Annotated in this window: 75 protein-coding genes and 6 pseudogenes (1 of these 81 cut by a window edge); 32 read left to right on the plus strand and 49 right to left on the minus strand. The window is 40.1% G+C overall.

Annotated features, from left to right (window positions below):
• A protein-coding gene (locus ACFG4S_RS28230) for a mechanosensitive ion channel family protein (RefSeq protein WP_392532223.1) crosses the window boundary here: on the minus strand, positions 1 to 549 show its 5' end (the start). 1107 nt of this gene lie to the left of the window's left edge; 549 of the gene's 1656 nt are visible here — the first part of the coding sequence; the start codon lies at positions 547 to 549; its stop codon lies beyond the left edge, outside the window.
• 628 nt (positions 550 to 1177) lie between these two features.
• On the opposite strand from ACFG4S_RS28230, the gene ACFG4S_RS28235 reads away from it, so the two are divergent.
• Positions 1178 to 2332, plus strand: a complete 1155-nt coding sequence (locus ACFG4S_RS28235) for a KamA family radical SAM protein (RefSeq protein ID WP_392532224.1) — start codon at positions 1178 to 1180, stop codon at positions 2330 to 2332.
• A 5-nt stretch (positions 2333 to 2337) separates the two neighbouring features.
• A complete protein-coding gene (locus ACFG4S_RS28240; protein WP_392532225.1) occupies positions 2338 to 3324 on the plus strand; it encodes a D-alanine--D-alanine ligase in 987 nt (328 codons plus the stop codon).
• Between the two features lie 352 nt (positions 3325 to 3676).
• Here the strand turns inward: ACFG4S_RS28240 and ACFG4S_RS28245 are convergent, their stop codons facing one another.
• Positions 3677 to 5038 carry an MATE family efflux transporter gene (locus ACFG4S_RS28245; protein ID WP_392532226.1) on the minus strand — a complete coding sequence of 454 codons (1362 nt, stop codon included), beginning with the start codon at positions 5036 to 5038 and terminating at the stop codon, positions 3677 to 3679.
• 1113 nt (positions 5039 to 6151) lie between these two features.
• Between ACFG4S_RS28245 and ACFG4S_RS28250 the strand changes: the two genes are divergently transcribed.
• Positions 6152 to 8065, plus strand: coding sequence for an alkaline phosphatase family protein (locus ACFG4S_RS28250; protein WP_392532227.1), 1914 nt, complete (start codon positions 6152 to 6154; stop codon positions 8063 to 8065).
• A gap of 91 nt (positions 8066 to 8156) precedes the next feature.
• Here ACFG4S_RS28250 and ACFG4S_RS28255 read toward each other — a convergent pair whose 3' ends face one another.
• The 5 genes from ACFG4S_RS28255 to ACFG4S_RS28275 all read right to left on the minus strand — a co-directional run bounded on the left by ACFG4S_RS28255 (position 8157) and on the right by ACFG4S_RS28275 (position 11350).
• Positions 8157 to 9551, minus strand: coding sequence for a TldD/PmbA family protein (locus tag ACFG4S_RS28255; RefSeq protein ID WP_392532228.1), 1395 nt, complete (start codon positions 9549 to 9551; stop codon positions 8157 to 8159).
• 98 nt (positions 9552 to 9649) lie between these two features.
• Complete coding sequence (locus ACFG4S_RS28260; RefSeq protein WP_392536099.1) at positions 9650 to 10117, minus strand: type II toxin-antitoxin system YhaV family toxin; 468 nt, start codon at positions 10115 to 10117, stop codon at positions 9650 to 9652.
• The gene (locus ACFG4S_RS28265; protein ID WP_392532229.1) at positions 10104 to 10445 is read right to left on the minus strand and encodes a hypothetical protein; all 342 of its coding nucleotides are present in this window, start codon (positions 10443 to 10445) and stop codon (positions 10104 to 10106) included. The genes ACFG4S_RS28260 and ACFG4S_RS28265 overlap by 14 nt, the downstream gene beginning before the upstream one ends.
• Before the next feature lie 48 nt (positions 10446 to 10493).
• Complete coding sequence (locus ACFG4S_RS28270) at positions 10494 to 10892, minus strand: type II toxin-antitoxin system HigA family antitoxin (protein ID WP_392532230.1); 399 nt, start codon at positions 10890 to 10892, stop codon at positions 10494 to 10496.
• A 158-nt stretch (positions 10893 to 11050) separates the two neighbouring features.
• Positions 11051 to 11350 (minus strand): type II toxin-antitoxin system HigB family toxin, encoded by a 300-nt coding sequence (locus ACFG4S_RS28275; RefSeq protein ID WP_392532231.1) that lies wholly within the window; start codon positions 11348 to 11350, stop codon positions 11051 to 11053.
• Positions 11351 to 11475: 125 nt separating this feature from the next.
• On the opposite strand from ACFG4S_RS28275, the gene ileS reads away from it, so the two are divergent.
• Entirely contained in the window at positions 11476 to 14358 is a 2883-nt protein-coding gene (ileS, locus tag ACFG4S_RS28280) for an isoleucine--tRNA ligase (RefSeq protein ID WP_392532232.1), read from the plus strand.
• A 192-nt stretch (positions 14359 to 14550) separates the two neighbouring features.
• Here the strand turns inward: ileS and ACFG4S_RS28285 are convergent, their stop codons facing one another.
• Complete coding sequence (locus ACFG4S_RS28285) at positions 14551 to 14943, minus strand: hypothetical protein (protein WP_392532233.1); 393 nt, start codon at positions 14941 to 14943, stop codon at positions 14551 to 14553.
• 446 nt (positions 14944 to 15389) lie between these two features.
• Here ACFG4S_RS28285 and ACFG4S_RS28290 point away from each other — a divergent pair, with 446 nt between their 5' ends.
• Entirely contained in the window at positions 15390 to 16604 is a 1215-nt protein-coding gene (locus ACFG4S_RS28290) for a hypothetical protein (RefSeq protein ID WP_392532234.1), read from the plus strand.
• Positions 16605 to 17226: 622 nt separating this feature from the next.
• Here ACFG4S_RS28290 and ACFG4S_RS28295 read toward each other — a convergent pair.
• From ACFG4S_RS28295 to ACFG4S_RS28335, 9 genes are all read right to left on the minus strand, one after another.
• Entirely contained in the window at positions 17227 to 18003 is a 777-nt protein-coding gene (locus ACFG4S_RS28295; RefSeq protein ID WP_392532235.1) for a glycosyltransferase family 2 protein, read from the minus strand.
• A 111-nt stretch (positions 18004 to 18114) separates the two neighbouring features.
• Positions 18115 to 18597, minus strand: coding sequence for a PqqD family protein (locus ACFG4S_RS28300; protein WP_392532236.1), 483 nt, complete (start codon positions 18595 to 18597; stop codon positions 18115 to 18117).
• A gap of 276 nt (positions 18598 to 18873) precedes the next feature.
• Positions 18874 to 20274 carry a tetratricopeptide repeat protein gene (locus tag ACFG4S_RS28305; RefSeq protein WP_392532237.1) on the minus strand — a complete coding sequence of 467 codons (1401 nt, stop codon included), beginning with the start codon at positions 20272 to 20274 and terminating at the stop codon, positions 18874 to 18876.
• Positions 20275 to 20463: 189 nt separating this feature from the next.
• Entirely contained in the window at positions 20464 to 21606 is a 1143-nt protein-coding gene (locus tag ACFG4S_RS28310; RefSeq protein WP_392532238.1) for a glycoside hydrolase family 5 protein, read from the minus strand.
• A gap of 816 nt (positions 21607 to 22422) precedes the next feature.
• Entirely contained in the window at positions 22423 to 24078 is a 1656-nt protein-coding gene (locus ACFG4S_RS28315; RefSeq protein WP_392532239.1) for a PfaD family polyunsaturated fatty acid/polyketide biosynthesis protein, read from the minus strand.
• 65 nt (positions 24079 to 24143) lie between these two features.
• Positions 24144 to 31115 carry a beta-ketoacyl synthase N-terminal-like domain-containing protein gene (locus ACFG4S_RS28320; RefSeq protein ID WP_392532240.1) on the minus strand — a complete coding sequence of 2324 codons (6972 nt, stop codon included), beginning with the start codon at positions 31113 to 31115 and terminating at the stop codon, positions 24144 to 24146.
• Between the two features lie 72 nt (positions 31116 to 31187).
• Positions 31188 to 32876, minus strand: a complete 1689-nt coding sequence (locus ACFG4S_RS28325; protein WP_392532241.1) for an FAD-dependent oxidoreductase — start codon at positions 32874 to 32876, stop codon at positions 31188 to 31190.
• Between the two features lie 124 nt (positions 32877 to 33000).
• Positions 33001 to 35370, minus strand: a complete 2370-nt coding sequence (locus ACFG4S_RS28330; protein WP_392532242.1) for an SDR family NAD(P)-dependent oxidoreductase — start codon at positions 35368 to 35370, stop codon at positions 33001 to 33003.
• Between the two features lie 134 nt (positions 35371 to 35504).
• The gene (locus tag ACFG4S_RS28335; RefSeq protein WP_392536100.1) at positions 35505 to 39785 is read right to left on the minus strand and encodes a beta-ketoacyl synthase N-terminal-like domain-containing protein; all 4281 of its coding nucleotides are present in this window, start codon (positions 39783 to 39785) and stop codon (positions 35505 to 35507) included.
• 1295 nt (positions 39786 to 41080) lie between these two features.
• On the opposite strand from ACFG4S_RS28335, the gene ACFG4S_RS28340 reads away from it, so the two are divergent.
• From ACFG4S_RS28340 to ACFG4S_RS28370, 7 genes are all read left to right on the plus strand, one after another.
• Positions 41081 to 42721, plus strand: coding sequence for a nuclear transport factor 2 family protein (locus tag ACFG4S_RS28340; RefSeq protein WP_392532243.1), 1641 nt, complete (start codon positions 41081 to 41083; stop codon positions 42719 to 42721).
• A 97-nt stretch (positions 42722 to 42818) separates the two neighbouring features.
• Entirely contained in the window at positions 42819 to 44912 is a 2094-nt protein-coding gene (locus ACFG4S_RS28345) for an ATP-binding protein (RefSeq protein ID WP_392532244.1), read from the plus strand.
• A 592-nt stretch (positions 44913 to 45504) separates the two neighbouring features.
• Complete coding sequence (locus tag ACFG4S_RS28350; protein WP_392530881.1) at positions 45505 to 47004, plus strand: IS5 family transposase; 1500 nt, start codon at positions 45505 to 45507, stop codon at positions 47002 to 47004.
• A gap of 414 nt (positions 47005 to 47418) precedes the next feature.
• Entirely contained in the window at positions 47419 to 51213 is a 3795-nt protein-coding gene (locus ACFG4S_RS28355) for a DUF4157 domain-containing protein (protein WP_392532245.1), read from the plus strand.
• A 537-nt stretch (positions 51214 to 51750) separates the two neighbouring features.
• Complete coding sequence (locus tag ACFG4S_RS28360) at positions 51751 to 52662, plus strand: S1C family serine protease (RefSeq protein WP_392532246.1); 912 nt, start codon at positions 51751 to 51753, stop codon at positions 52660 to 52662.
• A gap of 96 nt (positions 52663 to 52758) precedes the next feature.
• Positions 52759 to 53310 (plus strand): S1C family serine protease, encoded by a 552-nt coding sequence (locus ACFG4S_RS28365; protein ID WP_392532247.1) that lies wholly within the window; start codon positions 52759 to 52761, stop codon positions 53308 to 53310.
• A gap of 46 nt (positions 53311 to 53356) precedes the next feature.
• The gene (locus ACFG4S_RS28370; protein WP_392532248.1) at positions 53357 to 54019 is read left to right on the plus strand and encodes a response regulator transcription factor; all 663 of its coding nucleotides are present in this window, start codon (positions 53357 to 53359) and stop codon (positions 54017 to 54019) included.
• 79 nt (positions 54020 to 54098) lie between these two features.
• On the opposite strand, the gene ACFG4S_RS28375 is transcribed toward ACFG4S_RS28370, so the two are convergent.
• Complete coding sequence (locus ACFG4S_RS28375) at positions 54099 to 54842, minus strand: FkbM family methyltransferase (RefSeq protein WP_392532249.1); 744 nt, start codon at positions 54840 to 54842, stop codon at positions 54099 to 54101.
• A gap of 661 nt (positions 54843 to 55503) precedes the next feature.
• Here ACFG4S_RS28375 and ACFG4S_RS28380 point away from each other — a divergent pair.
• Positions 55504 to 56685 carry an MFS transporter gene (locus ACFG4S_RS28380; protein WP_392532250.1) on the plus strand — a complete coding sequence of 394 codons (1182 nt, stop codon included), beginning with the start codon at positions 55504 to 55506 and terminating at the stop codon, positions 56683 to 56685.
• Positions 56686 to 56936: 251 nt separating this feature from the next.
• On the opposite strand, the gene ACFG4S_RS28385 is transcribed toward ACFG4S_RS28380, so the two are convergent.
• A complete protein-coding gene (locus ACFG4S_RS28385) occupies positions 56937 to 58391 on the minus strand; it encodes a diguanylate cyclase (protein WP_392532251.1) in 1455 nt (484 codons plus the stop codon).
• Between the two features lie 430 nt (positions 58392 to 58821).
• Between ACFG4S_RS28385 and ACFG4S_RS28390 the strand changes: the two genes are divergently transcribed.
• From ACFG4S_RS28390 to ACFG4S_RS28405, 4 genes are all read left to right on the plus strand, one after another.
• Complete coding sequence (locus ACFG4S_RS28390) at positions 58822 to 64776, plus strand: AAA family ATPase (RefSeq protein WP_392532252.1); 5955 nt, start codon at positions 58822 to 58824, stop codon at positions 64774 to 64776.
• Between the two features lie 190 nt (positions 64777 to 64966).
• Positions 64967 to 65188, plus strand: a complete 222-nt coding sequence (locus tag ACFG4S_RS28395) for an ATP-binding protein (protein WP_392532253.1) — start codon at positions 64967 to 64969, stop codon at positions 65186 to 65188.
• A gap of 256 nt (positions 65189 to 65444) precedes the next feature.
• Positions 65445 to 66956 carry a phenylacetate--CoA ligase family protein gene (locus ACFG4S_RS28400; protein ID WP_392532254.1) on the plus strand — a complete coding sequence of 504 codons (1512 nt, stop codon included), beginning with the start codon at positions 65445 to 65447 and terminating at the stop codon, positions 66954 to 66956.
• A gap of 75 nt (positions 66957 to 67031) precedes the next feature.
• Complete coding sequence (locus tag ACFG4S_RS28405; protein ID WP_392532255.1) at positions 67032 to 67529, plus strand: DUF3592 domain-containing protein; 498 nt, start codon at positions 67032 to 67034, stop codon at positions 67527 to 67529.
• A gap of 74 nt (positions 67530 to 67603) precedes the next feature.
• Here ACFG4S_RS28405 and ACFG4S_RS28410 read toward each other — a convergent pair.
• The 7 genes and pseudogenes from ACFG4S_RS28410 to ACFG4S_RS28440 all read right to left on the minus strand — a co-directional run.
• A pseudogene (locus tag ACFG4S_RS28410) lies at positions 67604 to 67777 on the minus strand (ThiF family adenylyltransferase); the annotation flags it as partial.
• Between the two features lie 80 nt (positions 67778 to 67857).
• Entirely contained in the window at positions 67858 to 68685 is an 828-nt protein-coding gene (locus ACFG4S_RS28415; RefSeq protein ID WP_392532256.1) for an SDR family oxidoreductase, read from the minus strand.
• 24 nt (positions 68686 to 68709) lie between these two features.
• Entirely contained in the window at positions 68710 to 70290 is a 1581-nt protein-coding gene (locus tag ACFG4S_RS28420; protein WP_392532257.1) for an aminotransferase class I/II-fold pyridoxal phosphate-dependent enzyme, read from the minus strand.
• A 135-nt stretch (positions 70291 to 70425) separates the two neighbouring features.
• The gene (locus ACFG4S_RS28425) at positions 70426 to 71220 is read right to left on the minus strand and encodes a thioesterase II family protein (protein WP_392532258.1); all 795 of its coding nucleotides are present in this window, start codon (positions 71218 to 71220) and stop codon (positions 70426 to 70428) included.
• A 49-nt stretch (positions 71221 to 71269) separates the two neighbouring features.
• Positions 71270 to 71557: an acyl carrier protein gene (locus tag ACFG4S_RS28430; RefSeq protein WP_392532259.1), complete on the minus strand. Its 288-nt coding sequence runs from the start codon at positions 71555 to 71557 to the stop codon at positions 71270 to 71272.
• A 110-nt stretch (positions 71558 to 71667) separates the two neighbouring features.
• Positions 71668 to 72648, minus strand: coding sequence for an acyl-CoA desaturase (locus tag ACFG4S_RS28435; protein ID WP_392532260.1), 981 nt, complete (start codon positions 72646 to 72648; stop codon positions 71668 to 71670).
• Between the two features lie 167 nt (positions 72649 to 72815).
• Positions 72816 to 74651, minus strand: a complete 1836-nt coding sequence (locus tag ACFG4S_RS28440) for a fatty acyl-AMP ligase (protein ID WP_392532261.1) — start codon at positions 74649 to 74651, stop codon at positions 72816 to 72818.
• A gap of 364 nt (positions 74652 to 75015) precedes the next feature.
• On the opposite strand from ACFG4S_RS28440, the pseudogene ACFG4S_RS28445 reads away from it, so the two are divergent.
• Positions 75016 to 75216 (plus strand): annotated as a pseudogene (locus ACFG4S_RS28445) (ISLre2 family transposase); the annotation flags it as partial.
• Positions 75217 to 75576: 360 nt separating this feature from the next.
• Here the strand turns inward: ACFG4S_RS28445 and ACFG4S_RS28450 are convergent.
• Positions 75577 to 75948 carry a hypothetical protein gene (locus tag ACFG4S_RS28450; protein ID WP_392532262.1) on the minus strand — a complete coding sequence of 124 codons (372 nt, stop codon included), beginning with the start codon at positions 75946 to 75948 and terminating at the stop codon, positions 75577 to 75579.
• Between the two features lie 222 nt (positions 75949 to 76170).
• Between ACFG4S_RS28450 and ACFG4S_RS28455 the strand changes: the two genes are divergently transcribed.
• Positions 76171 to 76329 carry a hypothetical protein gene (locus tag ACFG4S_RS28455; protein WP_392532263.1) on the plus strand — a complete coding sequence of 53 codons (159 nt, stop codon included), beginning with the start codon at positions 76171 to 76173 and terminating at the stop codon, positions 76327 to 76329.
• A 129-nt stretch (positions 76330 to 76458) separates the two neighbouring features.
• Here ACFG4S_RS28455 and ACFG4S_RS28460 read toward each other — a convergent pair whose 3' ends face one another.
• The 10 genes and pseudogenes from ACFG4S_RS28460 to ACFG4S_RS28505 form a co-directional block, all read right to left on the minus strand.
• Positions 76459 to 77649: a 4-hydroxybenzoate 3-monooxygenase gene (locus ACFG4S_RS28460; RefSeq protein ID WP_392532264.1), complete on the minus strand. Its 1191-nt coding sequence runs from the start codon at positions 77647 to 77649 to the stop codon at positions 76459 to 76461.
• A 35-nt stretch (positions 77650 to 77684) separates the two neighbouring features.
• On the minus strand, positions 77685 to 79406 hold the full coding sequence (locus ACFG4S_RS28465; RefSeq protein ID WP_392532265.1) for an NAD(P)/FAD-dependent oxidoreductase: 1722 nt from the start codon (positions 79404 to 79406) through the stop codon (positions 77685 to 77687).
• A 25-nt stretch (positions 79407 to 79431) separates the two neighbouring features.
• Positions 79432 to 82011 (minus strand): condensation domain-containing protein, encoded by a 2580-nt coding sequence (locus tag ACFG4S_RS28470; RefSeq protein ID WP_392532266.1) that lies wholly within the window; start codon positions 82009 to 82011, stop codon positions 79432 to 79434.
• A 140-nt stretch (positions 82012 to 82151) separates the two neighbouring features.
• The gene (locus ACFG4S_RS28475) at positions 82152 to 82403 is read right to left on the minus strand and encodes an acyl carrier protein (RefSeq protein ID WP_392532267.1); all 252 of its coding nucleotides are present in this window, start codon (positions 82401 to 82403) and stop codon (positions 82152 to 82154) included.
• 34 nt (positions 82404 to 82437) lie between these two features.
• Positions 82438 to 83976 carry a class I adenylate-forming enzyme family protein gene (locus tag ACFG4S_RS28480; RefSeq protein WP_392532268.1) on the minus strand — a complete coding sequence of 513 codons (1539 nt, stop codon included), beginning with the start codon at positions 83974 to 83976 and terminating at the stop codon, positions 82438 to 82440.
• 26 nt (positions 83977 to 84002) lie between these two features.
• Positions 84003 to 84584 (minus strand): chorismate--pyruvate lyase family protein, encoded by a 582-nt coding sequence (locus tag ACFG4S_RS28485; protein ID WP_392532269.1) that lies wholly within the window; start codon positions 84582 to 84584, stop codon positions 84003 to 84005.
• Between the two features lie 1378 nt (positions 84585 to 85962).
• Positions 85963 to 86979 carry a hypothetical protein gene (locus ACFG4S_RS28490; RefSeq protein WP_392532270.1) on the minus strand — a complete coding sequence of 339 codons (1017 nt, stop codon included), beginning with the start codon at positions 86977 to 86979 and terminating at the stop codon, positions 85963 to 85965.
• 590 nt (positions 86980 to 87569) lie between these two features.
• Positions 87570 to 88001 (minus strand): LysR family transcriptional regulator substrate-binding protein, encoded by a 432-nt coding sequence (locus ACFG4S_RS28495; protein WP_392532271.1) that lies wholly within the window; start codon positions 87999 to 88001, stop codon positions 87570 to 87572.
• A gap of 328 nt (positions 88002 to 88329) precedes the next feature.
• Positions 88330 to 88986 carry a pentapeptide repeat-containing protein gene (locus tag ACFG4S_RS28500; RefSeq protein ID WP_392532272.1) on the minus strand — a complete coding sequence of 219 codons (657 nt, stop codon included), beginning with the start codon at positions 88984 to 88986 and terminating at the stop codon, positions 88330 to 88332.
• 36 nt (positions 88987 to 89022) lie between these two features.
• Positions 89023 to 89181: pseudogene (locus ACFG4S_RS28505) on the minus strand (hypothetical protein); the annotation flags it as partial.
• Positions 89182 to 89185: 4 nt separating this feature from the next.
• On the opposite strand from ACFG4S_RS28505, the pseudogene ACFG4S_RS28510 reads away from it, so the two are divergent.
• Positions 89186 to 89459 (plus strand): annotated as a pseudogene (locus ACFG4S_RS28510) (IS701 family transposase); the annotation flags it as partial.
• Between the two features lie 13 nt (positions 89460 to 89472).
• On the opposite strand, the gene ACFG4S_RS28515 reads toward ACFG4S_RS28510, so the two are convergent.
• Both ACFG4S_RS28515 and ACFG4S_RS28520 read right to left on the minus strand, forming a co-directional pair.
• On the minus strand, positions 89473 to 89955 hold the full coding sequence (locus ACFG4S_RS28515; RefSeq protein ID WP_392532273.1) for a hypothetical protein: 483 nt from the start codon (positions 89953 to 89955) through the stop codon (positions 89473 to 89475).
• A gap of 62 nt (positions 89956 to 90017) precedes the next feature.
• Positions 90018 to 90404, minus strand: coding sequence for an FAD-binding domain-containing protein (locus ACFG4S_RS28520; RefSeq protein WP_392532274.1), 387 nt, complete (start codon positions 90402 to 90404; stop codon positions 90018 to 90020).
• Positions 90405 to 90532: 128 nt separating this feature from the next.
• Between ACFG4S_RS28520 and ACFG4S_RS28525 the strand changes: the two genes are divergently transcribed.
• From ACFG4S_RS28525 to ACFG4S_RS28540, 4 genes are all read left to right on the plus strand, one after another.
• Positions 90533 to 91105 (plus strand): transposase DNA-binding-containing protein, encoded by a 573-nt coding sequence (locus ACFG4S_RS28525; RefSeq protein ID WP_392532275.1) that lies wholly within the window; start codon positions 90533 to 90535, stop codon positions 91103 to 91105.
• A gap of 125 nt (positions 91106 to 91230) precedes the next feature.
• A complete protein-coding gene (locus ACFG4S_RS28530) occupies positions 91231 to 93270 on the plus strand; it encodes a GAF domain-containing protein (protein WP_392532276.1) in 2040 nt (679 codons plus the stop codon).
• Positions 93271 to 93580: 310 nt separating this feature from the next.
• Entirely contained in the window at positions 93581 to 93964 is a 384-nt protein-coding gene (locus ACFG4S_RS28535) for a response regulator (protein WP_392532277.1), read from the plus strand.
• 91 nt (positions 93965 to 94055) lie between these two features.
• Positions 94056 to 94649 (plus strand): Uma2 family endonuclease, encoded by a 594-nt coding sequence (locus tag ACFG4S_RS28540; protein WP_392532278.1) that lies wholly within the window; start codon positions 94056 to 94058, stop codon positions 94647 to 94649.
• 37 nt (positions 94650 to 94686) lie between these two features.
• Here ACFG4S_RS28540 and cheB read toward each other — a convergent pair whose 3' ends face one another.
• The gene (cheB, locus tag ACFG4S_RS28545) at positions 94687 to 95808 is read right to left on the minus strand and encodes a chemotaxis-specific protein-glutamate methyltransferase CheB (RefSeq protein WP_392532279.1); all 1122 of its coding nucleotides are present in this window, start codon (positions 95806 to 95808) and stop codon (positions 94687 to 94689) included.
• Positions 95809 to 96138: 330 nt separating this feature from the next.
• On the opposite strand from cheB, the gene ACFG4S_RS28550 reads away from it, so the two are divergent.
• The gene (locus ACFG4S_RS28550; protein ID WP_392532280.1) at positions 96139 to 98055 is read left to right on the plus strand and encodes a DNA cytosine methyltransferase; all 1917 of its coding nucleotides are present in this window, start codon (positions 96139 to 96141) and stop codon (positions 98053 to 98055) included.
• Here ACFG4S_RS28550 and ACFG4S_RS28555 read toward each other — a convergent pair.
• The 8 genes from ACFG4S_RS28555 to ACFG4S_RS28590 all read right to left on the minus strand — a co-directional run bounded on the left by ACFG4S_RS28555 (position 98052) and on the right by ACFG4S_RS28590 (position 109898).
• On the minus strand, positions 98052 to 99146 hold the full coding sequence (locus ACFG4S_RS28555; protein WP_392532281.1) for a hypothetical protein: 1095 nt from the start codon (positions 99144 to 99146) through the stop codon (positions 98052 to 98054). The genes ACFG4S_RS28550 and ACFG4S_RS28555 overlap by 4 nt on opposite strands.
• A 30-nt stretch (positions 99147 to 99176) precedes the next feature.
• Entirely contained in the window at positions 99177 to 99338 is a 162-nt protein-coding gene (locus ACFG4S_RS28560) for a helix-turn-helix domain-containing protein (RefSeq protein WP_392532282.1), read from the minus strand.
• A gap of 291 nt (positions 99339 to 99629) precedes the next feature.
• Positions 99630 to 101999 carry a response regulator gene (locus ACFG4S_RS28565; RefSeq protein WP_392532283.1) on the minus strand — a complete coding sequence of 790 codons (2370 nt, stop codon included), beginning with the start codon at positions 101997 to 101999 and terminating at the stop codon, positions 99630 to 99632.
• Positions 102000 to 102170: 171 nt separating this feature from the next.
• Complete coding sequence (locus ACFG4S_RS28570; RefSeq protein WP_392532284.1) at positions 102171 to 103739, minus strand: methyl-accepting chemotaxis protein; 1569 nt, start codon at positions 103737 to 103739, stop codon at positions 102171 to 102173.
• A 21-nt stretch (positions 103740 to 103760) separates the two neighbouring features.
• Entirely contained in the window at positions 103761 to 105167 is a 1407-nt protein-coding gene (locus ACFG4S_RS28575) for a methyl-accepting chemotaxis protein (protein ID WP_392532285.1), read from the minus strand.
• A 378-nt stretch (positions 105168 to 105545) separates the two neighbouring features.
• Positions 105546 to 107003, minus strand: coding sequence for a methyl-accepting chemotaxis protein (locus ACFG4S_RS28580; protein WP_392532286.1), 1458 nt, complete (start codon positions 107001 to 107003; stop codon positions 105546 to 105548).
• Positions 107004 to 107260: 257 nt separating this feature from the next.
• Complete coding sequence (locus tag ACFG4S_RS28585) at positions 107261 to 108346, minus strand: chemotaxis protein CheW (protein ID WP_392532287.1); 1086 nt, start codon at positions 108344 to 108346, stop codon at positions 107261 to 107263.
• A complete protein-coding gene (locus ACFG4S_RS28590) occupies positions 108336 to 109898 on the minus strand; it encodes a CheR family methyltransferase (protein WP_392532288.1) in 1563 nt (520 codons plus the stop codon). The genes ACFG4S_RS28585 and ACFG4S_RS28590 overlap by 11 nt, the downstream gene beginning before the upstream one ends.
• 318 nt (positions 109899 to 110216) lie before the next feature.
• On the opposite strand from ACFG4S_RS28590, the gene ACFG4S_RS28595 reads away from it, so the two are divergent.
• Positions 110217 to 110747: a thermonuclease family protein gene (locus ACFG4S_RS28595; RefSeq protein ID WP_392532289.1), complete on the plus strand. Its 531-nt coding sequence runs from the start codon at positions 110217 to 110219 to the stop codon at positions 110745 to 110747.
• 238 nt (positions 110748 to 110985) lie between these two features.
• Here the strand turns inward: ACFG4S_RS28595 and ACFG4S_RS28600 are convergent.
• Positions 110986 to 112060: pseudogene (locus ACFG4S_RS28600) on the minus strand (IS630 family transposase).
• A gap of 62 nt (positions 112061 to 112122) precedes the next feature.
• Between ACFG4S_RS28600 and ACFG4S_RS28605 the strand changes: the two are divergent.
• From ACFG4S_RS28605 to ACFG4S_RS28630, 6 genes and pseudogenes are all read left to right on the plus strand, one after another.
• A pseudogene (locus ACFG4S_RS28605) lies at positions 112123 to 112504 on the plus strand (IS4 family transposase); the annotation flags it as partial.
• Positions 112505 to 112545: 41 nt separating this feature from the next.
• Positions 112546 to 112875 (plus strand): DnaB-like helicase C-terminal domain-containing protein, encoded by a 330-nt coding sequence (locus ACFG4S_RS28610; RefSeq protein ID WP_392532290.1) that lies wholly within the window; start codon positions 112546 to 112548, stop codon positions 112873 to 112875.
• 151 nt (positions 112876 to 113026) lie between these two features.
• On the plus strand, positions 113027 to 113404 hold the full coding sequence (locus tag ACFG4S_RS28615) for a hypothetical protein (RefSeq protein WP_392532291.1): 378 nt from the start codon (positions 113027 to 113029) through the stop codon (positions 113402 to 113404).
• A 10-nt stretch (positions 113405 to 113414) separates the two neighbouring features.
• Positions 113415 to 114248: a hypothetical protein gene (locus ACFG4S_RS28620; protein WP_392532292.1), complete on the plus strand. Its 834-nt coding sequence runs from the start codon at positions 113415 to 113417 to the stop codon at positions 114246 to 114248.
• Between the two features lie 164 nt (positions 114249 to 114412).
• Positions 114413 to 114685, plus strand: a complete 273-nt coding sequence (locus tag ACFG4S_RS28625; protein ID WP_392532293.1) for a hypothetical protein — start codon at positions 114413 to 114415, stop codon at positions 114683 to 114685.
• Positions 114672 to 114812 (plus strand): hypothetical protein, encoded by a 141-nt coding sequence (locus ACFG4S_RS28630; RefSeq protein WP_392532294.1) that lies wholly within the window; start codon positions 114672 to 114674, stop codon positions 114810 to 114812. Before ACFG4S_RS28625 ends, ACFG4S_RS28630 begins: the two co-directional genes overlap by 14 nt.
• Positions 114813 to 115343: the final 531 nt, after the last annotated feature.

Raw genomic sequence — 115343 nt, forward strand, 5'->3', positions numbered from 1 at the left:
ACCTATTGCTAACCCGATTCCTGTTAAATCAAACCCAAGAGTGCTGAAAAACAGAGATATTCCAATCAGGTAAGTGATGACTGGGATAAAATTTTGGAGTAATGGAATTAATACGTCATCCCAAACAGCCTCAGTTTTTCGCGCATAGACTTTTAAGTAGTAACTTGCTGCTTCGGTAAACAACAAAGTTATGGCATAAGTCAAAGCAAGAATTAAAAAAGCCGTGATTCCTCGATCGATCCAATTAATAATTCCCTTTGTTTGTAGTTGAGTCAGTGAGAGTTTTACACTTGCAAGGATAAAAATAGCGATTACAGGGATTTGTAACATCCCAAGGATAAACACTGCTGTATCTTTTTCTGTACGGCGAAGAAACGATCGCAGTAGATAGAATAATAATATGTAGAGTACAAACGCAACAACTATGGATGTGCCAAATGTATAGAAGCAAGAGCTAATTTGTGCGCTTGTTGGAAAAGCCGGATGTGCTGTTACGACGGAAACTTTTGATACAGATTCTGCCGCTTTGGCGATAGGGGTATTATTCATTGGTCTCTAGTTCAAATATTATAATTTCAAATAAGTTGTTGAATTGAGGACTGGGAGAATTCAGTATGAACAGGAATTACAATCCCTTACTGCAATAGTAAATCTGTAAAATTTTTCTATAGAATACGCAGAATATGAAGATGTTTTCCCGGCTTCACCTTCGTTAATCGGAGGATATCAAAAGGTTATCAGGATTGGAATCTCTGATACTGAAAGCATTTAGGCTAGATACAGGGGCTGACGAATTACAGCCACTGTCTCGACACCAGGTCTTGCTTTTGCTTTAAGTTTTCCCTCAACAGTCACTTTTCTAACAAAATAGTTTGTGAAACGAATTTTGGCTTTTAGCTAACCAGATTGCATTGGGGATAATAGCGATCGCATTCCTAACTTTTTGAGTGCCATGTCTAGCGATAAGCCCCTCCGCATCTACGCCTTTCTAGAGTTTTAGTGGGGGAATAAAATCTAGATTCCGGTTTTTCGTACTGGATCAAAAAATAATCGAGCAAAAATGCCCGAAACATAGTCTGAGTATAGATTTTGACGAACGCGATCGCAGGACTTATGATAAATGCAAGCTAGGCTGTGGTGATTGATTTATCATTCTCAGCTTAATTTAGTTCTTATCATGCTCAAAAACACTACTTTAGACCCTTTAGTAAGCGATGTTCGGTGTGAAGAAATTTGTCAGATTTTGGGAGAAACTTACAATCAAGAACGCTGGAACGATTGGCGCTGGCAAATGCGACATCGGTTGACTAAGCTAGAACACTTTCAGCGATTATTAAGGCTGAGTGTTACCGAAGAACAGGGACTTTTAATCGCACCAGAGAAGTTTGCTGTCGCCGTAACTCCATACTTTGCATCACTACTCGATCCAGAAGATCCCTTTGACCCACTACGTTTACAAGTAATACCACGTAAAGAAGAACTAATAGTTAATACAGCAGACATGGTAGATCCATGCGGTGAAGATAACGATACTCCAGTACCAGGACTGGTACACCGCTACCCTGACCGGGTGTTGCTGCTGGCTCTAGACACTTGCGCGGCGTATTGTCGTTACTGCACCCGCTCTCGTTTGGTCAGTCAAGGTGAGATGTACCCAGTAACTCGGCGCTTGGATGCGATCGCCGCTTACCTGGAGGAACACACCGAGATTCGTGATGTGCTAATTTCTGGTGGCGATCCTCTGTTGATGTCTGATGAACCTTTAGACAATTTGCTTGGACGGTTGCGTGCCATTAGGCATATTGAATTTATCCGAATTGGTTCTCGTGTGCCGAGCTTTTTGCCGCAGCGAATTACACTGCAACTCGTTGCTTTACTTCGTAAACATCGCGTGTGGCTGTCTTTGCACTTTTGTCACGTGCGGGAACTTACTCTGGAAGTAGCGCAAGCTTGCGATCGCCTAGCTGATGGCGGCATTCCTCTAGGCAGTCAAACCGTGCTGTTAAAAGGTGTGAATGACTCAGAACAGGCGCTCAAACAGTTGTTTCAAGGTCTTCTCAAGCTGCGTGTGCGACCCTATTATCTTTACCAATGCGATCCAGTTGTTGGTACTGCACATCTGCGAACGAGCGTGCAAACTGGGCTGGATTTAATTTCTAAATTGCGCGGTCATACCACTGGCTACGCTGTACCCACCTATGTGATTGATGCCCCTGGTGGTGGTGGGAAAGTCCCGATTCAAGCCGAGACTTTACTTGCATACGAGCAGGGTATAGCTACAGTGCGAAATTGGGCAGGTCAGACATACACTTATGTAGATCCAGTGGAGTAGGGGCTATGGGGTTATTCATTGGTTTGTGTTATGACCTGAAAACAGACTATCTTCAGGCTGGTTTCAATGCCTCTGAGGTGATGGAGTTTGACGACGAAGAAACTATTATCGGGCTGGAAGTTGCACTATTTGAGTTAGGTCATCAAGTTGAACGTATCGGCAATGGTAGAGAACTCGCTTTGCATTTGGCAAAAGGCGATCGCTGGGATCTGGTTTTCAATATTGCTGAAGGTTTGCAGGGTCGCTCTCGTGAAGCCCAAGTTCCCGCAGTTTGCGAATTATTCGCTCAACCTTATACCTTTTCCGACCCGCTCACTTGCGCTTTAACGTTAGACAAAGCACTGGCGAAAAGAGTAGTGCGCGATCGTGGTTTGCCCACAGCCCCCTTTGAGGTAGTAAGTAATACCGCCGAAGCAATAGCCGTGTCGCTACCAATGCCACTTTTCCTCAAGCCTGTGGCGGAGGGTAGTTCTAAAGGCATAACTGGACGTTCTCTTGTGAAAGAACGCCAAGAGCTAGTAAATACTTATGAATTATTACGCGAACTTTTTCCACAACCAATACTCGTGGAAACCTTTCTTCCCGGTCGAGAACTAACGGTAGGTATTGTTGGCAACGGTAGTAATTCACGGGTAGTAGGTGTGATGGAAGTAATTTTTACAAGTCAAGCGGAAACCTCTGCTTATACCACCCTCAACAAGGATGAGTATTTGGAACGGGTATCTTATCGTTTGCTCATAGATCCCGAACCACTGGCAGCACAGGCAAGGCAGCTGGCGCTGGATGCTTACCATACTCTTGGTTGCCGTGATGCTGCTCGCGTGGATCTGCGCTGTGATGTTCATGGAACCCTACATTTTATGGAGGTTAACCCATTGCCAGGGCTACATCATATCCGCTCAGACTTGCCAATTATGGGACGTTTGGGTGGCGTGACATACACAGCAATCATTGCTGAAATAGTCGAGTCTGCATGGCAAAGGTACAAATGATAAAAAAATATCCAATTAACTCTTGTGGGGTGGGCGTCTCGCCATTGGTGTCAACTTAACGTCAAACCCCCTTGCTGAGAACGTTTTGCCCTCACCCCCAGCCCCTCTCCCCAGGGAGAGGGGAGCCAGAAATTCAATTCCCCTTCTCCCTGGGGAGAAAGGATTAGGGGATAAGGGCGTGAGGTTATGTGTAAAATACCTACCCAATATAGCTTTCAGCTTAAGTTGACATCAATGGCATCCTGCCCGCCCCACAATATTGGATAATTTATTTCTTGGAGTAGAGACGGCGATTCATCGCCTCTCTTGCTTTAACCAAACAGTGTTGCGATATGCCCTAACATAGTTGGATTTATCGCGTCAGCCAATAAAAACGCCAAGTTAAAAGCACTGCACCCATAAGTAGCCCAAATACTAAACCCAACCATAAACCTATAGCACCCCAACCTAAAGTGAATGCCATTACATAGCCCCCACCTAGACCTAGCACCCAGTAAGCGAACATAGTGATTAACACTGGTACTTTAGTATCCTTTAACCCGATTAAAGCACCAGCAGCAATAGTCTGAATAGAATAAAATATTTGGACTAGTGCCCCCGCAGCTAAAAAAGAAATTGCTGTTTTAACTATCTCAATATTATCCAAATTACTGGTGTCCAAATACATCGCTACAATGTATTTGGGAAACAGCCAAAAAATTAGTGCCACAATGCTCACAAAGGGAGTAACAAGCGCAATGCAGACAAATCCTGCTCTGCTTGCACCATTGAGATCGTTTTGTCCCCTCAGCTGCCCTACTCTCATCGTGACAGCATAAGAAATACCTATAGACACCGTTTCCACAAAACTTTCTGTCTCAACGGTAATTTCATGGGCTGCTAAGGTATCTGTGCCAAACCACCCCATCATTAAAGCAGTGGCAGTGAATACTCCAATTTCCGCTCCATACTGCAACCCCAAAAACCACCCAGTTTGAAAGATATCTATAAACATATCTCGATCGAAGTGATGCAGAGCTAAATCAAGCTGGTAATCTTTGAAGTAGCGATCGAAGCAAATCCAACTAGCGGCGGCGATAAAATTCAGCCAAAAAATCAGTGTACTTGCCCAGCCGATGCCGGCTAAACCAAGGGCTGGCAAACCAAATTCACCGAACATTAGTACGTAATTCGCAACTGCGTTTAATAATAGTCCAGCCACCGTAATGACTGTTAGGAATTGGGGGCGATTGAGGGCAGAGCTAACTTCTTTTAAGATACAAAAACCGAGCGCGGCAGGAAAGCCCCAAACAATAGACCGTAAATAAGTTTGAGCCAACAACACATTGCTTTCTTCTTGACCAGTCAGCAGCAAGATATAGTCAAAGTGCCAAATAATAAACATCACAGGTAGGCACATCGTCACAGCTAACCAAATTCCTTGACCGGTAGCACGGCTAACTTGGTCTATTTTTCCTGCACCAAAAGCATTGGCGACGCTCACACCTGCGGCTGAAAGAATAGAACGACAAATGGAAGCTAAAGTTGAAAAGGTAACAGCACCTAAAGCACCCGCAGCTAAAGCTTGGCTGTTAAGTAAGCCCATCATCACCCCATCTAATAAAGGAATGCCCGCTTCTAATATTTGAGTAATGACTAGAGGAACTGCCAATTGCAGACAAGCTTGAACTTCTAGTATCAGCTTTGACTTAAACTCTTTTAAAGTTAGCTCCATTGAGGTAGTAATAGATTAGCTGTAGCGGCTTCTATACAACGGTTCCAGCATATCATAAAAAGACTTATACCAATCGAATACTGATTTAGAGCTAATTCATAAGGTGTAATGCGGTAAAAAGGTAATGCATATCATCTTGGCTTATGAATCATTTACTAGCGTTTTGTGTGTCAACAGACCTCTAAGGGACTTCCAACTAAAAAAATATATATTTATTCCATCGTTTCGGTGAGCAGGGGAGCATACTTCGACTCCCAATACGGTTCGGATAAGCAATTTTCATCTCCCTTTTGGTTTGGGAAAAGGGTAAGGGGTAAGGGGGAAAGGTTTGAATTTAGCCTTTTCCCTTTTCCCTTTTCCCTTTCCCCCTTAACCGAACCGTATTGCTTCGACTCCCTTCGGCTTACCTCGGCTACGCGGTAGTTGAGCGTAGTCGAAACTCAGTACAAGTCTGCTCGGCAAAAGTCAGGGCAAGTCGCTCAGTAACCGGGGGACGCAGAGGAGGAAGAATCTAATAAGCGTCTTCTCTGCCAAAATTGAATAATTTCATTTCTGGAAGTCCCTAATGAGTTAATGCCCATGCACTTTTTTAGCTGCATTATCACATTACTTAAACGTTAACAAAACCTTAACTTTACTGATAATTTAAAAAACCAGACAGAAAATTATTACCTAACTTTGAAATTTCATAAGTCTGAAAGCCTTATCAAACGAGAAATTAATAATTATTGATAATTTGGGTGACTGCTAAAATGGGTAAAATACTTCTGAATTTATTTTTGCTACATCAGAAGTGATTATAAAGATTTGGTGAAGCAAGATTCAGTCTACTTGCGTTGCTTACGTTGTTATTGATTTAATCAAATTTGTGCTTCCTTAACAAGCAGCAAAATCACGTAAAACCCACTGCAAGCATTTAATACCCGCGCATATTTGTAATCAATATCTGTGAATAGATTTCGCTTCTAGATCTTCAATGCTTTCAATGGATTGATTCTTGGAGTCTTTGATAAATGCTGGGCGAGAGCCATTGCCAAAAGAAGTAGACCTTGAATTCATAGTTTTTGCAGATTGTTGAAATTATAAGCAATTTTTCCAATTTAGTTACACACAATGAAGAAAACGCTTTTTGGGGTGTTGACGACGGTGATTGTTAGCAACACCCTGATTCCTGGTGTCCAAGCAATCAGTCTCGGAAATACAACTGCCCGCTTTAGTCATGTTCTGATTATTTCGATTGATGGATTGCACAACTGGGATCTATCAGTTGCTAATCTGCAATCTTCGTTGAAAAATATCAAGCGGTTACAGAGAGAAGGTGTGACATACACCAATGCTTTCGCTTCTGCACCATCAGATTCTTTTCCTGGGGAGTTAAACTATATCACTGGTGCTAATCCCGGTACAACTGGTGTATTTTACGATCTTTCCTACAGTCGCGCTTTGTATGCCCCAGGCACGACTCTTGCCCAAATTGCCGCCGGAACCGCCAAACCAGGTACTGTAGTAGAATTTGATGAAACTAGCGATGCATCTTGGAATAATGGTAAGGGTGGCACTTTAGATGGCGGTCAGGGATTTGATAAAACCCAATTACCAGTCGATCGCAATGGTAACCCTGTTTACCCCAACCAGTATCTGAAGGTAAACACCATTTTTGATATAGCTAGCGCGGCTGGACTGCGTACTGCTTGGTCTGACAAGCATCCCGCAGCTTACACCATCCTCGCTGGAAATACACAAGACCCAACTAAATTTAATTTGGCAACGGGTCGAGTTGGTAGCATTAGCGATTATTCTTCACTAGAAATTAACGCCGCAGTGGCGATCGATCCAACTAAGCCAGGACTCCTCCCCAGTAGCCTTGGGGCTTTAGTCGATCGATCAACAGGTACTCCTTACTCCAACACCAACTCTAAAATCACGTCCACTTTCTTTAACGACGGGACAAAGGGTAATCCGGCTCTGTTTAAGGCTCCACCTGCTGGTTTTAGTGCCAACCAGTTTACGAGTGTAGCAACAACCTCAGCCTACGACGATCTCAAAGTTAAGCAGATATTAAACGAGATTGATGGATTGAACGATTCGGGCACTATAAAAGTAGGCACTCCGGCAATTTTTGGCTTGAATTTCCAAGCTGTGAGTGTCGGTGAGAAAGAACCTGCTACTCTATTTAACGGTGGCGGGATTGACAAAGATGGAAATGCCCGTCCTGACCTGGTAAGTGCAGTAGCCCATACTGATGCCAGCATTGGTCTGATTTTGGATGAACTGAAAAAGAAAGGATTAGACAGTTCAACTTTGGTGATTTTGACTGCCAAGCACGGGCAAAATCCCGTCAAAGATCCAACTGTTGGTTTGAGCAGTAAATTTGATAGTGTTACAGGTGCTGCTGGTGGTGATGGAAACCTCACTGCTTTTGCTTCTCTGTTAGTAAGAAACGGCATCCAAATTGCCTCTGAGCGGGGTCAGGATACTTCATCACTGATCTTCTTGAAAAATCCATCTGATGTCCGAAAAGCAGTAGCCTTGCTGAAATCCAAAAATTACTCATTTGATACTGCTGCTGATAAAGTAAGCGACCCTACAGGAAATACTTTGTTTTCAACTGAGGATGCTGCTGCTCAGGGGAAAGTATTGTATGGTCAAAGCATCATCAATGCAGGATTGGGAGATCCAAGGACAAACGAACGCACCCCTGATATTATTGTTCCACTCAAAACTGGCTATTTCTTTGGTAATGCTACCAAGAAGCGTGCAGAACATGGTGGATTTACTGATGCTGACACCCACGTAGCCCTAATTGTCGGTAGCACTGGATTTTCCCACAATCTACAAGGTAAAACTATCAGTCGAACCGTTTCTACCACCCAAATTGCTCCAACTACATTACAGGTTCTAGGTTTAAATCCTCAACTACTGCAAGGTGTTCAGATTGATAGAACCCAGACATTACCACTAGACTGTAGGGACTTTCAAACAGAAAAATACCGAATAGATAAAGAGCGCAGGGAGTACGAGGACTAAAAAAACACCAAATGAAGAAATTGATGTGTTAAATACCACATCAGTTTCTAGTAATTCTTGTGCTAAGAGCGAATCGGTGTGCTGCAAAGTGTTATGTTTCTCCGCCAACTACGACATCTCGAATTCGCAGACTTGGACCACCACAACCCACTGATAAGCCGTTTTGCCCTCCCTTCCCACAACCGCCGGATTCATCCCAGTAAAAGTCATCACCAATTGCTTCAATATCCCCTAAAGTTTGGAATACATTTCCTGAAAGCGTTACATCCCGCACAGGTTCGGCAATTTTGCCGTTTCTAATCATCCAGGCTTCCCCTGCACTGAAGGTAAACATTTCCCCATTCGTCATCCCACCCAACCAATTACGGGCATATACTCCTTCTTTGATATCGGTGAATAAGTCTTGAACTGGTGTTTTACCGCGTTCAATCCAGGTATTTGTCATCCGCACAATGGGGGTAAAGTGATAGTTAAGACAGCGGGCATTACCTGTAGGCGTTTCGTCTAATTTACCTGCGGTTTCCCGAGAATGCAAACGTCCAACTAAAACTCCATCTTTAATTAGTTGAGTAGTAGTGGCTGGGGTACCTTCGTCGTCGTAAAAATAGCTACCGCGATGTCCCTCTGGGGCTGCACCATCAAAAATTTGCAGTTCTTCTGGGCCAAATTGCCGTCCAATGGTCATAACTTCCAATAAATCGGGGTTTTCGTAAGCCATATCGGCTTCCGAAAGGTGTCCGAAGGCTTCGTGGACAAACAAACCGGTAAGAACTGGATCGATGACTACGGTGTAGGTATTGCCTTTAACTGATGGTAGAGATAAAGCGGCGATCGCTCTTTGAGCTGCACTTTCAATTTGTTCGTCCAAATTAGTCAAATCTTCGTAGGCTTTGCGAGAACCAGTGGTTTCTCTGCCAGTTTGCACCGTTTCGCCACTTTTGGCGGTAGCCGCAAAGCGCATTTCCATATCTACCCAAGATTGCTCGATGAAAGTGCCTTCAGAGCTAGCAATAATCGCTCTTTGAGCGCTGTCTCCATAGCGCACTGAGGTAGTGGTTATGCGGGGATCGACACTTTTGAGTAATTCTGTATAGCGATCGCATAATTCTTTTTTCTGCCAAAGGGGAATTTTTCGCGGATCAGTACCTCTAAGAGGTAGACTACATACTACTTGCACTGGGTCAATGGGTGCAAGTACAGTTTCTTCATCACCAACCATCCGCGCCGCAGCGATCGCTTCTTCGATCCGATCCTGGATTGTGGACAACTGGTTAAAGCAGCTCAACCCCCATCCACCTTTATAACAAGCGCGAATATGTCCACCAATGGAGATACCTTCACTTAGGGTTTCTACCTTGTCGCCGCGCAACAAGATATCAGTCCCTTCTGCTTCTTCCAGGCGAATCATCAGATAATCTACACGCTGTGAGTAACGGGCGATGAGATCGGATAGCAAATTTTGGGCGTCAGCAAGTGTAGTCGGCATTTCCAGATACTTATAATGACGAACTGCATTTATTTTGCTATTATTTGGGGCATTTTTACTAATGAATGTTGCAGTTCACCCTCTGCATAAGACAAATATTACTCTGCTTCATTCTCCCTCACTTGATAATCTGCCAGTAACTCATCCAAACTGTCTGGAAATGTTCCTCGTTCAATCATCTTAGTAAAGACCTGATAGCAGTCATCTTTTGCTCCCTCTTTACGTAGAAACCCTAACCACAAAATTACAATCGCTTTCAAATTTTCTGTATCAAAAGCGCGAAAAAATAACCGATACCGTTCTGGTAAGCCCATCTTTTTCAACCCTCCATAGCGTTTTAACGCCCCTGTCAAGGCAAAATGACTCGCAAATGGATCAGAGGTAATCTTCGTCTCAATTGCAACAGTAATGGCAGCAAATAACTTTACTGTTGCATGAGTTTTATATGCACCCTCCGGTAACTGTTCCTGCAAACGGGAAACACGCTCAAATAATTCTTGATACTGTCTGCCAAATAATTGCGGATGAAAGTAAACTTCCCAGCCATTACTCTTAAACTGCGCCATCTTCTGATGACTCATCGGCTAATTCTACATCTGCAATCAGTTTATGGGCAGCCTCAGACATTTCAGTTGTATAAGGTTGTAGGGTGTTGTTTTTCAGCGATTCTGTCATTGCGAAATCGAGAAATAGCCGCATTAATACTGAATCTTCTGCATCTTCATCATGATCTGATTGAGGCACAATCCGCAGAATTGCAGTATCCGGTGATAATACTTCTATCCAGCCATCTGCATTGGCAAACTGAGGATGCTCTCGATAAAACTCAGATGGTAGCCTAAAGCCTGCACTGTTACCAATTTTGGTACTACGAATGTTGTAGGAGTTGCTCATTTTTAATGTATATACGTGACGTACTTAATTCTGAATCCTGAATTCTGTTTAGATAAACAATGCTGGGGAGACATGAAAAAATTCTCCTAGTGCTTTTGCTTGCTCTTTACTAATTGCTCTTTTTTCATTTACAACTTCGGAAACAACTCCTTTAGAACCAATAATTCCTACTAAATCAGATTGTTTAATTTCCCTTGCTTCCATCAAGTGTTTGAGAATTGCGTGAGGGGATGCTGGCTCTATGGGATAGTGTTTGTTTTCAAACTCTTCAATGAGAGTGACTAAAAGTTGTAGAATAGCAGTCTGTTCTGGCGATCGCTCTTTGCAAGCCATTAATTTCTCAACAGTTGCTAAAGCGCGATCGTATTCTTCTTCTGTAGCGATAACTTTAGGTTGGAACTCAACTAGAAGTTGACTGTAAGTGGTTGTATTAAAAGCAGTACTCATATTCCTTGACGCCCGCTCGGCGGCGACCCGTAGTAGGAGGATTTTCGCCCGTTATCGGCGGCGACCCGGATCATGACTTACTTCAATCCTCAAAAGTAAGTATGACTGTTAGCGAGTTTCTACTAAACCAAGCTTATATTAATCTTATCTAAAATTTCTCAAAAGAAAAGGTCATTTTTCCATTTATCTTTATCGTATTCAGCATGGGTTAAAAAATATTTATAGTAAATTGTTTGGATTTCATAATCAATACTAACAATTAGACGATAGGCATTACCTTTGATGTTGAATACTGTAAAGTTACCTACTAAATCTGCTGTTGGGTAAAATTGTCCAACTTCATTGAAGTTTTGCCATAATGCAGATTTAACAACTTGATACCAAGAGTTAATGGGTTCTACTGCATTTGGATATTTACCAGCATCAGCACGTAAGTTCCGAATGCTGATTAGGTGCATACTTTATCTTTTCCTATCTCAAGATATGTTCTCATTTTGAGAACGAATTGTCAACTTCATTTTTTGGTCTTTATCCCATCTTCTATAATTGATAAAATCTCCTCAATTAATTTAGGCATGACACTGTGACCGAATCTGGAAGCTACAAAGATACTGTAAACTTACCCAAGACTAACTTTGAGATGCGGGCAAACGCCATCAAGCGGGAGCCGGAAATCCAGAAATTTTGGGAAGATAATAAAATCTACGATCGCCTTTTTGAAAGCAACCCCGGCGAATTATTTATACTGCACGATGGGCCTCCCTACGCTAATGGCTCACTTCATGTTGGTCATGCCTTAAATAAAATTCTTAAAGATATTATTAATCGTTACCAATTGCTACAAGGGCGTAAAGTTCGCTACGTCCCTGGTTGGGATTGTCACGGATTGCCCATTGAGTTGAAAGTTCTCCAAAACATGAAGTCAGCAGAACGGCAAAATTTAACGTCTTTGCAACTGCGACAAAAAGCCAAAGATTATGCTTTAGCTGCGGTAAATGACCAGCGCCAAAGTTTTCAAAGCTACGGTGTTTGGGGTGATTGGGAGCATCCTTATCTCACTTTGAAGCCGGAATATGAAGCGGCGCAAATTGGCGTGTTTGGTCAGATGTTCTTAAAAGGCTACATCTATCGCGGTTTGAAGCCTGTTCACTGGAGTCCTAGCTCAAAAACTGCTTTGGCAGAAGCTGAGTTGGAATACCCGGAAGGTCACGTTTCTCGGAGTATTTATGCGGCGTTTGCGGTTACGGGTCTTGGGGAAGGGGTAAAATCATCGTTGGCGGAATATTTGCCGGATTTGGGTGTGGCGATTTGGACGACTACGCCTTGGACTATTCCGGGGAATTTGGCGGTGGCGGTGAATGGGGATTTGGATTATGCGGTGGTGGAAGTTTCACGCAAAGGCGCAGAGGCGCAAAGGAATTTCAAATATTTGATTGTGGCGGCGGAGTTGGTGGAGAGGTTGTCTGCGACGCTGGATGTGGAGTTGACGGTGAAAGCCACGGTTAAGGGGTGTGATTTAGAACATACGACTTATCGTCATTCTTTGTTTGACCGGGAAAGTCCGATTGTGGTGGGTGGTGATTATATTACTACTGAGTCGGGTACTGGGTTGGTTCATACTGCACCGGGTCATGGTCAAGAAGATTACATTGTTGGTCAACGTTATGGTTTGGCTATTCTTGCGCCGGTAGATGATAACGGGAATTTTACCGCAGAGGCGGGAGAGTTTGCTGGGTTGAATGTTTTGGGTGATGGGAATCAAGCGGTGATTGATGCTTTGGCTGCGGCTGGTTCTTTGTTGAAGGAAGAACCTTATCAGCATAAGTATCCTTATGACTGGCGGACGAAGAAGCCGACGATTTTCCGCGCTACGGAACAATGGTTTGCTTCGGTGGAAGGATTTAGGGAAGAAGCGTTAAAGGCGATCGCCACTGTAAAATGGATTCCAGCCCAAGGTGAAAATCGCATCACGCCAATGGTGGCGGAACGTTCTGATTGGTGTATCTCTCGTCAGCGTGCTTGGGGTGTACCCATTCCCGTTTTCTACGATGAAGCCACCGGGGAAGTACTGCTGAATGAAGAAATTATCAACTACGTTCAAGCAATTATCGCCGAGAAAGGTTCTGATGCTTGGTGGGAACTTCCAGTTGAGGAATTATTACCAGAATCTTATCGTCAAAATGGTAAGTCTTACCGCAGAGGTACAGACACAATGGATGTCTGGTTTGATTCTGGCTCATCTTGGGCAGCGGTGGCCGAACAACGTCCAGAGTTACGCTACCCCGCAGATATATACTTAGAAGGTTCCGACCAACATCGCGGTTGGTTCCAATCCAGTTTGCTGACTAGTGTAGCGGTGAATGGCGTTGCACCTTACAAAACTGTTTTGACTCACGGCTTTACTTTGGACGAACAAGGCCGGAAGATGAGTAAGTCAGAAGGAAATGTGGTTGACCCAAATACAATCATTCAAGGTGGGAAAAATCAAAAAGTAGAACCCGCCTATGGTGCAGATGTCTTGAGATTGTGGGTATCTTCGGTAGACTACTCTGGCGATGTCCGCATTGGGAAAAACATCATCAAGCAACTGAATGATGTTAGAGGTAAGATTCGCAATACGGCGCGGTTTTTGTTGGGTAGCCTCGATGATTTCGACCCAGAAAAAGACGCAGTACCCTTTGAAGAATTACCAGAACTGGATAAATACATGTTGCACCGCATCCTTGAGGTGTTTGAAGAAGTGACGGAGGCTTTTGAGAGTTTCCAATTCTTCCGTTTCTTCCAAACAGTGCAGAATTTCTGTGTCGTGGATTTATCTAACTTTTATTTAGACGTTGCCAAAGATAGACTGTACATCAGTTCCGTTGATGCTTTCCGCCGTCGCAGTTGTCAAACAGTTCTGAAGATTGCTTTAGAGAATTTAGCCAGAGCGATCGCTCCAGTATTATGCCACACCGCCGAGGATATCTGGCAATATCTCCCCTATAAAACACCTTACAAGTCAGTGTTTGAAGCCGGTTGGGTGCAAGTGGACGAGAAGTGGCGTAATCCAGAAGTAGCCGAATTTTGGCAAGCATTGCGACAACTCCGCACCGATGTTAACAAGGTGTTAGAACAAGCCAGAATCGAAAAACTCATTGGTTCTTCCCTAGAAGCGAAAGCTTTGATTCATATCCCTCACCAACAGTTAGGCGATGCAATCAAAGCCTTGAACCCAGTTAAGGGTAACGGGATTGACGAACTGCGTTATTTATTGCTGACTTCCCAAGTGGAATTATTAGATTCTGCTGAGTCACTGCAAGGATTGAAATATACCGCCCAGACAGAAGACTGGGTAATTGCAATAGTCAACGCTGATGGGGAAAAGTGCGATCGCTGTTGGAACTACTCCACCCATGTGGGAGAATCAGCAGAACATCCTTTAATTTGCGAACGGTGTGTTGCAGCCTTAGTTGGAGAGTTTTAAGAGAATACAACTCATGTTCTCTGGCTTCCCATCACTCAACGCATTACCCCACCCTAACCCTCCCCTTATAAAGGGGAGGGTTAGGGATTTTATTGTTTCCCCCCTTTATAAGGGGGGTAAGAATGTAATTAAAATCACAGCTAACGACTTTTCAAACAACCTCTAAGACTTTAAATCCAAAATCCAAAATTGCTAAATGGTTTTCGCGTTCTGAATGGATTTTTGCTCTGAATTCTTCAAACGCGTCGCCTGGCTTTTGCGGATGCGATCGCTTTTGCGAACAGCACCCGCCATTTCATATTCACGGCTGTCTTTACCGTATTTGAAAGCAACTCCAATCAGCATTTTCTCAATCAGGTCATTTAAGCTTTTATCTAACTCATCCATTTCAGTTCTAGAAGAGTTAATCATGGCTAAAGCAGTATTATAAGCATCGATCTTGTTACGGTACTGCTCAATTAGTTGTGTGACGTTTTGCAAGTTGCGAATATCCCCAAAATCCATACTGGGGTCAATGGCTTTAAATCCCGCCAGCCTTAATTCAGCTTTTTCTAAAACGCGATATGTACGTTTTTGATTAGTCACAAATATATCCCTTTTATTTTGCTTTAGAACTAGTTTGTCTTACTAAAGCTGTATCTTAGTTCAGTAAAATCCTCATTCAATAGTATCTGGAATGACATAAACATCAGTATTTATCACAAAAATTATGCTTTTGTTGAGGAAACGCATCGTTTTGTTGATGAAAACGGTGGTTTTTTTGATAAAACGCATCGTTTTGTTGATAAAATAGTTGGTTTTGTTGATGAAAACGTTGGTTTTGTTGATGAAACAGCTAAAGCTGAACCAAATCCTAAATTTATTTAATCTATACAAGAATTCGCCGATACGCTGAAGTTGCAGCCGCAACAGCAGCATGTGTTGAGGAAACCACATTCTCGTATGCTGTTATTAAATATTTGATAACACGGTTGCTATCATTCGCCAAAATAAAGTCAAAGAAGTTACAGAAATTGGAGAATTTAGTAAGTATGGCATTTCAAAGGGTAGACAAATCTGCCAACAGCAGTCTGCAAGCTTCATCAGAAAATTCTTATTTGGCATCAAGACCATTTGCACCTTTGGCTAAACAGGTAATAAAGATGTCAACAGAAAATCAAATTATCCAGCAAGAAGCCAAAGGAATTGAGGTTACTAGACCAACTAACTTGTTAGAAATCTTATTTTCCCAGCCTCACAAGAGACAATCACAAACGATTCAAGCAAAGTTGAGAATTGGGCAACCTGGAGATAAGTATGAGCCAGAGGCTGACAAAACAGCATATCAGGTAATGCAACGAATTCATTTGCCTTTTGTGTCTAGAGACATGAGCCAACCAAAGAACAGAGTTATCCAGCGTATGACGGATGGCAACAGTGAAACTGAGCATCCAAAAAAGCGCACGAGGGAGCAGAACACTAGTGATGATGAACATGAGTCTAAACGTCAGCAATTAATATATCCCACTGAAGTTACAATCAAAGGTGAGAAAATACGGGTAGAAAATAGCGAAGAACACAAGCAAGCAAGAGAAATCATTGAGCGTATTGAAAATGACTATGGCATAAAAGTTAATTCCACAATCGGACTTGAGTCAGTTATTAGCCATTATGCACAAGCACCTCAGATAATCAAAGATCGAGTAGAAACTGAATATTGGGATGTTAAGAGACTCATATCTGTAGAACAAGGTCTCAGCCACTACAAAGATATATTAGGAAATAATCGTAATAGCTCTTCTCGGGCTGGAATTCCCCAGGAGGTACTCTCTTTCAGTAGTCTTAATTACGGAATAGACAAAAACCTTCCTGACACTAAGTTAGACAGTAACACTTGGGGTGAATATTTTGACAACAACAGCAATATCAGTCTATATAAGCCATTTCAAACAGATACTCATGATTTTCCTGATAATCTAGAAAAACAGATGGAGGCAACAGTAATCCATGAGATAGCACATGGGTTATGCGAATATAAATTACAAGATTATTGGAAAGCATTAGCTTATTGGCTAGATGAAAACACAAAAAGCGAGGATGAGGATGCTGAATATCCTGTAACAGGATACGGAGAGACGAATGCAAGTGAAGATTTAAGTGAAGCTGTTATGTATTATTTCACAAAACCAGACGAGCTTGAGGCTTTTGCTCCTGAAAGGTATGAGCTAGTAAAGAAAATGGTTAAAGAATGGAAAGGCACAAATTGACCATAACCTATTAACCCAAGTTGCGGGTTCAGGCGATAGAGTTTGCAATCTAGTAGTTTTGAGCGCTCATCGAATGCGAGTGCGTCTTGTAGAGAAGACGTTACCGTTGGCGTTCGCGTGTCGCAGACAAGCCTCTCGTTCGCGTTAGCGTCTCTGAAAGAGAAGAGAAGACATCGGCTTTTCTCTCGTCAACGAAGGTGCGTCAGCGTAGACTGTGGTAAGCGATCGCTTTTTACAAATCGCTGTTCAATCGAGACTATCCCTCTTTTATCACTTTCGGGAGAGAATAATCTTGAATGCTTACAGCATAAGACTTTTACCAAAAACCTTGATTTCAGGCATTGTGTGAGAAAATAAACGCTCAAATGCTCGTTATATCTACAGTTGAAAATTCGGCTCTTATTTTTCTTTTCTCAGAGTGACAAAAGAGGGCTATGCTACGATTTAAGCATTGGATGTTCTTTATACCAATTTAACGTGAAGTTGCACATATCTTGATCCCCCTAAATCCCCCTTAAAAAAGGGGACTTTAATAGATGTTTTTCTGGTTACCCCCTTCTTAAGGGGGCTAGGGGGGATGGAATTATATGCAGCTTCATAAAAAATTGGTATTAGATTATCTTTAGGAATCAGATTTTACAGGTGACAGACCTACATACTGAAAAAACTTATCTAAATTCAAGAATTGTTGATTTGTAGAATTTCCCTGCTGACGATATAAACTTATCTCAGTTCTTAATATCTTCAATAAACCTAAATCAGCTGGATTTATTTGTTTCAAACTTATATTGGTGTTATGCTTGCGATAAAGAAGTGTCACCTGATTGAAAAAATATTTATAAATATCATTTTTCCAAGCTCTAAAAAACCATTCTGTATCTTCATTATCACTAAACTTTTCGTTAAATAAGCCAACTTTATCAAATACTGACATGCGATAAATACCGCTACCAAGATTAACAGAATAATATGGTTTAGAATATGGCTTAAAAATTAACTTATCTTTATCTGTTATCGAGCTATCGAGATGCATTTCTTGTATTAGTCCCTGGATAATTTCGATTGAGGGGTTAGCATCTAAACATTCTAATTGGAGTTTTAGTGCATTATCTGACCACAAATCATCAACATCTAGAAAAGCGATAATATTCCCCCGAGCAATCTTAATTCCCTGATTCCGTGCGGCTGAAGGTCCACTATTATTTTGATAAATATAACGGATCTTGTCCTTAAATTGTGCGGCTATTTCAGCAGTATTATCGGTAGACTCATCATCAATAACAATAATTTCTAAAGGCTGATATTTTTGGTTTTGAATATTTTGTATAGCTTCAGCTAAGAACTTTTCTCCGTTATATACGGGAACAATCACACTTACATAAAATTCTTTGTTTTTCATGATGAAATTACTAAAATTAATCTGGTTGGCTGATTAACTAGTACTAGTTGTACCAGTTGTATTTTATTACTTGGTGTTTTTTTTGTGCTTTCTTGTATTGATAAACGCCTATTAAGGTAAATATTTCATATTAGTAAATTTGTCTAATATTGGTGGTTCAAATTCAATTCCTTGTTGAGTTACCTGTGCTTGAATTGTTGTAATAGAACTATTTTTATTTGTAGCTACATCGTTGATGGTTAGTAAAATAAGCTGCTCTTTTTGTAGCTCTTCCAGAAAGGTATTTACAGACTTTTGAATTTCTTCACTGCTACGATTATACTGCTGAGAAAGTTCTGTAATAATATTCTCTTGGGAAATTCCTCTTTCAATTTTATTCCAAATATCAGCCGCGACCTTTAATAGGCTATAATAATTTTTTTCATCAAGATTGACGACTACGACTTCAGCATCAATTGTTTCATGAATGACTTTTGGGCTATTGATTTGGTAATTTGTAGACATAATTACAATGCTTTTTAGTCCTGAATGTTCAGCAAGGGAGTTAACTACAGTTAAAGTAGTCGCAAGACCTAAATAGGAAGCATCGGTCATAAAACTAATGGCAGATGCTACTAAAGTTGCAGGGATGCGTTGTGGTCATAACACAATCGTTGCAGAGTACATGACAGCTACTGTTTAATTATCAAAGCTCAAATGACAAGGATTTGGCTCAGCTATATGACAAAAGTTTTTGTAACTCTAGGTTTCAGTAAATGCTTAAATTGTCTACTCAATTAATTCTTATCTTAAGTAATGTTCTGCACCATTACCATCGGAAACTTCAGGTGATTACGTAATTTATACTTTGGTTCAGCAACATTAATTGGCTTAAATCAATTGATAAACTTCACTTTCCTGAAAACTTTTCAGGAAATACTCTTGAGATAGTTTCTTCCTGGTTTCAGAGTTTATCAAATAATTGTGAGTCTCTAAAATTAATGCCGTATCTAAAGCTTTTTCTGCTGCTTCTGATAAATTATTATAGTACATGGGGTAATCCTCCCCAAGATACTCTACCACTGACGGTAAAGGATTAATTAAAAGTGGAGTGCCTCTGGCAATACATTCGATAACTGCATTATTAGCGCTAGAGTCATACAATTCTAAAAATGCTATGTTTTCTGACAGAAGGATGTCATATTCTATATTCGATAGATGTTTGATTTCTCTAGTATTACTTAGAAAAATAGGTTCTATTGTTAGATTGTTAATAATTTTTTCTTTCTCTATAATTTCTTCTTGTTGTTTATCTGCATCGTCACAGAACATTGGTACTAATCTAATTTTTTCAAGGTTTAAAGGATTATTTTTGGCAATAGGTAACTGATAAATTGCAATTAACTTTCTTAGCCACCAACCAATCTGGACGATTTTCTTTTCAGAATTAGCCAGAAATTTTCGGAAATTGAATTGTATTTCTGGTATTTCTGTTGGGTGAATTAAACTAGAGACTAGTTTTCCTGTTTGTTCGCGTAGCCATTGAGCATGATATTCAGATAAAGAAAATAAACCAACACAAGCATCTAAGCTTTTTTTCCAAGTTTCTTTAACAAAAAGTTCTTGGGGAGATTGTTCATATTGAAACCAAGTTGGCATTCTTTGGGGATTATGAATAATACCTACCCACGGTTTGATATAGGGTATAATTTCTTTTTCCTCTGCACTAGCTACTAGATTGAATGTACCATCTAGTTTCATTTTTTCTAAAATTTTAGTAGGCAGTTTATTTGGTTTTCGGTAGTTCCAGAGAAACTTATTTTCCAGAAATCCATCAAAGATAATACCTTGACTATTATGCAGAGGTTTTAAAGTATTGGTAACAAAATTCCAACCACTCCTATGACAGTCAAAACTTTTTTGATCGAATAAACTAATTTTTCCATTCAGATTATCTTCTAGCTGAATAAAATTAGATTTTTGGGTTTGGATACTATATCTATCTTGGATTTTTATTGGTAATCCAAGATAGATATAGTATGAGGATAAGTCTGTTGCATCAAAATTGATATAGAGTGCTTTCTCGTAATATTCAATTCCTTCTTCTATTTGACCTTGTTTAATCATTATTTCACCTAGCTTTTGATAAGCTGGTAGATAATCTGGTTGAAAATGCAAAGCTTCTTGATAAATGGCGATCGCTAATTCTGTTTTTTCTTGCAATTGCCACATAGAGGCCAACTGACATGCAGTTTCCGCTAAACTGGTATTTATAAGTAATTGTTCTTTCATAGTTAACCTCAGTGTCTTGACTTCAAAATGTTTTCTTTAGATGAATGTAAATTCTTCAGTGGTTTCATATCAGTTCGATAAGTCTAGATTTACTCCTAGACTTTCCTGAGTACAAATATTAATCTACCTATTTTTGGGCTTAACCAAAAACTATTTAAATATAGGATAATTACTCACTTTATCCCTTGTTTAAATTGGCATTGATGGGAGCAATTGGGATAGTAATTGATGCTTAGATAAATCAACACTTTGCCAATCATCTAATAAAATCCCCCCTGTATCACTACTATTAGGATTCCAACTCCAATAAATAAAGCTCAAATTATTCGCTTGGATGTATTTCACAAACTTATTTTGCCAAATTCCTTCTATGGAACTTGAGTCTACATTCCGTCCCCCAAACTCTCCAATCAAGATAGGAGCAATATTCTCACTAGCAATGTAGTTAAATCCTATTTCCCAACGCTCAATTAGATTTTCAGGGAATTCTGAGTCAGAAAAGTGTGGTAGATTATAAACCCCTGGGCCATATTCATGAGGGGAATAGACTAGCTTATTAGAATGAGATAAACGTACTGGATAGTTCTTGACTCCTTCTAAATTTCCACCATCCCAATGCTCTAGCTTTTGACCAGGGACATTCTTTTTCACACCTTCAACAACAATGAGCCAATTAGGATTGACATTGAGAATAGCATTACCTGCGCGTTCTGCTGCCAATCGCCAGTCAGTTTCTAGGTTGTTATCACCCCAGCTAGCTTTACCGTGAGGTTCGTTTTTTAAGTCTGCGCCAATAACGTTAGCTTGATTTTTGTATCTGATGGCTAGCATTTTCCACGTATCAATCCAGTCTGCTTCGGTAAAACCGTCACCGTACCACAATTCTGGAATTTCCCGATCGTTAAGACGGTGGCTGTCAAGCAGGATTAGCAATCCTTGACGTTCGGCTTCTTCAATTACTAAGTCCATTATTTCCAAGGGGGTTTTACCTCGGAGTTCTTTATTGCTACCAATTTCAAAGTTAATGCCACTTACGTTAGGCGATCGCAATGCTGTCTCACAATAAGGTAACCGGATCGAGTTATATCCCAAACTCTGAATCTGTATCAGCATTTGTTTATAATCTCGTTTCCACAGACCATGAGGTACATGTGCATCAGTCTCTATACCAAACCAATTAACACCTCTAAGTAATACTAGCCTACCTTTCGCATCTACAATTGTTGTACCAACGGTTGAAAGTGGTGGTTCTATTTGCATTGCAGTCTTAGAAGTATCTATCCTCATAATATTTGGCACAGTAATTTTGTAATTTTTTTCTATGGATTTCACCCAGAACTGCCTAAATATGAATATTTTTTTGTATTTACTAAATACTTGTTGGTTAAAAGCAATAGTTTTTTAGGGACTTCGAGAAAATTAATTATCCCATTTTCATAGTTGCAGATTCTTTCTCCTCTGCGTCCTCTACCTCCTCTGCATACACAACGATGGAGTATTTTTTACTTGGAAATCCCTTAGTACTTGTTGTGCCAAACTATTAGTTAAACTCGAAACCCTTATTTTAGAATCAAGCATAATATTCTCAAGCTGCTTAAGAATCCAACAAAGTTAGAAAATAAAGCCTAATTTCCGATGTTGATGTAAACTTAATAACTTGATGAGTGATATTGACATAATGTTTACAAAAGAACAGAATTAATCTGCTTTCTTTATCGTCTGCAAGTATAATTTATAGATATTAAGAAGAGATTAGCTAATCTTTAAAGGTTTTCTAGATTATCAAGATCTCCATGAATACACCAATATGTTACTCCCAGAAAGGAATACGCAAGCGATCGCTATTTTTTAGTACACAAATACGGAAGGATTCAGGTGGTAGAATTAAAAGCAGGGTAAGCGCATATAATGTTGTAGCTAAAAGTATATATTTTTTTACAAAAATGTATGTATTTAAACTCACGTTCCGCAGATATTAAAGCAGATTCAATAATTATGATTTTGGATAGATAAAAGCCTGAAATAATTTTCAGACAATCATTTCAGGCTATTTTATTTAAAATCATTTAATAAAGTAGAGAAAAAAACGATGAATGAGGCAAAAAAGTCATAAAGTCCTAAATATATACGATTTAGGACGTTATTAATTTAATTGTTGAATTTTGGATAATATTGCCAGTATTGTACAGGCATACAAATTCCTTGTAATTTTAAATTCTGCAATCGGTATAAATATGCAGCACCAGTCATAATATGGTCAGCAACATCAACAACTCGTCGATTATTTGGTTCAGCAAGATAAGACCCTTTTACCCAATTGTTGAAAGCCCCAATCGCTGGACTACACCAAATTTGATAGTCCATTTCTCGGCCTAGTTCTCCAAAATTAGACCAGCGTGAAGAAAGTCCTAAATACCAGCGAAAAATTAGCGCCATTTTACGTTTAGGATTATTATCTGCTCTAGTAATTTGTTCTGGATCGCGTTGAGAAAAATAAGCTACAGTATCTTGCCAAACTTCATCTAAACTTTTTCGGAATACTTGTTTTTCCAATTCCTCCCTATCTATTTTAGGAATTTCATCAATTGAATTATAGGCTTTATAAAACTCAAAAAGTTTTTGCGATCGCATGGGGAATAAAGTTCCTCGTTTGAGAACCTGTAGTTTCACACCCATTTCAAACATATCTGCTGCTGGAGCCATCATTACATCCGTCATATCTGCTTGAGCAAGTAAATTTTTTGTATGTACAGATGCTCCCGCTTCAATACAAGATTGATTAACTGAACCAGTTACCACATAGGCGGCTCCCATGATAAATGCAGCTAGTGTTGACTGTGGCGTACCAATTCCTCCCGCAGCCCCAATTCTGACAGATGTTTTATAATTATATTTTTCTTGAATTTCATCTCGCAGTCTCAGAATAGAAGGTAACAAACAAACCAAAGATCGATTATCTGTATGACCGCCAGAATCAGCTTCTACAGTAATATCGTCAGCCATTGGTACTTGTGCTGCTAGCTTGGCTTGTAACTGAGTAATTAAACCTTGCGAAACTAGTAGTTTGAGAAATTTTTCGGGTGCAGGTTGGAGAAATTTAGTGGCAACTTCAACACGAGAAATTTTGGCAATAATTTTGTTTTTAATCTCAATTTGATTTTCACAATTGAGGCTAAGACCAGCTGCTCGATAATAGACAATGTTAGTAGTTAAATTCAGAAAAGCAGAAGCTTCAACAGTGGTAACACCATATTTGAGATATAAATTAACAGCACCTTGCTCAATTGCATTTTCGCTGGGACTATGGATTAAATTAAAAGCATAGGGGGCATTAGGTAGTGCTTCTTGAATACGATGAATTGCTTTCTCAATACGCTCAGGAACTAACCCAGCAGCACCAAAGGAACTGAGAATTTTCTCTTTTCCTAAAGTAATAACTAATTCTTCTGAAGCAATGCCATTGGCCATAGCACCTGCGGCATAAGCATATTTAACTCCATGAAAAGTCTGAAAACTTGGATCGCCTAATTGTTGAGGTACTAAAGGTGGAACAGCTGTTATGGTATCAATGATCTCAGATTTATCATTATTAGGCTCGACTAAATATCCTTCATTTGTTACCCCAAGTTGACCTTGCTTTCTAACAAAATAACAAGGTAATTCCAAGTTGAGTAATTTAGATTTGATACCTTCATTATCAAAAGCAATTGAATCTAACGAGCCTTTCCATACTGGATTTTGAACATTGGGTTGGTAGTCAAACCTCAGTCCATTCTTTTGAAAATTTAAGGGTATTGTGGTCATGGTGATACTTTTAATTACAGAACGGATGAATTAATTTGTCTTTTTTTGTTCAGCTATTTCAGATTTCACGAACCTGATTCCACTAAAGAAATTGCCACATTTTTAACTTCATAGATTCTCAGATTTGGTTTCCATAAGCTAGCATCTCCAACTAAAGTGATTTTTTCTTCAGTAATGTCAATCCTAGAAATGTGAACTTCTAAATACATTAATGTCTGAGTTTGAGGAATTTGTCCCCGATATTTCCAAACCACCTGATGATCCATAACAGGTACAAATCGGGGTGATTTCATCTGGTTTCCTAAATCAATATGTAAAGCATAGGCTTGCAGAGCTTGTAAAACTGCCTCGACTCCTAAAGATCCAGGCATCACTGGATCTAAATAAAAATGACATTTAAAATACCAATCATTTGGTTTAATTTCCTTTTGAGCATAGATGTATCCCTGGTTATAGTTTCCTCCACCTGTAATTATTTTCAATTCATTCAGTACATCTAATTGATATTTTGCCAGACGATAATGAGGTCGATGAGGCTGGATTTGGTAATATCTATTTCGACTTTCTGGAGTGCGTAAATCAATCTGAATTTCTGGCAGTTTGAGATTATTTTTGGTTTCGTACCAAGGTGGAACATCCTGACCACTATCTAAGCCTACTTGATTGGCTAAAGATTCAGGATTGAAATAGCCAAATGAAGCATCTCCCGTATAAAAAACCTCCCCATCACAGGCCACTTTAAATTCAAATTTTTGTAGAATATTACCTTTCATATTTATTGAAGAAACCAATTTAGAGATATTGGTAATTGTTTTGCCCCGAATGTCTATATCTTTAATTAGATGTCCTTGTCCATCAAGATTACGAAAACACAAACTTTGACTTGGATGTAATAATGTCGTTCCTAAGTAGGCAGATAAAAGACCGCAAGGTTGAAGACCAATTTCCATCAAAATTGAATATGGTATTGCCTCAGAAGAGTTTTGACGACAATACCAAGGATCTAAAGGAACATCATATTCAGTAACAATTGTTGATCCTTTTATTAATTGATGACGCTCTCCCTCTAATTCTAAGACGCGATGCACTAATTGGAGGTGTGTATTAGGCATACGCGAAACTATTACTGTACCTGCATCATAGATTTCATATTCTGAACCAAAACATTTGGAAGGTGAACCTGTACAAAATTCTTGGATTTGTTCTTCATTTAATAAAACAGGTTTTTGAGACTTTACCTTTATAGGTGCTGATTTTACACGATCTTTAGTATGAATTGAATTCTCAGGATTCTTTTCGGATAACTGTAAACCTAAATCTTGGAAGTGAACAATTATTTTGTCGTGTAAGATAATGCTGACATTACACTTAACATAAGGTTTTGGTGTCAGACCAATTTCGGTGATTTCCATTTGATAGATTAATTTTGCAGATGTTGGAGTTACCTGTCCTCGACAACGCACTACCTGCGGCAAATTTGGAATGGGTTGAAACCTCGCATCAGTAGTATATGTCTGCAATCCTAAATACAGCATATAGAATTCCAACAGATGACTACAGCCTTCTGCCATCAGAGAACCTGCCATCACTTGATCGTCTTTAAAATGACAGGGAAAATACCAATGCTCCGGCTCAAGAATTTTTTCACCGATTATCAGACCTAGACCCCAAGCTCCCCCTCTAGGTTCAATTGACATCACTCGATCAATCATGATCATGGCTTTGGGCGGTAAACGCAGAGATGGGTTTAAACCATATTGACAATAGTGGTCGCCAAAACAATCAGCAATATTACCTTCAATGAGATGTAATATATCCGATTCATCAAAAGTCGACTTTTGACAAACTAGCAACGGTTCAAAATATTGCTTTTGAATTTGGCTTCTCTGTGCTATTTCTTTCTCTGTAAAAATTATCCCTTTTCCTTCTTTTAATTGTTGGTCAGAGAAGAAGCCGGCACAGCCTCTATCCATTTTCAAAACCATTTTTTCACCGACGAAACACTCATAACTGAAGAAAAAGAGTAGATTATTGCCATTTTTTGCAAAGGAGTTGATTTTAATGTCGTATCGTAAAGTTTCGCCCTCTTTTGCTAAATCATCTAGGAAGGTTAGAGTGCAATCTAATAGACGATAAATTAAATTTCCTTTATTTTCAAAATCAATTCCTAAATAACTAATCAATAATAAATCACATTGACCAGATTCTATAGCTATAGATAAGGGAATTTGACCATCAACAGAATACCATGCATTGTGGGGAATATCATATTCTGTGGTCATGTAAGATGGTTGAAAACGACCTTTTTCTGCATCTATTTTGGTAACTCGGCTCACCAGCAAATAAGGAGGCATAGGTAATCTAACTCGCCGAGAATAGGAATCAATAATTTGATAATCTTGACCAAATACAGAGGCTATATTGCCTTGGGCAAATTCTAATAAATCTGCTTCATTCCAGACAATATTGGAGGGTTTAGTATAAGTCTTAATTTGGGCTTCTAAATTTAGATTCTTTATCTCGCTATTATATATATTTCTTTGTATAGTCAAGTTACTATTTAGTATCTGTTTAGATACGGAAATTTGTAGCTGAATTATTTTCAATAACTGTTGAGAATTAAATGAAATGGATGGTGAAGTCATAACTTCCTGTTTGATATTTTTGACTAAGACGTGACTATAATTAGGCTGTGATATTATTTGTTTTTTAAACTTTTCTGTATTCTCTTCATGCAAAATATTGGCATAAATATTATGACCTCCTAATATTACTTTTTTAATAATTGATTTAGTTATGAAATCTGCTTTGGTTAATGGGCTATAAAGATGGGATAAATTCACAGGAATACCATGACTAATAAGTGTTGCCAAAAGCCTGATAATATTAGTATGGTCATCAGCAGATTTAGTATTAATTGATACATCTATGTGTTCTAATCCCTTGAGATTAGCTCTAATCCATTGAGAACAGTTATTTTTCGCTCCTACCTCAATAAAAATCCTTGCTCCGTCTTGATAAACTCGGTTTACCAGTCGTGGGAAATCGACTGTTTGGCAGCAAATTTTTGCACTATTATGGGCAAGAGAGTTAGTGTTGATAACTAATTTTTCTGCTGTTACTCCTGAATACAACTCAATATTTGGGATCTTTTGAATAGGGATGGTATGTAGTTTAACTATGTCATCATACGCAGATTGTGCAATCTCACAATGAAATATGCTGTCGAAATTAATAGTAATATAACGACATTTTAGTTTTTCAATTATTCTCAAACAAGATTGGGGATTACCTGCAATCACTACTTCTTGAGGAGTATTAATAAAAGTGATATAGACTTGACTTTCCTGTTTTGATATTTCTACAACTTCTAATAGTGATGCTTTCAACAGATAAGATGTCCAAAACTTTTCTTTTCCTTCTTTATCAGTTAAAGGTAATCCCCAAAACTGACGACCTAATACACAAGAACCACACAACTGAGTTTTAAACAAAGGTGATGCCATAATAGCAGCAGTTATACTGCTTGCATAAGAATGACACTGGCTATTCCATATTCCTAAAGCAAACAGCATTCCACTGGCTTCACCCAAGCTATATCCGAAAGCAACTTCGGGTTGAATTTGAAAACAATCTTGGAGAATTCGGGTGTATAGAAATGCCAAGCTAGTGCTGGTCAAACACATAGCTACCCCATTATTAAAAAATTGTTCTACTTTTGCTATTTTATTTGTTTCTGAAAGTTTAGTTAAACTTCTAGGATAAATTAGTTTTTCACAGAGTGACTGACTAACATTAGGTACTGAGTTGGAAAAAGTCTGATAAACTTGAGGAAATAATCGAAAAATATCTTTTCCTAGTCCGATATCAGCACTAGCCATACCAGGATAGACAAAAGCAACTTTCCCTTTTTTACCTAAAGGATTAGCTGTAAAATAACTACCCAGGGGAGTTTTCCATTGCGATTTTTGCTGAAATGCTTTACTGATCCCATGAATTGCTAAGTTAATTTCTTTCAGTAATTCCTCTTGATTATGACCAACAATGGCTAACTTATAATTTGCTTGAATAGTCTGTTGAAAAGTTTGATAAGTTTGAGTAGCAATGCTTGATAAAGATGGAGTATTTTCTATCTGCTGCTTTAACTGATGAATCTGTGCAAGCAAAGCGGATTGATCGTCAGCAACCAAAGGAAAAAGATAAAAAGGAGTTTGTTCTAAATACTTACTGGGACGCTCTTTTTGGCTCGTTTCTTCCGATATAATCAAGTGAGCATAAGTACCGTCTAAACCAAGTCCATTGATAGCGGCAATTCTTTTAGATATTCCTTCATCTAAGAACCAAGTTCTGGAGTCACTGGCAACATAGAAGATACTATTCTGCCAATTTTCTAAATTTTTAGGTTTTGACCATTGAGGAGTAGCAGGAATGTATCGATGATATAAGCAGAGGGTAGTTTTAATTAAACTAGCCATACCAGAAGCAGCGTATGTATGACCAATATTGGCTTTAATACTGCCAATACAGCAAGTTAAAGTCTCATTTTGTGATTCTTTATATTGTCTATATGCTAGATTCAATCCTGTGATTTCAGCAGCATCTTCTTGAGCAATACCACTACCGAAAACTTCTAGGTAACCAATATCTTGAGGTTGAATGTTTGCGAGATTAAATGCTTGCTGACAAGCTTGTTGAACTGATTCTAAAGATTTATCTTTAGTATTATTTTGTACTAAAGCGATCGCATCAATAATGGCATAAATTCGTTCTTGCTGCTGTTGAGCTGTTTCATAACGTTTTAGAACAACTGCACCTGCACCTTCTCCAACCATCCAGCCATTAGCATTGGTATCATAGCTTAATGTATGAGTTCCCGTATTCACAGGTGCTAGCTGATGGCGTAACAGGACATTTTCAAAACCGCCTGCTAAATCCACAGCCCCCACTACAACCGCATCTACTTCACCTTGACTCAATAAGATTTGAGCTATTTCCAAGGATTTAAAAACTGAATTCTCTTCGGCAGAAACGGTAAATGCCGGCCCTGAAAAATCCCATAATGCTGAAATTCTAGCCGCTATAATATTACCTATAAAACTAGTATAATCATTTACTCCTGGCTCAGGATAGAGACTATTTTTGACAATGGTTTCTAACTCGGCAATTTTTTGAGGTGACAAGCCAATATTCCCTGATTGTAAACTGGCTGGAATTTGCCAAGATAAATCAATACGCCCAATATACTGATGTAATGCTAGTTCTGTTCCCATTGCTATAATAACAGCAACATTTCCTCCCTCAGCTATTCCTGCATCTTTAATAGCATTGTCAGCAATTTTTAGCATTAACAACTGTTGAGGAATTAGTTGTTCTTCGTCATTAGATGGAATTTTGAAGCGAAAAAAATCAAGATCGAAATCCTGAATATATGCTCCATGAGGGGCTTGTCCATCCACAAAGTCGTAGTCTTTGAGTAATTCAGATTGTGATTCAATTCCTTTCCATCGTTGAGGCGGAACAGGGATAAAATGTTGGTGAGCTTCGTAGATTGTGCGATCAAAAGCATCTAAGCCTTCACAGGAGCCAAAGCAAGCTTCCATACCGACGATCGCTAAACGATTTTCGCTAGAATTATTTGGAGTAGGTTTAATTAGGTTGTTTGTTGTCAAGCCTAAATCTAAATTTTCTTTCTTTGAAGACTCTAGAATCAAATGAGCATTTGTACCACCAAAACCAAAAGCATTAACTGCGGCATGTTTAATAGAGGCGTTATTTGGCCAGGGTATGGCTGAACTCACTATTTGGTTTGCTGAAATCCCTCCATTATCTGAACTTAGAGGTTCAATCAAGTTAATTGTTGGCGGAATTATCTCGTTGTTCATGCTGAGAATCACTTTAATTAGTCCTGTCATACCTGCGGTACTTAACAAATGACCAAAGTTTGACTTGACAGAACCAATCAATGGGGAGGCTTGATGTTTACCGAAGAAGGCATCCATAGAGTTGAGTTCTGTGATGTCTCCGATAGGTGTTCCTGTTGCGTGACACTCTACATAATCAATACTATTAGGATTGATGTCTGCATTCCTATAGGCTCTTTCAAAGGCCAAAATTTGACCTTTGGGATTGGGATTGAGGACAAATTTTCCTTTACCATCGTTAGATAATCCAATACCGTTGATGGTAGCATAAATGCGATCGCCATCTCGAAGTGCATCATCATATCGCTTCAGCACTATCATTCCAGCCCCTTCTCCAGCAATTAGTCCTGCTGATGACTTATCTAAGGGACGTGTCACACCATTTTCGGGATAGGCTTGGAAGATAGAAAATCCCAGATGGATGAAGAGCGGTTCAGTACAACTAACTGCACCTGCTAACATTAAGTCAGCTTTGCCTGATAACAAGTAATCACAGGCTAGTTTAATTGCATATAGCGATGAAGCACAGGCAGCATCTAAAGAAAAGTTGATGCGGGAAAGAGATAATGCTTGAGCGATCAATGCTGCTGGATACCCAGATAACAGACCATTCAGAGGAGATAAACCACTAGATAATTTCTGTAAATGGAAGGATTTATCTTGTAAAAGCTCTTGGATGGCTGAATTAATTACTTTGTGATAGATAGGTGCAAAAAGTCGATGAGAATATCTAGTAGGAAAAGAAAGATTTCCCAAAATAACACCACAATTTGACAAAACAGAGCGGTTTTCTAAATAACCACTATCTTGTAAAGCCTGTTTTGAGACGTAAAGACACCATTGATAAATTTTATCTAAATTTGTCAGGATTGATGGAGCAATTTCATATCCAGTAGCATCAAAATCAAAATCTCGAATATAGCCACCCCTCATACAATAGTATTTGTCAGTTTTACCTTTGACTGCATCGTAAAATAGATTTGCATCTATCCCCATTTGTTCTTCATTTGCTAAAGAGGTCAAATCTTTTTGTTCAACTAAATTATGCCAATATTTTTCAGGAGTATCTGCACCTGGAAAAAGACAAGATAGACCAACAATTGCAATAGATGTCATGATGGGATTTTATAAAGGTAATCTACTTTAGAAAAACTTTGATGAAACCTCTAATTGAGCGAGCAAAGAGATTTATTGATATTGCCACTCATAGAGTAAATTATCTAAACGTTGGACAAATAAAAATGGCTTAATCAAATCATTATCTTGTGGTTTCATCGCTTCTGCTACACTTGTGTCTACTTGCCTCATAATTTGCATAGCGCATCTTTGACCAGACTCTGCTGCTTTTTCCATAGTTGGTATTCTATAGTAAGTATCAACATGCTCCCCAGCTAAATAGAAATTCGATATTTGTGAAACAGTTTTGAGCGGCTTTTGGTTGGGTCGCATCAAGCACAATGGTGCATAAGTCATCATTCTTTTGCCATCATAGACATTACCCGCCAAATGACTTCTCAAAAAACGCTTTTTCTGCTGATATTCGTCTTCTTCCATAATGGCTAGTTCATAATCCAAATGCCATCCTGCAATTAAATGTCTATCTACAAAACCCATCTGAGTCAACAACTCTTCAAAAATTTCCGAATCTGAACAGGCTATTAATGGTTTATTGAACACTACTCCATTAGCATGAACATTAGAGAAAGTTACTGACAGCACATAGGGCATATCTGAGGGCATTTCTACATTTTCCCAAATTCCTTTTCCTTGGATTATGCTCACAATATCCCAAGGACTATCTAGATGTAAGTTTAAAACACCAGGCTGGAAAAAAGTTGCATTGTTAGTAGGTAATGCCTTCAGAAAAAATTGGACGCTATTAGACCATTCCATCTTCGGCTGATCGACATTTAAAAATGATGGATCGATATTCGCCAAACCATCTTGTTTCACCAAATCTGCAAGTACAACTAGAGGAACTGCACAAATATAATGATCTGCCGTTGCTGTAGTTCCATCTGTAAATGCAAATGATTTGACAAGATTATTGTTTGTATCAATACTTTTTATACCTACTCCTAAATGAATATCAACACCTAAATCAGTTAAATATTTGTGCCAAGCCTTAAAAAGGCGTTCGCTAGTAGGTCCATTCATAATCATGGTTCTACTTAAGTGTTCAAATCCCTTGATTGTCGTTCTCATTTCCAAGATAGAATGATTGAACAATCTCGCACAGCCTATAGCCTCAGTCTCCAATCTAGCTGCAACTATCACTGATATAAAAGCCGATATAAATCTTTTAAAATTATCACTTTTATTTTCTATCTCCAGAAACTCTCCATAGCTTTTTCCAGAAAATAACTTTTCTTGACGTTGTTCACACATCATCAAGAACTGAATATGCTTGAAGAGACACCATATACTTTCTTTGATGGGGATTCCAACCCTTGTCATCTTATAGGGAAAGATTAAAGTTGCTAATAATACTTGTACGACGTTCCAAATAGGATAAAATAAAAATTTTTCAAGTGAATCGAATATTTTCTGTTGACGAAATGGAAGCTTTATTAGAATCTCTCCATTAGCATTTGAAAGTATTGCTCCTACAGTACCAATTAAATTATCAATTACGTAGCCATCTCCATCTGGTATTTTTGCTAATATTGGCAATAAAGTTTTGTACTCTTTGCTGTACACTCGATGACTATGCTCAATTGGATTTCCATTTTTAGTCCGGCGACTTTTAGCTTTGCCTCCTAATTCGTTAGATAATTCATAAAGCTCTACTTTAAAGCCTTGTTCAGCCAGCAGTGTTGCTGCTACCATTCCAGATATACCGCCTCCGGCGATCAAGACATTTTTATTTTTATTCATAGAATCGAAATCTTCCTTGATATATGGTTAAATTTGTGAAGATGAGATTGTTGGGAAAAAAGTTCAATGAGATAGGTTTTAACTCGATTTTCGTCATTAAATGAAGTCGAAAATATTTAATTACTTACCTTTTATTTCCACTCAATTTGTTCATTTTTCTCTCTTCAGCAGGAATGAATAAAGAATTTAGTTGTTTGTTGATAATAACTTCAGCACCGAACACCTGCGAGTAAACTTGTCCGTCAATATCGTGGGATATGACATTAGCTTTGAAATTAGTATTACTACTCGACAAAACCTCTATTGAAGTGTAGAATAATTTTCCTGATGGAATATATTGAAAATTTTCGCCTTTCTCACAGCTAAGAGGTAAACATGCTGCTTGATATAAATGGCGAACCCAAATTAACATACCTTGGTTTTGCATATCTGCTGTACAAGGATTAAACGTCTGTACTGAAAACTGACCATATTGTTCAGCATCTGTTATTGAACTCATACATTCCAATGTCAGTCTTTTTGAGCTAATATTTAAAACTCGTTTAACACCTTGGAAACTAGAGCCATGAAATAATGTGCCATCTTTGTAAGGTGACAGACTCAAGTAATTTTCATCTTGAGTTTTGTCAAATGCTTTATAGATATGAGTGTTAGGAATTTGGCGCAGGAGTTTAATTTGTCCCGTGTAATGATATCGTGGTCTTTCTGCTGTTGTGTTACTCCAAATAGTAACTGCTAATTCTATTTCCTTATCGGCAGATTTGTTGACTTCTTTCAAGTCCACAATATATTCATTTGCCAAGCTTTCATCAAAAACAATCCCTTTCAAGACTTTACAGTTACTGAAACTGAAAAATTTATAACCTGGATATAATTGTTCGCAAGTATTAACCATCCAGGCTATAGAATAAGTGAGTGGTAATACGGGATGTTCTCCAATTATATGATCTTGCAAAAAAGGATTGGCTTCTAGAGTTAACTTGCGCCGGACGCGGTAAGTTTGCATTTCTGGTTCTAATGAGCTATGTAGGGTAGCAAGAGAACCACCAACTAATACCTGTACTCGATCTTGATGACCAAATGCTAACTCTTCAACAAGCATTTGAGTTCCAACTTCAACGGGAATTACTTCAATATTACGTTTAGCAAAAATTTGTTTTACTTCCGGTGTCACCATACCTCCATCCCAGGGGCCCCAATTTAAGGAAATAACGTGACAGTTGGGATATTGATGCTTGAAGTGATGAGCAAATTTGTTGAGAATTTCATTAGCGATCGCATAATCAGATTGACCAATATTGCCGTAGAATCCAGCTGCGGATGAAAACACAACTAGATGATGCAGCTGCTGTATCTCGACACAACTGAGCAGTGTTTCTAGTCCTAAAACTTTAGGTACATAAACCGACTCAAAATCCTGTCCTGTTTTATGCTCAATTAACTTGTCGGCTAAATTCCCTGCACCATGAATAACCCCTGTAATTCTGCCAAATTTTGCAGCGACTTCTGCCACTTTTTCTTGAACTAAGACACCTGTAGTAATATCGGCACTAATATATTCAGCCTTACTACCAAACTGCTCAATTTTAGACAGCGTTTCTCGAATTTCACGTCCTTGAACAATGCTTTTGAGTAAATTAGTTACTCTGGTAGGTGTAGGTTTTTCTCCTCGAGCGTAGATATCTTGAATGATGCGCTTTTTTAGTTCTATTTCATCATTACAACCTTTTGCATAGCTAGGTTCAGGATTCAGAGATGAACGACCGAGTAGAATAAACTTACATCGGAAAACCTGAGCTAATTGGATGACACATTGAGCTGTAATTCCACGTCCCCCACCACTCACAAGAAATACAGAATCTTGACCAATATTATAATTTTTAATTTTTGAATTGCCAGAAATCACATAATTCTGATTAACAATAGTGGTGCGTCCTTGAGGACTATATCCAGCTTCCAAAATTAACTTATTTGTGTCATATAGTTCAGCAACAATTGATTGGACAGCAATCTCAGGATTAATCTCAGAACTGATATCTATGGCTCGACAGTATACTTTTTCCCATTCCAAATTCAGGGTTTTTGTTAACCCAAATAAACCTCCATGAATAGGATTAAAATCGGAGCTTCTTCCTATTCCCAAATTTCCATCTAAACGAGATACAGTTACAAACCAACTACGTCCTTGTTTAGCTGCTTCATTAAGCGGCTTTTTCAGATATTTTGCTATTAGAAAGACTTGTTTCAGAATTGCTTTAGCTGTAGTAGCAGTTGCAGTTAGGGGACTTAGATGAATGAACGCCCCAATAGAGCCATAATTTTGAGCGATCGCTTTTAGCTGTTGCTGCAAATGCTCCTCGCTCATATCCGATAGCCTTACATGATTCATTCCTGTTGGTAGTGGGAGGCGATCGCTAACAATTGATTCTGGGAAGCTGAGCAAAACCACTTTCCATCCTTGTACTGCTAAATACTGAGCTAACTTGATACTCATTGGACTACCGTCTACAGTAAGTAAACAGCACATCTGTTTACTCAAAGTGCAATCCAATTTATCTGGGGTGGGTAAATACTCTAGTTTTGCCCATCCCCGTTGAATTGTATGAGTTAGAGATACTTTAGAGATTTCTATATTTTGATCAAAGTTTTTTTTTCAGCCGCTAATGACCGTTGACCCATATATTCGACAATTTGCCCCAAAGTTCTCAGTTCTGATAGCTCTTCAGGATTTAATGATGGTAAATCAGGAGATATATCCTGCATTGCTGCGAGGATTTCTACTCGTTTGATAGAATCAATACCTAAATCTGCTTCCAGATCCATTTTTAACTCCAACATTTCAGTCGGATAACCTGTTTTATCACTAACTATTTCTAGGAGAGATTGAGCCAAAACTTCTAAATCTGATGGAGTAATAAAATCACTTTGTTCTGCTATTGATTCTACTTTCTCGAATTTGGCGACAAAATCTTTTTCGATTGTTTGTGGAATTGAAGTTGTATTGCCCATATATTCGACAATTTGGGCTAAAGTTCTCAGTTCTGATAGCTTTTCAGGATTTAATGATGGTAAATCAGGAGATATATCCTGCATTGCTGCGAGGATTTCTACTCGTTTGATGGAATCGATACCTAAATCGGCTTCCAGATCCATCTTTAACTCCAACATCTCAGTTGGATAACCTGTTTTATCACTAACTATTGATAATAAAGATTGGCTCAACCAAGCTAAATCAATAGATGGTGATTGTGAGGAAATTGCTGCTTCTTGAGATTCTATTTTGGTGGAAATTATTGGTTGACTTTGATTTGAAACATTTTCTGGTATTGACTCTGGGACATTGATTGAGGTAGTTATGAGAGTAGAGTCTACATCCAGATTTTGAGAAGCGATAGTATTTGTGTCAATGTTTGATTTATTTCTGATTTCTTGGATGTTGATAATTTCTTCTTCCTCTTTTGATGAAGAGTAAGCAGGAAAATTAGTCAATTGTTTTTGATGAAAATTATCGTTAGCGTCTTCTGCAATCAAGACAGAATAGTTTTGTTCGATCATTTGTTCCATCAACTGGAGAAATCTTTGGGAAGCTTCTCCTTGATTTTTCAAGTATTGTTCTTGAACACGTAATACTTCAGATTGGTGTTCGTAATAACGCATACTCATGCGCTCAAAACTTTCGATAATGAACTGGTCTTGTAAAGGAGCAAGTGGTTGCTGTTGAGAAACTTTTGCTGATGTAGATTGAGATTGAGTTAGCATTGATTTTTGGGATTTAGAGGTTACAGATTGCGTTTGAGAAGGCTTAGGGGGCTGATTAGTGCTTCTTTGTCCGTTTTCAGGTGTTTGAATTTTAGGTTGTGGATGTTTATCGTTTATAGACCGACCATTACCGTTACCGTTTCCATTTCCATTTCCATTTCCATTTCCACCTGAATATTGTCCACTGGCTTTTAATTCTGATTTGACGGAATCTTGTTTTAATTGAATCTGAGATTTGATTTGATGTCCATTTTTTAAAGATTCTTCAAAGTCATTTCTAGTTTTTTCACTGACATAATTGCTGCCGTTTAAACGTACATTCAAACTCTTTTTAGGACTACTATTAGGTACTTTTTGTTGGACTTGATAAGGATCGAGTTCGCCCAGAGCTAATCCATTGACCCGTAGCTGGACAATCGCTTCACGGAATGCACGATCGCTATCTTTGAATTGATGGCGACTTTGAGGATTTAACGCTATTGCTAAATGTGGCCTTTTACCGAGAATATTTTTGACTAAATTTGTCAGAACTGGCTTCGGTCCAAATTCTACAAAACAGTAGCCACCATCTGCATAAATATTTTCAATTTCCTGCTTAAATAAAACAGGATTGAGAAGATGCTCGACTAAAATTTGCCGAATTTGTTCTGGGTTTTGTGGATAAAGACTTCCTGTAAGATTCGAGAATACAGGAATTTGAGGTTGATTGAATTTTACAGTTTTAATTGCTTGGGCAAAAGGCTTTTGAGCGTAGCCGATCGAGGAAGTATGAAAAGCCGCAGAAACAGTTAGTAAGGTACAGGAATAACCTTGTTGATTCAACACTTGCTGAACTTTGGTAATCTCAGATTTAGTTCCTGCTAAGACTGCCTGACTATTGGAATTCCAGTTAGCAATTGTAATTTGTGAAAAATGGGTAATTAGTTTTGGTAATTTGCTAATGTCACCACTAACAGCCAGCATACTTCCTGTATCAACATCAGAATCTTGCACAGATGCCATTGCTTGCCCCCTAGCTTTGGTTAAGAAAAAGTAATCTTCATCCTGCAAAACTCCAGCACACCACAAAGCTGTGAGTTCCCCAAAACTATGTCCTGCCACAAAATCAGGTTTGAATCCAGTTTGTTGCAAAATCTTATATAGACCAACACTCAAAACACTAATTGCAGCTTGAGCATTTTCAGTACGTTGCAATGTTGCTACTTGAGCATCTTTTTCAGCCTGGGTAAAAACAGGAGTAGGAAATACCAAATCGGAAATAGGTGATAATCCATCTTTTAACAAGATGCTATCCATTTGAGCATAGGCTTGGCGGAGTATTGGGAAGTTGTAGGTTAATTCCTTACCCATCTCTAAATACTGAGAACCTTGCCCTGAAAACAAAGCAACTATTTTCGCTTGAGAATCTATACCTGTTTTGCGATAGTAAATGCCTTGGGGATGTTCCCATGACTCTGCTGATACCTGATTTCTGAGTAAATTAATTGCAATTTCTAAGCATTCACAAATTTCTGTTACAGACTCAGCAATAAATCCTAATCTAGCAGATTTAGGGGGAATTGCTAAGGCTTTACAAGCATCAACTAGTTCTGCATAATGCTGTTCTCTAGTTGTAGATTGTAATTCTTGGAGAACTGATTGACACCGAGTTTGCAATTGAGTTGGATTATCAGCAAACAATAAAATTTCGTGGCGGTTGTGATGTAAACGAGAAGAGTATTTTTGTTCGTTTTGGTATTCTTCTAATACCACATGATAGTTAGTACCACCAAAGCCAAAAGAACTCACACCTGCTCTTCTAAAAGGCTCATTTACAGTCCGATGCCAAGGTCTAGTTTCTGTATTCAAATAAAAAGGTGTGTCTTCAATTTTTAGTTGTGGATGAGGTTTGGTGATATTAATGGTGGGCGGTAGGATTTTATGGTGTAGGGCTAAAGCAGTTTTAATCAAACTGGCTGCGCCGGCTGTAGCTTTAGTATGTCCAATTTGGGATTTAACACTTCCTAATGCTACGTGTTGTTTTTTAGGATTATTTTCGCTAAAAACTTCATTTAAAGCCGCAAACTCTGCGGGATCGCCAGCCATAGTTCCTGTGCCGTGAGCTTCGATTAAGCTGACAGTGGATGCTGTAAATCCGGCTTGTGTATAGGCTCTACGCAAAGCTACAGCCTGTCCTGATGAGCGTGGTGCATAAATACTTTTATGCTTGCCATCGCTAGATGTACCAATCCCCTTGATGACTGCATAGATGCGATCGCCATCTCTTTCGGCATCTTCTAGGCGTTTAAGTACCATCATGCCAATCCCTTCACCGATCAGCATTCCATCTGATTCAGCATCAAAGGGTCTAATTTTCTCCTGTTTAGAAAAGGCAGGGGTTTTGCTGAAACACATATACATGAAGATCGAATTGTCAGTGTCTACCCCGCCTGTAATCATCATCTCACTACGATATTCAGTCAGCTCGCTCAGTGCCATTCTTAAAGCCGCTAACGAAGCTGCACAAGCAGCATCGACTACACAGTTAATTCCTCCTAAATCTAGACGGTTAGCAATCCTTCCAGCGATGACATTACCCAGCATTCCCGGAAAAGAATTTTCTTCCCATTTGATATATGCCAGCTTGATTTTTTCAACAATTTTATGGGTCTCTTCTTCAGATAGACCACTACTTCTTAATACTTTCTCCCACACGGGATATTGCAAACGAGTATTCAGTGGCATAATTAGTTTTTGCCCACCTCCAACTCCCAAAATCACACCTGTGCGATCGCGAATTGTATTACTAGCATCGCCATAACCGGCATCTACCATCGCCTGTTTAGCAACTAGTAGTGAAAGTATTTGTGCAGAATCTGTCACTTCCAAAATATTAGGAGGCAATCCAAACTCTATTGGATTAAAATCAATATCTGGTATAAAACCGCCCCGTTTGCAATAGGTTTTATCAGGAGTCTTGGGATCGGGATCGTAATAGTCGTCTATATTCCAGCGTGAGAGAGGAACATCAGTAATACAATCATTTTTGCTAATTATATTCTCCCAATATTCTTGTAAATTTCTAGCCTGTGGTAAAATACAAGCCATCCCGATAATTGCTACAGGAGTCTGTTGAAGTTGAGAATTAACTTGTTTGGTGTTATCTGGCATCATTTGCATCCCTGACACATTAATTTTAGCCAATGCTGAATTACGATTAGCAACATAAATTTGAGATTAACTAGTATCTAAATACAGAAGAAATACATCTCAAATACAACAGCCAATTCATCCCGAACTTTTGAGCGTTTTATCAGTTCAGTTACTTTAAATAATAAGTTTTTCTTAACATTTAATATTTCAAAAGCTAAATTATACGATCGGTTATCTTTATGCAGATAGCCAATCTCCGGCTAATGTATTGATACTACCTTACTTAATAAATCAAAATTATTAACGTCAGGAAAAGTTATGGTTAAGAAGGGGTTCAACTGCGATATTTTCTTAATATTGCATTTTGTCATATCTTATAATACAAATACAGTAAAGCCATTGATATATGGTTGTTTTAACACCAAATTTTACTTAAATTCTTCAGTTAGAACATTGCCAAAAATGATTATTTGTAAGCAAGTGTAATACCAATTCTGTTGATTAGAGAATTGTGTATCAAAAAGTATCAAAAAATGTAAGTATTTTAGCGATCGCTCTTTGGAGAAAAACTTTTTGGTTTACTGAGTAACCCAAGTTGCTAGTTACAGATTTAGGCGATCGCCATACTCGGATACAGAAACCTCGTCAGCATCGGAAAGCGAAGGTATTTCCGGGAAACAACACGATATTCAACAGAAAATGGTCAAAGTATGCTCCATGTAAGGCTTAGTTTAAGCGAAGTGCGATGGCTACCTTGTCCTAGGCATCGCTACGATTGATATTTACCCAAATGATTTGCCTAGACTACTTCCTGCTAGTTTTTAGTTGCGTTGAACTCACGTTAATATAATCTTTACCAGTTCCTAACTTTTTAGATATATTGTTGTTTGTTATATCAATACTCCGGACAATTTTCAGTTGAGGAAATCGACAAGAAAGAGATCGAACCATTAAGGTGCTGATTAGAAAAAATAAACACCGGCTCGATAGCCATATGGAAATTGTACAAATAGTACTGGCAGTGATTTTATCACGCCGTTAATTAACATTAGTTGGTAACGAATTGATACACCCAATCGGACATGACCCATTCGTGGTAGTAAGTAATAATTTTCAAATTGTCACAACAGAATAAATTTATTAGTTATTAACTCGAATAACTTTGCGAAAAAAGAGGCTCGACAGCTCGTATTGGATATTTTATTACTGTTACTAAAAACCCTATCTTTCCCAATAATCGTTGTTAGTGACTGTATATTATTAATCCCACCATTCGTTCCAGTCCGCAGATTATAAATAGAACGAGGATTGATATGGATACAAGACCTTATGAACTATACATTTCACTAGATCGGATCAAAAGTTTATGGAAGTGTGAAACTAATTGGCAAAATGAACTACCATTGCGAGCCATATTTGTTGCACTTGAACTCTCCTTTTTACTAATCCATGAAACTACTCAAGATCCACGTTCAACGGTTCGTAGTGAAGAACGGATTAATAGATTATTTTCTGGTTCTCGCCAGCAAGTAGAACTGCTTAAAGAGGTACTCAATACTACATTACCTCCTGAAAGTAGTTTGTGTAATGAACAATCAACCAAAACAAATTTAAAAATTCTCATTGCTTCCGATGAAAAAATCATCCAAAGGCTAAAAACTTGGAGCTATACATATACAATTTTTTTGCAACAATTCCCATTTGCTTTGGGAATTGAACAATACATCGATATGCTTCAGCTAGAAGAAGGAATGACAAATAAAATATTATCTAGAGAGAAGCCAGTATTTAATTACGATAAATTAATCAATCCTGATGTTATTGTTCAAATTTTTAATTTACGGGTTTTTAATCAAGAAGATAGGTTATTTGCAACAGTGCATCAAATCACAGAATGTTGGTTATTTGTTGCATTGGATTTGTTGAAAAAAAGCGAATTGAAAGCACAAATCAGTAATTGGCAGGATGCAACCGATCAAATAAGTAAAGTCTGTTCTATTCTAAATTATCTTTCGGAGCATATTTTACTTCTCGAAACAATGGTCTTAGCTGATTATCATCCATTGCGTGTTAACTTGAGAGATGCTAGTGGAGCGCAATCAAATCAGGCCTTCGAGTTGGTCACTTTAGCAAAAAGTTTGTTCTTTCCAATTAGGGAATACTTAAAAGAGCATAAATGTTCTTTACTTGATATATATTATACACCGAGCAAACATACTCCTGTGTATCAATATATTGAAGCATTGTCATCTTTAGAAACAAGATTAAGTAGGTTCTTTTTCTGTCATTATAAATTAGCGACAGAGATAATTGGCTCCGAAAGTCTAGGCTCACTTGGATTCGAGGTACAGGCTCTCATTAAGCGTTTTATAGATCCCTTATATCTAGAATTAGATGAAGTTCGTTATCAATATGTTGTCATCACTAATTTTGAGTATGGAAAATGTGCAGGTAATCTAATTAGCTCTTTAGAACCTAAAGAGTTAAGCAAGACCATTGACGAAATAGCTGAAGTGCCACATTACCTAATTAGCTGCCAAATTTCTCAATATATCAAAGCAATTTGTGAACATGATATTGATTCATGGCTCGCCCTCTTTGAACCAGATGCTTCAATTGAAGACCCTTATGGTAGCAGAGCATTTAGAAATCATAGTGGTTTAAAAGTTTTTTTTCGTGGCTTTATCAAAATTTTTGCATCTGATATTGAGCTTAAAGATAAACGTATGTTAATATCTCCAGAGCTAGGAAAAGCTGAGTTTGACTGGGAAATAAATACAACGCATAAAAGCATACCAATAAAATTTATGGGGACAGAAAAAATTCAATTTGCACAAAACGGAAAAATAAAAAATGTGCAAGTATTTCACGATCCCAGTGTAATATCGGAGCAATTACTAGTACATCACGGGGTTATATCGCCAAAATTTAGTTTAGAGAAAATCTCTATATAAATAAGTTCAGAACTAATTATGTCGTCAATACGAATATTGGAGCAACAATTGATTTTTTATCAAAGTTTTCCACTTATCTTTTACGGAACAATAAATTATGTCTAGTGATTTATCAACACCTAAAGTTACAACAGAAAATTGGTTTAAGGCTAACCAACTTTATCTAATGAGGGCAATTGCCCGTGTAGAAAAATTATTAAAAACTAATATTTATCAAGCTGAAGATGGTCTTGACGATCAAAATCTGGAGAGATGGGAAGAAGTTAAAGAACTCGCTTATATCTCTGATAACTTTCAAGACGATGAAGAGAATTTTTCTCTTCCCGCAATTGCTAACGAAACACCATCAGCATTAGAAGAGCTAGGTAATATTTTTGATTTATCGCCATTTGAGCAAGACATATTGTTGTTATGTGCAGGAGCAGAACTGGATCGGAATTGGTTGTTACTATTTATTAAGCTTCAAGACAATCCTCAGCAAAATTATCCGACTTTTAGTTTGGCATTAGAGGTGTTACCAGAATCGCATTGGAGTGCGCTCATGCCTAACGCCCCGCTACGTCGATGGCAACTAATTGAAATTGGCGCAGGTAATACTCTCACTACCAGTCCATTGAGAATTGATGAACGGATATTGCATCATCTTATGGGAGTGCAACATTTGGATGAGCGCTTAACCGAGATCGAGTTACCGGTGTCAGTGACGAATTATTTGGCGTTGTCTCACCAACAAATAGCAAAACAGTTGACACACATTTGGTTAGAAGCGTCAGATGAGACAGAAATGTTGCCAGTTTTGCAATTATGTGGAACAGAAGTGGCGACTAAATCAGCGATCGCCTTAACTGCTTGTAACTTGTTAGGCTTAAGTTTATACGCTATTTCTGCAGAAGCAATTCCTACCAATACTAACCAACTGAATCTCATCAAGTGTTTGTGTGAGCGGGAATGGATGTTAAGCGATCGCGTGCTTATGCTAGATTGTGATGACTTAGAAACAATGGAAGCAAGCCGAAATAGTGCAATCTCCCGTTTTATTGAAACCATTAATTGTCCTTTAATTATTACTAGTCGCGATCGCCGCCGTCAAAGGCAGCGTCCCTTAATTACCTTTGATGTACATCAACCTAGCTCAGAGGAACAGCAATTAATTTGGCAAAATGCTTTGGGGAATATTGCACCCAGTCTTCAAGGACACGTAGAAACATTAGTATCCTATTTCAGCCTCAGTCTCACAGACATTCAGACTGCTTCTTTGAAAGTAAAAAGCCTAGTTAAAAAAATAGAAGGGCAAAGGGATAAAGAAACAGATGAAAGTGTAGCTTCGGCTTCTCCCCATTTGCAACTTTGGGACATTTGCCGCAACCAAGCACGTCCGCGTCTAGATGAGTTAGCTCAACGAATTGAGCCATCTGCTAATTGGAATGACTTGGTATTACCAGAGAAAGAGCAGCGAATCCTACATGAGATTGCTGCTCATGTAGCACAACGGACGAAGGTGTATGAGGACTGGGGATTTGGCGGCAAAAGTGGGCGAGGATTAGGGATCAGTGCCTTATTTTCAGGACCTAGCGGCACCGGAAAGACAACAGCAGCAGAGTTGTTAGCCAAGGAGTTACGATTAGACCTTTATCGCATCGATCTAAGTTCAATTGTGAATAAATATATTGGCGAGACAGAAAAGAATCTGCGACGAGTATTTGATGCAGCGGAAACTGGTGGCGTGATTTTATTATTTGATGAAGCAGATGCTCTGTTTGGGAAGCGATCGGAGGTAAAAGACAGTCACGATCGCTATGCAAATATGGAGGTCAGTTATTTGTTGCAGCGTATAGAATCTTATCGTGGTTTGGCGATTTTAACGACCAACTTGAAAACTTCAATCGATCAAGCTTTCTTGCGCCGTCTCCGTTTTGTTGTGCAATTCCCATTTCCAGATGCCAAGCAAAGAGCAGAGATTTGGCAGCGTATTTTCCCCAGTCAAACACCAACAGAAGGCCTAGACTTCACCAAGTTAGCCCAACTGAGTATCACAGGAGGTAATATCCGCAATATTGCTTTAAATGCAGCCTTTATTGCCGCAAATTCTGGTGATTCATTAGGGATGAAACATATTTTACAGGCTACGAAGAGTGAATATACCAAACTGGAGCGATCGCTCACCGACGCTGAGATCAATAGTTGGGTGTAAAAATTTACTTTAGTATTTTACATTCAGGAATAGATAAACTCTAATAGACTGCGATCGCTCAACATCATTAAGCAGATAGTTAGGGACTTCCAACTAAAAAAATATCCCATCGTTTCGATGAGCAGAGGATGCAGGGGACGCAAGGGACGCAGCGGAGGAAGAATCTAACAATTGTCTTCTCTCCCAAAATTAAATAATTTAATTTCTGGAAGTCCCTTAATGATGTTGAGCGCTCAAAATTGAAAGACAGCCATTAGCGTTATGCAAATATGAAGGGTTAATTATACCAATTTGAAAAAACAATGTGACAAATAGACCATTTGTAGAGACGCGATTCATCGCGTCTTGAATCAAGGGTGTGTTGCAATCATTAATTGAGTATTATTTATTACAGAGAATAAAAACTACTGAGTTTGCAGGGTATTTTCATCCGAAAAAAGATACATAGGGGTTGCTGAAAAAGAAAGAGAAGCTCACAGGATATAGATTATCTGACCAAAGAAGTATATTCAGGTGCAAGACTTGAGGGTAAAATAGCCCAAAATCCTTGCATAACCGCGACCAGCAGTACACAAGTGTGCTGTTTGTAACCATGTACCGAAAACAGGGGCAAAATCCAATCTCACCAGAGAACTTTGAATTTCCGTTTTCAGGCAAGTTGTCATCAGATAATCGTTGGATTATTCTGGCGAATTTAATACCCTGGGCAGAATTTGAAGAGGAATATTCATCCGGGTTCTCTGTAGAGATGGGAGCGCCAGCAAAGTCATTTCGGATGGCATTAGGGGCATTAATAATCAAAGAAAAACTAGGAATAAGTGATAGAGAGACAGTAGAACAAATCAAGGAAAACCCTTATCTACAGTACTTCATAGGGATGTCATCCTATATTAATGAAGCTCCATTTAATGCATCGATGCTAGTCCATTTTCGTGAAAGAATTAGTGCAGAATTAGTAAACAAAGTAAATCAAGAAACTGTTAAGAGGATACTAGAGACAACATCTTCGACTTTAGCAACTGAATCAATTGAATCAACTGAATCAACTCAAAAAAAAAAAGAAGAATTAGAAAAAGAAGATAACACGCCAAAAAATCGGGGAGAATTAATATTAGATGCGACTTGTGCGCCAGCAGACATCAGCTATCCAACAGATTTCGAGCTATTGAACCAAGCAAGAAAACAGACAGAACAAATAATAGACCTTCTTTATGAACAGATAAAAGGTACATTAGAGAAAAAACCAAGGACTTATCGGGAAATAGCAAGAATTGACTACTTAGAAGTCGCTAAAAAGCGTCGTGTATCCCAAAAAGATAGGAAAAAAGCGATTAAAAAGCAGCTTCAATATATCAAAAGAAACTTATCTCATATTGACCAGCTAATCAGAACAGGAGCAACTCTAGAAAAACTAAGTACTAGACAATATAAAATGTTGCTTGTAGTTGTAGAAGTTTATCGTCAACAACTATGGTTGTATGAAAATAAAAAACAGAGTATTGATGACCGAATCGTTAGTTTAAGCCAACCACATATCCGTCCAATTGTCCGTGGAAAAGCTGGGAAAGCCGTGGAATTTGGGGCAAAATTATCAGCTAGTTATTTTGATGGATATGTATTTTTAGACCATATTAGTTGGGATAATTTTAATGAATCAGGAGACTTAAAAGCACAAGTAGAAGCATATAAAAATTATACTGGCTATTATCCAGAATCGGTTCATGTAGATAAAATTTATCGCACAAGAGAGAATAGAGCTTGGTGCAAAGAAAGAGGTATTATCATCAGTGGCCCTCCTTTGGGAAGACCACCTGCTAATCTTAGTAAAGAAAAAAAGAAACAAGATTTAGAATCTGAGAAAATTCGTAATTGTATTGAAGGAAAATTTGGGCAAGCTAAAAGAAGGTTTAGCCTCAATCGAGTGATGGCGAAACTTTCCCATACTTCTGAAACTGCAATTGCTATTACTTTTTTAGTGATGAATCTTTCTACTCACCTGTCGCGCGTGTTTTATGCTTTTTTATGTCTATTTTTGAAAACTGCACCTTTTTTGCAGTTTCCTATAACTGAAAGTTATTATTTTCTGAATTAGAGACAACAAAAGCTTATCTTTCATTTTGCTTGAATAACTAGTCAACCCAAAAGAATTGCTTTTTCATACTTTTTCAGCAACCCCTACATAACTCTTGATTTATCGTTTTGTGGCATAGCTTTTTACACCTCTCCAAACCTCTCCTACACGGGGGAGAGGTTTGGAAACCCAGTTTTAGTTTTTCTCTGCTTGTATGAAACCCTGTGGTCAAAACTACCGAGGTTGGGGATTTTTATTAATAACTGGAAAAGTTAATTTAACCTTTTATTTACTAAAATTTAATCTTTAATTAATTTTAAATCTTGGACTTTAGTAGAATTCATCTGTGTCAATTTTGAGACAAAATTCTGATATCATTTATCCTAGCCTTCAGAGATATTAAGTTTGGTAGGCAGCACTTAAGGAGACTTTGAAATGAAAACTTTAAAGACGAAAAAGTTTCTTGGAGAAAAATCCCTTTCAGATGCTGCCCTACCAGTAAAGTCTCAAATTAAGTCACGTCCTTTTGTCGTCAATTCTGCCCCACAGAGTCAGGAGTTGACCCAAAAACCAGAGGAAGCAAAACAGCAAGGATTTAACTTTGCCCAAATCCCCATATTCCCAGGAATGAGACCGGCAATACCTAAGATGCTTCAACCCAAGCTAGCTAAGGATAAACTCAAGGATCTTCCTGAAGTAAACCTAGCCACCACTAGTGGCGGTCAATCCATGCCGAAATTAGTGCAGCAGAAGATGGAGACTTCCTTTGGTACAAACTTGTCTGATATCCGCATTCACGAAGGGCCACAAGCAGAAAAGATCGGCGCAATAGCCTATACTCAGGGAAAAAATATCCACTTTCAACCAGGTAAGTATCAACCCACCACCCGGTCAGGTCAAGAGTTACTAGGACACGAAATAGCTCACACACTACAACAAAAAGCCGGACGAGTACCCGCGCCTCAGTCTAAAGGAGTTCCTATTAACGACGATCCGAAATTAGAAACTGAAGCCGATGTTATGGGTGTAAAAGCCGCACGAGGAGAATTAGCACAAGTAACTGGGGCTGTAAGTTCTGGAGTGCAACGTATGGCTACTCCGGGCGATGTTGTGCAGTGTGTGCGTGATGGAAAACAGCCAGCAGTTCAGCCGTCCGATCGGGAAGAGGAAGATTCGGCTGATCTTGTGGATGAGGCTGGAATAGATACTGTTCTGGAAGAATATTATACTGGTATCTTAGATGAGGAGATATCTCAAGCCAGTCCAAACGAATTAGCCAAAATAGCCAGCGAAAAAGATAGTTTGTTATCTCCCGTAGCCGTACAAATGCTGATGTTATCTGGGGGACAAGAGCAGGCGGAATCGTCCACTGATGCCCAAAGAATATTTCAAAATTCAGGTAATAGGCAATACATTCCAGAAGATTTACTCGATCGAGATAGACCTCAGGGTTCTTCTGGGGTGTCTAATTTCCAAGACGTGGAGGAAGAAGATAATAGACCTCTTGCAGAAATATTCGCAAGTATTGACAATATCTTAGGGGAGTTTGAAAGAGAGCTACCTCCAGATTCAGAACTGAGGAATCTGGCAGCTACGACACGGCAAGAAATGTCCCAGGGTTCGGCTCCACGCATTCTACTTCCAACATCACGACGGGCATCTTCCAATACACCACAAAGACGTAGAATACCGTCAGCGATAATAGAACCGCTGGCTTTGATGGATGAAGCAACAAGGAATCGGCGGCTGGAAGACTTGAGCCAACGCTTTGAACAGCCTGTCATAGAGTCAATCAGGGAGGAATTGAGAGAACGGGATCGGCAGCTACAAATACCTCCGCTATCTGTAACAGGGCAACAAGAAGACCAGCAAAGACGCCCACCCACTAGAAGAGGAGTTCGGCAAGAACCGCAGCTACAAATACCTCCGCTACCTGTAACAGAGGAACAAGAAGACCAGCAAAGACGCCCACCCACTAGAAGAGGAGTTCGGCAAGAACCGCAGCTACAAATACCTCCGCTACCTGCGACACCCCAACAGGAAGCACAACGGTTGCTACCGATGGATTATATGGCAAGACAGCAGGCAATTACAGACTTGCGGCAACAGAGACGACAGCCCTTCATAAATTTAGTAATTGAGGAGTTGGGGACATTAGATCGGCGGCAAGCCGCAATAATACCTCCGCTACCTGTAACAGAGGAACAAGAAGATCAGCAAAGACACCCACCAGTTCCCACGAGACCAGCGCCTCCGATACCAGCTCCCACGAGACCAGTGCCCCCGATACCGCAACAACGGCAGCGGCCACCAATACCTTTGACACCGCAGCAGCAAGCACAATATATGCTAGGACTGAATAATACAGAAAGAGCGCAGCGAATAGCAGAATTGCGACTGCAAGGGCGGGTAGGACAGCATTACATAGAGACAACAGTGAATCTGCTGGAGGAACTAATTCAGCAGCAACGGCAGCAAAATGAAATTGCACGATTACAAGGGACAATTCCCCCACAAACGCCACAAACGCCACAGCTACCAGCAACACGGGGGCAAAAAATAACAAAAGGGATAAGAAAAACGATCGGCGCACCCTTTAACGCAGTTAGTTATGTAACTGGTGGCCCTGACAAAGAACCGAAGAAGGAACTTGCAGCAGGGATGAAGCAGCACGAAACTTATGCAGATCAAACCAAAATTCTGGGACAGGATTCGCCCAAGACAGATATCGATCAAATTGGTCTACAGAATCTTCCCGCCAATGCAAAAGACCCACTAACATCTGTAACGCCTCTTCCTGAAGGCACTCCTAAAGAATTTTCACATGATGCAGCCATAATTGGTATGACTAGGGATGATGTCAAGGCTATTGGTGGTTTGCTTCTATTTTCAGATAATTTAAAGAAATTTAAGAAGGCATTGAAGGATAAGACGAAGCCACGTCGGGAAAGAATAGCAAACTTATCTAACAGTACAGGTGAGATGACTTCCGCTATTACATACACTGGAATAGTCATAACCCAAGCACAAAGGGGTATCCAACACCATACTGAAGGGGGGGCTACTTTTGGCTCAGGAGCTATAGCAGCTGTTGAAAGAGGCGGTAAGATAGGGACCTTATCCTCTGCCCAACAAGGGGGTTTCATCGGAGGTACGTCGCTACCCTTTGATATCGGTAAGGTGACATCTGGCGTTTTGACAACTTTGCCAAAGCTGATAACTTATACCGATGCTGGTCTCAAAGCTGCCCAAAAAGAGAATTTTGGTGGTCACAAATCTTGGGGTAGGGGTGTTAAAAACGTTGCAGACTTGACAAAATCCGCAGCAGGTGCAGTTAAAGATGCTGCTAGCTTAGCAAACAATGCAGGTGCAGCAGGAGGGGCACAAGGAACGCAAATAATTGCGGGCGGGGCTGTTGCTCCTGCTGCTGCTGCTGTAGTAGGTACCGCAGAAGCTATCCAAGGAGGCTACAAATTTAAGAAGGCTTACAAGAATAAAAAAGGTCTAGATGAAATAGCGAACTCAGCAACACTAAATCCAACTGAGATTGACACGCTAGATCAACTTAAAGAAATACAGAAAAAGAAAATGAAGCGTGCAGCCATAAAAACTACTCTTGGTACAGTAACGCTAGCTGCTGGGGTTGTAGGGTTCACTGGTGGACCAGCAGGATTACTGGCTGCTACTGCAATGGGTGCGGGTGTTGGAGCCTTTCAAATTGGACAATGGGGAACAAGAAAACTTAAGCAGAAAATGCGGGACAAGGGAGTTAAAGGATTCGATAATACCAAGACTACAGAGAGGAAAAATGAGGCTAGAAAGGAACTTGCTGCAAATACTGTGACTATGCTAGAAGGAGCAAGCAATGAGGAAAAAGATACTTTATTCTCTAGTATCGGTTTGAATGGGAGTAAGAAAGATAGTGCAGTTCAACAAGTCTACAATGATGTACTAAAAAAATATCTCGACAACAAATTAGAGGATCGCACAAACAAAGAACTACAAAGTCGCGCACGAGCAGGTGGAACCATAGATATTCCAGCAGCCCGTGAAGAAATCCGCACGGAGTTTATGAATCAGGATACTATCCGGATCTTAAAGCTGAAAGGGGACAAGAATAATTTGAAACAAGAAGTTAGCTGGGACAAGTTAAGTGGTAATGATTTTCCAGCAGACTTTGCAAGGCTAGTGAAGAAAACAGCGCTTGACAAAGCTTTGAAGAAGCGTTGAAGAAGTCAGAAAGCAATAAATTGGAGATTTAACTCTCACTTAAGCTAAATGTTCATATTCCTTCCTATAATTCTAGTAATTTGTCAAGGGAATTTGGCTTGGTAAAGCTTAACCCTGTTTTGTCACTTTGGGAGAATCCAATCGCTCAAACGGTTACGGGGCTTTAATTTCTACTTTTTGTCTAAAAATTTTGGTTTCTGTTAGAAAATAAAGCCTCAAACCTGGATTAAATTAAAGTCTCAGAATTTGGCTGAGATTATTGTTTTCCGAGAGTGACAAAAGAGGGCTAAGGAGAAAGGTTTGTAGGCTTTTCCCTTTATCCAGTCTAAATAAAGCAATTTTGGACTGGCTACTATTTCAGCCTATTCAGTCTCCATACTCCTGTTTTTTTACCACCCATTCTTCTAGGTTAAAATTCTGCCCATTCTTCCGATGTTATCTATAACAACAAAACGCCAAAATACAAACATCTCTGCGTAGCTTGCTTCTAGAAGGAAGCTACGCAGAGTGCATTTACAGATTTTTTGGAGAATCTTTATGTCATTACTACAAGCTTTATCAAACAATATCGCCGAAATTGTTGAACAAGCCGGTAAGACAATAGTTTCAGTCAAGGCTAATAGACGGTTTTCTCCTAGCGGTATTCACTGGCGTCAAGGTATCATTATCACTTCAGATGAATCTCTCAAACAATATGATGACATCACTGTAACTCTTGCCAATGGGAATAAAACATCAATTTCACTCTTAGGACGCGATCTCAGTACAGATATAGCCGTTTTTCAAATAGAAAATCCTCCTATTCCGGTAGCGACAATCGGCGATGCTGGAAATTTGAAAGTTGGTAATTTAGTTTTAGCATTAGCCAGAAGTAATGAAGGTGACATTTGTGCTGCAATGGGTGCAGTAAGCGTTGTTAGTGGTGCATGGCGGAGTATGAGTGGCGGAAATATCGACCAATTCATCCGTCCAGATATTGCGCTTTACCCAGGATTTAACGGTGGTGCCTTAGTAGATACCGTAGGAAATATTATCGGAATGAATACCTCTGGACGAGGGGGTACAGCTTTAACTATTCCTGCTTCTACAATTAACCGCGTTGTCGAACAATTACTGACTAAAGGAAGAATTCCACGCGGTTATTTAGGTTTAGGAATGCAGCCAGTAAGATTACCCGAAAATTTGAAAAAATCTCTGAATTTAGCTTCTAGTGTTGGTGTGATTGTCGTGAATATCGAACAAAATTGTGCTGCTGATAATGCAGGAATTTTGTTAGGAGATATATTAGTTAGCTTTGATAGTTCTAGCATAGAAGATACTAATGACTTACTAGCATTACTTAATGACAGTTCCCGCTTAGGTAAAAGCGTAAAAGTACAAGTTGTGCGTGGTGGTGAGTTAATTGAATTGGATGTAACCGTACTTGAAAGAAATACGGCGGAAGGTTAAATAATAATGCAATATTCACAACGAAGACCGTCGTGAAATTTTTCGAAATGGCAAAAAATAGTGATTTAATAACATACCCAAAATAGGTTAAAAGTCATGAGTATCACATTCACTAACCTATCGGCAGAATTAACAGAAGTAGCTGATAAAATACGTCAAACTTCTGTTAAAATCCGCAGCAGTAATATGGGAGTAGGTTCCGGCGTTATCTGGCAATCCAACGGTTTAATTATCACCAATGCTCATGTAGCAGTTAGCAATAAATTAACTGTAGAGCTCTGGGATGGACGAGAATTTCAAGGAGTACCTACTAAAATAGACCCAACCAAAGATTTAGCGGTCTTGAAAATTCCCACAAGTAATTTACATGCTGCAACTATCCGCAATTCATCTGAATTGCGTGTGGGTGAAATAGTTTTAGCAGTAGGTAATCCTCTTAGCGATACTAATGCTGTAACAACTGGAATTATTTCTCAAATCCAAGGAAATTCTCTAATCGCTGATATTCAGCTATTTCCAGGAAATTCTGGTGGCGCGATGACCGATTCTTTGGGAAGGGTTGTCGGTATTAACACCATGATTGCTTTTGGTTTAGCGATCGCAATATCAACACATACAGTTGAGGGATTTTTAGAAAGCGTAATCTAACCGGTAAGATGCACAAATCGCATCTACACTACCAACTAGTAATAAGATGCCTCAAATCCAAAATTCAATGCCGGACATAATTCGAGTTATGGTAGTAGCAGCTTCCCCAGTGATCCGAATGGGGTTAGCGGCAATGCTAGACGATAGCCCGAAATTAACCGTGATCAAGAGTCTAGCAGATATCGATTCCTTTAGCGAGGAAATTGTGCAACTACAACCTGATGTGATGTTGTTTGATTGGAACGAGAGTAATTATGAATTAATTTCCCATTCTTCACAGTTTATTTTTGCAACTATTATTCTCATAGATGAACTTGAAGACATTGACTTGGGAGCGCTTTTAGCTGCTGGAATAAAAGGAATATTACCGCAAAATAGTGCAGAATTAACGATGATTGCAGCCATTGAAGCGGTAGCTTCGGGATTAGTGGTGTTATATCCAGAAGTGATCAATAATTTGCAGTTGCAAAAAGAAAGCATTTCACATGGAAAAATCGATACTAACCAAATAAAAACATTAACCCCACGGGAAATTGAGGTTTTGCAACTGTTGACTTCTGGATTGAGTAATAAAGCAGTAGCACAACAGTTGCATATTTCCGAACATACTGTTAAGTTTCACATTTCATCTATTTTTCAAAAGCTTGATGTTTCAACACGTACCGAGGCTGTAGCGGTAGGAATGAGGTTAGGTTTAATTATGTTGTAAATTATTTTATTTATTCATAAATGTTAAAATATGTAAGAGAAAAAGCTCATTTACGATTTTTATTTTACAATAAATACTATTATTTAATAGCATATAAATTAAATATCTTATGTGTTGAGGCAAGTAAATTATTATGTTCAACTATCGTATGAAAATTTTGGCTTTCTAGAAGCGTTTTAATTTTATCTATTCTGTTTTCTATATCATGAACCTCAAGCACTATTTGTTTAATTTTAGACCAATCATTTTGATTGATACCTCGCAAGACTTCATATTCTTCTCCTTCAACATCAATTTTCAATAATTCTATAGATTCAATAGCTAATGAATTAATTACAGAAGATAATGTTTTAATTTCACCTTTAATTTCCTGGCTTTGAAAACAGTGTTCCTCTATCTCCTGATTGTATTCCACTTTCATTAGTTCTCTTTGAGCTAATTTTTCCCAAGGTCTGGCAGTCGAATTACCAGCCAGATTAGGATAGAAAGTAAACACTTGCTCTAAAATATTTTCCGAACCCAAACCATAATTTTGAAGAGATACATTGTCAATAGAATGTAAATTTATATTTGCCTCTAAAACTTCAAATATTGGCTTGATCGGTTCAAATGCTAATATCTTTAATGGTTTTCGTAATTGGCTCAGAAATATAGAAAATAAACCTATATTAGCACCAACATCAAAAATACAGTCATTGTCATTAATAGTAATGCCATGTTGTAAATATTGCTGTTCAATAAATATTTCTCGATAGATAAACTCTGTCTCCATCTCACCAAAACAGTAAATTTCTAAATCATTCGCCAAATTAAATTTCTGCATACTTATTTTTTGAGCTAATGTTGTTATTAGTTTAAAAATGCTAATTTAAGAGAACAATAAGGTTATATTAAAGTTAAAAATATTTTTTAACCAGCTTTGTATCCGTTCAATAAATAAGGTTATAAAGAAAAATAAGAGGATACATATATATTCAGTGTATCTTAGAATATAATGCGTGATGCAGAAACGATTTTCAGGCAAAAAGTTATCAATATTACTGGAAACAATCGACCATAAATGGATTGCAAACAATGTGCAAGAATTCAACTGAGGGGTATTGACAAGTGTGACATCTAAGGTAGAACATCACAACTATGGAAAAAATCTGCCTCTTAAACTAGACCGTGAAGCTCTTATGTAGTTGCCTACTCAACAGAAATGTTTGGAACATTTACACGGACATTTTAAGAAGTTGATTAAGTTTGCAGATTAAACAACGTTGATATTGGCAAAAAATCACTAATCTGATTTATGAAGCAATTAAAAACTATGTTTTTTTCCAGCAAAATTAAAATATTCTAGAGTTATTGAGTTGCGGATCTGAGTTCAAAACACTAGTTTATTCCTCATAAATTAGTACCTAGAGTTTGAGGTTTGGGAATTAACTAAAGAAACGATCAATAAATTATTTACTTAAAAATTTAATTAACTGAAACATGTAATGCCATTATCTAATTTACAAAAGAATAATCGGAATTGGATTGGTGTAATCATAGCTTTTTACGCGTTTGTAGTTATGGGCATATCCAATCATGAACTTGGAGTTTTGCTACCCTCACTCCAGGCAACATACAACTTAACTCCTGGAAGTATTACAATACTTTTTCTTGGTCAAATGACTGGTTCTACTGTTGCAGCATTGACAAGCAGTCTAGTAAGTAACCGTATAGGATTGTCTCGAATGCTATTATTAAGCTCTATCATGCTTACTAGTGCCTTGGTCATTTGTGCGTGTACTAATGACTGGTTCATAATGGTTGCATCCCTAGCAATATTGGGAATGGGAAATGCACTAATTAATGCTGGTATGAGTGCTTACATGGCTAGTGAACGACGTAACTCTAACTTGATTGCTTGGTTATATGCCTTCTATAGCATTGGTGCATTGCTTGGTTCAGCATTTGCAACTACTCTCCTAGCTATGGGATGGGACTGGCGAGCTATTTACTTAAAAACTGCTGGTCTTGCTGGAGTTATAGTTGTAGCAATGATTTGGGTAACTGTTTCCAATTACAAACTGATGAGCTATGTGACGGTTTCTGATACCGATTCTAAAGCAAATCTGCGCCTAGCCCTCAGTATGCCTACAGTGATAGTTTCTGGTCTATTATGTTTAATTTATGTAGGTGTAGAAGTTTCTATAGGTAACTGGGCTTATAGTATTCAAAGCATAAGTCGAAGTACTCCAGAATTATTAGCAGGTTACAGTGTCAGTGCTTACTGGTTAGGGCTGACGGTAGGACGCTTGGGTATGGGATATTTGATGAAGCAATGGGGTGCAGTTCACACTCTTAACTTCTCATTCACGCTTCTGATGAGTGGATTAGTGATTTGGTGTTTGTTCCCAAATCAATTATTGAGTCTGCCTTTAATTGGTTTTGGTCTTGCTGTCATCTACCCAGCAACAATTTGGTTATTGCCTCGACGTGTTGAAGTAACTTTAGTACCAGCTGCCATTGGTTTTGTAGCTAGTGTTACTAGTTTAGGTTCTGCCGCTACTCTTACTCTAGTTGGATTGATAGCTGAACATTTAGGACTAGAAAGTATTCCCATTATAATGGTTGTTCTCGGAAGTTTAATGATATTTTTAAATCGCTGGTTAGTAAAATATACTGTTGTTTAAAAATTTGAGAAAGAAGAATTACTATTAAATACCCCTCTATTCTAATTTTCGCAGAAGTATAGGACTCGTATTTGATTTTGGAAAAAACTGCAAAAGCAGGTCATTGAAACTCTGCTAAAACTGGCGTGAGAGTAATTCGTAATCTCAGACAGTCTGAAAAAAGCCTGATTTAGGGACTTTTCTAATTTAGTGTTTGCGTCCAGAGATTTTGCCATAGCTGTCTTGATTACAGAGTCAGCGCGATCGCTTCGCTAGAAGCGGGTTTGATTGCGCCCGTTTTTCTTGGCATCTCGAACTTTATCACTAGCACGTTGCAAAAAAGATACAAGGTCATCTTCTGGGGTAAATTCAACAACCCCAATGCTAGCAGTGAGTCGAAACTGTTGACTGTTATAAGCTGTCACAATTTCTTCACTCAGAGCTAGGCGAATTCTTTCAGCTATTTGATATCCTGTGTTCAGGTCAGTGTCGGACATGACAATACAGAATTCTTCTCCACCGTAACGTGTAACCCAATCCACTACTCTGACGTTACTTTTAAATATTTGGGCGGCAGTTTTGAGAGCTTGATCGCCAGTAGGAAAACCGTAGGTTCGATTCACTTCACCGAAATTATCCAGATCGAGGAGGACGATTGTTAGTGGTTGCTGATACTTCTGAGATTTTTCTATCTCACGGGGTAGTAATCTGTCGAGATAGCGGCGATTGAAAACCTCTGTCAAGCCATCGTTTTCTGCTTCTGCTTGGTACTTCTTGGCTAAACGACTAGCCTTAAGCACCATCTCACTAATCATCCGTTCAGCAGTAACACGAATGCGATGCTCAAAATCAGTGATTAGCTTGTCCTGTCCAGAAGCGTCTGCAATAGCATCAAATTCCTCAGTAGTCATAACTTGGTCACGTCCTTTTTGTTTGGCAGCATAGATACATTGATTGATTTCCTGCCACAGTTGCTCAACAGAAGAATGTCCTGTCATGGAAACCACTCCTAAAGAAGCTGTGAGATGAACACAAGACAGTTGATCGAGCTTGAATTCATGAGTCTGAATCTGAGTCCTGAGAAATTCTGCAAAAGCTTTCCCTTGCTCAGTATTACCACACATACAAATAGCAAATTTATCACCGCCTGTCCGAGCAACGATACTTGCTCCTAGTGAGTACTTTTGTAGAATCTGCCCAACCTCTTGCAATATCTGATCTCCTGCAAGATGACCATGACTATCGTTAATAAACTTGAAACCATCAATATCTAGGTAAATTAGACATACAGGCTCTGCATCTTCCTTTGATGTTAAAAGCTTGATTGCATAATCATTAAACTTACGGAAATTAGCGATCCCCGTTAGCTTATCAAGGTTATATGAATGCTTTTGCTTGCTATGCCACACACTGCGCTGCAAACGCAGACCTATTTGCCCATCAATTGCATCACGTTTACAGGTATCATCTCCTGGTTCCAACCAGCAAAGGACAGTATATTCTTGGTCAATCGTGTCTACCAAAACTACTGTTGGTAAATCAATAGAAGTATAGAGATACTTGAGTTGCTCCACCTTTTCAAAAGTCCTGATGTCGAGTACAACAACATCAAAATCCTTCTCAAATGCGGCTGAAGTATCAACTCGAATACACTCAAAATTGAGGGATAAATCTTTTGGTTGGGGCACATTTGTTGAACTACACCAAGCAACTCGAATCGCTTTCATCTGTTCATCCATTAATTCCAGCTTTAGTAAGCGATAAGTATAGGATAGTTTTCTTCAATACTTAATTATGATTATATGAATAACTTAAAGTTTAACAACTAAGTTTCAGAAACCTAACCCCCTAGCTCCCTCTTTCCCCACAAGGGAATGGAGATTTCAAAGCCTCTATTTGCTTGTCTGACCATAGGCTGACGCCAAGGAGGAAAGGAATAGAAGTGGGGTTTCTAATTATACTTTGCAACTTTTCAAACAACGTCTTAGCGGAAATAGCGGGAGTTTGGCTTGGAAGGTAAAGACATACACCAGACAGGTTAAATGCGATGTCTACAACGGACTATGCCCACACCCATAAGAAAACTGAGTTAGACAAAGCTGATATTTGGGCAAAATAGTTGAAATGAATAGCTGATTTCCCAAAAGTTGATCAATCATGAATACAGCAGTTGAGCCGATCGCCAAGTTTCTAAACTATCGAATTACCGAACAACTTTACACCAGTTTTAGAACCCTGGTGTACCGGGCAATTCGAGAAGACGATCAACTTCCGGTGATTATCAAACTGCTTCACCAGGAGTATCCTACCTTTAGCGAACTACTCCAGTTCCGCAATCAGTATACTATTGCCAAAAATCTCGATCTCCCAAGTGTTGTTCGTCCCTACAGTTTAGAACCCTACTGCAATAGCTATGCCTTGGTGATGGAGGATTTCGGCGGTATTTCTCTCAAAGAATGGATGAAAACAGCAACGGAGAGTCATCCAAATTTATTGGTAGAATTTTTAGAGATGGCGATCGCTTTGACGGAAATTATGGATGGACTTTATCGTCATCGCGTGATTCACAAAGATATCAAACCTGCGAACATTCTCATCAACCCAGAAACTAAGCAAGTCAAGTTGATTGATTTTAGCATTGCCTCTCTTTTACCTAGAGAAACCCAGGAAATTTACAACCCTAATGTCATAGAAGGTACTCTTGCCTACATTTCCCCTGAACAAACCGGACGGATGAATCGGGGAATTGACTACCGCAGCGATTACTACTCCCTTGGTGTCACATTCTATGAATTGTTGACTGGACAGCTACCCTTTGAGTCTACCGATCCAATGGAATTGGTTCACTGTCACATCGCCAAGCAGCCAGACAAATTAAAAATTCAAAATGACGCTCTCGGACTCGCTAACGTTGCACTAACAAAATTCAAAAACGAAGAAGCTATTCCCCCAATCCTTTGTGATATTGTCATGAAATTGATGGCAAAAAATGCTGAAGAACGCTATCAGACTGCATTGGGGCTAAAACATGACTTAGAACTTTGTCTTTACCAATTGCAAACAACTGGACAAATTGAAACATTTGAATTAGGGAAACGGGATATTTGCGATCGCTTTATCATCCCCGAAAAACTCTACGGTCGCCAAAGCGAAGTTGAAATCTTACTGGATGCTTTTGAGGGAGTCAGTCGGGGAAGCAGTGAAATTATGTTGGTAGCAGGTTTCTCTGGAATTGGCAAAACTGCTGTGGTTAACGAAGTCCACAAGCCCATTGTCCGACAACGGGGTTATTTCATTAAAGGTAAATTTGACCAGTTTCAGCGCAACATCCCTTTCTCTGCTTTTATCCAAGCCTTTCGAGACTTGATGACACAACTGTTAAGTGAAAGTGACACCCAACTGGAAAAGTGGAAGTGCAAGCTTCTCAAAGCTTTAGGTGAAAACGGACAAGTGATGATTGAGGTGATTCCAGAACTGGAAAGTTTGATTGGCAAACAACCTCCTGCGCCAGAACTTTCGGGAAATGCGGTACAAAATCGCTTCAATCTGCTGTTTTTGAAGTTCACTCAAGTGTTCACTGCACCAGAACATCCATTGGTGATTTTCATTGACGATCTGCAATGGGCAGATTCTGCTTCTTTAAAGTTAATGCACTTGTTGATGAGTGAAGCTGATATTGGTTATCTACTATTAATTGGTGCTTATCGAGATAATGAAGTCACAAGTACACATCCATTGGTACTTACCTTGGATGAAATTCAAAAGTTAGGTACTACAGTCAATACGATTACCTTAGCTCCCCTCGATGAAATATCTGTCAATCATTTAGTTGCAGACACATTGAGTTGTTCTCTAGATTTAGCAGCACCGTTAACAGAGTTGGTATTGACTAAAACCAAAGGCAATCCTTTCTTCTGCACCCAATTTCTTAAAGCGTTACATCAAGATCAACTAATTACATTTAACCTTCCTGAATCCTCCAAGGGTCTAAATCAAGGGGGATGGGAATGCGATATTGCTCAGGTGCGATCGCTGTCTCTCACTGATGATGTAGTAGAATTCATGGCAATTCAACTGCAAAAGTTACCAACACAGACTCAAGAAGTTCTCAAGTTAGCGGCTTGTATCGGAAACCAATTTGATTTGGCAACTCTCGCAATTGTCCATGAAAAATCCCAGGTAGAAACAGCCGCAGATTTTTGGAAAGCTGTGCAGGAGAGATTGATTATTCCTATCAATGAAGTCTACAAATTTTATCAAGATTCGTCATTGAACGCTAGTCATTTGCAAAGGACGAATGACAAAGGACAAATGACAATTTACAAATTTCTCCACGATCGTGTCCAGCAAGCGGCTTACTCACTAATTCCTGAATCTCAAAAGCAAGCTACTCATTTAAAAATTGGACAATTGCTTTTAAAAAGCACACCAACTGAAGCAGTTGAAGGCAGAATTTTTGATATTGTTAATCAGTTAAATGAGGGAATTTATATAATTAATGAACAATCCCAAAAATATGAGCTGGCTCAACTAAATTTAATTGCTGGCAAGAAAGCAAAAGCTTCCACTGCCTATAAAGCTGCTGTTAAATATTTAACTTTAGGCAGACATTTGCTGGGAGAAGATAGTTGGAGAAATAATGAAGAACTAACCTTCAATTTATATCGACAAGGGGGAGAATGTGAATATTTAATTGGTAATTTTAACCAAACAGAAAATTTATTTGATATTGCCTTACAACATACTCAGGATAAGTTTGAGCAAGCAGACATTTATGGGATTCAGATGTACCTGAAAATGACTCAGGGTGAAAATATAGAAGCTAGTATTGAAGCTGGATTGAAAGCTTTAAGCATCATGGGAATGCATTTGCCTGTGACTTCTGAAGAACAGCAAGCTGCCATCGAAAGTGAAGAACCAGAATTAAAAGCTAAACTAGCAGCAATTCGACCGGCAGATTTATTTGATTTGCCTCAGATGACAGATCCAGTTCACAAAGTTTGCATGAGTCTTTTAGCTGACCTTTGGGCGGCTGCTTATATGGGAGGACATCAAAACCTGAGTTGTCTGGTTCCTCTATTAATGATTAGTTTATCGTTGAGTTACGGTAATGCCGAAAGCTCTGGTTTTGCTTACTGTCTGTATGGAACGAATCTAGCAAATCAAGGAAGTTATCAAAGTGCCTATGAGTTCGGTAAGTTAGCCCTAAAACTCGATCGCCATTTGAATAGTACCCAATTTATTTTTAAGACGAATAATATTTTTGCACATACTATTAACCCATATAATCAACATTTAAAAACCAATTTGCCGCTTTCTCAGCAATCATTCCAGGTATGTCAAGAAATGGGAAATTTGGTGTTTGGTGTTTGGGCAGTTTCATTTTTGATTTGGGCGATGTTAATAAAAGGCGATCGCCTATCAGATATCTATGCCGAAACCGAGAAATATCTCAGCTATGTGCAACAGGTGAATGATGCTAATATGCTGTATGCATTTACTTTACAACGGCAGTTTTTACTGAACTTACAAGGCATATCTAAAAACACCGATTTATTGGATGAGCAGAATGACCAAGATATTCCTTATATAGAAGTTTGGAGAGAGAAACGTAACTTTGAGCATGGAATTAATTGGTACTCCTTTCTCAAAATACAACTATCATATCTTTATGGTCGCTATGAAGATGGTTTGAAAGCAGCACAAGAAGCTGAAAAAACGCTTCCGGCAAACTCTGGTTTTTTCCCCATTATTCAGTATCATTTCTATTATCCATTGACTTTAGCAGCAGTTTATCCCAATGCGACATCACATGAGAAAAAGCAGTATTGGGAAATTATGGAGCAACATCAAAAAATCCAGAAAAACTGGGCTAATAATTGCTCAAAAAACTTTCTGCATCGATATTTATTGCTATCTGCGGAAATGGCAAGAATTTCTGGTAAATACATGAACGCCATTGAGTTATACGATCGCGCTATTGCTAAAGCTAAAAAGAACGAATATCTCAATGAAGAAGCTCTCGCCAATGAACTAGCAGCTAAATTTTATCTAGAATGGGGCAAAGAACGCATTGCCCAAGAATATTTGATTAATGCCTATTATTGCTACGCTCGTTGGGATGCCAAAGCAAAAATTGATGATTTAGAAGAGCTTTATCCACAACTCCTAGCGCCGATTTTACAACAAAAGCGTTCAGAAAGAGTATCGCCACTCACGCCCCATGACACAATTGCAACAGCTGATAACTTTTCTACCTTGCACCCAAGTATCAGTAAATCAGTCACATCTAGTAGCAATGTATCATTCATGCTAGATCTGACAACAGTTCTTAAAGCCTCTCAGACTTTATCTAGTGAAATTGAACTAGATAAATTACTTACCACGCTGCTTTCTGTAGTGATTGAAAATGCTGGAGCAGATAAATGTGCGTTGCTACTGCTCAAAGAAGGTACATTGATTGTTGAGGGAATCGCTCAAGTTGGGCAACAATCAACGGTGCTACAATCTATCGCTCTTGAGGATAGTATAGACGTTCCCCGTAGCTTAATTTACGCTGTCAAACGCAGCCTGGAACCTACCATTATCATTGATACAACAATGTGTGCGACGCTGATGGCCGACCCTTATATTATGCGTCAGCAACCCAAAAGTCTCCTGTGTATGCCGATTCTGCACCAAGGCAAACTGTTGGGAATTTTATATTTAGAGAATAATCTGACTACTGGAGCATTTACGCGCGATCGCGTAGAAATCCTCAATTTATTATGCACTCAAGTTGCAATCTCCCTAGAAAATGCTCGACTATATCAACAGGCACAAGATACTTTAATAAACCTTGGGCAAACCGAGCAATTTTTGCGGTTAATTATTGACAATATTCCCCAGTCTGTTTTTTGGAAAGACCGCAATAGTATTTATTTAGGCTGTAATCGCAAGTTTGCGGAAACTTCAGGCGTAAAAGTACCAGAAAATGTTGTGGGTAAAACAGACTACGACCTTTCTTGGACTCCTGAGCAATCAGATGGGTATTTAAAGTGCGATCGCCAGATTATGGAGTCTGGACAAGCTGAATTGAATATCGTCGAAACATTACAGCAAGCAGACGGAAAACAAATCTGGTCGAATACAAACAAAATTCCACTGCGAGATAAAGAGGGAAGTGTTTTTGGCATCCTTGGCACATGTGAAGATATTACTGAGCGCCAGGAAGCAGAACAATTGCTACAACACCAAAAACAACAATTAGAACAAGCATTGCAAGAACTACAAACGATGCAATTGCAATTAGTGCAAAATGAAAAAATGTCTGCTCTGGGAAATCTTGTAGCAGGTGTTGCTCACGAAATTAATAATCCTGTTGGCTTTATTGCCGGCAATATTGAACCAGCCAAAGATTATGTTAAAGATTTATTTGTGCTAATTAATCTTTACCAACAGAAGTTTCCCAATCCCGGTTTAGAAATTGAAGACGAAATTGATGCAATAGATTTGAATTATTTACGCGAAGATTTACCTAAATTGTTAGACTCCATGAAACTGGGTGTTAGCCGTATCCGCAGTATTAGTACTGGTCTGCGAACCTTTTCGAGAGCAGATAAAGATTACAAAGTTCCCTTTGATATTCACGAAGGTATTGATAGCACTATTCTGATTCTGAGACACCGTTTAAAAGCCAATGAAAACCGTCCAGGAATTGAGGTAATTAAAGATTATGGCAAACTACCTCTAGTAGATTGTTTTGCTGGACAACTCAATCAAGTGTTTATGAATTTGCTAGCAAATGCTATTGATGCACTTGAAGAATACAATACAGGACGGAGTTTGGAAGACATTTTAGCTAACCCCAATTGCATCACTATTCAAACCCGTTTATCCGAATCTGGCGAACATATTTTGATTAAGATTGCTGATAATGGTGTGGGGATGTCACCGGAGGTTAAACAAAAAGTATTTGACCATTTGTTCACTACTAAACCTGTAGGCAAAGGTACAGGATTGGGATTAGCGATCGCTCGTCAAATTATAGTAGAAAGACATGGCGGTTCACTTTCCTGCACTTCAGAACTTGCACAGGGTACTGAGTTTGTCATTAAACTTTCTACTCAATAATAATAATGAGTGCTGAGTGCTGAGTAATTTCTACTTTACTCAGCAGTTTTCATTTTTGCTACTTAAATTTTATTTAGGAATAAAGTGACAATGATACGCTAACCACAAACGGAGTTTTCACGATCTAAAAGCTAACCCTAATCAAATTAAGATCCAAACCCAATTTGACAAATGAAGTCATGATGCGATCGTGCAGATTTACGATAATGGTATTGGAATGTCAGAAGATGTCAAGCAACGAGTATTTGACTACATGTTTACTACTAAACCTGTAGGCAAAGGAATCAGATTAGGAATGGCGATCGCCTATCAAATTGTTGTAGATAAACATCGAGGAACTATTGAGGTTGATTCTACCCCAGGATACGGAACAGAGTTTACCATCCGTATTCCTTTAACAAGTAAAAAGTAAAAATTGCTAAAAATAAGCTGATATGCATCAAAATTATCTAAACAGTTTTGACATCTGCCGACGCTCTCTACGAGACGCTAAAAGCGTAGCTTGCAACTCTTACAGAGTAGGCGGACTCGCTACCGCTACGCTATCCTGCCTCCTGCCTCAAAACCCGTAGCTTTGTACTTTATGCAAAAGAAAACTGTTGTAAATGCGTAACAGCTTATTACAATAATATACGAGTTACGCATTGACAAAAAAATACATCAACGTTATGAATTGCAAACCACAAGGGCAACGAGCAATTAGGGCATTTGAAGATTTTGTATCTACTACCCTAGAAAGTATACTACAACGACATCTTTATACTCCAAGCCAATCAGCAGCGTTGAATTTCTTTCATCATGTAGCTGCTAACGTACCCGCTTACAAGGCTTTTTTAGCAGAACGAGAAATCAATCCCAGTACTATCCAAAGCTTTGAGGATTTTCAGAAATTACCAGCGATTGTCAAAGAAAATTACATATTACATTATCCTTTGGCTCAGTTGTGCCGTTATGGTCAATTAGAAGGGTGTGATATGATTGCAGCATCTTCTGGTTCCACAGGTAAACCGACATTTTGGCCGCGCTTTTTTACAGATGAATTGCAAATTGCCACACGCTTTGAACAGATTTTTCACGATAGTTTTTATGCAGATAGCAAACGTACCTTAGCTGTGATTTGTTTCACATTAGGTACTTGGGTAGGCGGAATGTTTACCACTAATTGTTGTCGCTATCTTGCTAGCAAAGGTTATCCCATCACGGTAATTACGCCTGGTAACAACAAAGAAGAAATTTTGCGGGTAGTGGAGGAATTGGGTTTGAATTTTGAGCAAGTGGTGCTGTTGGGATATCCACCATTCCTCAAAGATGTAATTGATAGTGGTATTGCCCGTGGTATCGAGTGGCAACAGTATCACATTAAACTAGTGATGGCGGGAGAAGTATTCAGTGAAGAATGGCGCAGTTTAGTTGCGGAAAGACTTGGCTCACAAAATCCCTATTATGATTTGGCGTCACTTTACGGGACTGCGGATGCAGGTGTATTGGGCAATGAAACACCGTTAAGTATCTGCATTCGTCGTTTTTTAGCAGAACATCCCGATGCAGCCAGAGCTTTATTCGGGGAATCTCGTTTACCCACACTGTTACAATATGACCCCATCAGTCGTTTTTTTGAAGTTGAAGATGGGAGATTACTGTTTTCTGGCGATAATGGTATTCCCTTGGTGCGATATAACATTTTGGATACTGGTGGGATAATTAGTTATGATGCGATACTCCAGTTTTTGGCAGAGTGGGGTTTTGATCCTGTTGCGACTTTACAACAAAACTTACAAGCTAGAGGTATCCATGCGTTACCTTTCGTCTATGTCTTCGGACGGTCTAACTTTACAGTTTCCTACTTTGGTGCAAATATCTACCCAGAAAATGTGACGGTGGGATTAGAACAACCAGTAATTAAAGAATGGGTGACGGGTAAGTTTGTCTTGCAGGTAAAGGAAGATGCCGATAAAAACCGATTTTTATCTGTGGTTGTGGAGTTAGCGCCGGGAGTGGAGGGTAACGAAGACAAGCGCCAAACAATAGTATCTTCGATACTCTCACAACTTTTGCGTCTCAACAGCGAGTTTGCTAACTACGTTCCCATAGAATACCAAACTCCACAGGTTAGATTGACTGCAACTGGTGATGCCGAATATTTCCCCATTGGGGTGAAGCATCGTTACACCCGCAAGTAGGTTTTTAGACATTCATGGAACCAAGTTCTCTATGTATCGTGCTTGAAGATTTGGTATTGTTTGAGAAGTTATGTAATGTTCCTTCAGCTTGATTGTTGTGCCATTCTCAAACCCATGAATTTCAAACCTCACCAAAGCACCTTTGACGACAAACTGAGCGCAATTATTGGGCTGTCCATTGGATTGCTGTTTATTGGGGGTGGTTTTTGGGTACGCAACATAGTCACGTACGAGCGTACAACACTAAAGGAAACACAGGGCACGGTTGTAGACAGCGTTACTCGTCGTGAACGCAATAGTAGTAACAATCAGCAAACAGAAACTTATGCTCCTGTTATCGAGTTTCTAGCCAACGGTGAACGCACTCGCTTTACAGGCAATTATGAGTCCTATCGCTCCAGCAAGGGGCATATAGTAGTATTACGTTACGACCCTAAGCAACCGATAAAGACAGTGCGTGTAGTGAATCCGCTTGAAGGCTTAGTATCTTGGGGAATGTTTGGTATGGGTGGATTAGCAGTGGTCTCTAGCTTGGGCAAACTGTTGCCTGTACGCTGGTCTTCAAGTGGATGACATAGCTGATGTCGGGCAAGTTACAATTCACCTTTTGCTAAATTTATTGTTAAAATCACAAACGTCTACGCAATCTACAAAAATAGACATTGAACAGTCAAATCCTTCTGAGTGATACTCAAGTTGCGCTGTTGTGCTGTAGTAACGAATGAAACGATCGCTTCACACACCACAGCAACGGTTAATATCACCAGGTTTCGTGCCAACAGATAATCACAGACATCATCATTAACCTCGGAAGGAACGCGGGGTTGGGGGAAGGAATTAAAACCTTTTCCCTTTACCCCGCCAAGTTTCCTTGGCGAACTACTAGTAACAGGAAAAATTTTTAGGGTATTCTTTCTTCTCGTAAGACCTTAGCTACAATCCTGTCAAAGTACAAGTTTAGGATTGGTAAGAGCAAGCTATTCAACCAGGCTAATAATGTCATTTCCACACCTGGCGTAATTGAGAAGGATTTCTTTTCAATGCCTTGCACAATCTCACGAGCTACGCCTTCAGCACTCCAAGTTTTCGCAGTGCTAGTAATCATCTTTGTCTCTAAGGGCTTTGTTTTATTTTCTTGCTCTAATTGAGGGGTATCTGTATCGGGTGGATAGACAATTGATAGGCCAATTCCTGCTACTTTTAACTCACCACGTAGAGACTCAGCCAATCCTCGTAGGGCAAACTTTGTGGGGGAGTATGGTGTATAGCCATAGACACCAATTAAACCAGCTCCAGAAGAGATCAGCACAATATGACCTTGACGACGTTGTTCCATCGCTGGTAAAACTGCCTTGATGCAGTAGAGAGAACCAAAGTAATTGATTGCCATTGTGTTTTCATATATTTCAATTGGCAACTCTTGGAAGTAACCAGGATGTGCAATGCCCGCAGAGGTAATTAATAGGTCTGGGGGTCCTATTTGATTGATTGCTCGATCAATGGCTTGTTCTGCTTGTGTCCGGTCTGCAACATCAGCTGAGATAGCTATAATATCCTGAGTAGAATGCGATCGCATTACCTCAATTTCTGCCTTTGCTGTTGCCAATACATTTTCGTTACGAGCGATAATCGAAATATTTGCACCAAGACTTGCTAATAATTTCGCTGTAGCCTTACCAATTCCACTAGAACCACCAGTAATAATAACGTGTTTTTGAGAGTAATTCATCAAAAATGTTGATATTAACGTAGATTACTTACTTTTTATTTTCGTCCATTCTTCAACTAAAGTATCCACAGTGAAATGAATTTGTTCCTCTGTATGATTACAACTAATAAAAAAGCGTAGACGAGCTGCGTTTTCTGGAACAGATGGATAAAACATCGGTTGAACGTTGATGTCTCGATTAAAAAGTGCTTCTGCCAACTGTATAGACTGTAAAGATTTACCAAGAATAATTGACACTATAGCTGAGTCACCACTCATACCTGTATTAAGTCCTCGTTCCTTAGCTAATTCCAAGAATAATTTTGCTCGTTGCTGAAGACAAGAGACTCGCTCTGGTTGAGCTTTCAGTAACCTAATAGCTGCTAATGCTGCTCCTGCGTTGGGTGGCGAAATACCTACACTATAAACAAAGCCTGGAGCAGTATATTTCAGGTATTTCACCAATGCTTTGCACCCTGCAATATAACCACCGCAACTAGCAAACGATTTACTAAGAGTACCCATCCATAAATCTACATCAATAGGATCAATCGCAAAATATTCACCAATTCCCCGGCCTTGCTTACCAAGAACACCAATAGAATGAGCTTCGTCTACCATTAAAAAAGCTTTATGACGTTTCTTGACCTCGATAAATTTTGGTAGATTGGGGATATCTCCATCTGCACTGTAAACACCTTCAATAACAACAAGTACCCTTTTATAATTATGACGGTGTTCGTATAGTATTTTATCGAGTGCTTGCCATTCGTTATGAGGAAAAGCAATCATAGTTGCTCCAGAAAGCAAACAGCCTTCTAAAATACTATTATGGTCAAGTAGGTCATAGACAATTAAGTCATCTCGTCCGAATAAATGACTAATTGTTGCCACATTAGTCGCATGACCTCCAACATATACAATACAGTCTTCAGTGCCGATCAAGTCTGCTATTTCTTTCTCTAACTCAAGATGCAATAACTTTTCTCCTGAAGAAATTCGGCTAGCAGAAACGGAAGTCCCATAATAATCAATGGCTTGTTTGGCTGCTTTTGATATTGTTGAGTCGCCAGACATTCCTAAGTAATTATAGGTGGAATAGTTAATCAGTTTCCTTTGATCTACGATTGTTGTATCCTTTGCAACTCCATCGTGAACTGTAAAAAAGGGATTAGTAGTACCTAAAGCCTCAATTTCTGCTAGTTGTTGCTCTAATTGAAGGTACTTAGGATAGAACTCAAAATTATAATACTCTGGCAGAATTTCAACGTATTTTGTATTTTCTATGAGTGAATTATTAGGCTCCTTGTCTGCACTTAATTCAGAAATTGATTCTGAAACATTCATCTGTTCAGCTAAATATAAACTCAAAGTGTTGATATTGGAATAATCCCAAAATAGAGTAGGGGAAAACTTATGATTTAAGATTTTTTCTAGGTTAGCTGATAAATTTATAGCTTCTAGTGAACTTATGCTGTAATCACTAAAATCTTTATAAATATCTATTTCACCAGGCTCTCTCTCTAGTCTTTCCGCTAACATAGAGATTAACAAACTTTGAATAGCTTCTACATTTGAAAACGAATTTGAGTGTATGGGAAGAGAATAAACTTTATTTTCTACCACTGTTTCTAACTCCTTAACAAGCACTTGTGATTTGCGATTATTGAAAATAAACTAGAGAAAATAGTTTATCTTCTCTGTATAACTTCAGCATTTTTTCAGCTACTCTATCCTCTACAAAGCACACCTAAAAATTAGTTAATTCATAGAGTTAAGACATAGATACTGCTGAAGTTGCTCAGATAAACTCTTCAACAAAGGTGCTAGTTGGTTGTTTATAAAAAAGTGGTCTCCTGGAAACATTTCCATCAGAAAAGAATTACGAGTTTGATAACGCCATGCAGCAATCTCTTGTTGAGTCACTATTGTATCTTCCATACCTCCAAAAGCTGATATTGGGCAATCAAAAGGTTCATCAGGATGGTAGATATATGTTTCTTCGAGTTCTGCATCAGACCGCAAAGCAGGTAAAAATAGTTGTATTAACTTTGGGTTTTGCAAAATTTCTTCTGGAACACTATTAGCACGACGCAAATGCTCTATAAATTCGATATCAGAGAATTTAGAAAAGGGAGTAATCTTCTTAGGTAATTGAGGTGCGCGACAACTAGCAATGAATAAATGAACTGGATATGAGTTACCTTGGCGTTGTAGTTGACGAGTAACTTCAAAGCAGATATTTGCACCTAAACTATGACCAAAAAAGGCGAACGGTTTATCGGTATCAGGAGTCATTTGAGTAACTAATACTTGGACGAGAGACTCCATAGAAGTGAAAGGAGTTTCTCGCAACCTGCTACCTCTTCCAGGTAGCTGCAATCCATAAACTTCTATACTTTCTGGCAAAAATTTATGCCAATTACGAAAAGCGTGCGGACCAGAACCACCATGTGGAAAGCAAAATAGACGAATACGTGCTTGGGGATTTGGTTGAGAACAAACCCACGAGGAGATGCGAGGAGGTGAACTCAGCAGATATTTGGTTTCAAGCATTAAATCTATATTTTAGTAACCGGAGAAACTAAGAGAGAATTGTTTATGGTTAAATCTTATATTTCTCTGCTAAATAGTTAGCCAGAGACTCAATGCTAGAGTAACTGTATGGTAGACTAGGGTCTACTTCATATCCTAGCCATTGTTCCAAATCACTAGTCATAGTTACAGTAATAAGAGAATCTAAACCATAACGATCAAAAGTAGCTTTTATATCCATTTTATCTGGATTAAGTTCTAATACTTTAGAAAGATAAGAAACTAACCAGACTTGAATTGCTGCTTCTGTTGGAACCTGCTTTTTGATATCTACTTCCGAGTAATCAATTTTGTTCATACTTATTTGTGTAGAGATATTAGGGACGTCAGAATTTTGGATTTGTACTCTTTCAAACTTCATAGTTTTAATAAGTATAGTTGATCGATCAAAACGACTTTGGAACTTACCTAAGCGACCTTATCGTATGCAGCTTTTTTAGATTCAATCATTTGCTTAGTAGGAATCTTAACATCCCAAACTAAACCTAATTTTTCTAGCCCACGGATAACCCGCGCACCAAAATCAAATTGCCACCATTCCAGTCCAAAGATTGCTGAGTTAATAAAGGCATGATGATTGTTATGCCAAGACTCGCCTAATGTAGGAATAGCTAACCAAATATTGTTAGTACTATGGTCATTAGTGTGGAAAGGACGGGAACCATAAAAGTGGGTGATTGAGTTGATACTCAAGGTCATATTTTCACACAGGAAAAGTCGCACTAATCCTCCCCAGAGAAATCCATACAAAGCACCTATTAAAGATCCTCTGATTATTCCTCCCATAATCGTAGGAATTGCCAGTCCCAGAAATAACCAAACTAAATACAATTGATTAACTTTCAAGATAATCTTGTCTCGCAAAAGTTCTGGCGCGTAGTAAATCGGGTTAGGAATTTCATGATTGAATATCCAATTAACGTGAGCGTGCCATAGTCCATACAACCAAGCGAAATTTCCATCTTTTTGAAGATGTGGTGAGTGAGGGTCGCCTGGTTGGTCGCTGTATTCATGGTGTCGTCTATGTACAGTTACCCAGTAAATTAATGGGCCTTGTCCGGCCATGCAGCCAAAGATTGTGAGGATAACTTTTATCGCTGTGTTGGTTTGAAAGGCTCGATGGGCAAAGTGTCGATGGAATCCTACAGTAATTCCACTACCGGTCAATATCCACATCCCTAAAAGTAGACCTATTTCAACATAGCCAATCTGATATGTGTTCAGCAGAGCGATCGCAGTAACAAACCCTAATAAAGGAATTAGAGTAATTGCAAAACCACGCAGATGCTGTGAAGCCAGCATACTACTATTTGGAATTATTTTTTTACTTTTATCAGGAAAACTCGTCATTAATTTTTGCTCTTTTTCAAAACCATTGTTTGTAGACATTATGTTTACTGACTTCATATTTAAATAATGCTTTGCCAGACGGTTTGACATTTATTTAAAATAAGCAATTGATCCCTTTTGATATCTGCCATCTACCTTGCTTGATAAACACAGAATATAGATGAGAAGTTGGTTAGGGATGAGCGATGGAATCAGGGACAAGCTCGTTACTCACTACAGATCGCATTATCCGACTTGTTTTCCTCTACACAAGGATGTTGCTGTTGGAAGTTTCTTTGGCTTTGAGGATTTTGTAACCACTCTCCCACTACAGTTAGACTTTTATCCAAAAACCTACTTCGACAAACACCGCGTTGGATTTTACCACTGGAGGTTTTGGGTATGTTGCCAGGTTTGAGTAATTGCAGACCATACACTTGTAGATCGTGTTCCTTAGCAATGGCGCGTCGAATTTCTCCAATCACTATCTCTGAATCAAGCTGCCGCAGAGTTGTGCGTTCTATTTCCTGCACCACAACTAATTTTTCTTCGCCATCCACTTGCACAGCAAAAGCTGCTCCGCAGCCCAGTCGTAAAGATGGATGACTCTGCTGAACCGTCTGCTCAATATCTTGAGGATAATGGTTGCGACCTCGAATGATAATCACATCCTTCAAGCGGCCAGTAATAAAGAGTTCGCCTCTGTGCAAAAATCCTAAGTCGCCGGTACGCAAAAATGGTCCTTCACCAGTGTCTGCAAGGACGGCTTGGAAGGTCTTTTTAGTCTGCTCAGGTTGATTCCAATAGCCCTGAGCTACACTCGCACTTGATACCCAAATCTCTCCTACTCGATCGGGTGGACACTGACAACTAGTTTCATAGTCAACAATTGTGACTTTTTGCTCTAACAAAGTATGACCACAACTGACAATTGCACGCACATCTGAGGAATTGTCAGTTGCTTTCACTACTTGATTCTGTGTTAAAGCTACTGAATCCACAGAGTAAATTACAGGAGAAGCTGTTTTTAACCCTCCCGAAACCAATAAAGTTGTCTCAGCCATGCCATAGCAGGGGTAAAATGCCTCCTCTCGAAAGCCGCAAGCATGAAAAGTCGTGGTAAATTCTGTCAATGTTTCGCTACGAATTGGCTCTGCTCCGTTGAAAGCCACATCCCAGCTACTTAGATCGAGACTTCCTCGCTGTTGAGGCGTAATCTTGTTAATACATAAGTCATAAGCAAAATTCGGTCCGCCGCTTGTAGTGGCTTTGTAACGAGAAATAGCCATCAGCCAGCGCACAGGCTTCTGAAGAAAGTCGATTGGCGACATCAGTATGACTGGAAAACCACTGTAGATGGGCTGTAACACTCCACCAATCAACCCCATATCATGATAAGGCGGCAGCCAGATTACTCCCTGGCTGTTGGGCGTATGCTCGAAATACTTTTGAATCAGAGCTAAATTGTGCAAGATATTTCCATGACTCACCATCACACCCTTTGGTTTTCCTGTAGATCCTGATGTGTACTGGAGAAAAGCTAGGGCGTCATTGTCCTCTTCAGGATATTGCCAATCTATCCCCTGATTGCTATCTATGTTATCGGTTGCTAACCAATGCACTGTAGGCATTTCTAAACTTTCTACCCATTTTGGCTCCAGGTTAGCTAATAATGGTGTAGTTGTTAAAGCAACCTTTGCTTGAGCATCTATCACCAGTGCCTGAAGACGAAACAGATTTTGGTTTACTCTTGGTGGATAAGCAGGAACTGCTATCACCCCAGCATACAGACATCCAAAAAAGGCAGTAATGAAATCTAGTCCTGACGGATATAGCAGCAAGACCCGCTCTCCAGCAGAAGCTTTAAATCTAATCTGGTAAGCAATTTTTTGCGCCTTGGTGTCTAGTTCTTGATAAGTTAATCTGCCTGATTCTGTTTCGCCATTTTGAAGAAAGATGAAAGCTGTTCGATTTGGTTGTTGTAACGCTCTGTAGCGCAGTAGGTCTACTAGAGTGGCGAATTGCCGTTTGCTATTCGTGGTGTAATTTGAACAAAGCGACATCGCTCTCTCTTGGAGTAGTGTTATTAAAAGGTTGGAAATCTAAACTTTAAAAATTGGAGTCAATCATTAATTTAGTCAATTTATACTTTAATTTAATCAATTACTGAATAGTAAAATTTCTGCTTTAAGAGGGGATTATATAATCTATAGAAGTTAGTTAAATTCTAGTTATAATGCAGGATTTCTGGCATCTCAATTGGAGTTTATACCAATTTAGAGCCTACTGTTTCTGCCTACTCGTCAGATGTAATTCCTGAATCTGGTTCTTCTGGAGAATCATCGTCTCGTACCACCCCAGCAATTCTCATTGTGAGAATAATTATCACTATCATTAGAATCTATGCAAAATTTTCAGGTCATAACTCAAAAACTACCTATTGGTAGTGGTGCAATTGAGAGTTTAATCCGTCAAGTTGTCAACTTAAGAATCAAGGGTAATAGTAAATTCTGGTTGAAAGAAAATGCAGAAATTATCTTACATCTGCGTTGTCAATGGATAGCTGGAAGTTGGGATAATTTTTCTGGTTCTATTTTTAATTCATTTATCAAACCCCAAACTGCTTGATAAGTTTTATACTTTAATCCTGTCTTTAATTTATTTTTGAGTTAATTTATACTAAGTACAAAAGACTGATTGCAGATATTTTTATAAATAATCGTCAAATGACTTGCTAGCAATCTTTTTGAGATATCTCATCAAGATTAATTCTCATGTAAATCAGTATTTTATTTGCAAATAAAATCACCTTGTACCTAAATGTAATTTTTAGCGATCGCTTGTTTTTGACCAAACCTCACAAAATCGCATTGTTCCCAGATGAATCGGGCTTATTTGACGGCGTTGGAAGAAAAAGTACTGAGCCTCTTAGAGTCGGAAATTACACATAAGTAAGCCTGGGGGTAAGGCAGGGATTTATGTGAGCGATTAAGTCATTGTCAATGAAGTTTGCTGTTCAAGCCGACTTTGTAAATCTACAATCAGGTTTTCTCCACTGCGTCGGGCTGACCATACACCAGAATACTGCAAACCTATATTCCACTCTCCTTGCATATAATCTTCATTCTCTGAAACCATGCCTGTATATCTAACTGGTACAGGTGAGGTAACTAAATAACGTTTAGTAAAACTGACAGTGCGCCCAATTACCTCGCCATTGACCTGAGCTTCTCCTAAATAGTTGTCATCTAAAATGGAACCACTGAAAGTATTTCCACTCTGAACAAAGGTTGCTTCAAAGCGACTAGGGATTTCATCTTGCCAATAAGTTCCTAACCAATTACCACTAAGGTCTGCCATATTGTTTCCTAGTAAAAATGTCTATGCGCTCACCCGAATAGAGTAATTGACTCGGCAGGTAGTTATAATCGCTATTGTTAAGCTGAAACTGTCAATCACGCAATTGTATAGATATTATCTCTGTTGAGCATTGCAGTAAACCCTAGTAAAATGCGACGGCATAAGGGGGAGGGAAGCGGTAGTATTCATTGGTAAACGATTACCAAGAACGGCAGAGATTACTTGCCTGCTGAATGTGAGCAGATGCACTCCTTGAGCGATGCCTACGGCGGGCTACGCCTAGGCATCAGTCGGGCGTATTCCGATTCGCTCTTTGGAGACAGTCAAAAGCCTGTTGCAGTCGTTGGGGAAGCTGAATCGGCCTTATTTAACGGCTGTTGAAGAGAAATTGTAAATATTGGCTTGTGAGTTTTCGGGTGGGTCTTTTATGTATTAATAGGTATAGTAATGTAGTAAATATTTTTTATTACTGAAGAAAGTTGTTAGCGTAGGCGTAGCCGGCCGTAAGCATCAGACAATGCCAACATAGTTGCGGGCAAAGTTTTTGGCGAATGTTATTGAAGTCCTTAATTGAGCCAATTTGGAAGCACTCAATTTATGCAGAAAATACACATCTTCAGGGTTGCTTCCTTCGGGGAAATGCACCATATTTAACAGGCTGTAAGAAAATTCTTGAGCACGCCAAATGTAAGGCAGACGAATTTCTGAGTAGCGATCTAAATAAGATAAATCATGGTTTTCTAGGTAGTAACTAATTAAAGTTTCTGCCAACACACCTGCATCTTGTACCGCTAGATTTAACCCTTTACCACCCATTGGTGTGATGATGTGAGCAGCATCACCTGCCAAGAGTAATCGTTGGTAACGAAGCGGTTCAATAACATAGTTGCGTAAAACCATAATTTGCTTTTGGATGATCTTGCCTTCTGTCAGTATCCATTCTTGCTTGGCCAAGCGCTGGCGCAAGCTTGCCCAGACCCGTTTGTCTGACCAGTCTGCTAATTGATCATCAGCAGAAATTTGCAAGTAATAGCGAGAAATATGGCTATTACGTCGCATATAAGCGGCAAAGCCTTTAGGATGTACCCCGTAAAGTGTATGGGACGATGCAGGGGGAGCATCAGCTAAAATGGCTAACCAACGATAACCATACTCCTTGGTGTAAATCTTGGCAGCGTCAGAGGGAACGGATTGACGGGCTAACCCATGATAGCCATCGCATCCAGCCGCAAAATTAGCTTGAATCTTAAGTGTTGTGTCAGTATTTTTGTTCTCACACTCTACTATAATCTCATCGTCGGTTTGAGTTAGCTGGATTCCTTCATGATGGAACAGAATTTGACCACCAGCATCAAGGTATTTTTGAATGAGATCGTCGTTGAGATCGCTTTGGGGATAAAAGTAATGGACATCGCCATCACTTAATTTCCCGTATTCCAAGACAAAGCTATCATCGGGATAACGAAATTCACAGCGATCGTGTGGATATCCTTTGGTTAGAATGGTATCAGCTAAATCATGTTTTTTGAGCAGAGCAATGGTTGTACTTTCAATTGCGCCTGCTCGTCCTCTGGCGTAGATTTCCTCTCGATTGTAGCGATCAACCACTATACAATCAACGCCATTCTGTAGCAGGATATTGCCTAGTACAATCCCAGCTGGACCTGATCCCAGAATACAAACAGATGTTTTAAGATTCATGCTAATTCTCTTTTGATGCTTTGTCTGGAATGAGATTAAACGCCAACGGGTTCTTTAACCACGGCATTAAATCGAATTTCTTTACGAAGTTGTTCGGTCATTGGGCGCAAATCACGTGGCTGCGTCGTGGGTCGAAACAGTCCATCAGCTTCCCAACGTTCGGGGTCTAAACTGATTGCCCAGGCATTTAACCACAGTTCCGGGGGAAACTGGGCTAATTTCTCCGGCATGGTATCTTGGATCGCAAAGTGGAATATTACTTGAACGAACTCTTCAAACCGTTCGATACTGGCGATATGATCATCGATTAACTCTTGTTCAGTTTTATCGGTTTTAAGATTGCGAGTGCGTAACTCACTGACAAAAGGAATCGTTAAATAATCGATAAACTCAAATGACCCGCGTCGCTGTGACTTGGTAATCCAATCTCGGAAGAATAGATTCATCCGATGGGACAATAAGAAAAATTGTCCGGTTCCTTTGCGAACTCTGGCTCTTTTGCTAGGTTCCAGGAAGAGAGAATTAAACATTAACGGCGCACTGAAAGCCCAGGCGGATAAAACATCCCACAAGAATTTCACCGACATGACAGTTTGATTACCGAAACAGAGATAGGTACTGTGAATATTGGTTGTTACGCTTTCGTTGTATGAGATAAGAAAACGATTTGCCTCCTCGACGATTTTGGGAGTCAGTTGACCCTGACGGTCAAGTTCAACCATTTGGGTAATCAGGGAATTACCGAAGCCAATTAAATCAGTACCTGGAGAATAGAAGGGGTCAGCAAACACACCTGCCACACCCACACAAGCCCAGCGCTCGCTAGAAAAAACCTGCTCAGATGAGTAAGTATATTCAGGCAATTTCATAAAATCTACGGGTTGTTGCTTTCTCAGTTGGTTAGCTACCGCAGGTTCATATTTTTCTAACCACTGAAAGGCTTTTTCATAGGTATGGTAGGTACTAAAAGGATGAACATCTTCATTGGTAACAATGCCCAAACTGGTAAATCCCGTTGATAAAGGAATAATCCAAACCCAATAGCCTTCACCACACAAATGATTCGTCGAAAAATAGCGGATTTGATTCGGAACTCTCTCATGCCATTCTGTCTCAGTTTGGGGCACAAAATCATCTACATCGAACCGACCTTCGACTCGAAACCATACTGCACTAAAGTTAGTTTCAAAAGGTTTATATAAATCCAATTTCTTTTGCAAAATTCGACGGCGACCTGTCGAGTCAACAATCCAACGCGCTTGAATTGTTCTATTGTTTTTATCATTACCTTGAGTATAAATAACTTTATGTAACTGTTCTGGCTCGGAAGCTAATTTGATATCTTTGATCGGACAGCCTTCAAGTAACTCAATCCCTGCCTCTTCATTGAATTGACGTAAATCATTTTCTAACAAACCTCTGTCAACTTGATAAGAGTTTGGCTGATGAAATTCTGAAAGCCCGATTTCAGGTCGCTGATGAAACGGGCCAGTTGTATTACCTAAGAAATAGCGAAAGCCCAGTTTATGAAAGTGATGTGCTTCAAAGTAATCGGTTAGCTGAAGAACCTGAGACAGATAAAAAGCACCCACCTCAACTGTTGATTCCCCGACTTTGAAACCCGCTTCTGGAAGAGGACGAGCTAGCCTGTCTAGCAGAACAATAGAAATATCAGGCATTTTCAGTTTTAACTGGCGTGCTAAAGTTAAACCTGCTAAACCTGAACCGCAAATGGCAACATCATAAATCTTCGTCATTGGAGTAAACCTTTTTCTTGGAGAATTAGTAAGAATTTGTTTGTGCTTGATTGAGGCAAGCTTTTAACTTTTGAGCTAAAACTTGCACATGAGGCTCTTGAAACAGGGAAAAGTGATCGCCCGGAACATCGTGAATCTCTAATCCTTCACTGGCTAGTCCACTCCAACCATGTTGAGGATCTCTACTCGACCAGTCTTTGGGAGTCGGTAGATACAACTTGTTAAAAATAGATGGTTCACTAGCTCGAAACAGCGTCACCCGACCGGGATAAACTTTTGGGGTATAACCTTTTTTGGCTTGCATGTTGGCTTCTGCCACCAACGCTCTTGAGTAACCCTGGCTCAGAGAATGCCCTAAACTTAGATAAAGCTGACCGATCGTGACTTGTCGCTTGCGCTGTAGTAGTTGCCTAACTTCTTGCCACAGCGATTTGGATAGACCGAGTTGCCAAAGATAAGTCCAGTAGTGCTGTTGTCGGAATGAGAGGCGTGGAAAACAGCCCCGACCAAAAGTATCAAACATTACTAATGCGGCAACCATCTGACCTTGTTGGTGGAGTTGCTGCGCCATCTCAAAAGCAACTATTCCCCCCATCGAGTTACCCCCCAGAAAATAAGGGCCTTCTGGCTGAATAGTGCGGATTTCTTGAATGTAGTGGGCAGCCATATCCTCTATTCGAAAATGCGGGGCTTGTTTGCTGTCGAGTCCCCGGGCTTGTAAGCCATAAAAGGGTTGCTTAGAGCCAAGATAGTGCGCCAAGTCTCGCAAGTTTAAAACACTGCCCTGTTGCCCGTGGATGCAAAAGAAAGGCGGTTTGTGACCATTGGATTGCAGGGGAACTAGGGAAGACCAAGATAGCGTGGCCTCGTGTCCCAGAAGTTTTGCCAATTGCTCTACCGTTGGTGCTTGGAGTAAGGTCGTTAGGGGTAGAGTTTGACCGAAAGTCTCTTCGATGCGAGCAAACAAGGTCATTGCCAGTAACGATTGTCCACCCAACTCAAAGAAGTTATCCTTTACACCAATTGACGGGATGTTTAACACCTCACTCCAAAGTTGAGCTAGTTTTAGTTCCAAGGCATTTTGAGGAGCGATATAAACGTTTTCCTGTTTGGAATTCTGCTGTTTTGCTCTTTTTTGGTGTAACTGTTGTTGTTCGGCTTCAGTTAATGGCAATAGGGATGAAAGCGACTGCTCAGGATAGGTGACAATGTTTTCCAGAATCGTCTGAAAGTGTTGCAGCATCTGCTGAATCGTTGTCGTCTCAAATAAATCGGTGTTGTACTTGAATACTGCCGTTAAACTTCCTGCTTCTTCGATGAGGTACAGATACAAATCAAAATCGGCTGTTCCGGTATCCACATCGAGATTCTGCACCGTTAAACCGGGTAGTTCTAGCTGATGGATGGTCGTATTTTGGAGGGCAAACATCACTTGAGAAAGAGGTGCTTGCAGCAAATTGAGCGATCGCAACAACTGCTGAACGGGCAAATCTTGGTAAGCATACCCTCCTGAAGCGACCTCACTAACTCGACCTAAGAACTCTTGAAAGCTCGGATTCCCTGAAATATCGGTCTTTAAAATTAGTAAGTTGACAAAGTAACCCATTAGTCCTTTGATCTCTTTCCGTGTCCGGTTAGCTGTGGGACTGCAAACAAAGAGTTGTTCTTGCTCGGTGTAACGATGCAGTAGCACGTTGAAAGCGGCTAACAGTGTCACGAATAAGGTTACTTTTTGCTGACGACTTAGGGTTTTGAGGGCTTCGCTTAATGCCTTCGATAGCTTGACCTTGAGAGAAGCACTACGACAGGTTGGCGCAGCGGGTCGAGGGTGGTCAATTGGCAGATGTAATTCTTGCAGGTTGCTGCCTAGTTGCTGCTTCCAATAATCCAATAGGATTTGTAAAAAATCTCCCTGCAACCATTCCCGTTGCCAAGCGGCAAAATCGGCGTACTGAATAGGCAGTTCAGGCAATGGAGAAGATTGACCTTGAGAGAAAGCTTCGTAAAGGGCTGCTAATTCTTGAAAGAGAACGCCTTTTGACCAAGCATCAACAGCAATATGGTGAACCGTTAGCAAAAAAATATGTTCTTCGCCGTCAAGCTGGATGAGGGTTGCTCGTATCAAAGGCACATTTTGCAGGTCAAAAGCTTGCTGAATATCCTCCGTCACCTGTTGCATTGCTTTAACTTCTCGCTGTGTTGCTGGTAATTGTTGTAAATCAATCACCGTCAAAGGCAAAGGAACAGGTGGATGAATCAACTGAACTGGTTTCCCTTCGACCCAGCCAAAGGTAGTTCGCAGAGCTTCATGGCGGCAGAGAATTTCGTTGAGGCTTTTTTCCAGAATATAGTAGTTAAGAGAGCCAGCGATCCGAAAAGCAAGGGCAATGTTGTAAGCAGATGCCTTAGTGGGTTCTAACTGATGGAGAAACCACAAACGTTCTTGGGAAAATGAAAGTGGGAGAGACTCTTGACGAGAAATACGAACCAATGGCGGTGCTTGATTCTGCCAACCTAGAACGGTCTGGATGGCTTGCCACAGGTTTTGTTTTGCAGTCTGGCTGGTGGCTTCTTTTTTGGGGACAGGTTCAAGTTGACTGACCATAAGTTTTCAATTCCACAAGGTTATAGGACTTACGCACCAGTAACGGAAAAACGAACCGCAAAGGACGCGAAGTACAGGAAGGAATAAGAGTTTGAGAGAGTTTTTGCGTAAGTCCTGGATTAAATAGAGCGCCAGGAAGATCAAAAGCCTTTCTTCTGCTCGACCATCGCCGCAATTGTTGCGATGTTTTGAAAATTCTCGAAACTAATTTCATTAGCATCTAGCTGAATATCAAAGACATCTTGGAGGTTAGAAACGAGAGCCATTGCGTTAATTGAATCAAGACCCAGATTGAAAATATCCACATGTTCTTGTAAATCTTCTGAAGTGATATCAGGAATAATTTGTAAAATTACTTGGGTGATTTGTTGTTTGATGTTGATTGCAGACATGACCATTGCTTTGATACCTCTAAGTATTTGTGGACTAAACTAATTCTTTTCTCAGAATTTTCCCTAAAGGAGTTTTAGGAATTTCTGGACGAAATTCGATGATTTTGGGAATTTTAAATTCTGCCATCTGCGTTTTACAGAAAGAAATAATTTCTGAATATTCACAGGGTTCTTGTGGCTTCTTGACTAGAACGGCTTTGATCAATTCTCCGGCATACTCGCCTTTGACTCCCACCACAACCGCTTCTTGAATTTTGGGGTGCTTCATGAGAATTTCTTCAATTTCCAGGGAATCAACTTTGCGACCACCTGTATCAATCAAGAGTTTTTTTCTTCCTGTAACATAAAGGCGTCCAGTGTGGTCTTTTTTTCCGATATCTCCTGTTAAGAAATAACTATTTTTAAATACTTGCTGATTCAATTCAGGCTGGTTTGCATAACCACTGGTTAAAGAGAGACTTTTGATCGCAATTTCCCCAATCATGCCGTCGGGTAGTTCATTCTCTGCTTCATCGATAATTTGGATTTCGACATTCTTTAAAGGGAAACCGACAGAATTCCGAGTTGGTACGGGATATCTTTCTGAATTAATTGCAATAGCCCCCGCTTCTGTACAGCCATAAAGCTGTCGAATTGGCAAGTTAAAGCGGGCTAAAAATTTGTCAAAAATCTCCTCGGATAAGAAGTTTCCTGCTGAAAAGCACAATCTCAAACTAGATAGATCAACGCTTTGGTCACCAGGAGTTTCCGCCATTGTGTTAAAGATATAAGGAACGCCTGGAAAAATGGTAATTTTTTCAGTTTTAATCAGTGACAAAATTCTCGGGCGACGGAAGACAAAGGGAACCTCAACAGGTGTGCCATCTTTTTGCAAAACGGGTTCGAGAATAACGAGGGTTGCACCATTACAAGTGGCGGCTAATAAACAATTACCTAACCCATGTGAGTGATACAGAGGAACAGCACACAAAATTTTATCGTTTGGAGTAATTTGAGTCGTTTGAGCAAAGTTTTTGGACTCATGATATAAGTTGTCTTGGGTGCGACAAATTCGCTTTGGTTTTCCTGTCGTACCAGATGAATATTGATAAATAAAATTTCCTCTAAAGACTGTATTTGACTGACTTATGACGCTGGTTGCTTTTTTGGTTACTAAGTCATAAAAGAATTGTGTCTGAGAAACCACGCGATCAATGAGAATGATTTGAATCTCTCGATTAAGCTTGGCGATCGCTTTTTGACAAATTTCTAATTGCTTATAGTTGGTAATAATTGCTTTTGCTTGACTGTCCTCGATACAGTAGCTTAATTCCTCCTCTTTAAAGAGATGGTTTAAGGGTAGAATAATAGCATTTAACTGAGCGATCGCATAAAAACTAAAGACAAATTCCGGACAGTTTGGCAAAACGACGGCGATACAGTTTCCTTGCGTTATTCCTAAAGTGCTTAATCCTGTACTCAATCTTTCAGCGTTCAAGTCAAGTTCTTGATAAGTAATCTTTAATTTGTCATAAGCGATCGCTATTTTTTGGGGAAATTTATTTACTGCTTGTTTAAACAGTTGAACTAACATTTTAAACCCTCAAAGTTTAGAAATTTTTAAAACTGTCGAATAAAATAGCTCTCAGGAAATTTTTCAGTAATCATCATAGTATAATTACGATTAGAAAGAACACAGTATGTTCTAAAAAGTAGGTTTTCCTCGGGAGCAATATCAAAATAAGGCGCTAATTCTTGAGCTGACATTTTACCTGTTTCAAGAGTTTCTTTAAAAATTTCAACTTTATTTTCGAGCCAAACTTTACCAATCGGTTTTTTAGTCGTTAATAAATCTTCTCGAATTTGCTCATCAAGTCTTTCTAAGGCAATGATTGACTCTGCATAAATATAGTTGCGTCCACTAATGCCACCTTGTAGGAGAATTTTGCGATCCAGGACTTTCGCACCCTCATTAAGCTGCATCGGTAGCAGTTCATTATTTAATTTTAGAATGTTTTCCGACAACTTTTTAACCTTAATTGATTCACCCATATATATTTCAATTAAATCTGTGATTGTGCCATTATTGGTTAGTAAAATTCTCTGGAAAATACTCAATACAGCAGGGTCAATATAGCATTTCTGAGAATATGAAAAATCTCGACTCGAGTTTGGGGCTAATACAGCTATTTTACCGTTCATCTTAATTTCTCTTGAATTTTTGATAATGAAATTTGTTTCTTCAAGTGGCTCATGACTTCATACTGAAACATCTAAAACAGAATCTGGAATTGAATGTACATAGTCAGTTTTTTGTCAATGAATAAGTCCTATATATTATAAAGCTCTCCTACTTTTATTTTTTTAAGTAGTACTATTTACCATCTCAACAAAGCTACAAATGCACAGAAGCGGATTCCAGAAAATATTACCACTTTAGCTAGATATTTAATAGTTATTTTGTCTTCACTGCAATTGCAGGGTAAGCTCATCTAATTTGGTATAAAGTGAACTTGACAAATGAAACAAGATAAGAATAAAAGACCAGATAAAAACGCACAATTGGGCAAAATGAATGAGAAAAATTCAATGCTGTTGTCAAAAAATAGTCAGGAGTCAGGTTGATGTCACAGGTTTAAAACGTAATCGATCACGGGGCGATCACAGACTAAAAGCCAATAGATGTCAATGAGTGAAGAAACTAGGGGAATTAGTCTAAGAGAGTTGACTCTATTGAATAAAAGTAAATAAACGGGTATGGCTTAGGGGAATTAAGCAGCATTTATTACTTGCTCAGAAGTAGGAACTTCTGGAAGTAAAGAAGGAGTAAGTTTACCTATGCGTGCAGCAAAAGTTGCTGCTGTTATAGAATCAAGAACATTTCGGCGCTGGGATCGGCATTACCGTGCCAAAAAAGGTTTTTTGTACGCTAAGAAAAATTATGAGCTACGACCGCGCAACGACTCTGCTCGGTCGGGGCTTTTTCTGCTTTGTATGGCTCGTGCGTCAAAGATATGAAGCGAGAAGAGTTTGAGGCTCAAAAGTGTCTTTAAAAAAGATGTATCATTCAGAATTGCAATCTAAATTGATTGATAAAGCTGAGGTTACTTACATACGATAGTACATGAAGTGATCTGCCAACAAAAAATTCGTTATACCTTGAGACTCAACAGAACAAGGAACGTGAACGTGTAGGGTAAACGCACCTTATTTACTAATAAAAAAGTGGTCAGCAATCGTGATTTTGGGCTTAAGCTTCATTCAACTATAATCTGGTTCTTTTTATTTAACGCAAAGAATGAATTTACTACAAAAACGAACCCGTATTGATTGGCAGCCGACGGCTGCCACAAACTCATCCCCCCTACAACGATTATCATTCTTATTCAATTTTATACTTAATTCTCTGAAAGTACTGTGTGGTAGAGTTTTGGGGAATTCCACCTTGATTATCGATCTTTAATATTTAGATGCGTTTGCCCTACGTGAACGTGTCTTGGGCGCAGATTATAACTTTGATATCAGAGTGTAGTAATAATGGATTCCTATATAAAGTATAAAGCGCAAAAAACTAATTTATCTACTTAACCAATAGCTCCATTACACCATCTAATTCATACATAAAATCACCAGCACTTGCAAACATTTTAGCAATCTTAAGTACTCGTTCATGCAAAACTTGATGAAAGTTTTCTTCATTATGATCTGCATTATGTGCTATTTTAGCCATGTTAAAACCAATGATATCATGAGGTAGGTGTAATTTGGGAATTTCTCCATTAGATAGAACATTAATATCATTTATAAATAAATGTTGATCTCCTGTATTATAATGGACATCGAACCAGCTTTTAGGCACTCGTTTTCCTTGGAAATCAAAAAGTGCTTGAGAACCTGGAGAATCTATTATAGATTCCGAAGCACCAACTGCTAAAAATTCAACTGCCAACATACCAATTAAAGCATCTCTGTCATCAAATTCTTTATTGATTACTATATCTATAGCTTTAACTGGTTCAGCATTTTCAACTTGATTCATAAGTATACTTCCAGCTTGAGAAAGTTTACCTGTTTTTGAATCAATCATTATTCCCAAATGATTCATTAATTCTTTCCAATAATCCATATGGCTTCCTTCTTCAAAACCATAGTCTTTATAAATTCCGGAAATACCATTTTGAATTGAATCTAAAATCTTTGTTCTTTGTGTATTTGTAAAATTAAAAATAAATAATAAATCTCGACTGGAATTTTTACTCTTATCAAGATTAAATCTGGTCAAAAACCTTCTCGTATTTCTAATTACAGTACGAGGAAACGTTTTGACAATTCCCCAATAGATGGCAGAAAACATTATTAAAGAATTATAATCACCTGCGGATACACCCCTTACTACTTTCGAGTTCCCGATTATATCTTTAAGCATAGTAGACAATTCAACTAGATCCGGAGGTAGAGCAGTCAAAAGTCCCATTTCTTCAGCAAGAATACGACCTTGCTGAAATTCTTCCAATTTTATAACTGGTTGAACAATTCTATTTTTTGCAACATTAATGGACATAAAATTATCAACTACGTACTCCAAGCTAGTTTTCATTTTAATTATTTATCAAACAGAATTTAGCTATTCTGGAGCCAGAATTCAGAATTGAATTCTGAACGAAAAAGTGGATAGCGGCGGCGGAAAGCGAGTACTCGAGCGTCTGAATAAACGGGTTTAAAACCCCAGACGCTCCTGCGTCGCTTGCCGCCGGCGCTATCGTCTGTACGGTGTCTACAATTGGGAGCCACTGCGGTGGACGGGTTTCCCGGCATAAAGCAAGTGGCGTTTGGGGTCTGAATCCCCATTCAATTGATTCTGACTCCTGTTAGCGATAGCGGGGCGTTTAGCCCATTCAGAATAGCTGAATTCTTCTTCAAAACTTTTATTTAGATAGTACCTAATATATAAATTCCAGGTTAAGTTAAAGTAATCAAAAAATTATTATTAGGAAATTTTCTGGTCAAGGCATATTTTGAAAATCAAGAGTATTGTCTGTTCTCTTAATAAGTGTTTAATTATACTAAGTCTAAATGAGCGTGCATAGAGCTATAGAAGCATTGGTGAGAGGTTAAGATAATCTTACTTTTATCAATTAGAAATTATGCTGGAAATAGGCACTAAACAGCCCTGTATCTACGCTATATTTACCCCCAATCATGGCTAGCTGCAAAGGCACGAAAGCGATCGCTCACCTCTTTCTCTTGCGCTGTTCGCCAGACTAATCCGATTGCCCGATGCAGCGGCAGATCAGAAATGGGAATGTAGACAACGCCTGGAATATCCTGCCACTCTGGCATAATCGCAATCCCTAACCCAGCGGCAATCAAAGCAATTACCCATTCTTCGTGGTTGGCACGATATACCACATGAGGCTGAAGCATTTTCGACTCAAATAATTGTCGTGTCTCACCCCAAAGTTCGCAATGCATCCGATCAATGTAAGGCTGCTCATTAATTTCTGCCAATCGCACTGTTCCCCGTTGGGCAAAGGGGTGATTCACAGATACCGCCAGCGCCCGACGCTGCTGGAACAACGAGAGTGAACTTTTAGCATCCTCACTCTTGTCTAACACCATCCGTGAGAGGTTAAAATAAAGCGCATTTTGTCAATCAGTTACTCCCGGTTCGCCCATTTTAAATTGAGTTAGGAAAAAGCTGAACGATTCAATCAGGGTTCTAAGCTGTGATTCAAATGTACTCTCGTCCCGACGTTATGCGCTCGCATAAAAATAGAGTTTTGAGAGGGGAGTGATAATTTCAGGGGAATTTCGTGAAATCGCTAAAACCTTTACGATACCTAGATTTTTCTGATTTTTGACAATTTCTCGAACTCCAAAAAAAGTGGGCGAACCGGGAGTAATCAGTTTCAGTTCTGGGGGAAAGGGTGCGATAGCTAACAACTATTCAGTGAGGAAGCAAAATGTCAGAGCGATCGCCAGGAGAATCTTCAAAGATTGCTCCTTTTTGAATTAGCTTACGTTTTATAGATTCGGAAATTCCTTGATTATTTCCGAATCGCGTGTTTTGTACATTTTGACCACTTAAGTTGATACCACTCAGGTTAGCATCAACCAGGTAGGCACTACTCAAGTTGGCTCGACTCAGGTCGGCAAGGAACAGGTCAGCACCACTCAGGTTAGCATCACTCAGGTTAGTACCACTCAGGTTAGCACCACTCAGGTTGACACCACTCAGGTTGACACCACTCAGGTTGACACCACTCAGGTTGACACCACTCAGGTTGACACCACTTAGGTTGACACCACTCAGGTCGGCACCACTCAGGTCGGCATTACTCAGGTCGGCATCACTCAGGTCGGCATCAATCAAGTCGGCACTACTCAGGTTAGTACCACTCAGGTTGGTACTACTCAGGTTGGCATTACTCAGGTCGGCACCACTCAGGTCGGCACTACTCAGGTCGGCAAGGAACAGGTTGGCACTACTCAGGTTGACACCACTCAGATTTTGACTGCTAGCTCCATTTTGTAAAATATCTCGAATCAAGCAAGACTTTTCATCTAGTTCTGTTAAATTAACGTACTCAACAGGAGTACCCAATACTTCAGTGAGTTCCCCCGATTCAAATAGTTTCTTTATTCTTTCTAACCCTTCATTAGAACCATTAAGAATAATTTTGATACTGCCTTCTTCAACTCGAATAATTTCTATAGTTGCGTCACCAGAAATTTTTTGTAACAGTGCAAGAATAGCTTTTAATTTAGCGTGGTCAACTTCATCAAAACTACCTGCGATCGCAAATGCTAGAGCCTTGTTAGGCTTAAATAAATCTCGTCAAATTGAAACTGAGGTAAAAGAAAATAGTGATGTTGATTTTTCTAATCATCAACAATGGAACCATGAATGCGGATGGAAGAATACTTTAAATAATCTGCGTCTCATTGCCCAACCACTCTTACTATTTTGGTTGATTTATCCCTGGATATATTTTCCCCAATTCTAATTTATTGCTGGGATTCAATCAATTAATTAGTGAAATGAATCAATTTAAACCCTGTTATGCTTCTGGATAATTTCACTTAGTTACTACTTGCTAATGCCGGAGAGTGACAGAAGAGGGATACCCCAATACTCCACAAAGCTTTTGTGATTTTCCATATCGATATTCTCGCGTTGGCCAAAGAACGGAATAATTCGATAATGGTACATTAGGGGAAATGTGGCGTTCGCTCCTTCTAATACCCAGTTAGTAGTCTTAATATGTGTTACAAGTTCACGGAAGACACCCAAACCAATAGAACCAACACCGTAGTTAAAGTAAGTTGGTAAGTCATACAGATTTTTGGTAGAAAATAGGTTTTCGTATTCGATATCCGTAATCGGAATGCGCTTGACAAAAATTTTGAATTGTCCAAGAACGATGGTATGATTTCGCCCCGAACTTGAACTTGATGTACCTGGCTCATTATTGTCAAACAAAGAACACAATTGCGTATTATTCAACCCAGCAAGTTGTGAACTAAGCCTGAAGTAACTTTTGGTTCTAAGTTCTAGATGGTTTTTAAGCATTTTCTTCGTTCAGACGCAACATAAATATATAGAGGAGCTTAGTCTAAAATCTAGATAATGCTTCATTCTTGCGCCTCAGTAAGCTTTTGTTGATATTCTTTATACTCTCTGTCTTGATGCTGCCAGTATTTCTCAACTGTTACTTTAGCAGCGATTGCACTATCGTATTCATCTCCACCTTGGCTTAACAATCGCTGTTTAGTTAGCTTTCGTAAGTCAGAAACAACTTTACCATTAACTTTACGCGTCTTTGACCAATCTAAAATTGGTTGTGGATAATAACTATTGTTAATGTATTTCTCCTGTTCAATTTCTGCTAAACTATAGCCCCGCAGTGACGGTATCCAGTGGTAAATAAAGTCTCCTTGAGGGTCTTTTTCGGCAATATTCTTTGACGGGTTATAGATGCGGAAAGTATCGCTAAGTGGATTCGTTGCACCAGCCTGCATCTGACTTTTCACAGGATGTGGAAAAGGGGATTGGTTCGCGATAGATTGTCGCGAACCAATCCTTTGAACTTAAGATGATTTGCGTCCTCTAATGTAAGGTGCTTGTAGTGTAGTATTTTGGGGTGCAAATGAAACTATTAGAAGCGAATCCGTACCACAATTGTGATTTGGGTGACAAACGCCTGACCAACAGAGCAGTGTTAATTGCGGAGGCTTTAAAAGTAAAATATGGTGAGCCTCTATCACAAATATTTCAAAGTGCTAGTGACCTAAAACGTGGCTACGAATTCTTTTCTAACCCCAAAACAACTTTTGAGAAATTGACCCAACCATCTTTTGAACAGACTTCTAAGCAGATTTATGGCATACCAATAGTATTAGCTGTAGGTGATACAACTTATCTGGATTACAAAAAAATTTTAGAAAAAAGAGATGATTATGGTCCTACAGGCAATGGTGGAAATGGACTAATTTTACATACTTCTTTAGCACTAGACCCAGACTTTGGTCAGCCACTAGGACTGCAGATGCAGTTAATCAGCGATGGTGCTGTTTCTCCCACAGGAAGCGATCGCATTCGTAGGCTACGGAAATATGAGAATTTAGAAGATGCTGTACAGATGGATAAGTTTTACAATCCATCTGCCATTAACAGCATCGAAGTGAACGGCGTTATACTTGAACTCGCATTCATAATTTGATTTAAAATATTGCTACCAAATAAGAGTTTATGAAATCTAAAGCTTCAGAAAAACTTAGAGTAGCGATTGCAAATGTACCTATTTGACAGTCAAATTAGCGTTCGCACCTAAATATAAAAAAAACTATGAAAATTCCTGAATTATTACTTGATTCCATGCTCCCCTGCACAACGATGCCCTGCACCAACGAACTGACACGGCTCAAAGCAGTGTATCAGTTTCAGGGTTTGGATGCTCTACCCAATCGGGCATTAGATGACTTAACAGCACTGGCAGCCGATCTGTGCGAAACTCCAATGGCACTGGTGAGTTTTATCGGAGCCGATCGCCAGTTGGTTAAGTCTAAGGTAGGAATCACATTAACAGAAATTCGCCGAGACTTCGCATTTTGTAACTACACCATTCGCCAGTCAGATGTCTTTGTGATTCCAGATACCTTGGCCGATCCCCGCTTTGCCACTAATCCCTTCGTTATAAATGCTCCCAATATCCGGTTTTATGCCGGAGTCCCCCTAGTAATAACTGGCGGTTGTGCCTTGGGTACACTCTGCGTCATGGACATTGAACCGCGCGATCTGAGCCAGAAACAACGGAAAGGATTGCAGACACTCAGCCACCAAGTGGTAGCACAATTGGAGCTAAAGCGCAACACCACGAAGCTGCGTCAAACGATCCCGGAAATCAAACAACTAAAACAGCAATTGATTACTCAGGAATTGGTTGGTCAACAAGATTCAATTCTGTTTAATCTGGCAAATCAAATTCGTAATTCTCTGGATCTGGACACGATTTTACAAACGGCAGTGAATGAGATTCATACTCTGTTGCAAGTCGATCGCTGTGACTTTGTGTGGTGTCTGCCCAACAAAGATCGGTTCAACTTTATGGTGACTCACGAAGCAACTAACCCAGAGATTCAGATGGCGTTGGGGGAACTTTCCCTTGGGCCAGGCTCCGTTCTGGCAGAAACTATCTTAAATCTAGATATGCTAAGGATTGAGGATGTTTCTACTACCTCAGAGGCACTCACCCCAGAGGATCGCGTCCTGCTGCATCAACTGGCAGTAACCTCGATGCTGTTGCTGCCACTGAGAACCCATTCTGGTCAATTGGGTGCTATTATTTGCCATCACTGTCGCGGTTCGCGCCAATGGACTGATAGCGAAGTCCGGTTACTCAAAGCTGTTACCGATCAAGTAGCGATCGCTCTCGATCAGGCAGAACTGTTTGCCCAAACACGAGCAACTGCCTTGGCAGCTCAAACTCAAGCCACCTATCTAGGGAACGCACTGAGCCAGTTGCAGCAAACCCAAATGCAACTGGTACAGCAAGAGAAAATGTCGAGCCTGGGACAATTGGTGGCCGGAGTTGCCCACGAAATCAACAACCCAGTCAACTTTATTAACGGTAATATTACTTATGCAACTAACTATGTTCGAGATTTGCTGGAACTATTGCATCTTTATCAAGCAACCTATCCCAATGGAACTGATGCTATTCAGGAAAAGATAGAGACTATCGATCTTGATTTCTTGATGCAAGATTTGCCTAATCTATTGTCGTCGATGCAAATGGGTGGAGAACGAATTCGGCAAATTGTCCTATCTCTGCGGAACTTCTCGCGCCTGGATGAAGCCGAGATGAAACCTGTGGATATCCATGAAGGGATTGACAACACGTTGTTAATTTTGAAGAGTCGGTTGAAATTAACTAGTGCCAAGTTTGAGATTCAGGTGATTAAAGCATATGACAATTTACCGCCTGTTGATTGTTATGCGGGGCAATTGAATCAAGTATTTATGAATCTTTTGGGTAACGCGATCGATGCCTTAGATGAAACGCCTAATCCGATCGTTACCATTCAAACAGAACTCATTAGTAGAGAATCGGGTAGTTCCGATCTATCCCAATTCTCCCACGCAGATAGTGTAGTGATTCGGATTCGAGATAACGGTTCTGGGATGACAGAAACAACCCAGCAAAAACTGTTCAATCCATTCTTCACCACCAAACCCATTGGTAAGGGAACCGGGCTAGGACTGTCCATCAGTTATCAAATTGTGGTTGAAAAACATGGCGGCATTTTAAAATGCTCCTCAGAACTTGGGAAAGGCAGCGAGTTCTTGATTCAAATTCCGGTTGAGCCTTTGGTTAAAAATACTTGAAGTGTGTATAAAATTATCAAAATATCAATTGTTCAAGTCTGACTTTGGGAATGCTAGGTTCAGGAGGCAGGAGGTCGAACGCAAGAGCGTGTCGTAGAGGCAGAAGGCAGGAGGAACCTACCCTTACTCATAGTGGGATTGATCTTGGACGCTTTATACAACGCGTCAGTGCGTCTGGGTATAATTCTTTGTTTAAACTGGGCTTTAAACCCTGCAAATGCGAGTTTTAATTGATACTCCTAACATCCTGCCTCCTGCCTCCTGCCTTTTTGTAAACGCCAACGATGATTGACTCATCGACTTGTAAAGTATGTCAAATGGTACGACAAGCTTACCGATTGTTCTCGCGCTTGATGATAGCCTTGTGATTCATCAAATGATTAAACGAGCGTTAGAACCGGGCTATCAAGTAATAACAGCCGCTAACGCGCTTGATGCCCTGTCGATCATTTATCATCAACGGATTTCAGTCTTGCTATTGGATGTGCAGATGCCGGATGTAAACGGGTTGGAGTTTTGCCGCACGGTGCGGAGCCTGCCGCAGTTTCAGCATTTGCCTGTGATTATGGTGACTTCTCAAGATTCCCCCTTCGATCGAGTGAAGGGTCATTTGGCGGGTGCAACAGAATATCTGATCAAACCTTTTGATGCTGAACAATTGCGCGAAGCTGTACGAAAATTTATTGGCTCCTGATCTGCTTGTTCATCAGATTTGGCCCTAAAATTGGCACAGCCAGTTTTCTATCCTGACAGCCTTGCGGCGGCGATCGCGGAGATTTCTAGCCATGACTCAAACTGCACCCAACGTCCCCAAGTTGATGACAATGGAGGAATACCTTGCCTATGACGACGGTACTGACACGCGCTATGAGCTTGTAGATGGAGAGTTAGTAGAAGTGCCGACTGAATCCCCAGAAAACTGCAAGCTTGCCAAACTCCTCATGTTGGAATTAGCAAAATACATTTCGATTGTGCTGATCAACCTCAAAGATATGGAAATTGTGGTGAGTGGCAAACGAGCAAAGGTGCGCTTACCCGATCTGACCATACTGAGTGAAGAAGGATACGCAACCCTGGCAGGACAACGCAGCAACACGATTACCCAAGATATGCCACCGCCAATCTTGGTGGTTGAAGTGGTTTCACCTGGACAAGACAACCGCGACCGAGACTATCGTTACAAACGCACAGAATATGCGGCGCGAGGGATTGCGGAATACTGGATTATTGACCCGGAAAGGCAACAAATGACGCTGTGCTTATGGGTAAATGGGCAATACGAAGACACAATTTATATGGGTGACACCCCCCTAGCATCGACGATCGTTCCTGGTTTTAAGTTGAGTGCTGCTCAGATTCTGGCATTTGGACAAAATTAGCCCCTTGGATAAAATGCGTTGCACGTTATAGCTACGCCTAACCCAGCCTATAACTGGAAATTCGATTTAATAGCATGGGGGCAATTTCGCCGATCGCCAAAATATGTTGGGCGGCTCCCAGAGCGATCGCTTCTTTGGGCATCCCGAAGACAACGCAGGTTTGTTCATCCTGGGCAATGGTAGTGCCTCCGGCTTGGGCGATCGCTTGTAATCCATCTGCACCATCCCGTCCCATACCAGTCAGCAAAATACCAACCGCCGATCGCGGATAGCAGTTAGCAACGGCTTGAAACAAAGCTGTGACCGAGGGACGATGCCCGGAAACGGCAGGGGTGCTGACGGTGGTTAATCGCCCTTGAGTGTCAAGTTGCAGATGTTGTCGTTCGGGAGCGAAGTAGACAGTACCCGGTTTGGGAAATTCTCCTGGTTGGGCGATCGTCACGCACAGGAAACATTCTGCTGCTAGCCAATCTACCAGTCCTTGCAGAAATCCTTCGCTGATATGTTGGACGCACAGAATGGGTACGGGAAAGTTGGCAGGCAGTTGTTTGAGAATCGCGTATAATGCCTGGGGGCCGCCTGTGGAGGCTCCGATCGCCACGACTTTAGGCAGGGACGGGAAATTACGAATGGGGAATTGCGAGTTACTGACAGGTTTTGGGCTAAATGGTTCTGGCTTTTTGGGGCTAACAGGATGCGTTCTGGGTTCTACCGTCGCACGGGAAGTGTGGCGAGTAAAGACTGTAACCCCTGCCAGAACTTTGATCCGGTTGACTAATTCGTGCTTGACTTGTTCGTAGTCTGAAAGTGAGTCAATGCTGGGTTTGGGAAAAACATCCAAAGCACCCGCTTGCAGCAGTTTAAAAACATTGCGGGAATCTTCTTGAGTGTTGACGGAGGTGCTGATTACCAGAATGGGACGGGGATAGTCTGTCATAATCCGGCGGGTGAGTTCCAGTCCATCCATTTTGGGCATGTGTAGATCGGTGCAGATTACCTGGGGCTGTGCGCCTGGAATTCGCTCCAATGCTTCCACGCCATTGGAAGCAGTTCCCACCACATCCACTTCCGGGGAACTCGCCAGAATCCGCTTGAGGATGGTTAAGGCGACGAGGGAATCCTCCACCAGAAAGACGCGAATCGGGGCAGAGTTTTTCATAGGAATACATGGGATGCTGGAAACTCACTCATTTCAGTGTTCTATATTATCCATCATGAGGATCTTCAATATAGCGCCTAACAACTTCACTGCTGACGTTAGCAGCAGCACTAATAAAGTTGCTTTATTGATTTACCTAGCGCTATATTTTATACTTTAAACCTGATGTCCCCATGCTTAAAGCAGCGATCTTTCTTTGCGCCATCCCCTTCGGTACTATTTTTACTGACAAGCATTCAACTATGATCATCTTCATTATCTGAAAAAAATACGCTAAGGCTAAAACTAAAAAAGCGGTTAATTTTTAAGAAGTGCTTTCTTTCTACAATTATGATAAATCTTAAAGATACTCAAACTAGTCAACTTACTGTTATTAGTCTATTCTCAGGGTGTGGAGGGATTGATCTAGGATTTCAAAGACAAGGATTATCAATCCTTTGGGCAATTGATAATGACTTAGACTGTGTAGAAACATACAAAAAAAATATAGGCAATCATATTATCAATAAATCAATTTGTGATGTTCATTCCAAAGAAATTCCTAATGCCGATATCATTGTTGGTGGATTCCCATGTCAAGGCTTTTCAGTAGCCAATAAATTTCGTTCAAAAGATGATGAGAGAAATGAACTTTATAATGAGATGCTAAGGGTAATACAAGATAAAAAGCCTAAATGGTTTATGGCCGAAAATGTAAAAGGTATTTTAAGTCTAGACGACGGGCTTGTTTTTCAAAATATTCTAGAAGAATTACAAGAGGTTGGTTATTATGTAACATATCAACTAGTCAATATGGCTGATCATGGAGTTCCACAAATTAGAAAACGAGTTATTATTTTAGGTACAAGAAATGACCTACCTATCGAAGCTAGAGTCAAGCATCCATTACCAGACTATTCTGAAAAAGATAAAAATCTCAAAAAATGGATTACGATTAATTCTGCATTAGAAAATTTAGAAAGATCGAAACCAACCACCAATTTAGTAGGCTCACAATATAAAGTTTCATATAGAAATTACACGGGACATAGACAAACCAATGGTGATAAACCATGTCCTACAATTATCGCTAGAGGTAATGGTAAAGGCGGAGTATGTGCAATTCCACACCCTAATGGAACACGACGACTAAATGTTAGAGAATCAGCATTTATTCAAACTTTTCCATCCGATTTTGAATTCACAGGAAGTGTAACCTCAATGTATCGTCAAATTGGTAATGCAGTACCTGTATTATATGCAGAAAAAATAGCACAAGAATTTCTAGAAGCTAATAAGAGATTAAAAATCTTTATAGAAAAACAAGATAAAGAAACTAAAAATATCAATGTGGTTTCTTTATTTTCTGGCGCGGGAGGAATGGACTTAGGCTTTAAAAAAGCTGGGTTTGACATTGTGTGGGCAATTGACAACTTTGAAGATGCTGTACAAACATACCGAAAAAATATAGGTAATCATATAATTAATAGTAATATTGAAGAATACAAACTAAATGAAATTCCTGATTGTGATGTTCTTATAGGTGGATTTCCATGCCAGGGTTTTTCAATAGCAAACATGAACCGTAACATTCACGATAATCGGAATATTCTATATGAATATCTTGTAAAAGTAATACAAATTAAAAAGCCCAAGTTTTTTGTCGCTGAAAATGTAAAAGGTATTCTTAGCCTTGATAAAGGAAAAGTTTTTAAAAAAATATTGGAAGATTTTAATGAATGTGGCTATAAGTGTAAATATGCTATTTTAAATGCTGCGGACTATGGAGTTCCACAAAATAGAGAAAGAGTTATTATTTTAGGACAGAGAGAAGATATAACAATAGAAATCGAATTTCCTCCACAACCAAGTCATTTCAAATCCTATGTATCTGTGGGACAGGCACTTTCAAATTTTCCCGATCCTGATAAGACAAATAATTTGAAAAATCATGTATATTCCAAATTTAAACTAAAGTTTAATGGGTATATATCAAATAGACGTATTAATCCTGACTTACCATGTCCAACTATTACGGCTAGAGGCGATCATAAGGGAGGAGCAATGGTAATGCACCACCCTTCAAATCAACGTAGGTTAACGTGCAGGGAAATGGCTTATATACAAGGTTTTCCTATCGACTTTGAATTTATTGGCTCAATGACTTCTGTTTACCGCCAAATTGCTAATGCACTGCCCTACCCTGTTGCAGAAGCAGTTGCATCTTCGGTTTACAAAGCACTGACTAATAATTGTCTGAATTCCTAGTCTGTTTCTTTGAGAAGACGTTCTATTTCTTTTAGAACTTGAGGAATTGATTTTTGGTAAAAAATAGCATACCTCTTAATGTCATCAACTATTTTTTTCTCCTCAAATTTCTCTGGGTATGCCCAAGGGCTATTTTCCCAATCGTAGTCGGGAGTAACTTTCTTCGTAAACTCCCTCTTTCTTTGGTTGCAATAAATACATAAAGTCATTAACTTTTCTTTATAATTTTCATCTGTTAAATTTTCTGCCTGAACAATGGCTGGAATTCTATGATCGGGAGCCAGAAATTTAATGTCTTCATATTTTGTATGACATATTCTACAAGTATTGTTATGAAGACTGAATAATTGGCGTTTCCATGAACTCTTGATAGTTGATCGATAAACTTGTAAAGTAATATCTTGTTGAACACTAGTTAATTTATATTTTTCCTGTCTTTTTTCACGCTTAGTGATTAAAGTGGGGTTGTCACCCTCTCTTGTCCATCCTTGGTTTCTAAAATAATCAATTATTTTACTAGGATCTCCATATAATCTAGATATTGTTGTATCGTTATTGCCAATAGCAAGTTTACTTATATTGTGAGGCTGATATCTTTTTTCAATGGAAACTTCAAGTTCATCTCTAGTATGAAATTCGGTGTCATATAGAATACATAATCCACAAATTTCCCGTCCACGAGATTTGAAGAAGTATTCATTCCAATGAGATTTATTTCCTATTTCAAATTGATAATATTTCTCTGTTTTTCTTTCTACTGGAACAATAATATTTTTAATTGCTATATTCAAAGTTTCTGCAAATTTTTCAAAATTAAAATCGCTAGCAACTTGTATTATGCCTTTAAAACTTGTATCAGATAATCTTTCCCATTCTATGCTTGATGGCCATCCTTTTATCTCAACATCAAGACGTTTTTCTTTTCGCCAAATTGAATTCTCATCAGGCTTAAAAGAATGAAGTAAACAAGAAAATAAATTTAAATTTTCAAAAAGATTAGCTTCTCCCTTTTTAAAGATATCTAGATTTAAAGTATGTTCATCATTTTTTTTTAAAGTAAAGCAAAAGCCTGTATATTCAAAATTATTCATTAATAATTAAGCCAACTTTAAAAATTAAATCTAACCAAGCGAATTATCTTGAGAATCTGTTTCTTTAAATAAGATTTGAACTTTACAGTTTAAAATTTGTGCTATTTTTTCTAACCCGTCGATAGTAGGAGCATTAATACCACGCTCTATCAAACTTATAAACTCAACTGAATAGCCTGATAGTTCAGCCAAGTTTTCTTGAGTTAATCCTTTTTGCTTACGAATGGTAGCGATCTGCTTACCAAGTTTTTTTTAGCATTTTTAATAAACAAACGCTATCTGAAGGTACTTTGAGATAGTAAATATCACAACGTAGTTCAGTTACGGGTTAAGGCTATAATTTTTGGTAAAACCTAGTTGGCATTGAGTTGAGGAAAATAATGCGTTGGCGACAGTGTAACGCATCGATTTAGGGGAATGATGCGTTATACTGTCGTCTCACATATACTACGAGAAAATTGTTCTTCATTCATCGGAAAACCCTTATACTAACCGTTTGAGGGCTGACAGCAAGGCTTCTTGATTAAAGCTGCCTTTGATAATGTAGGCATTGGCTCCGGCTTCCGCACCCCGACGTTTATCCTCATCGCTGGCAAGGGAAGTAACCAGGATAATTGGAAGTTCGCTATATTCTTGATATTGGCGGATTTTGGCAGTTAATCCCAAGCCATCGAGATTTGGCATTTGCACATCGCTAACAACAGCATCAACGGTGTGCGATCGCAGCTTTTTCAATCCATCCAAACCATCCACAGCAGTAATCACTTGATAACCTGCGGTTTCTAAAATCCGCTTTTCTTGCGTGCGTGTGGCAATAGAATCTTCCACTAACAAGACGGTTGGTTTCGTAGGCGCAAGTTGACGAGTTTGGGTAGAAGAAATGGACTGCGATCGCGATCGGGCTGACTTCACCAAATCCTGGGGATTTAGCACCATACACACATCTCCAGTGCCTAAAATTGTTGCCCCAGAAACATTGCGGACTCGTTTAAGTAACTGACTTTGGGGTTTAATCACTACATCTTGCTCATCTACTAAGGCATCTACCACTACACCCAGTTGTGCTTGCCCAACCTGAAGAATAATACAGGAAAGTGCCGTTTCTTGAGTTAATCCAGATGGCATCGGAGGCAGTTCTAATAGATCGGCCAACTGCACAATCGAAATGGGTTGGCTATCCCGAATTATTGTGTCTCGTCCCTCCAAGGGAAAAATCTCTTCTGACTTGATTAAGCAAGCGGTTTGTACAAACTCCACTGGGATAGCGTAGGGCATTTGGTTCACTTGTACAATCAAGACATGGGCAGTCGCCAAGGTGATACCGAGATTGACGCGCAGCATACATCCCAGTCCAGGAAACGATTCTACCTGAATCGTACCTTTCAATTTCTCGACATTGGTTTGCACTACATCCAGCCCCACACCCCGCCCTGATACTTCTGTCACCAGGGGGGCTGTTGAAAATCCCGGTGCGAAGATCAACGCCTGGATCTGGCTGGGAGTCATTGCTGCTAATTCTTCCTCCCCGCAAATGCCCCGTTTCACCGCTATTTGTTTGATTCTATCCAGGTCAAGCCCCCGGCCATCATCACTGATTTCCAGCACAATGTTAGTGGGAGTCTGGTAAGCTTTGAGCCGAATCGTTGCTGTTGTTGGTTTTCCTAGCCGTTCCCGTTCTTGTGGTGGCTCAATTCCGTGATCGATCGCATTCCGCAAAATGTGCATTAGCGGATCTTTCATTTCTTCCAACAGGCGTTTGTCGGCAAGGGTGTCTTTGCCTTCTAGGATCAACTCCACCAATTTTCCCTGCTGCTGCGCCAGATCGCGCACCATCCGAGGGAAGAGGTTGAAAATCGTTGCAAAGGGTAGCAATCGCAGGGTACGAATACCTTCTTCTAGATCGCTACTTAGTTGTTCCAGTCGGGTTGTGTCTTCCGAAAGGGAACTCTGCAAGGTTTTCACCAAATGACCCAATTGCTCTAATCGTTTTTCCGAGTGATGATGAAAAGTTTCCAGACGTTGCAGGGCGACATCACCTTGTTGCTCTCGGCTGAACGCAAACCGATTAGTGAATAAATCTCGATTCCATTCTTCCCACAAATTAGCGATCGCTTCAATTTCTCCCAGCCGATGAGCAATCCGAATTTTGGTTACAGTTAATTCCCCTGCTTGCGTCATCAATGTATCTAAGTGCCGAGTACCAACGCGGATGGTTTCGATGCGGTAGCTAGAAGAGTGCTGAGTGCTGAGTTGGGAGTGCTGAGTTGGGAGTGCTGAGTTGGGAGTGCTGAGTTGGGAGTGCTGAGTTGGGAGTGTGGAAAATGCAGAGAGGATCTTTTCATTCTCCGTATCCCCTTGTCCCCTTGTTCCCTCATCCCCCTCATCCCCCTCATCCCCCTCATCCCCCTCATCCCCCTCATCCCCCCTTGCTCCCCTTGCTCCCCCTGCTCCCACACTCGCTCCCATCAATTCTGCCAGAACAGAAAAGGTATCAACCCTGGCAGGTTCTCCGGTGACGGCTTCATGAACGAGTCTGCGGATAGCAGCGATCGCATGAGCGAGGCGTTCGTAGGGTGAGTCTGTTGTGCCATCGCCCAACGAGGATGCAGGGTTTTCTTGTTGCTTGAGTTGAGTCAAAATATGCTCAATCTGATGTGCTAGAGTGCCTACATCTTTGACTCCCAGCATATTGGCATCGCCTTTCAGGGAATGCGCCTCTCGCATCAAGGCTTCCAGGACAGCCAGATCGTCGGGATGGTTTTCCAAATGCAGTAATCCATCATCCAGGTTTTGCAGGTGTTCTTCGCTGGCTACTTTAAAAACGTCTCTCAGTTCTTCATCATCAATCATCATAGTTTTAAGTAGTTAAGGGTTAAGCGAGGGAATTTTAGATTTTAGATTTTGGATTTTGGATTGAAGATTTAAAAGCGGTTCGACTGAGCTTGTTTAAGTCCAAAATCTCAAATTAAGTGACAAGCGCCTGACTTGATTGCTGGTTTCAATCTAAAATCCAAAATTGTGCGACTAAATGATTGCCTTGAGTGCTTGCGCTGACTCGTTTAGTTGTTGAGTACCAGAGCGGATCTGGCTAATACCACTGGCAGTTTCACGCGCAGCAATATTCAGATCATTCATGGCAGAGACAATTTGCTGAATGGCGATCGCTTGCTGGTTGATATTGAGTGAAATCTGTTGGCTGTTGATGACAATATTATTCACTGCACCTTCTACACCTGCAAAGGATTCTGACGTTTCCTGGGCAATTCGCGTCCCTTCTTCCACAGTTTTAGTGCCTTCATGGGTGACAATAACAGTGATGCCGATGGCAGATTGAATGTCCCCTACCAAGGTGCCGATTTTTTCGGTTGATTTTTTACTTTGGTCTGCTAATTTGCGAATTTCAGCAGCGACAACGGCAAAACCCTTACCATGCTCCCCTGCCCGGACTGCTTCTACAGCCGCATTTAACGCCAGCATATTAGTCTGGCTTGCCAACTCGCCCACCAAACCAGAGATACTGCCAATCTGCTTGGTTTGTTCATTTAAACGTGTGATATGGTCGGCGATCGCTGCGACTTTCTGCTGTAGGGTTTCCATACCCTTGAGGGTGCGTTTTACAGCATCAGCACCGTTACCTGCAAGGATCAACGCCTGCCGTGCGCCTGCTACCGCCGATCCTGCTTGTTCGGCTGACTGCTGCGATGAGGCTCCCAATTCATCGATGGTGATCGTGGTTTGATTGACAGAACTTGCCTGGCGAGTCGCAGTCCGTTCTTGTTGCTCAATCGCAGCAGCGATTTCATTGGTGGAGGCAGCCATTATTTGAACAATTTGAGCAATTTTGCTTGTCAACGGTTTAGCAAGAAGAAATCCTAGTAAGATTGCCCCCAGAGGCCCAGCAATAATACCAGTAACTACCCAACCTGTGGTCAAGCGGCTATCGTCACTAGCGGCTTTATTTGCATCTTCAGCAGTATCCTGATTAATTTTGATCAGTTGCAACAATGAGTTAGTTGCAGCCGCAAAGGAAACATCATTTTTGGTAACAGCGTTTTGTCTGAGTTTTGTCAGTCGATCGGCAGCTGCGATCGCCACCTTCATTTCTGGAGAATTTTCTCGCTTCTGGCTGGTCAATTCCAGCTGTTTGGCAGTGGGGTTTACAACACCTAAGCGGGTAAAATCCTGGTAAGCCTGAAGATAGGCGGCATGATCCTGCTTCCACGCCTGCCACTGTTGCTTAAACGTCTGATAGAGTTTATCCTCGTCGGGGGTGCGGGGCGTGGTTTCATATTCCTCAAGACCTGCGTCAATCTGCTTCCAGGCTGCCTGCATTCGATTTAACTCAGACTGTTTGGCTGCTGCGGGTAATTCGGGGTTGAGAATCGCTCGTTCTGCCGACTGGATCTGAGTCTGCCCTTCATTAACTCTCCATAATCCGTCGATGCTGGGGAGGCTGTTATTACTGAGGGTGTCGATATGGCTGCTTAATTGATGAGTACCCCGCCAACCAACAAAGCCGATGAACAAAACGACACCGCCCATCAGCAAAAACGATCCCATCAATCGTCCACGCAGAGACATATTTTTTAACATACTTGTAACTCCAATATGTTTTTACACAACGGCTTTTAGTTCTTGGGCAGCATCATTCAGCCGTTGAGTGCCGACTTTAATTTGACTAATACCAGAGGCAGTTTCCCTAGCGGAAATATTCAGCGAGTTCATGGCTTCTACCACCTGTTGCACCGCGATCGCCTGTTGATTGGAAGTTAGGGAAATTTGTTGACCATTTAGCGCGATCGTTTTGATGGCATCCACAATCTTTTCTACAGTTTTCGTGCCTTCATCTGTCACCATCACGGTGGAATTGGTCGATTTTTGAATATCTAAAACCAGTACATTAATTTTTTCAGCCGATCGCTTACTCTGGTCTGCCAGTTTGCGAATTTCGGCAGCAACAACCGCAAAGCCTTTGCCATGTTCCCCGGCTCGCACGGCTTCTACTGCCGCGTTGAGCGCTAGCATATTAGTTTGACTTGCTAAATCACTAACCAGGGTGGAGATCGTGCCGATTTGATTGGTTTGTTCGCTGAGATGGAGAATTTGGGCGGCAATATCGCCTACTTTCTCGCGTAGACTCGATTGGCTGAATTGACCCTCTTGAGTGCGACCATCCACCAGCAACAACACCTGCCGCGCCCCTGCGGCTGAGGCTTCTGCTTGTTCGGCAGACTGGCGCGAGGAAGCCGCCAATTCATCCATTGTCGTGGTAGTTTGGTTGACAGAAGTGGCTTGTTGAATGGTGGCGCGTTCTTGCTGCTCAATCGTCGTAGCAATTTCGGTTGTAGAAGTGGCGATCGCGCTGGCAGAGGCGTTCATCTGGCGGGAAGTGCGGCTAATGACCCAGATGCCAATTAAAATAGATAGCAGCAAGGAGAGTCCACTTGCTAACGTCACCGTGAACCTAAGAGCATTAAGCGCCTCTTGTTGCTCTTTCGCGGCAATTGCAAAAGTCTGATCTTCTCGCTGCTGCATTTCTTGAATCATGTCTACGACATCCTGCCCTTGATTGCGGGAATTTCCCTGACTCCAGCTTTCAACAGCTTCTTTGACTTTGCCCCGATCCACTCTTGCCATCAGGTTATCGTCAAAAGCAATCTGTTTATTCAGCAGTTCCTCTAGTTTGGTTAAAGACTGTCGTTCCTCTGGCGATCGGGCAAGTGTCATCAGTTTTGCGAGAAATTCCTTGGAATCCTTTTGAGCCTTTTGGTAGCTCTCAAGCGATTGCTGATTTTTTTCTAACAAATAGCCTCGATTTGCCTTAGAACTACTTTGCACACTAACAGAAAGATCGTCGAGTATTGAGTTAATGTCATAAGAAGACAATAAATTTTCTGACCGTTGGTTCACCGTGTTGATACTGACAATCGTCATTCCAGCAGAAACTAACAATGCCAGCACGGGAACTGCATACCCGCTAATAATCCAGTATCTTAGTCTCCAGTTTCGTTTGCTTTCCATCTTGCGATCTCCTGTAAGTGAATAAGTTAGAGAATTTCCAGATATTGCTAAGGGGAAAGGGGAAAGGGGAAAGGGGAAAGGGGAAAGAAAAGCTTTTAACCCAAACCTAGTAACTTTTCCCAAAGCCCAATTTCAAGTTAAAAATGCTTAACTGAACAGTATTGCGGTATACACACAAATCTCTTAATCTACACCTTTGTTGCATCGACCTGCACCTTTGTTGCATCGACCTGCACCTTTGTTGCATCGACCTGCACCTTTGTTGCATTGACCTACACCTTTGTTGCATTGACCTGCACCTTTGTTACATTGCCCCCTTCCCCTTTCCCCCTTCCCCCTTCCCCCTTCCCCTTTCCCTTTCCCCCTTCCTTCCCCCGATTACACAACACTCTGTAGCTTATAAGCTGCATCATTGAGTTGGTGAGTGCTAACGCGAGTCTGACTGATGCCGATGGCTGTCTCTCTAGCAGAGTTATTAAGTGCATTCATTGCTTGTAAAATTTGCTGAACCGCAATGGATTGCTGGCTAGCGTTTAGCGAGATTTGCTGAATATTCAACACCATTCGGTTGACGGCATCGGTGACACTGGTAAAGACCTCCACCGTCTGCTTGGTTATTGCCGCGCCCTGTTGAGCAGTTTTTGTACTTTCATCTGTCATCACAACGGTTGAGTTGATGGCGAATTGAATGTCATTCACCAGCACATTAATTTTTTCAGCCGATCGCTTACTCCGATCTGCCAGTTTGCGAATTTCGGCGGCGACGATTGCAAAGCCCTTCCCCTGTTCCCCCGCCCGGACTGCCTCTACTGCCGCATTTAGCGCTAGCATATTGGTTTGATTTGCTAGGTCGCTCACCAACCCGGAAATATTGCCAATTTGCTTAGTTTGTTCGTTCAGGCGCAGCATTTGGTCTGCTACTGCACTAACTCTGTGGCTCAAGGCTGCCATTCCTTCCAAGGTGCGGTTCAGTGATTGATTGCCTTGATCTGCCAAATTTAAAACTTGTTGAGCGCTGGTTGAGGCAGTGGATGCTTGCTGGGCAGACTGTTGAGCAGAGGCGCTGAGTTCGTCCATTGTAGTAGTAGTTTCGCTGACCGAGGCTGCCTGTTGGTTGGCAGTGCGTTCTTGTTGCTCAATTGTGGCGGCAATTTCAGCCGTCGAGGTAGCGATCGCACTGGCTGATTCATTTATCCGTCGAGCAGTGCGGCTAATTATCCAGATGCCAGTCAGAACCGACAACAGCAAGGAAAGTCCAGTCGCGGACAGAATTGTGAGCTTGAGCGTATCGAGCGCTGCTTGCTGTTCCTTGGCAGCCAAAATTACATTCTGGTCTTCTCGGCGCTGGATTTCATCGATCGCACTTGTCAGGCGATCGACCATACTGCGGGCATTTTCGTGACTCCAGGTTTCAACAGCTTCCTGAAGCTTACCTTGATTCACTTTGCCAATCAAATCATCCTCAACAACCATTAAGTTATTCAGCAGTCCCTCTAGCCTGGTTAATGACTGTTGCTCTTGCTCTGTTCTGGCAAGCGACATAAGCTTTGACAAAAGCTCGTTGAAGCTTCTTTGAGATTTTTGATATTCGTCAAAAGATGTCTGATTTTTTTCTAGCAAATAGCCCCGAACTGACTTAGAACCGCTCTGCACATTCGTAGCAAGGGCATTAATCGCTGAATTAATGTTATAGGAAGAAACTAAATCTTGCGATCGCTGACTCACTAGGTTGATATTAATAAATATCAGCCCCGCAGAAATTATCAACGCCAGAATGGGAACCCCATAGCTGCCCATAATCCAGTATCTCAGTTTCCAATTTCGCTTATTTTCCATCTTGTTATCTCTTGTGAGTGAATGATTTCTATCATTTGTAATCTTTGCGATCGCACTCTTAAATCAACGGAAAATTACACAAGTTCGTAGTAAGGACTTTAGTCCTTGATTTGAGCGATAAATCGCTCACTACAAACCTGGGCATCACTAGTGCTTCTGTCAACCTAACAATGTGCTTGTGAGGGCTGGGTAAAGGGTAAGGGATTTAAAACTTTTCCCCACCAAGTTCCCTTGGCGAACTACTAGATTTATAGGCGTTAGACTTCTTCATTGACAACCAACACCTCTGAAGTAAGCAATTTAGACAAATTGATAATGCTCATCATGCGATCGCGATAAGGTGCGACACCCTGGAGATAGTCGTCCTTGGCAGAATGCAGGGCAATTGGAGCCGTGGTCATTTGGGAGGGATGGATATACGTCACATCAAAAATGTCATCCACAGCAATGCCCGCCACTCGTTGCTCCAGACGCACGACAACGGCTTGCTGATGCGATGGGCTACGCCCCGCCGTAGGCGATCGCACTCCATTCATGGGCAGATCGACTACATTATTGATGTTAATTAAGGTGACAATTTCGCCCCGCAAGTTGATGTTGCCAACAATGTGCGGTGGACAGCAGGGAATTGGGGTAATCTTGTGAATCTCGGTAAACTCATGCACCGTTTCTAAGCCAAACCCAAAGTACTCACCCGCCAACCCGACAACCGCTAGAGGCAAGAGCGACGCCGAATCTTCGTCATCAACCGAACATCGGAGGGCTTCAGTTCGCTCTTGCAAAATCTGTCGCTCCTGCGAATCGAAATGAGCGTATAAGCCTTGATTTAGGGCTGAATCAGAGGGGTGTTTTAGTGTGTCATTAACTGAGCTGTTGTTAAAATCAGAATTGAGATTGAAAACAGTCTCTATAAAGGCGTGTTGCACCAACAGTTCGGGATTGAGCAATGTAACGATGCCCTCCTCAACGTTGGCAATGCCAGTCACTAATCTATCTTGCAAATTCTCTTTTGACTGACTACAAACATTGGCAGCGATCCGATCGGGTGCGATCGCTTGTACGCTATCCACTTGATTGACGATGATTCCGATTCGTTGAGTTTGCCACTCCACGACAATCATGCTGTCAGTCAATTGAAAAGGGGGACGTGCTTGTTCTAAACGGCGATATAAATCCATGACGGGGAGAAACTTCCCTCGCAGGTTAATCACGCCTAAAATTGTACTAGGAGTTTGTGCGATCGCAGTCACTTCTGGCAGAAAGAAGAGTTCTTGCACGGCTGTAGCCGGAATCCCATAGCCTGAGTGATTGAGTTTAAACATTAAATAAGATTCATGGCTCATAACTAGTTGAATTTAAGTGCTTAAGAACGTGTGCTTTTAATTCAGCAGGGGTTTGCTGGTTATGGGAATCGATCGCTTGTTGGGGTAGATTTTCCAAAATTTCTAGAAGCGATCGCCAGGTTTTTTGAGCCTGTTTTTCATTTCCCTCTCGTTCGTATATAGAACCCAATTCCAGGTGAGCAGTAACAGAATTAGGAGCGAGATAAATAATACGTTTTAAAAATAATTTGGCACTGTCGCTATCTCCTTGTTCTTCGGCGATTTGAGCCAACAAATGATAGGGTTCGATCGCCAATGGGCTGATCTGGAGTGCCTGCTGACACGCCTGATTCGCCTGGGAGTAATTGCCAAAATTCGCGTAAGCTTCTGCCATCAAACAATATGCCTGAAAGTGTTGGGGGGCAACAGCAATCAGTTGTTGGGCTATTTGAATGACATCGGCATAAGCTTCTTGAATTAGCGATTCTTTGGCTGTATCTAAAAGAGTTTGAGTGTTGGCGCTCACATCGAAGCCCGTCTCCAAGCTTGGGAGAGAGGGGTAAGAAATTTCGGTTTCCCTGCTCTCAATGGCAGCAGGTGTTATGGTATTTAAGGCTTTGCTCTGCTCGTCGAGTGAGGGATGCCTTTGATAAACCGCAGATTGCAGAAAATTTTTGACTTGAAACGGTTCAGTTTTTTGCCCCTGTAATTCCGTGTGTCCTGTGAGCAGAAACCCTCCCGGTGTCAGAGAGCAGTAAAACTTGTCTATAACTTGGGCGATCGCGTTGAAGTCAAAATAAATAAACACATTCCGGCAAATAATCAAATCGAAATCGTAAATGCTGGATGCGTAAGCGGGATAGTTATCCTGCATTAGGTTTCCAGGTTGAAATGTAACCATTGCTTGAATAGCAGGATCGATTTTCCAACCTTTTTTGTGGGATCGAAAGTAGCGATCTTTAATCTCTGGAGTGGTTGTCCGAAAAGACCAATCGCTATAAATTCCTTGTTGAGCCAGGGCGATCGCGCGTTGATTAATATCTGTGCCTAAAATCAGAATGTCCCATGTCTGATTGTCAGGGATTAGTTCCTTCACCAGAATGGCAAGTGAGTAAGCTTCTTCACCAGTCGAACACCCGGCACTCCAAAGCCGTAATGTCGGCCGATAAAATTCTCCATTGCCAGCAGCGTTGTACTGAGTTAAACTAAGCTCCCGTTTGCGCTCAATTAACTCTGGGAGCAGCTGATTTTTGAGCAGCCACATCTGCCCCTGATCCCGAAAAAAATAAGTTTCAGTGACAGTGAGTAAAGAGATTAGTTCTTGCCACTCAGTCGCACCAGGAACTAATTGATTTCTTGCCACCAAGAACTGATAATACTCATTGAGTGAGCATAATCCCAGCGCCCGGATGCGAGTTAAAAGATTTTTCTTTAATCTATCTTGATACTGTGCCTTGATGTGAATGCCGAATGTTTCAGCAATCAGATCGACCATCTGTAACAAACTAAAGTTATCACTGTGTTGAGAATTAGGTTCAAGTAAAATGGGGCGATCGCTGCTTATCTGATTCATCACTACATGATTTTTGAGCCGATACGCTTAGGTTTCCCATTTCAATTTTTTTATTCGGATTTGTATGATATTTGGTATTGAACTGATATACAAGAACCTATCCCACTAATGCAAGAATGTGGTAATCTACTTCTCAATGGAGTTGAGCGTATGGTGTGATGTCCGGACGTTTTGAAGGATTGAGCGACCTGGAATAGAAGTTATTTGAGGATATGTTTCCCAAGGAGCCAGAAAAGCGTGGCAAAGGAATGCCTCATGCTACATATCGCTATGTATTAAATAGTCTACTGTATATTTTGATTACTGCGTGTCGATGGTGTGATCTACCACAGGGGGATAGCTTCATCAACAAGACTCAAACAATTGCTGCCAGTGGGACAAGGAATTACCCTACGTGCTATTGAAACTGACAAATACAAGCGCTTGGTCGCAGAGGTGTTTGTCGAGAATCTCAGTGTCAACCTCAATATGGTGCAAGAGGGTCAGGCTGTGGTCTATCGTCAGTACCTCAAAGGTTGCCCACAATCTAAAGATAGTTTGTTGCAGGGTGAAAACACCGCCAAACAACAGCGTTTAGCATTTTGGAGTCAGGCTAATCGTGTGATGCCTTGGGACTTCCGCCACAGAGCTACCCAAAAGACAACTTCTCAGGCGATTCAACCGCAGCAACAGAATAACTGTGATCCCTCTTACCCAGATTTTTGCATTCCAAAGAATTCACCTGATTTGAATCCTACCTTCCGCACCCCTAACTGTCACAAAGGGAAATTACGGAGAGAAAAAAGTCAAGTGAGAAACAAAATAGACATTATTAGTCAAAAAAGAGATTTGAGTAACCATGAATCATAAAAAATGGCATCAAAATGAGAGTGTCAATAAGGGGTAATAAGAACTGAGGGCAGGAATGAGTCTAAGATAAATAAATGAAGATGTTAAAGACTGAAATCATAAATTAGAGTAATAAATGAAAGTTATAAACTAAAATTATTGACATAGTAAATTAGAACTATGAATCAAATAAATTAGCTCCGAGTTTTGTCGAGATTAAATTATACGAAGTTGCCAAAGATAGTATTGTTACATTTGGTTATATTGAACACAACCAGGAAAATCCGACTTTTCCTTTCACAGTGGTGGGATTATTCATCAACCATTGACAGCGTTCAATCAAGACGGTCTCTAAAGAATCGAGAGTATGAAATACTTGATTGGCTAATCGTTCTCTCAGTAATGGCCAGATACACTCAGTTGGGTTAAGTTGAGTCCTGGTATGGAGGAAGAGAGTACATGATGATGTCTTTTGGGACAGTGAGATGACGAGTGGTATGCCAACCGGCTTGGTCAACAAGTAAAATAATTAACTTGTCACCAGTAGAGTTAACTTGAGCCGCAAAGGCATTAAGTGCAATTTGCATTACAGTCGTATTCACTCTGGGCAAAATAAATAAACAGCTATTGCCAGTTTGAGGGTGGACAAAACCGTAGGTGTATAACCACTTGTAGCGCGGATAACGATCAGCATTTGGACGTTGACCAATGAGCGCCCAAGTTCGACGGACAACTGGTTTGAGTCCTAAACGTGCCTCGTCCTGTGCCCATACTTCTACACGCTTATGAGGGCATAACCAAGGCATTAATCGGACGAAGGACTGGAGTTGGGCTTTAAAAAATGCCCTTTGCTCTGGGGTGGCGCTACGCTCGTGTAAAGGTCTCGGCGCTTGTAAACTAAAACCTAAGTGTTTGAGATACTTCCATGCTGTTGCCCGATGTATACTAATGCCAAACTGTTGTTTAATCAATTCTCCAACTTTTGGTCCACTCCACAAACCACCATCTTCTGGAGGTAACTTTAATTTTTTAAAAAGTTCCTCAAGTTGTTCTGTTGTTAAGGCTTTGTGTTTGCCTCCGGGGCTTTTTTGATGTCCGTCTACAATCCCCTCTGGTCCAGTAGTGTTGTAACGACGAGCAATTTTCCGCACCCAATCAGCACTTAAGCCTGTAATCGACGCTACTTGCTCAACTTTCATCGGATTACCAGGTCGGCTCAATAGGCGAATCACCAACCATCGAGTCCGTTCTTTGACATCTCGACAACGACGATAGCGTTGGTTTAACTCTGCATAATCCAGGTGAGGAATGATATCGATCCGAGTCCGAGGCATCACTGCACACTGATTTTACTTCCTCTAAATAATACTATCTATCGCAACTTGGTATCAGAGATGTTGTGGCAGATTTATATCGCCGAAGATGGAGAGTTGAAGAAGCTTTTTACACAGTCAAACGCCTGCTGGGACTATCTTATTTATGGACTGGTTCTATTAATGGTGTGAAGTTACAAGTCTGGGCTACCTGGCTGTTTTATGCTGTTTTGGTTGACTTGGGAGATGCGGTTGCTGACGAATTATCTCTACCGTTTGACCGCATTTCTTTGGAGATGATTTTCCGGGGTTTGTACCATTTTAGTGTTGCCTACGACAAAGGTAACGCTGATGACCCGATTAAGTACTTTGCTGCAAAAGAAAATCAAGATTTAGGAGTTTGTCAAAGCCATACGAAAGCCAGTCTCAAAGCTGGATTTATCGCCTTTTCCCGCACCCTCTTGACAAAAGTCCAATCACTCTAACCTCTCACTGATGGTGGAAATATGGCTTTTGAAGTCGGCAAGATTACCCGCCAGATTCGGGATATCGCCAAGTCTCACAAAATCCCTGTTTTCTTGGGCTGTCAAATTAATCGGGGGAATCAAACAACGGCTGATAAACGCCCCAATCGTCATCTGTTACGTAATTCTGGTGAAATCTTTGAGGTTTGTGACCAGTTAATTATGCTTTACCGCGATGCTGTCTACACAAAAGACCCAAGCGACCGCACTATTGAGTTGATTGTTGAGAAAAACCGCCTTTACGGTAAGCTCGGTACTGCGACGATGTTGTGCGATTTATCTACATCAAAATTTTTGAACTTGGCCAGGTAATTTTGTGTACATCAATGAACTAAAAGAATATGCAACAAATGGCACAGGATATAGCCAATATGGTCGAGCGCTGAATTATTTAATTGACAAATTCTGAGCATGAAATCGAAGCGAGCGCATTCCAAATTGAAATAGAACAGGAGAATAATAAATGGTTCAAACTTACCATCAACTCTTACAACAATGGGCTACTCTTGCGCCTAATGAATGCTCTACTACCGGACACTACAGATACCAGATCAAGATACTACCAATGGTTGAAAACTCCTCTTTTAGTAACCCTTGGCGCTCAATTAATTCAGAAAATTTTACATGGCGGCTTCATCTGGGCGAAGACTTGATTTTAGAACAATTAAACTTTGTTTTACTAACAGTCTTATATCGTTGTTCTGCCCGTCAAAGTAATATCAATTTTACCATGATTGAACTTGGGACTATCGTTACAATCTCTAATGGCTTAAAGTCACAGCCACATCCACATCCAGCACTTGCAGCGTTGGATGCTTATGTTCAATTGCTGAATTTTTAGAGGGTGGTAGATGAATAAAACTAAACCAATATACTTTCTGGGGTGTAACTTTCCTGAAAAAATTGCTGGACTGAATTGCCCTGTTATGATTTCGGTAAATGGCTTTTTTAAGAGAAGAGGCAACTCATATACTTGCCGAAAAGCTCTTTTTGATGGTGGAAACCAACCAGTTATTATTGACAGTGGTGCATTTAGCCGTATCTCTAGACTCTACGGCTACAAAAATCATTTACCCACCAGGACTTACGCTCAAGTTATCTGGCGATTCAAAAACTGCTGTAATCTTGTGGCCGTGGTGGTTCAGGATTATATGTGTGAGAGTTATATCCTCTCTATCACAGGGCTAGACATCCCAACTCATCAACGTTTGACCTTGCATCGCTATGATCGCCTAGTTCAAGAGCTAGACAAATTAGCCCAATCCACTGGTGAAGCACCACCTCATATCATGCCCGTGCTACAGGCTTACGAGCCAGATGATTACATGAGGCACTTGGATAATTACGGCTCACGCATCAAGACTGGTGATTGGGTTGGTATTGGCTCAGTCTGTAAGCGAAATTCTAATCCTGGTTCAATTTGGGCAATCCTCCACCGACTGCCAACAGATTTTCGCTATCACGGCTTCGGAGTTAAACGAACTGCTTTAGCTGATGCAGCGATTCGCAGTTGTTTTTATTCAGTTGATTCTCAAGCCGGCTCACTGGGAAGTTATGGGAAGCCTCGCAAACAAAAAAAATATCAATATGCTAACGACTGGAATCATGCTTTGAACTACCGCCAATCTGTAATTGATTCTCCTGTACAACTATCGCTATTGCCATTTTTAGAGGTCAATTCATGAAAGCGCTATCCGTTCGTTAGCCTTGGGCATGGGCAATTCTTTATGCTCTCAAAAATGTTGAAAACCGAGGCTGGCCTATCAATTATCGCGGCGACATTCTGATTCACGCTGCAAAAACCTGTACCAAGAAAGAGTATCAGCTAGCGAGAGAATTTTGCCAAGGGATGGGGGTAGTAATCCCAGAGTTAATCTCTCTACGTCGCGGTCAAGTCATCGGTATTGTCACAATAGTTGATTGCAAGTTTTCACAAGTTGCGTCTGGCTGGGGAATGCCTGGGCAATATCACTGGAAGCTGGAGAATCCGCGAGAAATCACACCGATTCCTTACATTGGGCAACTGGGGATTTTTGAAGTGCCTGATGATTGTGCCCTTACCTGCCTTGCCCAGACAGCCAAAGCAGGTAAGGGCGGCGAAACTACCGATGACCTGGATTAACGATGCGTGGTTTTACAGTGTGGAATGGATGTCTCCCAGCATTTCTGAAAAAGGTGACGAGGTTTTTACGTCTAGAGATTCCATCGCACGGGTAACTGACTACGATTTGGAGAGGGTGCGATTATGACAGTCTTGACCTCATATTATCGTGGCGAAAGCATTTCAATCTCGTTGTATCCTCCCGAAAACTGGAAAGGCAAACACCTCCCACTGTTCGCGCCAACTCCAGAACTTTTGAAATGGTGGAAGTCATCAGCTCAAGATGCTGAAGCTGAAAAGAGAGTACGAGCGTCGGTTGCGAGGGATTCTTCACTCTTCGGCAGCAGTTGATTGAGCTTTGGGTGAATTGGCAACGGCAGAACCCTAGTGATATAAGGCTCTCGCTGTTATGAAAACTAGGGGATTTAAATGTAACTAGTAGTTAATATTTGATATTGATTTGGGCAAAATGATCTCAGGCTTTTTTGATGACAGTAGATTTGTCCAATTTATCTAACGATAACTTCTTCACCAACAAATTCATATATATGAGCAACTGTACCAAAACAAAACTTCCACATGACTATCACATTTTCAAGTTACTTTACTTTGGGAATAGATAAATCAATTCACTGTATTGAGATATGCATAGCCTTCTCAATGTTTAAAACTAAAAATT

This window comes from Nostoc sp. C117 (assembly GCF_043099735.1).
Taxonomy (GTDB): Bacteria; Cyanobacteriota; Cyanobacteriia; order Cyanobacteriales; family Nostocaceae; genus Nostoc.

What these genes read in the sequence shown, in the direction of transcription:
- ACFG4S_RS28235 (WP_392532224.1), top strand. Translation starts at nt 1,178, where the DNA reads ATGCTCAAAAACACTACTTTAGACCCTTTAGTAAGCGATGTTCGGTGT.
- ACFG4S_RS28240 (WP_392532225.1), top strand. Translation starts at nt 2,338, where the DNA reads ATGGGGTTATTCATTGGTTTGTGTTATGACCTGAAAACAGACTATCTT.
- ACFG4S_RS28245 (WP_392532226.1), bottom strand. Translation starts at nt 5,038, where the DNA reads ATGGAGCTAACTTTAAAAGAGTTTAAGTCAAAGCTGATACTAGAAGTT.
- ACFG4S_RS28250 (WP_392532227.1), top strand. Translation starts at nt 6,152, where the DNA reads ATGAAGAAAACGCTTTTTGGGGTGTTGACGACGGTGATTGTTAGCAAC.
- ACFG4S_RS28255 (WP_392532228.1), bottom strand. Translation starts at nt 9,551, where the DNA reads ATGCCGACTACACTTGCTGACGCCCAAAATTTGCTATCCGATCTCATC.
- ACFG4S_RS28260 (WP_392536099.1), bottom strand. Translation starts at nt 10,117, where the DNA reads ATGGCGCAGTTTAAGAGTAATGGCTGGGAAGTTTACTTTCATCCGCAA.
- ACFG4S_RS28265 (WP_392532229.1), bottom strand. Translation starts at nt 10,445, where the DNA reads ATGAGCAACTCCTACAACATTCGTAGTACCAAAATTGGTAACAGTGCA.
- ACFG4S_RS28270 (WP_392532230.1), bottom strand. Translation starts at nt 10,892, where the DNA reads ATGAGTACTGCTTTTAATACAACCACTTACAGTCAACTTCTAGTTGAG.
- ACFG4S_RS28275 (WP_392532231.1), bottom strand. Translation starts at nt 11,350, where the DNA reads ATGCACCTAATCAGCATTCGGAACTTACGTGCTGATGCTGGTAAATAT.
- ACFG4S_RS28290 (WP_392532234.1), top strand. Translation starts at nt 15,390, where the DNA reads ATGGCATTTCAAAGGGTAGACAAATCTGCCAACAGCAGTCTGCAAGCT.
- ACFG4S_RS28295 (WP_392532235.1), bottom strand. Translation starts at nt 18,003, where the DNA reads ATGAAAAACAAAGAATTTTATGTAAGTGTGATTGTTCCCGTATATAAC.
- ACFG4S_RS28300 (WP_392532236.1), bottom strand. Translation starts at nt 18,597, where the DNA reads ATGACCGATGCTTCCTATTTAGGTCTTGCGACTACTTTAACTGTAGTT.
- ACFG4S_RS28305 (WP_392532237.1), bottom strand. Translation starts at nt 20,274, where the DNA reads ATGAAAGAACAATTACTTATAAATACCAGTTTAGCGGAAACTGCATGT.
- ACFG4S_RS28315 (WP_392532239.1), bottom strand. Translation starts at nt 24,078, where the DNA reads ATGACCACAATACCCTTAAATTTTCAAAAGAATGGACTGAGGTTTGAC.
- ACFG4S_RS28320 (WP_392532240.1), bottom strand. Translation starts at nt 31,115, where the DNA reads ATGACATCTATTGCAATTGTTGGTCTATCTTGTCTTTTTCCAGGTGCA.
- ACFG4S_RS28325 (WP_392532241.1), bottom strand. Translation starts at nt 32,876, where the DNA reads ATGAATAAAAATAAAAATGTCTTGATCGCCGGAGGCGGTATATCTGGA.
- ACFG4S_RS28330 (WP_392532242.1), bottom strand. Translation starts at nt 35,370, where the DNA reads ATGAGTATCAAGTTAGCTCAGTATTTAGCAGTACAAGGATGGAAAGTG.
- ACFG4S_RS28335 (WP_392536100.1), bottom strand. Translation starts at nt 39,785, where the DNA reads ATGCCAGATAACACCAAACAAGTTAATTCTCAACTTCAACAGACTCCT.
- ACFG4S_RS28340 (WP_392532243.1), top strand. Translation starts at nt 41,081, where the DNA reads ATGGATACAAGACCTTATGAACTATACATTTCACTAGATCGGATCAAA.
- ACFG4S_RS28345 (WP_392532244.1), top strand. Translation starts at nt 42,819, where the DNA reads ATGTCTAGTGATTTATCAACACCTAAAGTTACAACAGAAAATTGGTTT.
- ACFG4S_RS28350 (WP_392530881.1), top strand. Translation starts at nt 45,505, where the DNA reads ATGTACCGAAAACAGGGGCAAAATCCAATCTCACCAGAGAACTTTGAA.
- ACFG4S_RS28355 (WP_392532245.1), top strand. Translation starts at nt 47,419, where the DNA reads ATGAAAACTTTAAAGACGAAAAAGTTTCTTGGAGAAAAATCCCTTTCA.
- ACFG4S_RS28360 (WP_392532246.1), top strand. Translation starts at nt 51,751, where the DNA reads ATGTCATTACTACAAGCTTTATCAAACAATATCGCCGAAATTGTTGAA.
- ACFG4S_RS28365 (WP_392532247.1), top strand. Translation starts at nt 52,759, where the DNA reads ATGAGTATCACATTCACTAACCTATCGGCAGAATTAACAGAAGTAGCT.
- ACFG4S_RS28370 (WP_392532248.1), top strand. Translation starts at nt 53,357, where the DNA reads ATGCCTCAAATCCAAAATTCAATGCCGGACATAATTCGAGTTATGGTA.
- ACFG4S_RS28375 (WP_392532249.1), bottom strand. Translation starts at nt 54,842, where the DNA reads ATGCAGAAATTTAATTTGGCGAATGATTTAGAAATTTACTGTTTTGGT.
- ACFG4S_RS28380 (WP_392532250.1), top strand. Translation starts at nt 55,504, where the DNA reads ATGCCATTATCTAATTTACAAAAGAATAATCGGAATTGGATTGGTGTA.
- ACFG4S_RS28385 (WP_392532251.1), bottom strand. Translation starts at nt 58,391, where the DNA reads ATGAAAGCGATTCGAGTTGCTTGGTGTAGTTCAACAAATGTGCCCCAA.
- ACFG4S_RS28390 (WP_392532252.1), top strand. Translation starts at nt 58,822, where the DNA reads ATGAATACAGCAGTTGAGCCGATCGCCAAGTTTCTAAACTATCGAATT.
- ACFG4S_RS28400 (WP_392532254.1), top strand. Translation starts at nt 65,445, where the DNA reads ATGAATTGCAAACCACAAGGGCAACGAGCAATTAGGGCATTTGAAGAT.
- ACFG4S_RS28405 (WP_392532255.1), top strand. Translation starts at nt 67,032, where the DNA reads ATGTTCCTTCAGCTTGATTGTTGTGCCATTCTCAAACCCATGAATTTC.
- ACFG4S_RS28415 (WP_392532256.1), bottom strand. Translation starts at nt 68,685, where the DNA reads ATGAATTACTCTCAAAAACACGTTATTATTACTGGTGGTTCTAGTGGA.
- ACFG4S_RS28425 (WP_392532258.1), bottom strand. Translation starts at nt 71,220, where the DNA reads ATGCTTGAAACCAAATATCTGCTGAGTTCACCTCCTCGCATCTCCTCG.
- ACFG4S_RS28430 (WP_392532259.1), bottom strand. Translation starts at nt 71,557, where the DNA reads ATGAACAAAATTGATTACTCGGAAGTAGATATCAAAAAGCAGGTTCCA.
- ACFG4S_RS28435 (WP_392532260.1), bottom strand. Translation starts at nt 72,648, where the DNA reads ATGTCTACAAACAATGGTTTTGAAAAAGAGCAAAAATTAATGACGAGT.
- ACFG4S_RS28440 (WP_392532261.1), bottom strand. Translation starts at nt 74,651, where the DNA reads ATGTCGCTTTGTTCAAATTACACCACGAATAGCAAACGGCAATTCGCC.
- ACFG4S_RS28450 (WP_392532262.1), bottom strand. Translation starts at nt 75,948, where the DNA reads ATGGCAGACCTTAGTGGTAATTGGTTAGGAACTTATTGGCAAGATGAA.
- ACFG4S_RS28460 (WP_392532264.1), bottom strand. Translation starts at nt 77,649, where the DNA reads ATGAATCTTAAAACATCTGTTTGTATTCTGGGATCAGGTCCAGCTGGG.
- ACFG4S_RS28465 (WP_392532265.1), bottom strand. Translation starts at nt 79,406, where the DNA reads ATGACGAAGATTTATGATGTTGCCATTTGCGGTTCAGGTTTAGCAGGT.
- ACFG4S_RS28470 (WP_392532266.1), bottom strand. Translation starts at nt 82,011, where the DNA reads ATGGTCAGTCAACTTGAACCTGTCCCCAAAAAAGAAGCCACCAGCCAG.
- ACFG4S_RS28475 (WP_392532267.1), bottom strand. Translation starts at nt 82,403, where the DNA reads ATGTCTGCAATCAACATCAAACAACAAATCACCCAAGTAATTTTACAA.
- ACFG4S_RS28480 (WP_392532268.1), bottom strand. Translation starts at nt 83,976, where the DNA reads ATGTTAGTTCAACTGTTTAAACAAGCAGTAAATAAATTTCCCCAAAAA.
- ACFG4S_RS28485 (WP_392532269.1), bottom strand. Translation starts at nt 84,584, where the DNA reads ATGAACGGTAAAATAGCTGTATTAGCCCCAAACTCGAGTCGAGATTTT.
- ACFG4S_RS28490 (WP_392532270.1), bottom strand. Translation starts at nt 86,979, where the DNA reads ATGAAAACTAGCTTGGAGTACGTAGTTGATAATTTTATGTCCATTAAT.
- ACFG4S_RS28495 (WP_392532271.1), bottom strand. Translation starts at nt 88,001, where the DNA reads ATGGTGTTAGACAAGAGTGAGGATGCTAAAAGTTCACTCTCGTTGTTC.
- ACFG4S_RS28515 (WP_392532273.1), bottom strand. Translation starts at nt 89,955, where the DNA reads ATGCTTAAAAACCATCTAGAACTTAGAACCAAAAGTTACTTCAGGCTT.
- ACFG4S_RS28520 (WP_392532274.1), bottom strand. Translation starts at nt 90,404, where the DNA reads ATGCAGGCTGGTGCAACGAATCCACTTAGCGATACTTTCCGCATCTAT.
- ACFG4S_RS28525 (WP_392532275.1), top strand. Translation starts at nt 90,533, where the DNA reads ATGAAACTATTAGAAGCGAATCCGTACCACAATTGTGATTTGGGTGAC.
- ACFG4S_RS28530 (WP_392532276.1), top strand. Translation starts at nt 91,231, where the DNA reads ATGAAAATTCCTGAATTATTACTTGATTCCATGCTCCCCTGCACAACG.
- ACFG4S_RS28535 (WP_392532277.1), top strand. Translation starts at nt 93,581, where the DNA reads ATGTCAAATGGTACGACAAGCTTACCGATTGTTCTCGCGCTTGATGAT.
- ACFG4S_RS28540 (WP_392532278.1), top strand. Translation starts at nt 94,056, where the DNA reads ATGACTCAAACTGCACCCAACGTCCCCAAGTTGATGACAATGGAGGAA.
- cheB (WP_392532279.1), bottom strand. Translation starts at nt 95,808, where the DNA reads ATGAAAAACTCTGCCCCGATTCGCGTCTTTCTGGTGGAGGATTCCCTC.
- ACFG4S_RS28550 (WP_392532280.1), top strand. Translation starts at nt 96,139, where the DNA reads ATGATAAATCTTAAAGATACTCAAACTAGTCAACTTACTGTTATTAGT.
- ACFG4S_RS28555 (WP_392532281.1), bottom strand. Translation starts at nt 99,146, where the DNA reads ATGAATAATTTTGAATATACAGGCTTTTGCTTTACTTTAAAAAAAAAT.
- ACFG4S_RS28565 (WP_392532283.1), bottom strand. Translation starts at nt 101,999, where the DNA reads ATGATGATTGATGATGAAGAACTGAGAGACGTTTTTAAAGTAGCCAGC.
- ACFG4S_RS28570 (WP_392532284.1), bottom strand. Translation starts at nt 103,739, where the DNA reads ATGTTAAAAAATATGTCTCTGCGTGGACGATTGATGGGATCGTTTTTG.
- ACFG4S_RS28575 (WP_392532285.1), bottom strand. Translation starts at nt 105,167, where the DNA reads ATGGAAAGCAAACGAAACTGGAGACTAAGATACTGGATTATTAGCGGG.
- ACFG4S_RS28580 (WP_392532286.1), bottom strand. Translation starts at nt 107,003, where the DNA reads ATGGAAAATAAGCGAAATTGGAAACTGAGATACTGGATTATGGGCAGC.
- ACFG4S_RS28585 (WP_392532287.1), bottom strand. Translation starts at nt 108,346, where the DNA reads ATGAGCCATGAATCTTATTTAATGTTTAAACTCAATCACTCAGGCTAT.
- ACFG4S_RS28590 (WP_392532288.1), bottom strand. Translation starts at nt 109,898, where the DNA reads ATGAATCAGATAAGCAGCGATCGCCCCATTTTACTTGAACCTAATTCT.
- ACFG4S_RS28610 (WP_392532290.1), top strand. Translation starts at nt 112,546, where the DNA reads ATGGCTTTTGAAGTCGGCAAGATTACCCGCCAGATTCGGGATATCGCC.
- ACFG4S_RS28615 (WP_392532291.1), top strand. Translation starts at nt 113,027, where the DNA reads ATGGTTCAAACTTACCATCAACTCTTACAACAATGGGCTACTCTTGCG.
- ACFG4S_RS28620 (WP_392532292.1), top strand. Translation starts at nt 113,415, where the DNA reads ATGAATAAAACTAAACCAATATACTTTCTGGGGTGTAACTTTCCTGAA.
- ACFG4S_RS28625 (WP_392532293.1), top strand. Translation starts at nt 114,413, where the DNA reads ATGGGGGTAGTAATCCCAGAGTTAATCTCTCTACGTCGCGGTCAAGTC.
- ACFG4S_RS28630 (WP_392532294.1), top strand. Translation starts at nt 114,672, where the DNA reads ATGACCTGGATTAACGATGCGTGGTTTTACAGTGTGGAATGGATGTCT.